Raw genomic sequence first — 114816 nt, 5'->3', positions numbered from 1 at the left:
CCACGGCGCCTCGTCACTCCGTCGTACGTAGATCAACCCCGATTGACTCTCCCCGGCTGAAATGTCGTCTGTGACGTGGGGCAAGGGGAGCGTATTCTTGCGAAGGTTGCGCAACACCTTCGAAGCACTTCTGATCGTACTGGCGCTGATCGTGCAGATCCTGGCGCCGGTCGGCTCCAGCGCGGCCAGCGTCCGCCTCGCCTTCGATCCCCTCGTCGACATCATCGTCTGCGCCCAGGACCAGGACGTCGTCGATCGACGCGACGCGACGAACCCGGCCGCACTCCATCACGACGACGCCTGCGGCCTGTGTCGCCTCGCCGCGCCCGGCGGCTTCGCCCCGCCGGTCGAGATCGGCCTCGCCCCGCCGCCGATCGAACGGTTCCGGCCGGCCGAATGGCGCATCGCCGTCGAGGCGATCGTCCTGCCGCGGCTCCTCGACCGCATCCGCGCCCGTGCGCCCCCTTCCCTCTCCCGAGACGACGTCCGAACCGGCGCGATCCCCGTCGCCGCCTGATCTCGTCCACGAGGCGCCTCGACGCGCTTTCGGGAGAAGAAACCATGCAATCCATCCCCACCCTCGCGAGGGGCCCCGGCCTCGTCGCGCTCGCGCTCGTGCTCGCGTCCTCGACGGCGCTGGCCGAGCCGGCCAAGAAGCAGAAGAAGGCGAAGACGCCGCCGCAGGAACAGGGCCAGACGGTCGACGCGCCGCTGCCGGAGGTCGTGGTCTCGGCCGACCGGCCGCAGAAGAACGCCGCCACCACCGACGGCACCGGCTCCTACACCTCCGGCGCCGTGACCACCGCCGGCAAGATCCCATTGAGGCGCATCGACGTGCCGAATTCGGTCTCGGTGATGACGCGCCAGCAGATCGAGGATCAGAACCTGACGACGGTCGATCAGGTCCTCGCCCGCACGCCGGGCGTGACGATGATCTCGAACGACTCGTCGCAGAGCCAGTACTACATCCGTGGCTATTCCCCCGAGTCCATGGTCGACGGCGCGCCGGCGCTGAACGGCTTCGGCGGCTGGCAGCAGTTCGACACGGCGATCTACGACCGTATCGAGGTGCTCAAGGGACCGACCGGCCTGCTGATGGGTCAGGGCAGCCCGGGCGGCGTGGTGAACCTCGTCAAGAAGACGCCGAAGGACGTCTTCGGTGCCTCGCTCATCACCAGCTACGGCTCGTGGGCCAACAAGCGCGCCGAACTCGACGTGACCGGTCCGCTCGGCGAGGAGAAGCGCATCCGCTGGCGCGGCGTGCTCGCCGGCACCGACCGCGACTACTATTACGACCGCGCCCACGACACGAAGTGGGTCGGCTTCGGCACGGTCGAGATCGATCTGACCGACAAGACGTTGCTGACGGTCTCGGCCGTCCATCAGGACGACCACGCGCCGTCCTTCTCCGGCCTTCCGGCCGACAAGGCGACCGGCGCCTTCATCGACGTGCCGCGCTCGACCAATCCCTACCCGTCGTGGTCGCGCTATCTGTGGCTGACCGACGAATATGCCGCCTCGCTCGAGCACCGTTTCGACAACGGCTGGGTGGCCAAGGCCTCCTACACCACGCGGCGCCAGCACTTCGACTTCAAGGACGCCTATCCTTGGGAGGGCATCGATGCCGCCGGAAACGTCGAGTACGTGCGCCGCTGGTGGCTCTACGACTACGAGCGCAACTCGGCCGATGCCTTCGTGCGCGGGCCGATCGAGCTGTTCGGCCGCACGCACGAGATCCTGCTCGGCACCAACTACGCCTTCTGGGGCAACGAGGGCGTCGGCCAGAACTTCAACGGTGCACTCGGCTCGGCGACGCCGCGCGTCACCGGCAACATCTTCAATCCCGACGCCACCGTTCCCGAACCGGCCTTCGTCTTCAACTCCGGTTCGCGGAGCGAGCAGAAGCAGATCGGCATCTACGGCCAGGGCAAGATCAAGATCCTCGATCCGCTGACGCTGATCGTCGGGTCGCGCGTCTCCTGGTACGATTCGCGCTCGCGCACCATACCGCCGGGGGCCGAGACCGGCTGGTCGCCGGGCTCCAAGGCCGACGGGCGGCTGTCGCCCTATGCCGGTCTCGTCTACGAGATCGTCAAGGGCATCAACGTCTACGCCAGCTACGCCGACATCTTCGTGCCGACGACGTCGAAGATGTGGGACGGCGGCGCCGGCACGATCCTCGATCCGCGCACCGGCGCGCAATACGAGGTCGGCCTCAAGGGCGAGTTCTTCGGCGGCAAACTGCAGACCTCGGCGGCGGCCTTCTACATCGACGACTACAATCGGACGATGTCGGACCTCAACCACCCGGGCTTCTACCTCCCCGCCGGCAAGGCCAAGAGCGAGGGTGTCGAACTCGAGGTGACCGGCGAGGCGCTGCCCGGCTGGCAGATCGCCACCGGCTACACCTACAACCACACCAAGGTCCTGACGGCGGCCCCGAACACCGGCAATCCGATCACCACCTGGCAGCCGAAGCATTCGTTCAAACTGTGGACCCAGTACACCGTCCTCGACGGGCGTTGGGCCGGCGTCTTCGGCGGTCTCGGCCTGCAGGCCTATTCGGATTCCGGCAACGGCAATCCGCCGGTACGCGTGCAGAACCCCTACACGGTCGTCGATCTCCAGGCCGGCTACGCGATCAACAAGCACCTGAAGGCGACGTTCGCCGTCAACAACGTGTTCGACACGGTCTATCGCACCCGCATCGGCGGCACGAACACCTACAACACCTACGGCGACCCGAGGAACTTCCTCGTGACGCTGAAGGCGACGTTCTGAGCCTCGTCGGGAGGGCCCCGGCCCTCCCGCCTTCCCTCCTTCTTCCGAGGACATCATGACGACATCTCCCGATCGCCGCGCCGTGCTCGGCGCCGCAGCCCTCGCCGCGCTCTTCGCCGCCCGCCCCGCGAGTGCCGAGGACAAGCCTGCCGCCCCTCCGGCCCCGGCGCCCGCCCCGGCCACCCAGACGCCGTGGGAATGGACGGCCGCCAACGGGCCGCTGCGCGGTCTGCCCAAGGATCCAGATCCGCAGACCAACGAGTTCGAAAAGCAGCCGCGGTGCCGATACTGCGGCATGGACCGGCGCAAGTTCTCGCACAGCCGCCATCTCGTCTCCTACGAGGACGACGGCATGGACGGCACCTGCTCGCTGCGCTGTCTGGCGGTCGGCCTGTCGCTCGGCATCAATGCCGACATCCGCGGGATGTGGGTCGGCGATGCCGGGTCGGACGACGAGGTCAAGCCGCTGGTTCCCGTCGACAAGGCCTTCTACGTGCTCGATCCCTCGCGGCCCGGCACGATGACGCGGGTCTCCAACTTCGCCTATGCCGATCGCGCCAAGGCCGATGCCGCCGCTTCGACCGAACTCGCCAAGACCGCCGGCGCCCGTGTCGTGCGCTTCGAGGAGGCGCTGAAGAACGCCCATCTGGTGATGGCCGAGGACAACGCGACGAACCGTCGCTGGCGGGCCGAAATGCGGCGCAGATCGGAGAAACTGAAGCAGGAACTGACCGGCCAGCCCGCAACCGCGAAGCCGTGACGGCACGATCCTCCCGCCGTCATTGACCATGATCAAGGCGCAGATATCAGCAAAGCGCGATGGATCGACCGTCGACACGTCCCTTGTGGGAGATCGCATGACCGAACACCGAGCCTCATCGTCGCGCGCGTTTCGGAACGCTCGTCCGACGCTGTGGCTCGCCGTCTTCGCCATGCTGTTCCAGGTCCTCCTGACCGCGGACCATCTCGGCGCCACGGCGGCCGCCTCGGTCTCCTCGGACGTCGCCGCCACCGGCATCCTGGAGCTCTGCCACGGCGAGGCCGGCGATCGCACGTCGCCGATCGACGCCGTCGACGACCCCTGCGTGCTCTGCGCCTCGGCGGCGGTGACCGGCAACGGCCCCGTGCCGCAGGGGCCGGTCGTCGTCGGACCGGCGGTCGTCGCCGAAGCCCCGGCGCCCGAAGTCGTCGTCGCCTTCCTCGTTTCGCGGCCGATCCATCGCTTCGGCGTCGTCCGCGGACCTCCGCTCGCCCTTCCTGCCTGATCGACCGAAGACCGGCGCCGCCCGCGAAGACCGGGAGCGTCGCGTCGACGAACTCACGCACGAAGGAAGCAATCCATGACCGATTTCCCGATCGATCGCCGCGCGCTGGTCGCCGGCGCCGCCCTCGCCTCGCTCTTCGCCACGCAGGCGGGCGCCCAGGACCAGCCGATGGCGCCCTGGGCCTGGACCGACGCCAACGGCCTGATCAAGGACCTGCCGAAGGACAAGGACCCGACCACCGACGACACCAAGAAGTTCCCGCGCTGCCGCTACTGCGGCATGGTGCGGGCCAAGTTCTCGGCGACCCGCCACCTCATCCACTACGAGGACGACGCGGTCGACGGCACCTGCTCGCTGCACTGCGCGGCGATCGGCCTGTCGCTCAACATGGACAAGGGCCCGAAGGCGATCTGGGCGGGCGACGCCGGCGGCGACGGCGAGATCAAGCCGCTCGTCAACGTCGACAAGGCCTTCTACGTGATCGATCCGTCGAAGCCCGGCACCATGACCCGCGTCTCGAACGCGGCCTATGCCGACAAGGCGAAGGCGGAGGCCGCCGCCAAGGCGGAAGCCTCGGCCAAGGCCGGCGCCGAGGTCGTCGACTTCAACGGCGCGCTGCGCAAGGCCTATCTGGTGATGGCCGACGACACGATCATGCTGCGCAGCCGCCGCGGCGAGATGCGCAAGAAGGCCGCCAATCCGCAGTGATCGGCCACGGCATCCCGGTCGGGCACGCGCCCGGCCGGGATCGCCCGGAGACATGCCATGATCCGACATCGCCGTCCCGCCCGCCTCGACCGCCGCGCCTTCGTCGCCGGCCTCTCGGCCTTCGCCTGCCTGCCCGTCGCAGAGGCCGCCGCAGAGGCCGACAAGGCCGCCGCCGTCGCTCTGCCCAAGCCCGGCGAACGCGACGTCTGCCCGGTCTGCGGCATGTTCGTCGCCAAATACCCCTATTGGATCGCCTCGGCTCGCTTCCGCGACGGCCACATGGAGCATTTCGACGGGGCGAAGGACCTCTTCAAATATCTCCGCGACGTCGGCCACTGGTCGCCCGGCCGCAAGGCGGAGGAGATCGAGGCGGTCGGCGTCACCGCCTATTACGAGGGCAGCCTCGTCGCCGCCGAGACCGCCTGGTACGTGATCGGCTCGGACGTGCTCGGGCCGATGGGCCACGAGCTGGTGCCCCTCGCGACCAAGGCCGACGCCGAGGAGTTCCTCGCCGACCACAAGGGCAAGCGCGTCCTGAAGGCGCCCGAGGCGACGCTCGCGCTGCTCGCCGCCCTCGACGACGGACGCTTCGAATGACGCCGTCTCCTCCCCGCCCGCCGCGGCGCCCGCGCGGCTCGACGATGGCGGCCCTCCTCTTCGGCGGGCTCCTCCTCGTCGGCGCGGCGCTGGTGGCGGCGGTCGTCGTCCCCGACGATCCGGCGGGGCGACGGGCGCGGGCCTCGGCGATCGCCGCGGAACTCGCCCTGTCGGACCCGGCGCTCTTCACCGAGGCGCGCTACACCCGCCACCCTTCCCTCGCCGACCTCCATTCGGCGTTCCAGGACGGGCCGGCGAGCCTCGATCATTTCCCCACCGCCTCGCTCGTCGTCGCGCCGCGCGCCTTCCCCGCCGGCCGGCTCGAAGCCGGGCAGGAGTGACCCATGCGCGCCGCCTTCGAACGTCGCCGCCAACTCCTCGACTTCGCCGTGCGCTCGCTGATGCGCCGACCGACCAAGAACATCGGCCTCGTGGCGATCTACGCGCTGGTCGTCTTCCTGCTCGGCTCGGTGATGCTCTTCGGCTCGGCGGTGCGCCGCGAGGCCTCCGCACAGCTTTCGAGCGGGCCGGAGATCACCGCCCAGGCGATGGTGATGGGCCGCCATGATCTGACGCGGACGGACGAGGTCGCCGCACTCGGCACGCTGCGCGGCGTCCGCCGCATCGAGCCGCGGCTGTGGGGTCATCTCTGGGACAGCGCCGGCGCCGCCAACTACACGCTGATGGTGCCGCCACGATCCGACGGCGCGCTGAAGGTCGGCAAGGGCGAGACGATCGTCGGCGAGGGCGTGGCGCGGGCGCGCCGGCTCGACGTCGGCAAGCCGCTCTTCCTCGTCTCGCCGGCCGGCAAGTTCCTGCGCAGCCGGGTCAAGGCGATCCTGCCGTCGGATTCGGCACTCGTCTCCTCCGATCTGGTGCTGGTGGAGGAGAGCGACTTCCGCGCCTTCTTCGAACTGCCCCCCGACGTGTGGACCGACGTGGCGATCACCGTCACCAACCCGCGCGAGGTCAAGACCATCGCCGAGAAGGCCGGGATCAAGCTGCCGCGCCATCGCTTCGTCACCCGCGACGACATGGGCCGCAGCGTCGAGGCGCTGTTCTCCTGGCGCGAAGGGCTGACGCTGGCGCTGCTCGCCGGCGCCCTGATCGCCTTCGCGCTGCTCGCCTTCGACCGCGCCTCCGGCCTCTCGGCGGAGGAGAAGCGCGAGATCGGCATCCTCAAGGCGATCGGCTGGGAGACGCGCGACGTCGTCGCCGTGCGGCTGACGGAAGGCGCGCTGATCTCCGGCCTCGCCTTCGTCCTCGGGCTGATCGGGGCGTGGCTGCACGTCTTCTTCTTCTCGGCCGGGCTCTTCGCCCCGGTCCTGACCGGCTGGGCGACGCTCTACCCGCGCTTTCCCCTGTCGCCGAACGTCGACGCGCTCGAGGTCTTCACCCTCGCGATGCTGACGGTGGTGCCCTACATGGCGGCGATTCTGGTTCCGGTGTGGAAGACGGCGTCGGCCGATCCCGACGCGGTCATGCGGTGAGGCGGCGATGATCCAGCTCGAAGACGTCACCAAGCTGCACAACCAGGGTCGTCACGACGAGGTCGTCGCCGTCGGCGGTGTCGACCTCACCATCGACGACGGTCGCATCACCGTCCTGCGCGGGCCGTCGGGCTCGGGCAAGACGACGCTTCTCACCGTGATCGGTTGCCTCGCCCGGCCGACCACCGGTCGCGTCCGCATCGACGGCGAGGTGGTCTCGGGCTTGCCCGAGCGCTTCCTGACGGAAGTTCGCCGGCGAACCTTCGGCTTCGTCTTCCAGCGCTTCAATCTGGTGCGCGGGCTCTCGGCACTCGACAACGTCGTGCTGCCGGCGGTGCCGATGGGGTTGCCCCATCGCGCCCTCGAAGAGCGCGCCTTCGGACTGCTCGACCAGTTCGGCCTCGCCGACCGGGCGCGGCTGTCGGTCGAGCATCTCTCGGGCGGCGAGGCGCAGCGCGTCGCCATCGCCCGGGCGCTGATCAACGACCCCGCCGTGATCGTCGCCGACGAGCCGACCGCCAGCCTCGACGCCGAACGGGTGGCGCAGTTCCTCGTCATCGCCGAGGCGCTGAAGCGGGCCGGCAAGACGGTGCTGATCACCAGCCACGACCCGCGCATCACCGAGGCGGCGGTCGTCGACCGGCTGGTGACGATGATCGACGGGCGGATCGACGAGGACGAGGAAGACCTCCCATGATCTTCCACCCGCCGATCCTGGCGCTGATCCTCGCCTCGACGCTCGCCGGTCTGGTGCTGCTCGGCGCGGGCGTCTTCGCGCTGCGGCTCCTCGCCCATTGGGACGCGGAGAGCGGCTCGCAGCGCCAGATCGGGCTCGAGAAGACGACCGGCCTCGTCTCCACCGTCGTCGCCTTCGTGCTGGCGCTGGAGGCGGCGAGCCTGATCCTCTTCGCCTTCAACGCCGACCGCATGGCGCCGCTCTTCGTCGGGGCGATGTGCGCGGTGGGCACGCTCAACGCCAGTGTCTGGGGCTTCCCCGCGCTGTGGGCGAAGATCGTGGTGTTCTTCGCCGCCTTCGTCTGGCTCGCCGTCGACCGCGCCGACGCCGCGACCCGCGACCGGGCGCTGGTGAAGCAGAAGCACGTCGGCCTCTTGGTTCTGGCACCGCTGGTGCTGGCGGAAGGCGGCATCGAACTCGCTTATTTCCTCGATCTGAAGGCCGACACGATCACCTCCTGCTGCGGCAAGCTCTTCGGCGAGGGAAAGGCCGACGTCGGCGGCGATCTCGCCTCGCTGCCGCCGCTCGACGCGATGATCGCGCTCGGCATCGGCCTCGCGGTCTCAGTCGTGGTCGGGCTCGCGGCACTCAGGTGGCGGCGTGCGGCCCTCCTCCTCGGGCCGGTGTCGCTCGCGGTCTTCGGACTGGCGCTGGCGGCGATCGTCTCGGCGATCGCGCCGTGGGTCTACGAGCAGCCGCACCACCACTGCCCCTTCTGCATCCTGAAGCGGGAATACGGCCACGTCGGCTTCGCGCTCTATCTGCCGCTCTTCGCGGCGACCGGGGCGGGGCTTTCGGCGAGCGTGCTCGCGGCCTTCCGCAGACGGCTCGAACGGACGGGGCCGGCCGATCCGGCGCGATGGGCGATCGTCACGATGCTCGTCGGCGATCTCCTCTTCGCGACGGTCGCGACAGTGCTGGTGGCGCGGTCGCATCTCGTGCTGATCGGCTGAAGATGTCGGCCGAGGATGGGCGTTTTCGGCTTGCCGCGACCGGAGGGGCGTGCGACAGACGCCGCTTCTCCAGCCGGAAACCGCCCGCCCCATGATCCGCATCGACTCCGTCTCCAAGCAGAACAGCCACCAGCTCCTCTTCGTCGAGGCCTCCGCCGCGCTCCTGAGGGGCGAGAAGGTCGGCCTCGTCGGACCGAACGGGGCGGGCAAGTCGACGCTCTTCCGCATGATGACCGGCCGCGAGATCCCCGACGAGGGCCAGGTTCTGGTCGATCGCGGCATCACCATCGGCTATTTCGATCAGGACGTCGGCGAGATGTCCGGCCATTCGGCCGTCGCCGAGGTGATGAACGGCGCCGGCCCGGTCAGCGAGATCGCCGCCGAGCTCCATGCGCTCGAGCAGGCGATGGCCGATCCCGATCGGCTCGACGAGATCGACGCGCTGGTCGAGGCCTATGGCGAGGTGCAGCACCGCTTCGAGGAACTCGACGGCTATGCGCTCGAGGGCCGGGCGCGCGAGGTGCTCGCCGGTCTCTCGTTCAGCCAGGAGATGATGGACGGCGACGTCGGCCGGCTCTCGGGCGGCTGGAAGATGCGCGTGGCGCTCGCCCGCATCCTGCTGATGAAGCCCGACGTGATGTTGCTCGACGAGCCGTCGAACCATCTCGACATCGAGAGCCTGATCTGGCTCGAGCAGTTCCTGCGCGGCTACGAAGGCGCGCTGATGATGACGTCGCACGACCGCGCCTTCATGAACCGGATCGTCAACCGCATCCTCGAGATCGACGGCGGCCAGCTCACCTCCTATTCCGGCGACTACGAGTTCTACGAGACGCAGCGCGCGCTGTCGGAGAAGCAGCAGCAGGCGCGTTTCGAACGCCAGCAGGCGATGCTCGCCAAGGAACTCGCCTTCATCGAGCGCTTCAAGGCGCGCGCCTCCCATGCCGCCCAGGTGCAGAGCCGGGTGAAGAAGCTCGACAAGATCGACCGGGTCGAGCCGCCGCGCCGCCGCCAGACGGTCCGCTTCGACTTCCCGCCGGCCCCGCGCTGCGGCGAGGACGTCGTCTCGCTCGAGGGCGTCGACAAGGCCTATGGCGCCAAGGTGATCTATCAGGGCTTCGACTTCGCCGTCCGCCGGCGCGAGCGCTGGTGCGTGATGGGCGTCAACGGCGCCGGCAAGTCGACGCTCTTGAAGCTCGTCGCCGGCGCCTCGACGCCCGACACCGGCACGGTGAAGACCGGTGCCAGCGTCAAGATGGGCTATTTCGCCCAGCATGCCATGGACCTGCTCGACGGCGACGCGACCATCTTCGAATGGCTCGACGCCAAGTTCCCGCAGGCAGGCCAAGGGGCGCTGCGCGCGTTGGCCGGTGCCTTCGGCTTCTCGGGCGACGACGTCGAGAAGCGCTGCCGAGTGCTGTCGGGCGGCGAAAAGGCGCGGCTCGTCATGGCGGCGATGCTCTTCGATCCGCCGAATTTCCTCGTCCTCGACGAGCCGACCAACCACCTCGATCTCGCCACCAAGGAGATGCTGATCGAGGCGCTCGGCGACTACGAGGGCGCCATGCTCTTCGTCAGCCACGATCGCCACTTCCTGTCGGAACTGTCGAACCGGGTGCTGGAACTGACCCCCGACGGCATCCACGCCTTCGGCGGCGGCTACAAGGAATATGTCGCGCGCACCGGCCACGAGGCGCCGGGTGTCGGCGGCTGAGGGCGCGAGCGCTCGGGATCAGCCGCGTTTCTCCGGCGGCTTCTTCGCCGTGTCGCCATGGCGCCGCATGTAGTCGCGATCCGCGTCGAACACGCTGTCGTCGATGAATTCGGCGGGGCGCTCCGCCCCGCTGCGATAGACCGCGGCCCGCGCACCCCAGCGCAGGATCCCGAGTTTGGCGAGGAGATCGAGGACCTTCATGGCACCCCTCCCTGCCGCTTCGAACCCGCGGCCGGGAGGCCGGGGGGAAGCGCAGGCCGATCATGAGCCGATCGCGAGATCCCGCCATGACCCGCGTCAATCGCGCGACGAAGCCGCGCCTCAGCCTTCGGGAAAGACGAAGGCCTGGGTGCGGTCGATGCCGACGGCAACGCGGGCGCCGATCTCGATCGGGTGACGGGCGTCGACATGGGTGTCGATCGGCCGCGCGAGCCCGTCGATCGCCAGCCGCACGGTGCGGTGCTCGCCGATGAAACGGGTCGAGACCACGGTCGCGGCGAATTCCGCGTCTTCCGCAGCGAGATCGAAGGCGTCGCGCCGCAGGCAGACCAGCGCCGGCCCGTCGACGAGCCCGTGAGCGGCGAAGGAGCCGAGCGGGGTCTCGGCGCGGCCGTGACGCACCACCGCATGCATCTCCTCGAGATCGGCGAAGAACGCCGCCGCCCAACGGTCGACCGGGCGATGCCAGACCTCCTCCGGCGTGCCGATCTGGACGATGCGGCCTCCGCGCATCAGCGCGATGCGATCGGCGACCGCCATGGCGTCGTCGGGGTCGTGGGTGACCATCAGCGCCGCCGCCCCCGAGGCGCGCAGCAGGCCGACGGTCTCGGCCCGCATGCCGCGACGCAGGCGCTGGTCGAGGTTGGAGAAGGGTTCGTCCATCAGGAGGACCGCCGGGCGCGGAGCGAGCGCGCGGGCGAGCGCGATGCGCTGTTGCTCGCCACCCGACAGCATGTGCGGATAGGCGCCGCCGCGGCCCGAGAGGCCGACGCGGGCGAGGAGATCGGCGACGGTCGCGCGTGCCTCCGCCGCCGGCCGGCCGGCGAGGCCGAAGGCGACGTTGGCGGCGACGTCGAGATGGGGGAAGAGCGCGTAGTCCTGGAACATCAGGCCGATGCCGCGCTGCTCCGGCTCGACGAAGAGCCCGTCGGCGACGAGGCGGCGCTCGCCCGCGCTCACCGTGCCGGCGAGCGGGCGTTCGAGGCCGGCGGCGATGCGCAGCAACGTGGTCTTGCCGCAGCCGGAGGGGCCGAGCAGGGCGACGACCTCGCCGGGCTCGAGCGCCAGCGACACGCCGTCGAGCGCCAGGGTGCGGCCATAGGCATGGCGGATGCCGTCGAAAGAGAGGGCGGGGGTCGCGGTCACGCGCGGTCTCCTTCGAGGACGGGGACGGGGACGGGAGCGGAAACGAGGGCGTCGGTGGCGATCGGCTCTTCCGGCGCGGTCTCGCCCGGTGTCGCGGTGAAGCGGCCGACCCGCGTCATCAGGACGATCGGCAAGAGGCCGAAGGCGACGATGAGACAGGCGGCGAGTGCGCCGTTCTCATAAGTTCCGCGCGCCGCCTCGCCGTAGAGCCGGGTCGACAGCGTCTCGAACCCCATCGGGCGCAAGAGCAGCGTCGCCGGCAGTTCCTTCATGCAGTCGACGAAGAAGAGCAGCGCGGCAGCAGCGTAGGCCGGCGCCAGCAGCGGCCAGTGGACGGCCCGCATCGCGCCGAAGGGCGTGCGACCAAGCATGCGGGCGGACTGTTCGAGCGACGGCGACAGGCGTTCGAGCCCGGCCTCGATCTTCGAAGCGCCGAGGCGGAAGAAGCGCAGGACGAGGGCTATCACCAAGCCGCCGAAGGAGGCCGACAGCACCAGCCCCGGCGGGGTGAAGCCGAGGCCGGCGACGAGGGCGCGCAAGCCGCCGTCGAAGGCGCCGTAGGTCACCAGCAGACCGATCGCCAGCACCGTGCCGGGCACGGCATAGCCGACCGAGGCGATGCGCGGAGCAATTGCGTGGAGCCGCGAGCCGGGATGGAGCCGGCGGCCGGAGGCGAGCACCGCCGCCAGCGCGACGCCGATGATCGTGGCCGTGGCCGCCAGCCGAATGGTGTCGATCGTCTCGGCGACGATCTCCTCGGCGAGGCCGGCGAAGGCGAGGCGCATCCAGGCCTGACGGACGAGATGGGCGGCCGGCAGGACGAAGCCGATCAGCGCCGGCAGGGCGCAGAGGAGGAAGAGGCCGATGCCGCGCAGGCCCGTCGAGGGCCGCGGCGCCAGACGCCGGCTCGCCCGACCGAAGACGGCATAGCCGCGCCCGCCGCGCGCCAGCCGCTCGAGCAGCAAGAGGCCGAGGACGAAGGCGAGCATGGCGATGGCGATCTGCGCCGCGCCGGGGAGATCCGAACGGTTGACCCAGGTCGACCACACGGCGGCGGTCAACGTGTTGACCGACAGGAACTCGGCGGCGCCGACGTCGTTGAGCGTCTCCATGATGGCGAGCGCCGCGCCGCCTGCGATCGCCGGTCGGGCGAGCGGCAGGGCGACGCGGAAGAAGACGCGGGCCCGCGAGGCGCCGAGCATCCGCGCCGCCTCGATCATCGTCGTGGTCTGGGCGAGGAAGACGGCGCGGGTGGCGACGTAGACGTAAGGGTAGAGCGCGAAGCCGAAGACGAGGATGGCGCCGGGCAGACTGCGCAGCTCGGGCAGGCGGAAGTCGGCGGGGCGGGCGTAGCCGAGCGCGGCGCGGAGCGCGTTCTGGATCGGTCCGAGCGGATGGGTGAGGTCGAGCCAGGAATAGGCCAGCACATAGGCCGGGAAGGCGAGCGGCAACAGCAGCAGCACCTCGACGAAACGCCTTCCGGGGAAGTCGCGGGTGGCGACGATCCAGGCGGTGCCGGTGCCGACCACCACGACGAAGACGGTGACGCCGCAGGCCAGGATCGCGGTCTCGACCGCGGCGCGCGGCACCACGGTCGAGAACAGGTGATGCCACAGCGCGCCGTCGCCGCTCGCCGCGATGGCGAGGAGGGCGACGATCGGCGCCAGCGCGGCGAGCGCGGTGACGACACCGAGGAGGCCGAAGCCCCCCGGCAGCAGGATTGAACGCCGTCCACGCACTGCGTACCGCCCTCCGCGGACCGGCCCGTCGGCCGGTCCCTCGCCTCGTTCCGACCGATGTTACTGGTCGAAGCCGACCTCGTCGACGACGAGGCTCGCGTCCTTGCGGTGCTTGGCGATCTCGGCGATCGGCAGGGTGTCGACCGTCAGCTTGCCGAGACCGGCGATGGTCGGTTCGGCCGCGGCGCCGGGGACGACCGGGTATTCGAAGTTCTGCTCGGCATAGACCTTCTGGCCTTCCGGCGAGACGAGGTACTCGACCAGCTTGCGGGCGGCCTCGGCATGGGGGGCGTTCTTGGCCAGCGCCGCGCCGGTGATGTTCACGTGAGTGCCGCCGCCGGCGAAGGTCGGCAGGAGGACGTCGACGCCGTCGCCCCAGACCTTCTGCTCCGGCCCGCCCTTGCCCGAGCGCATCAGGCCGACATAGTAGGAGTTGCCGACGCCGATCTTGCAGAGGCCGCCGAGGATGTCGCGGGCGACGTCGCGATCGCCGCCCGAGGGCTTCTTGGCGAGGTTGGCCTTGACGCCGGCGACCCAGGCCTTGGCCTTGTCGCGGCCGTCATGGGCGATCGTCGCGGCGATCAGCGCGGTGTTGTAGGGGTGCTGACCCGAGCGGATGCAGAGCTGGCCCTTCCACTTCGGATCGGCGAGGTCGGCATAGGAGATCGACTTCAGCCCGAGCGACTTGTCGGCCCAGACGAGACGGGCGCGCAGCGACAGCGCCGTCCACGAACCGTCGGCGGCGCGCAGGTTGGCCGGCACCGCCTTCTCGGCGGCTTCCGACTTCAGAGGCTGCGTCACGCCCTTGTCGACCAGTTCGGCGAGAACGCCGACGTCGACGGTCATCAGGAGATCGGCCGGCGAGGCGGCCCCTTCGGCGGCGACGCGCTCGGCGAGGCCGTCCTTGACGAAGACGGTGTTGACCTTGATCCCGGTCTTTTCGGTGAAGGCCTTGGCGAGCGGCGCGAAGAGGCCGGGCTCGCGGGTGGTGTAGACGTTGACCTCCTCGGCGGCGAACGCGGGCGCGGCCATGAGGCCGAAGGCGGCGGTGGCGAGAAGGGTCTTCATCTTCCGGGAGAGCGTCATCGATGGGTCCTCGGTGGGCGACGGGTCGCATCCATCCGAGCCGATATTGCGAGTGATTGTCAATCTCGTTTTTCCGACGACGGCCGGTCCGGCGTGGTGCTCGCGCCGTCGGGCGACACCCGGGATGCCCCTCTGTCGCGGCATGACGCTCGCAGACCGGCGGGGTCGACCACGTGTCGCACCGGTCGGTCGCACGGTTCGAATTTCAACCGAAGATTATGTGCGTATTTATTGATATTTCAATCGAACGTTAACCATGGCCGCAGATCCTTCGGTCGACGCATGTCGGCAGGATCTCCCATGACAGTCGAAGCCCTGAGCGCCCAATACGCCTTCATCCGCTCCGCTGCTTCCGCCGAGGAGCGGGCCGACGCGGTGTTCCCGGTCTTCGACGCGGAGATCGAGCGACGGCTCGATCGCTTCTACGACCTGATCGCGAAGACCCCCGAACTCGCCGCCCACGTCGCCGCGCCGGGGCTGATCGAACAGCTGAAGAAGGCGCAACGCGATCACTGGTCGCGGGTCTTCGCCGAGCGGATGCCGCCGGATCTCGCCGAAAAGTCCGCGACCATCGGCGCCACCCATGCCGAATTCGGCCTGCCGTCGGGCTGGTACACCAGCGCCTATGCCTGGATGCTGATCGGCCTGATCGAGCCGCTGGTCGCCGCCCATCGCTTCCGACCGGGCAAGCTGGTGGCGGCGCTGGAGACACTGCTCGCCCGCGCCTTCCACGACATGATCGCCTCGACGACGGCCTGCGACGCGGCGCTCAGCCGCATCGCAGGCGAAGACACGACGCGCGAGAACAACCTGAAGAACCTCCGCAACCTCTCCGGCACGGTGGCGGACGTGAACGAGGTGGCGGTGGAACTCGCCTTCCTCGCCCGCAACTCCCGCGAGCTCAACAGCTCGGCCCAGACGATCGCCTCGGCGGTCGCCGAGATGGTCGCCTCGGTCGACGAGATCGCCCGCTCGAGCGAGGGCGCCGTCGCCGACACGCGCGAGAGCGACGGCGCCGTCTCCAAGGGGCGGGCAGCGGTCGATCAGGTCGAGGCGGCGATCGGCAACATCGCCCGCGCCGTCGAGGAGACGGCGGCGAGCGTCGACGAACTGTCGCGGGCGTCGGAGCAGATCGGCCAGATCCTCGGCGTGATCGAGACCATCGCCTCGCAGACCAACCTCCTGGCGCTCAACGCGACGATCGAGGCGGCGCGCGCCGGCGAGGTCGGCCGCGGCTTCGCCGTCGTCGCCGCCGAGGTCAAGGGCCTGTCGAACCAGACGTCGCGGGCGACCGAAGACATCACCACCCGTATCGGCTCGCTGCGCGAGGGCATGACCGCGATCCTGACGACGATGCAGCATTCCAAGAATGCCGTCGTCGAAGGTCAGCACTCGATCGTCGAGGCCGGGCGGACGATGGACGACATCTCGGCGAAGATCGCCGGCGTCGGCACCAAGATGCGCGCCATCGCCTCGGTGCTCGGCCATCAGACCGCCGCCACCGGCGAGATCGGCCGCTCGGTCGGTCAGGTCGCCGCGGCGGCGGAAGCGAACGAAACTCTGCTCGGGCGGATGTCGAACAAGCTGCACGAGAGCAACGACCGCGTCTCCGACAGCGCCAAGACCTGGTTCGAGGCCGACAGTCACCGCGCGCTCGTCGAAATGGCCAAGATCGACCACGTCCTCTTCAAGAAGCGCGTCGTCGACGTACTGATGGGGCGCGGAACGTGGCAGGCCGCCGAAGTGCCCGACCATCACGCCTGCCGCCTCGGCAAGTGGTACGACGGGCTGACGATCCCGGAGATCCGCAACGATCCCGCCTTCACCGCGCTGGTCGCACCGCACGAGGCGGTCCACGCCGAGGCCCGCCGCACTCTCGCCCTGCATGCCGCAGGCCGCGTCGACGAGGCCGCCGAGGCGCTGGCGGCGATGAACACGGCGAGCGAACAGGTGCTCGCCCGGCTCGGCGAGCTCTCCGACAATCTCTTCCGCGATCTCGCCGCGATCGACCGCCGCCGTCAGGAACGCCGCCGCGCCCGCGGCCGCATCCGCGCCAAGGTCGGCGGCGCCGAACGCGTGCTCGAGGTCAAGGACATCTCGCCCGGCGGTGCCCGGCTCGACGGCCTGACCCGGCACGACCTCGGCAAGGAAGTGCAGTTCCTCGACGACGGCGTCGACTGCTGTTCGGGAACCGCCGTCTGGGCGAACGACCGCGAGGGCGGCATGAAGTTCTCGACCCGCCCGACCGCGAGCAAGATCCGCCGCTTCGTCGCCGACTGACGCGGGGCCGGGCGGTCCGTTCACTGCGAATGAACACGACGACGCGCAAGCGGGTCCCCCGGCCGCGCGTTCGACGTCGCGTCACGCACCCGTCGCCCCACCGCGAGGCGCGTGAAGCGACGCGCGAACGGCGCATTTCCAAGTCGGAGCGACCGTATTCCGAAGCCCCGCGCCCTCCCCCGCGACCGCTCGTCGCGCATATCATGAGCGGAAATTAAATTTCTCCCCGGTTGATTCGATTTCGCACATGCCGTATTTCTCGACATGGTCAATCAACAGGCACAGGGGTGCCGGGCAGCAGGGGTTCGAACATGTCCGTCGATCTCGCCGACGTCGCCGCCGAGCGTGGCATCAAGTATTTCCTGATCTCCTTCGTCGACCTCTTCGGGCACCTGCGGGCCAAGCTGGTTCCGGCCGCGGCAATCTCGGGCATGCAGAAGAACGGCGCCGGGTTCGCCGGCTTCGCCACCCACATCGACCACACCCCCGCCCATCCCGACACACTGGCCCGGCCCGACCCCGCGAGCCTGATCCAGCTGCCGTGGAAGAAGGAAGTGGGCTGGCTCGCCGCCGATCTCTACTGCGCCGGCGAACCGGTCGCGGACGCGCCGCGCAACGTGCTGAAGGCGCAGATCGCCAAGGCGAAGGCGCTGGGTCTGCAGATGAAGACCGGCGTCGAGTGCGAGTTCTTCCTGCTGACCCGCGACGGCAAGGCGCTGGCGGACGGTGCCGACGAATATCCCAAGCCCTGCTACGACCAGATGGCGCTGATGCGCCAATACGATCTGATTTCGAAGATCTGTGATTCGATGCTGGAGATGGGCTGGAAGCCCTACCAGAACGACCACGAGGACGCGAACGGCCAGTTCGAGATGAACTGGGAATACGACGACGTCCTCCTCTCGGCCGATCGCCACGTCTTCTTCAAATACATGACCAAGGCGTTGGCGGAAGAGGCGGGCTACCGCGCCACCTTCATGCCCAAGCCGTTCAACGACCTGACCGGCAGCGGCTGCCACATGCACGTCTCGGTCTGGCGCGACGGCGTCAACCTGTTCGACGATCCGGCCGGCGAACTGGGGATGAGCGCGCTCTCCTACGAATTCCTCGGCGGCGTGCTGCATTCGGCCGCCGACCTCTGCGCGATCTTCAATCCGACGGTGAACTCGTTCAAGCGGATCAACGCCGCGATCACCGCCTCGGGCGCGACGTGGTCGCCCAACACCATCACCTACACCGGCAACAACCGTACCCACATGGTGCGCATCCCGGAGGCGGGGCGCTTCGAGTTCCGCCTGATGGACGGCGCGACCAACCCCTATCTCGCCCCCGCCGCCATCCTGATGGCCGGCCTCGACGGCATCGCCGGCAAGCGCGATCCGGGCAAGCGGCTGGACATCAACATGTACACCGACGGCCACAAGGTGAAGAACGTCAAGCGCCTACCGCTCAACCTGCTCGACGCGCTGCGGCTGTTCTCGGCCTCCAAGGTGGCGCGCGCCGGCTTCGGCGACGCCGTGGTCGACAGCTACGTCAAACTGAAGATGGAGAGCTGGAACCAGTTCATGTCCCATGCCTCGGCCTGGGAACGCCTGCACACGCTCGACGTCTGACGCCTCCCCTCCTCCCCCGCACGCCCCGACCCGCCGTCGCCCGACGGCGGGACCGGCGGCGCTTCGCCGATCGACGGTCCATGCCATGTCCGAGACCAAGAAGACCTACGTCCTGACGATCTCCTGCGCCGACACCGTCGGCATCGTCGCCGCCGTCGCCGGCTTCCTTTCCGGGCTCGGTCTCTTCATCACCGAGTCCTCGCACTACGGCGACACCGAGACCGACCGCTTCTTCATGCGCACGGTCTTCGAGGTGGCGCCGGGTGGGCCGACCAAGGCGGCGCTCGAGGCGGCCTTCGCCGAGATCGCCGGCCGCTTCGGCATGGACTGGCGGATGCACGACACGAGCGTCAAGCCGCGGGTGCTGATCCTCGTCTCGAAGTTCGATCACTGCCTCAACGATCTGCTCTACCGCTATCGCACCGGCGGGCTCGCCATCGACATTCCGGCGGTCGTCTCCAACCATCCCGACCTGCAGCGCGTGGTCGAATGGCACGGCATCCCCTACCACCACCTGCCGGTGACGAAGGAGACCAAGGCCGAGCAGGAGGGGAAGATCCTGGAGATGGTCGATCGGCTGGGGATCGATCTGGTCGTGCTCGCCCGCTACATGCAGGTGCTGTCGCAGGACCTGTGCGCGGCGCTCGCTTGGCGGACGATCAACATCCACCACTCGTTCCTGCCGAGCTTCAAGGGTGCCAAGCCCTATCATCAGGCGCACCGGCGCGGCGTGAAGATCATCGGCGCGACGGCGCACTACGTGACGACCGATCTCGACGAGGGCCCGATCATCGAGCAGGGCGTCGAGCGGGTCGATCACACACTGACGGCGGAAGACTTCGTCGCCATGGGTCGCGACATCGAGAACGTCGTGCTCGCCCGCGCCGTCCAGGCCCATGTCGAGCATCGCGTCGTGCCGAACGGTTCGAAGACCGTCGTCTTCCGCCGCTGAGGCGCCCATTCGCGGGCTTCGGGGGAGCATTTCCATCGGCACGTTGATCCGGACGGCCGTTCCCTCGTAACGTCGCGCGAGAAGACACGGATCGCGGAGCCAGACGTCGCCATGAAGGCCGACCAGCAGAACCCCCACGCCACCACCGGAGCCCGGGAGAACCGGCTCGAGGTGGCGATCGGCCGCCAGGTTCACGAATATCGCCAGAAGCTCGGCACGACGGTCGCGGATCTGGCGCGCCAGGCGGGGCTTTCCGCCGGCATGCTGTCGAAGATCGAGAACGGCCAGACCTCGCCGTCTCTCGCCACGCTGCAGGCGCTGTCGGGCGCGCTCAACGTGCCGGTCACCGCCTTCTTCCGCAAGTTCGAGGAACAGCGCGACGCCACCTACGTCAAGGCGGGCGAGGGTCTGGCGATCGAGCGGCGCGGCACCCGTGCCGGCCACCAGTATCACCTGCTCGGCCATTCGATCGGCAAGTCGCTGGTGGTCGAGCCCTACATGGTGACGCTGACGGAGACCGCCGACGTCTTCCCGATCTTCCAGCACGCGGGGCAGGAGTTCATCTACATCGTCGAGGGCGAGGTCGGCTATCGCCACGGCGACAAGCTCTACGACATGCACCCCGGCGACAGCCTGTTCTTCGACGCCGACGCCCCCCACGGGCCGGAAGAGCTGCGCAAACTGCCGATCCGCCTGCTGTCGGTGATCGTCTACAACCGCAACGGCGAGGTGTGAGCGGGCTCGTCCGCCCTCTCGAATCGTTCCCCTCGTTCGGCTTCATGCTGAGGTGCCCGACCGCAGGTCGGGCCTCGAAGCACGAAACCGTCGACGGGCCGTGCCACTCGGCCCTTCGCACTTCGAGGCCCGGCCGTTGGCCGGGCACCTCAGTATGAAGGGCCTCCGCGAGAGGCTGGAGAGCCAACCCTCAGGCGATCTTCTTCCGCCCCGCCATGACGATGCCGAAGGCGGACTGGGCGCGCAGCGAGATCGTCCGCAGATCCTCGGGCTCGAGGTTGTGGACGTTGGTCTTGCCGGTGCAGCGGGCCATCATCTTGGCCTCCGACACCGCCGCCTCGAGGAAGCGGGCGAGCGACGTCTCGGCGTCCGCCGGGTCGATCCCGTCGAAGTCCGGGCCGTCGACGCCGAGCCCCGCACCCATGGCGAGCGCGGCGGCGATCTCGATGGCGCCGGCATTGGCGCCGAGCGCCAGCGTCTTGGCGAGGTCGGTGCCGGAACGAAGACCGCCGAACCAGATGAGCGGGAAGCGCTCCTCGGCGCCCAGCCGCCGCAGTTCGGCGACGACGCGCGGCAGCAGCGTCGGATCGGGGGCACCGGAGAGGTCGCCCCAGCTCTCGCCGAGATGGCCGGAGCCGTCGAGCACGAGAAGATCGACACCGAGGGCGACGATCTCGGCGAGTGCCGACGTCGGCACTTCCGGCGTCATGACGAAGCCGCGGAGCCGGCCGGGTTCGACCTTCGGCAGCACGAGCGGGCTCGTCGCCGTCAGACGGGCGAGCGCCGCCTGTGCCGACGGATCGGCCGTCTCGCCGGGTTCGACCACCGCGATCCACGGCACGCCGGCACCGAGGGCGGCGCGGCCGATATGGGCACCGCCCGCCGCCTCGACGGCGGAGGCGGCAGCGGTCCGGATCGCCGCCGGTGCGCGTTCGAAACCGGCCAGCAGCATCGGCTGGGCGAGCTCGAGGCCGGCGCCGAGATCGGTCTTGGCCTTGCAGTCCTCGCGATAGGGGTCGATCACGAGGCGCGTCAAATTAGCCGGCAAAAAGACCAGCTCGTCGAAACTCGCGGGGCCCGGCACGGCCCCGTGCGGGCGCGCGGCGAGGCGCTCGCGGGTGATGCGCATCAGGTCGATCGGCGTCGCATCCGGCCGGGCCATGGCGAAGATCGCCTCGCGGGCCTTGACCGAATAGTCGACGGACCCCGTCTCGGTGTCGCAGCGGTAGCAGCGGGCGGCCTGCTGCTTCGCCGTCAGGTCGTCGTAGTTCGCCTCCGCGTCGGCGAAGGGCGCCTTGCCGATGCCGAGGAAGGCCGGCTCGACATGGGGGAGCTTCTCCCAGGCCGGGTCCTGCGCCACCGCCACCGAACGGGTGCGATAGGGCGTGCGATAGGGCACCGGCCGGGCCTCGCCACGAAGCGCCGCCAGCACGTAATAGGCCGCCTTGTGGCCCTGGAACATCGCCTGGACGATGGTCGACGAGCCGAAGGCGGCGTCGCCGGCGGCGAAGACGCGATCCATCCGCGTGCCCATGTCGGAGGCGCGGGTGGCGATCTTGTCGCCGTCCATCAGGCCGTGCTCGGCGAGCTCGAGGCTGACCGACTTCTGACCGACCGCCGCGATGACGAGACCGCAGGGGATGTCGAAGTCGGAGCCGGCGATGGTCGAGAAGGCCCTGCGGCCGTCGGCGCCGGGGGCGCCGAGCGCGGTCTTCACCGCCTTCATGACGAGGCCGCTCGCGGCCTCGACGACGGCGGTCGGGGCGACGTTGTAGACGATCTCGATTCCTTCGGCGATCGCCGCCTCGAGCTCGTATTTCCGGGCCGGGATCTCGTCGGGACCGCGGCGGTAGACCACCGTCACCTTATCGACGCCGGGCAGGCGACGGGCGGTGCGGCAGGCGTCCATGGCGACGTCGCCGCCGCCGACCACCACGACATGGGCCGGCAGGATCGGCCGTTCACCGCCGTTGACGCGGTTGAGGAAGCTCACGCCGTCCATGACGCGGGAGAGATCGTCGCCGGGCACGCCGAGGTTCTTGCCGGCCGAGGCGCCGATCGCCAGCAGCACGGCGTCGTGGCTCTTCGCGAGATCGGCGAGGCGGACGCCGTCACGGCCGAGCGGGGTTTCGAGATGCAGCGTGATGCCGGGGCAGCGCTTCAGGATGCGGGCGACGTCCTCTTCGACCACCGCGGAGGGCAGGCGAAAGTCGGGGATGCCCCAGAGCGCCATGCCGCCGGGCTTCGACTGGGCCTCGTAGAGATCGACGGCGTAGCCGGCGAGCGCGATGTCCTGCGCCGCCGTCAGGCCGGCGGGGCCGGCGCCGATGATCGCCACGCGCTTCGTCTCGGTGACGGGCACGGGCGGCAGCTCGAAGGTCGGGCCGAGGGCGTCGAGCACCCAGCGCTTCAGCGCGCGGATGGCGACCGGGCCGTCGGAGGCGGCGCGGCGGCAGGCGGGTTCGCAGGGCGCGTCGCAGACGCGACCGCAGATCGCCGAGAGCGGGTTGGTGGCGGTGATCGCCTCGAGCGCGGCGTCCTTGTTGCCCTCCCAGATCAGGCCGACATAGGAGGCGACGTCTGTGCCGATCGGGCAGGCGACCTGACAGGGCGGCGGCTCGTAGTGCGGCAGATCGGACTGATCGGCGGCGAGATCGAGCGAGAAGGGCTTGCAAGCGGCCATGATCACGCCACCTCGGTCAGGAGCTGTTCGACCTCGGGAACCCAGGTCGGATCGTAGGGAAGGCCGGTGACGGCGGCGGCTTCCGGCGTCAGGGCGACGAGGTCGTCGCGCGAGAGCGCCCGGTAGTCGTCGTGGCCGAGGGCCTTGGTCAGCGTGGCGATCTGCCAGCGCACCACCTCGAAGAAGCGACCGATGGCGGCGGCCTGGAGGTCGATCTTGTAGCGGGCCTCGTGCTCGGGATCCTGGGTGGCGATGCCGACGACGCAGTTGCCGACGTGGCACTGCATGCAGGAGATGCAGCCACCGGCGATGATCGCCGCCGTGCCCATGGCGACGGCGGAGGCGCCGAGCGCCAGCGCCTTGACCGCGTCGACGCCGTCCTTGATGCCGCCCATCAGGACGATCGGCATGTCGGGGCCGGCGTCGATTTCCTTGAGACCGTCGAGCGCCTCCTGGATGGCGGCGAGCGTCGGGATGCCGACGTTCTCCAGCACCTCGGTCGAGGCGGCGCCGGTCGAGCCCTGCAGGCCGTCGAGCTGGACGAAGTCGAAGCCGTCCTTGTAGGCGATCTTGATGTCGTCGCGGACGCGGCCGGCGCCCATCTTGATCGAGATCGGCTTCTGGTAGGCGGTCGCCTCGCGGAATTCCTCGACCTTGATGACGAGGTCGTCGGCACCCATGATGTCGGGGTGGCGTGAGGGCGAGCGCAGGTCGATGCCCTCGGGAATGCCGCGGACGCGCGCCAGTTCCTTCGTCACCTTCTTGGCCATCAGCTGGCCGCCGAGGCCGGGCTTGGCGCCCTGGGAGATGTAGATCTCCAGCGCATCTGCCCGCTTCATGTCGTGGATGTTCCAGCCGAGACGGCCGGAGAGGCACTGGTAGATCAGCTGGCCGGCCTCGGCGCGCTGCTCGTCGAGCATGCCGCCCTCGCCGGTGTTCTCGACGATGCCGGCGAGCTTCGAGGCCCGCGCCAGCGCGATCTTGGTCGACTTCGACAGGGCGCCGTAGCTCATCGGCGCGACCAGCACCGGCATGGAGAGCGAGAGCGGCTTCGCCCCGTGGCGGTCGCCGAGCGTGGTGGCGAGCTTCACCGTCGCCAGCGCGTCCTTGACCGCGGCGAGGCGGGCGGGATCGATCTTCAGCGCGATGTCGCCGAAATGCGGCACGGGCTTGGAGGCGCCGTAGCCGCGGATGCGATAACGGCCGATCAGGCTCTTGGCGCGGATGTCCTCGGCGACCTTGGCGTTCCACCAAGTGCCGCCTTCGGAGAAGACCGTGTGCGGCAGCGGCCGGGAGACCGGTTCGTTGACGCCGTAGCGCAGCTTCGTGCCGGCGTTGACGATCTTCTTGAAGGTGCCCGAGAAGGCTATGCCCTGCTCGGCGAGGAAGGCCTGGACGGAAGCGATGTCCTCCGCCGTCGGCTCGACCAGCTTGGCGTCGGAGCCGAGGCTCTGAACCTCGCCGCCGACGAAGATCTCGCCGGCCGACATGTCCTCGCCGACCCGTTCGCCGGAATTGCCGAGGATGACGATGCGGCCGCCGTACATCATGTAGCCGGCGAGGAACCCGGCCGAGCCGCAGCACAGCAACGTGCCCGCCTTCATCACCTGACCGGCGCGCGAGCCGAGGTTACCCTTGACGATCACCGTGCCGCCGCGCAGGCCGACGCCGGCGATGGCGCCGGCATTGCCGCCGACCACCACAGTGCCCGCGTAGAGGCTGTCGCCGACGCCCCAGCCGACGTTCGAGTCGATCTCGAAGCGGGCGCCGTGGGAGAGGCCGGCGCAGAAATAGCCGGCCGAGCCGCGCACCTTGACGGTGACGGGGGCGACGAGGCCGACGCCGATGTGGTGACGGGCATCGGGGTTCACCACCTCGATGTCCTCGCCGCGCTCGGCGGCGGCGCGCAACGCCGTGTTGCCTTCGCGGACGGAAAGCCGGCTCAGATCGATCGTGACCACGTGCGGAACGTCCCCGGCGCAGGCTCGGTGGTGGAAAGGGGGCGGCCCGGGAAGAGCCGGTTGAGCGACACTTCTTCGGACGCGATGGCGACCAGGGTGTCGTCCTCGTACATGACCATCGGCTTGGCGGCGAGGCGGTCCTTTGCGAAGCCGATGCCGTCGCGGGTCGAGACGAGGAAGGAGAAAGTGCCGTCGAGATCGTCGACCGATTCCTCGAGCGCCGCCTCGAGCTTCACGCCCTTGGCCAGCTTGTCGGCGACATAGACGGCGATCAGCTCGCTGTCGTTGTCGGTGCGGAACTCGAAGCCGCGCGCCTCGAGGCGGCGGCGCATCTTCCAATAGTTGGTGATCTGGCCGTTGTGGACGATCGCCACGTCGGCGAAGCCGGTCGCCCAGAACGGGTGCGCCGCCTCGGGCTTCACCTCGGATTCGGTCGCGAGCCGGACATGGCCGATGCCGTGGGAGCCGCGGATCTCGCCGATGCGATAGGTGGCGTCGAGATCGTGGGAGGTGCCGACGTCCTTGACGATGTCGAGCGCCGTGCCGATCGAGACCAGCTTGGCGGCATGTTCCATCGCGTAGGCGAAGGGGCGGATCTCGCCGTCGTAGGCCACGTCGACGACATAGGTCGCGCCCTCGCGGCTCTCCTTGGCGATCGTCGCGCCCTTGTCGGCGAGCGCCGCCTTGACCCGGGCGACCTGGGCGTCCGGATCGTCGCCGTCGACGATGAAGCGCAGGCGCAGGCCGGCGATGTCGTCCTCGTAGAGGGCGAAGCCGGTCGAATCCGGCCCGCGATGCTGGCAGCCGTCGAGCATGTCGACCAGCGCCTTGCCCAGGACCTGATTGGAGCCCTGCGTCTTGAAGAAGATCCCGGCGATGCCGCACATCGGGCGCGTCTCCCCTGTCCGCGGTGAATGTCCGAGGACTCTAGGCAGGGGGGTGGCCCCTCGTCAACAAGGGGAATGAAAATTTCCTTTCATTAAATTTCCACTGCCAGACGAGGCCGGCGGCCAGATGGGTGAATGAGTGCGGATTTCCGCCGTTTTCGAGGTGGCGGCACCGCCTGCATGGGTCCCATTCCGGCGCGCAAGCGTGACGGCGTCGGCTCGCCGGCGCCTGCCCAAGGGTCGATCGCCCGCCGATCCGTTCCCGTCAGGAAACGCCGACTGCTCTCCGTTCAACGCGGCGAAGTCCCTCAGACAGCCCCGTCGCCGCCCCTCTCGCGGGCGCGCTCGGCGCGCGGCGGCAGACCGAAGCGGGCGCGGTAGAGGCGGGAGAAGTGGCTCGACGTGGCGAAGCCGCAGGCCATGGCGACCTCGACCACCGGCAGGCCGGTCTGGCGCAGGAGCTTGCGGGCACGGTCGAGGCGGAGGTCGCGATAGTGGTCGGCGAGCGAGCGCCCCATGTGGCGGGCGAAGAGCCGTTCGAGCTGGCGCAGGGTGACGCCGGCGGCCTCGGCCAGCGCCTCGCGGGCGAGCGGCTCTTCCAGCCGTTCCTCCATCAGCGCCAGCACCTTGAGGACGCGCGGGTTGGCGACGCGGCTGCGTTCGCGCAGCGCGATGCGCTGGTCGTCCTCGCCGGAGCGGGTGCGGGTGGCGAGGTACCATTCGCCGACTGCGAGCGCCAAGGCCGCGCCGTGGCGGCGGCCGATCAGGTCGACCATCATGTCGAAGGCGGCGAGGCCGCCGGCGCAGGTGGCGCGGTCGCCGTCGAAGACATAGAGCGAGCGCTCGAGCATCAGCTCGGGGAACTCCTCGACCAGCGCCGGAATGTGCTCCCAGTGGATGGTGCAGCGCCGCCGTTCGAGCAGGCCGGCGCGTGCCAGGACATAGGCGCCACCCGACATGCCGCCGACCGCGACGCCGGCCGCCGCGAGGGCCCGCAGGCGCGCGAAGGTCGGCCGGTGGTCGAAGGCGGCCGGATTGCCACCGGCGCAGACGAAGAGCTGGTCGAGCCCGACCGCCGCGTCGAGCGTGCCGTCCGCCGGCACCACGACGCCGACCGAGGCGCGGGCGGGCGCGCCGTCGAGGGTGAAGTGGCTCCAGCGGTAGAGCGTGCGGCCGGCGATGACGTTCGCGGCGCGCAAGGGCTCGACCGCCGAGGCGTAGGACATCAGCGGGAAGTCGGGCAGCAGCAGGAAGCCGACGTGGCGGGGGGCGGTGTCGTCGCTCATGGGTCTTCGTGTCGCATTTCGATCCATAATGGTCGTGAATGGACATGAAGTCGAGGGCGGCGCGAGCGCATCCTTTCCCTCGGCGGCGTTCGGCCGCGTCGAGACGGAAACCATGCGCTATTCTCTCTTCAAGGTGATCCTCGACGGGCTGACGAAGAACCGCTTCGCCGAACCCGCCTGGCGCGATCCCGATCCCAAGCCCGAATACGACGTGGTGATCGTCGGCGGCGGCGGCCATGGGCTGGCCACCGCCCATTACCTCGCCGAGAACCACGGCATCCGCGACGTCGCCGTGGTCGAGAAGGGCTGGATCGGCTCCGGCAACGCCGGGCGCAACACGACGATCGTCCGCTCCAACTATCTGCTGCCGGGCAACGAGCCGTTCTACGAGTGGTCGATGAAGCTCTGGGAGAACCTGGAGCAGGCGCTGAACTACAACGTGATGGTGAGCCAGCGCGGCATCGTCAATCTGATCCACTCCGACGCCCAGCGCGATGCCTATGCGCGGCGCGGCAACGCGATGAAGCTCGCCGGCGCCGACGCCGAGCTGATCGACCGCGACAAGGTCAAGGCGCTCGCCCCCTTCCTCGATCTCGACAACTCGCGCTTCCCGGTGAAGGGCGGCCTCCTTCAGGCGCGGGCCGGCACCGCGCGACACGACGCGGTCGTCTGGGGCTATGCGAGGGGCGCCGACGCGCGCGGCGTCGACATCCTGCAGAACTGCGAGGTGACCGGCTTCCTGCGCGATGCCTCCGGCGGCGTGACCGGCGTCGAGACCACGCGCGGCACGATCCGGGCGAAGAAGGTGGCTCTCGCCGTGGCGGGTTCGACCTCCAAGCTCGCCGGCAAGCTCGGCCTTCGCCTGCCGATCGAGAGCTTCGCGCTGCAGGCCTTCGTCTCGGAGGCGATCAAGCCGCTCGTCCCCGGCGTCGTCACCTTCGGCGCGGGGCATTTCTACATCTCGCAGTCCGACAAGGGCGGCCTCGTCTTCGGCGGCGACATCGACGCCTACAATTCCTACGCCCAGCGCGGCAACCTGCCGGTGATCGAGGACGTGCTCGAGGGCGGCATGGCGGTGATGCCGATGCTCGGCCGCCTGCGCCTGCTGCGCCAGTGGGCCGGACTCTGCGACATGACGATGGACGGCTCGCCGATCTTCGAGATCGGGCCACTGCCGGGCCTCTATCTCAACGCCGGCTGGAACTACGGGGGCTTCAAGGCGACGCCCGCGTCGGGCTGGTGCTTCGCCCACATGATCGCCCGCGACGAGATCCATCCGCTCGTCGCCGCCCTGCGGCTCGACCGTTTCCGCTCCGGCCGGATCGTCGACGAGAAGGGAGTCGGCGCCCAGCCGAATCTGCACTGATGCTGATCACCTGTCCCTATTGCGGCGCCCGCGACGCCCAGGAATTCGCCTATCGCGGCGATGCGACGAGCCGCCGGCCCGACCCGGCCGCGCCCGACGCGCTCGACCGGTTCCACGAGCACGTCCACCTGCGCGACAACCCGGCGGGCGTCCATCGCGAGCTCTGGTACCACGCCGCCGGCTGCCGCCGCTGGATCGAGGTCGAACGCGACACGACCAACCACGCGATCACCGCCACACGCTTCGCCGCCGACCGGGAGGACGTCGCATGAGCCGCCTCGCCAGCTCCGGTCTCGTCGACCGCTCGCGCCCGTTGTTCTTTTACTTCGACGGCAAACCTTATGCCGGTTTTCAGGGCGACACGCTCGCCTCGGCGCTGCTCGCCAACGACGTGAAGCTGGTCGGTCGGTCCTTCAAGTACCACCGCCCGCGCGGCATCGTCGGCATCGGCACGGAGGAGCCCAACGCGCTGGTCGAACTGCGCTCCGGCGCGCGGCGTGAGCCGAACAGCCGCGCCACGACGACCGAACTCTTCGACGGGCTGGAAGCACGGAGCCAGAACCGGTTCCCCTCGCTCGCCTTCGATCTGATGGCGGTCAACGGGCTCCTGTCGCCCTTCTTCGGCGCCGCCTTCTACTACAAGACCTTCATGTGGCCGAAGGCCTTCTGGGAGAAGCTCTACGAACCGGCGATCCGCGAGGCCGCCGGCCTCGGCCGGGCGGCGGAGGGCGGCGATCCCGACACCTACGACAAGGCCCACGCCTTCTGCGACGTGCTGGTGGTCGGCTCGGGTCCCGCCGGCCTTTCGGCGGCGCTGGCGGCGGGGCGTTCGGGTGCCCGCGTCATCCTCGCCGACGAGGATTTCCGCTTCGGCGGACGGCTGCTCAGCGAGAAGACCGCGATCGACGACGACGATCCGCTCGCCTTCGTCGAAAAGGCGCTCGCCGAGCTTCTGCCGATGCCCAACGTGCGGCTGATGCCGCGGACTTCGGTCTTCGGCGTCTATGACGACTGCATCGCCGCCGTCGAGCGCGTCGGCGACCATCTCGCCACCCCGGCGCCGTTCCAGCCGCGGCAGATCCTGTGGCGGATCGCGGCGAAGCGCACGGTGCTCGCCGCCGGCGCGCTCGATCGGCCGATCGTCTTCGGCGGCAACGACCGCCCCGGCGTGATGCTCGCCACCGCCTTCCAGGCCTACGTCAACCGCTTCGCGGTGGCGCCGGCCAGGGCCACCGCCTTCTTCGGCAATCACGACGCGCTGTGGCAGGCGGCCTTCGACGCCACTGATGCCGGCGCCGGCGTCGCGGCGATCGTCGACACGCGCGGTGCGGTCTCGGCCGAGCTGGCGGCCGGCGCACGCGACCGCGGGCTCCGCACCATTCTCGGCGGCGAGATCTTCGCCACCCGGGGCAAGGTGCTGAAGGCGGTCGACGTCTTCGCCGACGGCAGGGTCGAACGGCTCGCGGTCGACGGCGTCGCCATGTCGAGCGGCTTCTCGCCCAACGTCCACCTCACCTGCCATCACGGCGGCCGCCCCGTCTGGCGCGACGACATCGCCGCCTTCGTGCCGGGCAAGTGCCCGCCGGGCATGGGCGTGGTCGGCGCGGCGGCGGGGTCCTATGGGCTCTCGGCCTGCCTTGCCGAAGGCGCCGCGGAAGGCGCACGGGCGGCGAGCGATCTCGGCTTCGCCGTGCCCGCGCTCGACGTGCGGCACGCCGCCGATGCGCCCTTCTCGATCACGCCCTTCTGGTTCGTGAAGCGGTCGAAGGGCATGGCCTTCCTCGACTTCCAGAACGACGTCGCCGCCAAGGACGTGGCGCTGTCGGTCAAGGAAGGTTTCCGCTCGGTCGAGCATCTGAAGCGCTATACGACACTCGGCATGGCGACCGATCAGGGCAAGCTCGCCAACGTGCCGGCGATCGCGCTCTTGGCAGAGGCGAGCGGTCGCACCATCGCCGAGACCGGCACCACGATCTTCCGCCCGCCGTGGTCGCCGGTGGCGCTCGGCGCCTTCGCCGGCCATCACCGGGGCAAGGACTTCCGTCCGGCCCGCATCACGCCGACGCATGCGCTGGCGGAAGAGCTCGGCGCGGTCTTCGTCGAGACCGGGGCTTGGCTGCGCGCCTCCTACTTCCCGCGGGCGGGCGAGACCGACTGGTTCGAGAGCGTGACGCGCGAGGTGACGACCGTGCGCTCCGCCGTCGGCATCATCGACGTCTCGACCTTCGGCAAGATCGAACTCGCCGGCCCCGACGTCGGGCGCCTGCTCGACCGCGTCTACGTCAACACCTTCTCGACGCTCGCCGTCGGCAAGGCGCGTTACGGCGTGATGCAGCGCGAGGACGGGTTCGTCATGGACGACGGCACGACGAGCCGGCTCTCCGACGATCGCTGGATCATGACGACCACCACCGCCAATGCCGGCAAGGTCTACGAACACCTCGAACACTGCCTGCAGGTGACCTGGCCCGATCTCGACGTGCGGATGGCCTCGGTCTCCGAACAGTGGGCGCAGATCGCGGTCGCCGGCCCCCGCGCCCGCGATCTCCTCGCCCGCGTGCTCGACGATCCGTCGCGCGCGACGAACGAAGCGTTGCCCTTCATGGGAGCGATCGAGACATCCGTCCTCGGCGGCACGGCGGCGCGGGTCTTCCGCCTCTCCTTCTCCGGCGAACTCGGCTACGAGATCGCGGTGCCGGCCTCTGACGGTGAGGCACTGGCGCGAGCGTTGATGGCGCGCGGCGAAGATCTCGGCGTCGCCTTCTACGGGCTCGAGGCGCTCGCCGTGATGCGGATCGAGAAGGGCCACGTCTCCGGCCCGGAACTCGACGGCCGCACCACCGCCGCCGATCTCGGCTTCGGCCGCATGGTCTCGACCAAGAAGGACCACGTCGGTGCCGTCCTGGCACGGCGGCCGGCGCTGCAGGAGGCGAGCCGTCACGGCTTCGTCGGCTTCCGCCCGGTCGACCGGACGCAGATCCTGCGCTCCGGTGCCCACATCCTCGAGAAGGGGGCGGCGGCGGTGACCGAGAACGACATCGGCCACGTCTCCTCCGTCACCCGCTCGCCGACGCTCGGCCATGCGATCGGCCTCGGCTTCATCGCCGGCGGCACCGCCCGCATCGGCGAGATCGTCAGGGCCTGGGACGGCCTGCGCGGCGCCGACATCGAGGTCGAAATCTGCGCGCCCGTGTTCCTCGATCCGGAAGGAGCCCGTCTCCGTGGCTGACATGCTCGCAAACCTGCCACTCGGCACGCCCCTCCCCCTCGGCCATCATGGGAAGCCGGGGACGGCCGGGATCGTCCTCGAGACCATCGCCTGCCATGCCGCGACGCTGGTCGCCGGACGCGATGCCGCCGCCGCCGTGGCGGCGCTCTCGGCCGCCTTCGGCGCCGCAGTCGTCGATGCGCCCGCCCGGGTCGAAGCCGGCGACGTCGCCTTCGTCGGCATAGGGCCGGGGCGCTGGCTGGTCACGTCGACGACGGACGGCCTCGCCGCCCGCCTCGCGGCGGCGGTCGGAGCGACGGCTTCGGTCTTCGAACAGAGCGGGGGAACGGTGGTGATGCGGGCGAGCGGGCCGGCGCTGCCGGATTTCCTCGCCCGTCTGGTGCCGCTCGACCTCGACGCGGCGGTCTTCCCCACCGGCAGGGCGGCGACGACGACGCTCGCGCATGTCAACGCGACGCTGTGGCGGGAGGCGGACGGCGCCTTCGTCTTCGCGGTCGGGCGATCGTATGCGCCCGCCTTCCTGCGCACGGCAGCGCACATGGCCGCGCCGTTCGGTCTCGATCGGCGCGGCTGAAGGCTCGTGGGAGCGGAGCTGAGCGGTTCGGTCGGCCTCAGGCCGACCGTTTCACCGACTTGATCACCGGCATCGGCCGACCGGAACGGTCGGCGATCTCGCGGTCCTGCTCTTCGAGGTAGGGGCGCGCGGGATCGTCACCGTCGAGCCCGTCCAGGAGCTCGCGCGGCACGCGACGATTGGAGCGGCGGCTGTCGTCGTCGTAGAACACGTCGAAGAGCACGAACTCGCTCTTGGTCGCGGGCTTGCGGGCCATGGGGGCCTCCTGGGCAACGCATCGCGAGGTCGGAGCGTGTCCGACCCTTCCGATCACTCGGCGGCGGCGGGCGCCACGACGGGAGCCGGACGCGGACGCGCGACGCGTTCCTTGCGCTTCGGAGCCGGCAGCAGACCTTCGCGCTGCGCCTGCTTGCGGGCGAGCTTGCGGGCGCGACGAACGGCCTCGGCCTTCTCGCGGACGCGCTTCTCCGAGGGCTTCTCGTAGGCGCTGCGCTGCTTCATTTCACGGAAGACGCCTTCACGCTGCATCTTCTTCTTCAGGACGCGGAGCGCCTGATCGACATTGTTGTCGCGGACCAAGACCTGCACGGATTATCCGATCACAAGAGAGAGGACACCCTCCCGCGCGGCTTCCGGCCTGCGGGAGGAAGGGTACGACCGCCTTCGGCCTCGACGGCGCGAGCCACGAGGCCGAAGACTCGAATGCATGGGATCGCGGGCTGACGCCCGAGCGAACTCGCGCCCCTCTGTAGGGCATCACGGCCCGCAACGCCAGTGTCGAAACGCGGTTTGATCACTTTCGTCGCCGGAAAAGGCCGCAGCGATCGGCCGAAACGGCCTCTTTCCGACGACGATCGCGTCAGGCCTTGTTTCGAACACGATTTGCCTGTATCTCACTTGCTATCGAGTTTTGGCCGAATTGGCCGGCACCGCACGGCGTGATCGAGCGCAGCGGTCCGTTTCTGACCTCCACGACATCGATGACAACCGGCGGAGCGCCTCGTTGCGCTCGCCTCTACACTCGCGTCCACGAAAGGACTACACCCATGAACACCGGCACCGTCAAGTGGTTCAACGCCACCAAGGGCTTCGGCTTCATCGCTCCCGACGCCGGCGGCCCCGACGTCTTCGTTCACATCTCCGCCGTCGAGCGTTCGGGCCTGATGGGCCTCAGCGACGGTCAGAAGGTGACCTACGACGTCGTCGCCGACCGTCGTTCGGGCAAGAGCTCGGCCGAGAACCTGCGCGCGGCGTGATCGCCCGCGATCGCGACGCGGGGCCCCGCGTCGCGGTTCTCGCCATTTCGGACGATGAGACCCTTTCTCCACGCCGACCGCGGATGTACCGGCGTGTGTGGGGATGGGGCTCGGACCGAATGTGAAGACCCCGGTCACGAGGTTCGACCTCGTGGCCGGGGTCTTTCTTTCATCGCCCGCCGCCACCGGCCGGCCATCGGGGCCGCCGACACGCCGGCGCGGAACCTCCCGGGGAAGTCGACATGTCCATGATCCACACGTTCTCGTCGACCAGCGGCTCCGGTCTCTTCGCCTTCGCCGGCGATGCCGACGGCGCACGCCTGCCCGCCCGCCACGGCCCCTGGCAGCACGTCGGCCGCGTCGCCGCCGGCGAGGCGATGCCGCACGGCATCGACCGTGCCGCAGTCGAGACGGCGATCGAATCTCAGGGCTTCCAGATGTGGCGCCGCCGCGAAGCCCAGGGCTGATCGCCCGCTCCGCCACCCGCGGCCGCCGCGCCGAGACGCGGCGGCGCATGGCTCAGAAGCTGACGCGCAGACGCGCCGAACCGGTGACGCGACGCGCGTTGGCGGCGAACTCGCCGTCGAAGGCCGTCGTCAGCGTGACGTTCTCCATCAGCTTGGTGTCGAGGCCGAGGGCGACGATCGCCGCGTCGGGCTTCGCCTTGGCGCCGCCGATTTCGAAATCGGAACCGGAGACGTCGGTCAGCGACACCGCGATCGACGAGCCCTGCGCATAGGCATGGGCCCAGCCCGCCCGGGCGAAGCCGTTCACCGCGAAGCCCCACAGATCGACACCGCCGCGCAGATCGACGCCGACGACCGAGCGGGTGTTCAGCACGCCCGAACGCCCGGTGACGGTGAGACCGCCGGAGGCGGCGTCGCCGGCCAGCGTCTCGCGCTCGACGAAGCCGGGCGTGTTCATGCTCTGCGCCTCGAAGGCGGCGAAGGGCGAGACGCCGACGTCGGCGAAGCGCACCGCCTCGAAGGCCGCCTCGATGCGGCCGCTCCACAGCGTCGGGCGATAGCGCGCCGCGACGTCGGGCATGTCGAGGATCGCGATGGAGCGGTGGGTCGTGACGTCCATCCAGGAGAAGGCCGCGGCACCGGCGAGCGACAGGGCCCCCGACCGGATCGCCGCGTAGGTGCCGGCCTGGACCACGTCGGCCGACGCCGAGCCGAGACCGTCGGAGAGACGGCCGCCGGCGTTGCCGGCCGACAGCGCGACGCCGAAGAGCATCGCCGGGTTCAGCCGCACGTCGAAGCCGGTGACCACCTGCGAGGCATGGGTGGTGGCGCGGCTGGTGCCGACCTCGGCATCGCCGTCGATGCTGCCGAGCGAGCCGAGCAGGCTCCCCCACACCGAATAGACCGGCCCGGCGGCCGACGGCGCGACGACGCCCTTGCCGGCGAGGGTGCGGCCGGCGCGGTGGATGTCGGTCATGGCTCCGAGGAAGAGCCGCGAGGACTGCACGCCCATCTCGTCGACCGTCGTGTGGATCTCGCCGACCAGCTGCTCGAGATCGTCGCCGATGTCGTCGGCAGCGGCATTGAAGACCTTGAAGACCGGCGTGGCACTGGCGCCGCCGGCGACAGCGTTGTCGATCGCGGTGGCGACCCGCACCCGGTCGGAACGATCGCCGACGCCGGGCGTGGTCGGGGCCGTCACGGTCGTCGTGGTCGAGCCGCCGGTGGTGGTCGTGGTGACCGAGGCGGCAGAGGGGTTCTCCGCGAGGCCGGCGAGCTTGCCGGGGGTCAGCACCAGTTCCACCGTGTTGCCGGAATAGCTGACGGTGGTGACGAGACCGGCGCCGACCAGCGAGCGGTCGAAGGTGGCGAAGGTGCCGATGATGCCGGCAGCCGCGTTGAGAATGGTGTGCGGCGTATTGAACGTATAGGTGCCGCCGAGCGTCTGCGGCCGCAGCGTGCCGTCGAGCGTCGCGCTGCCGGTAACCTCGATCCGATCGGCGACCGGGCCGCGGATGCCGGCGCGGTAGACGCCTGTCGAGGCGAAGACGAGGTTGCCGTCGACGGTCAGGGTCTGCGGCGTGCCGAGACCGAGGGTGCCTTCGACCGTCGTCGAGCCGACCCGGCCCGAGCCGCCCAGAGCGCCGCCGGCGCCGACGAGGACCTGCGACACGATCGAGCCGGTGACGGCGAGGGCGCCGCCGTTGATCGTCGTGGTGCCGGTGTAGCTGTTGGTGCCGGCCAGCGTCAGCATGCCGGCACCGGTCTTGATCAGACCGCCGGGGCCGTAGATGTCGTTGGAGAAGGTCGAGCTCCAGCCGAGCGTGTCGAGCGTCGTCGCACCGACGAAGGCGCCGTAGCCGCGCACCGCCCGCCCGGCATTGACCAGACCCCAGCCGTAGATCGCGTCGGGCGTGATCGAGCCGGCGGTGCGGCTGCCGAGCGGCGTCGCGGTCGTCAGCAGGGTCTGCTGCAGATCGTAGTTGGTGAACCAGGGAAAGGCCTGTTTGGCCAGCGCCGCCACGCCGGCGGCGACCGGCGAGGCATAGGACGTGCCCTGGCCGGAGGTGTAGTTGCCGCCGCCGTCACCGGCACCGACCGTCACCGTCGAGACGTCCTCGCCGGGGGCGACGAGACACCACTGGGCGGCGACGCCGCAGCGGTTGGAGAAGCTCGAGATGACGTTCGAGGAATCGACCGAGGCGACCGCCAGCCAGCCGCGCTGCAGATCCGAGACGCGATAGGGCAGACCGGCCCAATAGTCGGGATTGGCCTGGGTCTCGTTGCCGGTGGCGAAGACCAGCAGCGTGTTGGCCTGGACCGCCTTGCGGGCGGCGGTGATGCCTTCGGGATAGGTCGCGATGGCGCTGGCCGTGGTGTAGTCGACGATCGAACACTGCGGCGTCGGGTCCGTCTTGCCTGGCCGGCAGTCGTTGAGGCCGAAGCTGTTGTTGATGATCGGAATGCCCATGCCGACCATCGCGTTCCAGCTCTCCGCGATGTAGGCCAGCGTCGTCATCGAGACGATGCCCGCGTCGTAGGCGACGCCGTGCATGCCGACGCCGTCGCGCGAGGCCGCCGCCAGACCGGCGACGAAGGTGCCGTGGTGGAAGACCGTGTCGGTCTCGCCGTTCTGTCCGGCCAGGATCTGCTGCTTGGTGGCGAAGTTGTAGCCGCCGAGGAACTTGCCCGGCGCCGTGAACTCCGGATTGCGCGCGTCGATGCCGCTGTCGACGATGCCGATCACCACGCCGCGTCCGGTGTAGCCCAGGGCATAGGCCGTCGCCGCATCGATCGGGCCGAGAGCGCCGGAGGCGTCGTACTCGGGCGTCCGGAAGGAGGCCGCCGTCTGGGCCTGCGCCTGCGCCGCCGTCGCCACGCACAGGGCGCCGACCAGACCCGACAGGGCCGTGGAGGCCCGCAACCACCGGCGAGACCGCTTCGCCGTCGAAAACTCACGCATCATCTCTCCGTCCCCTCGGGCACGTTCTCTCGTCACGTCGATGAAAGGCAGGGCTCCCCCGCGGGCGGCCTATTTCGCCGCCATCGCCTCGGCCAGCGCCCGCGCCTGGGCGGTGGCGGCGACGTAGCCCGGCTGGGTGGCCGAGCGGGTGGCGAAACAGGTGCGGAAGGCCGTCGCCGTCTGATGGCGCAGCGTCCGCAGGGCGGCGCCGATCTTGGCGTCCTTGCGGCCGCTCGCGGCGTAGGCGTCGTCCTTGGCGGCGATCTTGGCGTCGCCGGCCTTGCGGATGCGCGAGCACTCGGCGACGGCGGGGATCGCGGTGCGCAGCGGCACCTCGGCGATCATCGTCCGGCCGTCGACGTCGAGCGACACGATCAGTTCGCTCGGGCTGGTCGGCGTCTCGTCCTGGCTGCGCGCCACGAGCAGGGCGACGGCGGAGGTCCCCCGCGGCGGCGCGGCGAGCGGCATTTCCGAGATCACGCTCAGCGCCGCGTCGGAGGAAAAGCCGACGGCGCGGAAATAGTAGCCCTCCGAGCGCAGCATCGCCTCGCGGCCGGCCGCGGCGCCGTCGGGCAACTCGTCCGCCCAGGCGTCGGTGTTGGCGGCGGCCCAGCGGCGGGCGAGCGATTCGGTCGTGACGACGAGCGCGGACCTGTTGTCGGCCGAGAGGAAGCTCAGCGCGTCGAGCGATCCCGCCCCCTGGTCGCCGGCGACGAGGCTCTCGGTGTTGAGCGTCGCGGCGCCGGTGAAGCCCGCGACCTTGACCGGGCCGACCAGAGCCGACAGCCGCTTCACCAGATCGGCCTTGGCCTGATCGTGAGGCACGGAGAAGGCCTCGCCGGCCGCCTGATCGACCTCGACCAGCCGCGTGATCTTCTTCACGGCGGCATCGCGCGCGGCGATGTAGTCGTCCTCGGGCGAAGCGGCAAGCGCGGCGGTCGACGACAGGAGGAGGGCGGCGGCGAACAGGGACTTCATGGGTTCCTCGCGGAAGCTGCAGCGGTCGGCCGGGGGGCCTGCGCGGCGCCGACGATCCCGGGGGGGGGAGACCGGCGGCACCGCATCCTCCTAGGTAATATCTCGGATGATCGCGTGTTTCTCGGGAAACACGGCCAGTTTCGGCCAACATCAACGGTGGTTGATGATCGCGCCCGCGGGGCGGCCCGACGACGAAGGCCGCCGCCTTGCGAGGTCGGGGCGCGGACCTATACTGGCGCCGTCGAGCCGGGCGATCGTGCCCGGTGCCAGAAGGATCGTCGCCCCGCAGATGTCGGAACCCGGACCCTCGGCCGTCGACGACCGCGCTCCGATGGACTTCGTCGGCGAGTTCCGCGACCCGCGGACCGAGGCGGCGTTCTCGGCGGCGACCCGCCGGCAGACAAACGCGAACGCGACGATCTGCATCGTCGCCACGACCTTCGCCGGTCTGTCCTTCGCGCCGCTCGACGTGATGCTGATCGCCCCGCCGGAGCTCTTCGTCTTCCTCGGCGTCCGGGCGCTGCTGGCGATCGTCTGCGTCGTCGCCATGGTGGTGCTCGGCCGACGGCGGACCAGCCGCGGCATCGTCGTGACGACGCATGTCCAGCAGTTCCTGTTCTTCACGCTCAACGCGCTGATCTTCGATCATCCGTCGCTGCCGCGTCACGGCGGGCTGCTCCTGCCTTTGATCGCCATCGCGCTACCGATGTTCCTGCCCGGCCGGTTCCGCGCCGTGGCGCTGATGAGCGCCTATGCGCCGACGATCAGCCTGCTGTTCTGGGGCGTGCTGAGGCCGCAACCGGAAGCGCCGCTCGATCTGGCGGTGATCGTCCTCGTCACCACGATGGCCTTCGTCGTCGGGCTCGCCGCGCGGCGCCAGTGGAACCTCATGCGGCGTGAGGAATTCCTGCGGATCGCCCGCGAGCGGCGCACCAACCGGGCGCTGCGCGAGGCCAAGGAGGCGGCCGAGGCCGGCGCCCGCGCCAAGGCCGACTTCCTCGCGGTGATGAGCCACGAGATCCGCACGCCGATGAACGGCATCCTCGGCATGGTCCGCCTGGTGCTCGACGACGTCGCGGCGCCGCGGACGCGCGAACGCCTCGACGTGGTGCTGCATTCGGCCGAGGTGCTGCGGACCATCCTCGACGACGTGCTCGACCTGTCGCAGCTGGAACTGGGGCGGCAGCAGTACGAGCGCGTGCCGGTCGATCTCGCCGGCGTGGTCGGCGACGTCGTCGACCTCGTCCGACCGCAGGTCGACGAGAAGGGCATCGCGCTGGTCGTCGAGATCGCCGAGGACGTGCCCGAGCGGGTCTCCGGCGATCCGGCGCGGCTGCGCCAGATCCTGATCAATCTCGTCGGCAACGCGGTGAAGTTCACCCAGGCCGGGCGGGTCGCGATCGCCGTCCGACGTGTCGACGCCGCCTCCGACCGGCTCGAATTCTCCGTCTCCGACAGCGGCATCGGCATCGCGCCGGCCGACGTCGAGCGGCTCTTCGCCCCCTTCACCCAGGCCGACGCCTCGATCCGCCGCCGCTTCGGCGGCACCGGGCTCGGCCTCGCCATCTCGCGGCGGCTCGTCGAGGGCATGGGCGGCGACATCGGCGTCGAGAGCCTGCCGGGGGTCGGCAGCCGCTTCCATTTCCGCCTCGCCGCCCCGGCCGTTGCCGCGCCGGAACCGGTCGCCGCCGAGACGATCCGGCCGACGCGGTCGCTGCGGCTGCTCCTCGTCGAGGACAATCCGATCAACCGGCTGGTGGCGCAGGGCCTGCTCGAACGGGCCGGCCACGTCGTCACCGCGGCGGCGAGCGGCGAGGAGGCGCTGGCGCTGATCGAAGGCGCGGCCTTCGACGCGGTGCTGATGGACCTGCAGATGCCGGGGCTCGACGGGTTCGAGACGGCGCGGCGCATCAGGGCGCTGGCGGGGGCGGTCGGCTCGGTGCCGATCGTCGCGCTCTCCGCCAACGTGCTGGAAGTCGACGTCGCCCGGGCGCGCGAAGCCGGCATGAACGGGCACGTGGCCAAGCCGATCGACCCCGCCCGGCTGGAAGCGATGCTGGCGGAGGCGACCGGCGCCGATCGACCGCTGCGCCGGCCACCCGCCCCCGGCGACGACGTGCTGCTGGTCGCGGCGCGCGACGAGGGGACGGCGGGGCGGCTCGCCGCGGCCGGCCTCCGGGTGTTTCCGACGCGCAATCTCGCGGCGGCGGCCAACATGCTCGAGGCGCGCGCCTTCGCCGGTCTCGTCGTCGTCGCACCCGATCCCGCCGATCACCCGCGGCTGCGCGCGCTCGCCGGCCGGGTGCCCTTCGTGATGGCGATCGGGACGGCGGCCCGCGACGACGGCATCGCCGACGTCTGCCTTCCCATCGATGCCGACGAGGCGGCGGTGATCGGCGCCCTCACGGCGATGCCGACGGGCGACGGCGGCGAGCGACCGCCGCTCGAGACGCTGTTCGCACCGGATGTCCTTCGTCGGCTCAGAAATGAATTCGTCGAGCATCTCGGCCGGCAGGCCGAGCGCCTGCGGAACGGCGTGCCGACACCCGACGAACTCCGGGCGATCGCCCACGCGATCAAGGGGAGCGCCGCCAACATGGGCCGCGAGGACCTCGCGGCGATCGCCGATGCCGTCGGGAGCGACGCCGACGAAGACACCGCCGGTGCGGCGGCGCGGCTGGCAGTGGCGATCGAGGCGACGGCGGCGGATTTCGCGCAGGCGGCGGCCGAGGAAGGAGAGCGTCGATGACGGCGACGGTGCTGGTGGTCGAGGACGCGCCGGAGAGCCTGGCGATGATCGCCGAGTTCCTGGAGAGCCAGGGCCTGCGCGTCGTCCGCGCCGCCTCGGCGGCGGAGATGCGGGCGAGGCTGGAGACGGTCAGGCCGGAGATCGTGCTGCTCGACGTCGACCTGCCCGACGCCGACGGCATCGCCCTGGCGCGCGACCTGCGGCTCGGCGAACGCCACGGACTGATCTTCGTCACGGCGCGCGATTCCGACGCCGACGTGCTCGCCGGGCTCGAAGCCGGCGGTGACGACTATGTCGCCAAGCCGATCAATCTCGTCACCCTGCTCGCCCGCATCCGTTCGGTGCTGCGACGGACGCGCGAACCGGTCGTCACCTTCGACGGTTGGATCCTCGACATGGTCAGACGCGAGCTCTTCCGCCCCGACGGTCGGCTGCAGGAACTGACCAGCGGCGAGTTCAACATCCTCGCCGCACTCGCCGCGCACCAGCGCCAGCCGCTGTCGCGCGACTTCCTGCTCGACGTGATCTCCAATCGCGACCCGCGCTCGATCAGCGGCCACACGGTCGACAATCTGATCGTCCGCCTGCGCCGCAAGATGATCCACGACGGTCGCCCCGCCCCGATCGTCACGGTGCGGGGCGAGGGCTACGTCCTGATGCCGACGCGCTGAGCGCGTCGGGCGTCGAGGTTCAGGTCGCCTCGTACCAGCCCTTCGAGCGGTTGACGATCCACACGACCGACAGCATCACCGGCACTTCGATGAGCACGCCGACGACGGTGGCGAGCGCCGCGCCCGACTGGAAGCCGAAGAGCGAGATCGCCGCGGCGACCGCCAGCTCGAAGAAGTTCGAGGCACCGATCAGCGCCGAGGGGCCGGCGACGCAATGCGCCTCGCCGGTCGCCCGGTTGAGCAGATAGGCGAAGCCGGCATTGAAATAGACCTGGATCAGGATCGGCACGGCGAGAAGCGCGATCACCATCGGCTGCGCCAGGATCTCGTTGCCCTGGAAGCCGAAGAGCAGGACGAGGGTGACCAGCAACGCCACCAGCGACAGCGGCTGCAGGGTCTCGAGCAGACGGGCGAGCGCCGCCTCGCCGCCGGTCGCCAGCAGACGACGACGCAGCAGTTGCGCCACGATCACCGGCACGACGATGTAGAGCACCACCGACAGCACCAGCGTCGCCCAGGGCACGGTGATCGCCGAGAGCCCGAGCAGGAAGCCGACGATGGGAGCGAAGGCGAAGACCATGATCGTGTCGTTGAGCGCCACCTGGGAGAGCGTGAAGTGCGGCTCGCCCTTGGTCAGGTTCGACCAGACGAAGACCATCGCGGTGCAGGGGGCGGCGGCGAGGATGATCAGGCCGGCGATGTAACCGTCGATCTGGTCGGCCGGCAGATAGGGCCGGAACAGGTGGCCGATGAAGAACCAGCCGAGCGCCGCCATCGAGAAGGGCTTCACCGCCCAGTTGATGAAGAGCGTCACGCCGATGCCGCGCCAGTGTTCCTTGACGCGGCCCAGCGCCGCGAAGTCGATCTTGATCAGCATCGGCACGATCATCAGCCAGATCAACGCCGCCATCGGCAGGTTGACCTTGGCGACCTCGGCCGCGCCGATCAGGTGGAAGACGCCCGGCACGACATGGCCGAGGGCGATGCCGACGACGATGCAGAGTGCGACCCAGAGGGTCAGCCAACGTTCGAAGAGCGACATGGGGGGTACCTCAGAGCTTCAGTTTGCGCGCGAGGAGCGCGGCGGAGGACGGGCAGAGGCTCGCCGCCTGTCGCGTCGCTAGGATGGCCGCCGAGGCGTCGGCGCGCGCGACGCGGGCAAAGCCCTTCTTCTCCAGCCAGTCGGCGACGGTCGTCGTCAGCACCCAGGCCCGGCGCGCGCCGGCGTCGAAGGCACGACGCGACAGCCGCGCGAGGATCGCCGCGCCGTAGCCCTGCCCGCGCGTTTCCGGCAGTACGACGAGCGAGCGCAGCAGCGCCTCCTCACCGTGGCATTCGAAGCCGGCAAAGCCGACGACGTCGCCCGAGAGCGTGACGAAGGCAAAGAAGTTGCGGTTCGGCTCGGCGAGATCGTCGGTCGGGAGGTTCGCCGCGGCGAGTGCCGCGACGAGTGCGGGATCGTCGCCGGCGATCGGCCGATCGCGCAGCGCCGGTTCGCCGTCGGTCTTGACGAAGTCGGGAAGGGGCGCGTCGGGCAGGAGATCGAGCACGACGTCGGAGGGCCGGCAGAGCTTCACGCCGGCCGGCGTCACCACGATCGGCCGGTTCATCAGGATCGGATGGGCGGCGATCGCGTCGAGGATCTCGGCGTCGGTCTTGGCCGGATCGGCGAGCCCGAGTTCGGCGAAGGGCGTGCCCTTCTCGCGCAAGATCGTGCGGAGGGACACACCCATGCGGGCGACGAGAGCGACGATCTCGTCGCGCGACGGTGGTGTCTTCAGATATTCGACGACCGTCGGCTGGATCCCGGCATGGCGGATCAGCGCGAGTGCGTTGCGCGAGGTGCCGCAGGCGGGGTTGTGGAAGATGGTGACGTCCATGACCGGCCTCACTTCGAACCGCCGAGCGGCGAGGCGCCGTCGAGGCGGCCGATCTCGCGCAGGCTGTTGCCGAGCGCCATCTTGTCGATGCTCGCCATCGGCAGGGCGGCGAAGGCGGCGATGCGGTTCTTCATGAAGCGCAGCGCGGTGACGAAGGCCGCTTCTTTCTGGATGTCGCTGCCTTCGACGGCCGCCGGATCCTCGATGCCCCAATGGGCGGTCATCGGCTGCCCCGGCCAGACCGGGCAGGCCTCGCCGGCGGCGTTGTCGCAGACGGTGAAGACGAAATCCATCACCGGCGCGCCGGGGGCGGCGAACTCCTCCCAGCTCTTCGATCGGAAGCCTTCGGTCGGATAGCCGGCCCTCTCGAGCACCTTCAGCGCGAAGGGATTGACGACGCCCTTGGGCCGGCTTCCGGCCGAGAAGGCGCGGAATCGTCCGGCGCCGTCCTTCGTCAGAAGGCTCTCGGCGAGGATCGAGCGAGCGGTGTTGCCGGTGCACAGGAAGAGCACGTTGTAGACGCGATCAGGCATGGGGGACCTCGGTGGAACAGGTTTCGTGCACGCAACCTTCGGGTGAGGCCTCCGCCGCGCAGGCTTCCGGATGACCGCCGCAGCAGTCGCGCATGAGATAGTCGGCGAGCGCCCGGACGCTCTCGGGCTGCGCCCGGTAGATGATCGAGCGGCTGCGCCGTTCCGCCTCGATCAACCCGGCCCGCGTCAGGATGGCCAGATGGGTCGACAGAGTGTTCTGCGGCACGTCGAGGCAGCGGGCGACTTCGCCGGCGGGAAGTCCCGTCGGCTCGTGGGTGATCAACAGCCGGAAGACCGCCAGGCGGGTCGGTTGGGAGAGCGCCGCGAAGGCGAGGAGGGCTTCTTTCTCATCCATATATCGACGAATATCGAAATGTTGACATGAGCGCAAGTGGCAACGGGTGCGGCACGGTGGCCGTGGCGTGGCGGGAAGCGGGGGGGCGGGGGAGCGAGGACGGCCGCGGGCCTGTCGGGGAGGACGGGGCCGGTATGACGATCGCGTCCGTCGCGAAGGACCAGCGCACGCCGGGCGGTGGCCAGTCCCTCCCCGCAGCGGCTCGCCCCCTCCCCGCCCCACCTCCTTGACCCACGCTCGCGCCCGTCATATTATGCGCATGTCCGCATTTGCATATTTGAGGATGAGTTCGCGATGCACCCGACGAATCTCATGGCCGCACTCTCCGATCCGACGCGTCTCGAGGCGCTGCGGCTGCTGTGGGACGGCGAGGAGCACTGCGTCTGCGAGTTGATGCGCAAGCTCGGGGCGAGCCAGTCGCGAATGTCGCGCCACATGGGCGCGCTGAAGATCGCCGGACTGGTGACCGATCGGCGCGATGCCCAATGGGTGCGCTACCGCCGCCGGCCGCGGCTCGATGCCGGCATCGTCGCCGTGGTCGACGCCGTGCTCGCGCTGCCGGTTCCGGCTCTCGAAGAGGAGGAAGCGGCATGACCGCCTGTTGCACCGCTCAGAAGGTCGCGCCGCGGCCGAAGCCGAACACCGCGCTCTGGCTCGCCGGGACGGCCGTCTTCGTCGCGGTGTGGTTCGTCGTCTACGGACTGCTGCCGACCTTCGCCGACGCGGTGACGGCACTCGCCCCGGTCGAACCGGGCAGTCATGCCGCCGACGCCCTCGCCTTCTTCGTCTACGACACGCCGAAGGTCCTGATGCTGCTGACCCTCGTGGTCTTCGCCATGGGCATCGTGCGCAGCTTCTTCTCGGCCGAGCGCACGCGTGCCCTTCTCGCCGGGCGGCGCGAGGGGATCGGCAACGTCGCCGCCGCGAGCCTCGGCATCGTCACGCCCTTCTGCTCGTGCTCGGCGGTGCCGCTCTTCATCGGCTTCGTCTCGGCCGGCGTGCCGCTCGGCGTGACCTTCTCGTTCCTGATCGCCGCGCCGATGGTCAACGAGGTGGCGCTCGGCCTGCTCTTCGCCCTGGTCGGGTGGAAGGTCGCGCTCGCCTATCTCGTCTTCGGGCTGGTGATCGCGATCGTCTCGGGCTGGGTGATCGGCCGCCTCCATCTCGAAGGCTGGCTGCAGGACTGGGTCCGCAACGTCCGCGCCGGGGCGATCGATCTGCTGGTCGAGACCGTCACGGTCGTCGACCGCATCCGTGCCGGCATCGAGGCGGTGAAGGACATCGTCGGCAAGGTGTGGATGTGGATCATCCTCGGCATCGCCGCCGGCGCCGCCATCCACGGCTGGGTGCCGGTCGATCTGATCGCCTCGATCATGGGGCGCGAGGCGTGGTGGTCGGTGCCGGCCGCCGTGGCGATCGGCATCCCGATGTATTCCAACGCCGCCGGCATCATTCCGGTCGTCGAGGCGCTTCTCGCCAAGGGCGCGGCGCTCGGCACCGTGCTCGCCTTCATGATGAGCGTGATCGCGCTCTCGGCGCCCGAGATGATCATCCTGCGCAAGGTTCTGACGGGGCGGTTGATCGCCGTCTTCATCGCCGTGGTGGGGCTCGGCATCCTCGCCGTCGGCTTCCTCTTCAACGCGCTCTTCGCGTGAAGCATCGACAGAAGGACAGATCCCATGAAGGACGTGAAGATCCTCGGCCCCGGCTGCAAACGCTGCCAGACGACCGCCGAGATGGTCCAGGCGGAGGCCGATCGCCTCGGCGTCGCCATCGCGCTGGAGAAGGTCACGGACTATGCCGCGATCGCCGGATGGGGCATCGCGGCGACGCCCGGCATCGTCGTCGACGGCAAGGTGGTCCACGCCGGCGGCCTGCCGAAGAGCGAGGACATTCCCGGCTGGCTCGGTCGGCCGTGAGGCCGACGGCCCGGCCGTCTCGCTCGGCCGTGAAATCGACGACGCGGCGGATCGCCCGGCCTCGCGGCCGGCGATCCGCCGCGGTCGCGATCACAGGAACGAGGGGAAGGGCAGATCCGGCTCGTTGGTGAAGACGTCGTCGAAGCCGCGCGGGTAGTGATAGTCGATCACGTCCTTGTCGGCCGGATAGACGAACTTGCCGCCGACCTGCCAGATGAAGGGCGTGAAGCCGTAGCGCAGGCGCCGGCGCCGCATCTCCCACAGCGCGACGATCTCGTTGGCATCCGCCTGGAAGTTAGACCAGATGTCGTGGTGGAACGGGATGATCACCTTGGTGTTCAGGCACTCGGCCATGCGGAGGATGTCGCAGGCGGTCATCTTGTCGGTGACGCCGCGCGGGTTCTCGCCGAAGGAGCCGAGCGCCACGTCGATCGTGTGCTCGTTGCCGTGCTTGGCGTACATGTTCGCATAGTGCGAATCGCCCGAGTGGTAGATGTTCCCGCCCGGCGTCTTGATCAGATAGTTGACGGCGACGTCGTCCATCTCCTGCGGCAGCTTGCCCTTGGCGGTCTCGCCGTCCTTGAGCGTCACCGCCATGGTGCGGTCGAAGGATTCCAGCGCCAGGATCTCGGCATCGCCGATCTTCACCGACTGGCCGGGGCGCATGGTGATGCAGCGCTCGGCCGGGACGCCCCACTTCTTCCACAGATCGGTGCAGCTCTTCGGGCCGATGAAGGGCACCGACGGGTCGCAGTTCTTCAGCACGGCCGCGGCGACGTTGATGTCGATGTGGTCGTTGTGGGTGTGGGTGGAGACGATGGCGTCGACCTTACGGATGGCGAAGGGGTCGATGACGAAGGGCGAGACGCGCAGGTTCTGCTGCAGCTTGCGGCAGCCGGTCATGCGGGCCATCTGATGGCCCTCGGCCATCAGGCCGTTGCCGTGGCTGCGCTTGCCGGTGCCGACCCACAGGTCGATGCAGAGGTTGGTCGCGCCCTCGGTCTTGATCCAGATGCCGGTGCAGGCGAGCCACCACATGGCGAAGGTGCCCGGCGCCACCACCTCGGCCTCGATCTCCTCGTTCAGCCAGGTGCCCCACTGCGGGAAGGTGCCGAGGATCCAGGACTCGCGGGTGATTTGGTCGATCTGGCTCATGGTTCGATCCTTTCGATGATCCGTCCGCCCGCCGCGGCACGCGATCGGCCCGGCGCGGTCGCCGGCCTCGCGGCGGCGGTGATCGATCTCGGCGACTTGGGCCCTGCGATCGATCGTTCGGCGAACAATATGGACGTCAATTTTGCTCGTGTCGATCTTTTTTCGAACACATAAGCAACATTACCGAAGATAAAACAAACAAAACGAACATGATCGTGGCCGAAACGCCGCGGACCCGAGCGGCACGCGCCGGTTCGGGTTCCGCGGCCGTCGGTCGACGCCGGATCAGGCGAAGAAGACGCGCTCGATGGCTTCGGCGACGCCGTCGGCGTCGTTGCCGGCGACGATCAGGTCGGCGACCGCCTTGACCTCGTCCTCGGCGTTGCCCATGGCGATGCCGAGGCCGGCGCCCTCGATCATCGAGAGGTCGTTGTGGTTGTCGCCGACGGCGACGATGCGGGCGGCCGGGATGCCGCGCTCCGCCGCCCATTCGATCAGCCGCCGCCCCTTGGTGTTGCCGGCGGCGACGACGTCGAGCCGGTTGCGCCAGGAGAACTCGACCGAGAGCCCGCCCTCGGCCTCAGCTTCCGCGGTCCAGGCGCTGAGCACCGCCGGATCGTCGTGCGAGACGACGAACTTCCACAGCACCGGTACCGCCTCGATCACCGCGCCGAGGTCGTCGACCCGCTCGATCGTCGGGCGGATCGGCTCGGCGATGCCGGCGGCCCAGGCGGTGAGCGCCTTCATGTGGGCGTTCTCGACCTCGTAGTTCATCGCCCGGTCGCAATAGACCAGCGTGTGGACGCCGTGGCGGCGGCAGAGTGAGAGCAGCGTGCGGGCGCGTTCGCGAGAGAGCGGCGCGCCTTCGATCACCCGGTCGCCGGCATAGTCGTAGACATAGGTGCCGTTGCAGCAGATCGCCGGCGTGTCGAGCCCGAGCTGGGCATGGAACGGGCGGGCGGCGACGTGGTGGCGGCCGGTGACCAGCACGACCTCGACGCCGCGGGCACGGACGGACTGTATCGCCTCGGCCGTGCGCGGCGAGACGAGGCCGGCGCGGTCGAGCGTGGTGCCGTCGAGATCGAGGGCGAGGATGTCGTAGGGCATGGATGTCTCCTCGGAGCGGGCGACGGCGTCGCCCCTCCCGAGGGCGCGACGACGAGGGCGTCAGGCGAGCCCGGCGTCCTTCACCTTGGTCTCGATCTCCTGTTCGGAGAGCAGGTTCCTCAGCCCGATGATCTTGGTCTTGGGGGTGGCCTTGAAGGTCCCCGCGAGCGAATCCGAGCAGAAGACCACGTCGTAGTTCTGCGCCTGGCCGAGCGCCTCGCCGACCGACATGTGGCCGACTTCGACGGGAATGCCGAGCTTCTTGAACACGTTGCCGATCTTCATCTTGATGATCTGCGAGGTGCCCATGCCGTTGCCGCAGGCCGCGATCACTTTCAACATCGTCGTTCTCCCTGTCTTCGGATCGGAGCCGTCGGTGCGGCCCCCGTCGTCCGGAAGGGGCCACGGTCGCGGTCCCCCTATGGCTGCGAGCCGACCTCCGCCCGGACGATCACGTCCGGGCGGAGGCGGTGTTCCTCATTCGGCCGGCTGGCCGTGGGTGAAGTAGGTGTCGCGCGAGCGGCGATACTGGAACTGCGGGATGGCCAGCATGGCGAGGGTCAGCACCACGATCGCCGGCAGGCCGAAGGTCTGGAACGCCCAGGCGTTGAACGTCCACAGCGTGTCCCAGTCGATGTTGCCGTGATAGCCGCCGAACTCGTAGAGGCCGGTGAGGCTGGCGGCGAGGGCGCCACCCAGGACCTGCAGGATACCGCAAGAGAAGCAGATGATCACCAGAGCCCTGAGACCGCCGAAGCGATTGGCGAAGACGCCGAGGGTCGCGTTGTCGAAGAACACGGGCACGAAGCCGGTGATGATCATGATCGGCGAATGGAAGACCAGCAGGCCCATGATGGCGACGAACTGGCCGATGGCGCCGCAGACGAAGCCGAACAGCACCGAGTTGCCGCCCGCCTTGTCGAAGCCGTAGGTCGCGGCACAGTCGATCGCCGGCAGCGAGCCCTTGAGCAGGCGCTCGGAGATGCCCTGGAAGGAGGTCGCGAGTTCGGCGACGAACATGCGGACGCCCGACTGCAGGATGAACAGGTAGACCGCGAAGTGGATGGTCGTCTTGAAGACGTACTTCAGGAACCACTCGCCCGAGGCCGGATTGTAGAACTTCTTGGCGGCCAGATATTCCGGTCCGAGGATGAACAGGATGGTGCCGAAGAAGACGAGCATCAGCGTCGAGGCGGCGACGACGTTGTCGTTGAAGACGTTGAGGAAGCCGGGGAGCTTGAGGTGCTCGACGCTCTTCTCGCGGTTGCCGATCACCGGCGCGATCTTGGAGGCGACCCAGATGGCGCCCATCTGCTGGTGGCCGACGGCGAAGCCGGCACCTTCGGTGAGTTCCTGGGTCGGCTCGAGCGTCAGGTTGGAGAAGACCGCCCAATAGGTGCCGAGCATGATGCCGCAGGCGACGATGCCCCAGACGTTGTTCTGCAGCGCCGGGACGGCGATGAAGATCATCCAGAGGCTGGTGTTGGCCTGCTGGATCATCACGTGGCCGGTCAGGAACAGCGTGCGCACCTTGGTGAAGCGGCTGAAGGCGACCAGGATGATGTTCCACAGGAAGGCGATCAGCAGCGCCATCATGATCAGCGAGGTGGTCCAGCCCGCCTTGGTGAAGGCCGCGGTGACGGCGTTCCAGCCGAAGTAGGGGTCGATCACCGCCGCCTTGATCTGGAAGCGCTCGGCGAGGCCGGCGAGAATCGGACGGAAGTTGTTCACCAATCCGCCGGAGCCGACCAGCAGGATGTAGAAACCGACCACCGTCTTGATGAAGCCGGCGAAGCACTCGTGCGCCGGTCGACGCAGGAGGATGTAGCCGACGAGCGAGACCAGGCCGATGAAGAGGGCCGGCTCGGCCATGATGTTGTTGAAGAACCCTTTCCAGATCTCCAACAGTGAGGTGATCAGCGTCTGGTCCATGGGGACTCCTCCGTGGGCGAACATTCCCGCCGCGGCACAGGCCGGTTGGTCGAGCAGTCGGTCGCGATCGTCAAGTCGATTCGTACCGATCGGGCGGCGTTCCGCGCCGTCCGGCATCAGCGCCGGGACATCTCCGTTCCGGGCGCATCGACCTCCTCCGGGCCGCAACCGTCACAGGACTTCGAGATCGAACATCACGGTCGCTCGAATGGAGGGATTGATGTTCTTATTGATCTCACAATACCGTATCCTATGTCTGTTTAGCCGCAAAGCAATCGGTATTAGACCCTATTTCGGCCATTTTTCGCACATTAACTTGTTCGTTATGTTCTTTTAGAATGGATTGTGCGTTTCGTCACATCGGGCTAATAGTGAGTCCGAGAGCATTCGCGCGGGAGTCGTCGGAGCGACCCCGCCGCCGGTACGCCCGCGTGGGCGCCGGCCGACGACGGAGCCGGCATCGCGGCTCCGCATGGAGATGAGGATGGCCAAGACCGGTCGTATTTCGGCATCACGCCACCAGAAGCTCCTCGAACTGCTGGCCTCCCGCGACTTCGTCCGCGTCGCCGATCTCGCCGAGACGTTCCGCGTCGCCGAGATCACCATCCGGCGCGACCTCGACGAGCTCGCCGAACAGGGCGTGGTCGAGCGCTTCCACGGCGGCGCGCGGCTCGTCGCCCCGCCGTTGCCGATGGCCTTCGCCGAGACCTCGCTCGGGCGCGACGCCGAGAAGCAGCGCATCGCCCAGATCGCCGCCGGCTACGTGCGGCCCGGCGACACCGTCCTGCTGTCGGGCGGCACGACGACGCTCGCCGTCTTCCGCCAGATCGCCCACATGGACGTGCGCATCATCACCAACAACGCGATGATCATCGGCGAGCTCGACGACGACACCACCGCCGAGCTCTTCGTGCTGGGCGGCGAGTACAATCGCCGCACGAGGGCGCTCAACGGCGATCTGACCAATCTGACGCTGAACCAGATCCACGGAACGATCTCGTTCCTCGGCACCAATGCGATGAGCCAGACAAACGGGCTGACCTCGTCGATCTATGCGGCGGCGTCGATCAACCGGCTGATGGCGGCGCAGAGCAACGGCAACGTCGTCGTCGTCGCCGACGGCTCGAAGATCGGCCGCACGTCGCATTTCGTCAGCCTGGCGCTGTCGCAGGTCCGCACCCTCGTCACCGACGAGAGCGCCGATCCGGCCGAACTCGCGGCCTATCGGTCGATCGGCATGGACGTGGAGATCGCGCCGACGCCGTGAAACCGGCGCCGTGAGGACGGCGCCGGGAGATCGGTGCGCGCTGCCTCACGCCTCGGCGAGCGCCGCGGTGAGGGCGCGGGTGGCGATCGCATGGGCGGCCTCGGCGGTGGCGGCCGCCAGCATCTCCGTGGCGACGGCCTTCGCGGTCGCGACGTCGGTCGCCCTGAGGATGCGCTTGATGCGCGGCAGCGACGGCGCCGACATCGAATATTCGTCGAGGCCGAGACCGACGAGCGGGATCGCCGCCTCCTCGATGCCGGCGAGTTCGCCGCACATGCCGACCGGGATGCCGTGGGCATGCGCCGCCTCGATCACCATGGCGACGAGCTTCCAAACCGCCGGATGGAACGGCTGGTAGATCCGCGACACCCGCTCGTTGCCGCGATCGGCGGCGAGCGTGTACTGGGTCAGGTCGTTCGAGCCGATCGAGAAGAAGTCGACCGTCTCGGCGAGCCGATCGGCGATCAGCGCGGCGCCGGGCGTCTCGATCATCACGCCGATCTTCGGCGAGCCGAAGGGCCTGCCCTCGCGCGCGAGGCGCTGCTTCTCCTCCTCGACGATGCCGGCGAGGACGTCGACCTCCTCGGCGCAGGCGATCATCGGATACATCATCCAGACGTCGCCTTCGGCAGACGCGCGCAGGATCGCGCCGATCTGGGCGCGGACGTGCTCGGTGACCTCCGGCTCACGGTTCGGCGCCGTGCCGTTCGGGCCGTAGACGAAGATGCGGGCGCCGCGCCAACCGAGGAAGGGGTTCTCCTCGGCGGAAAAGCCGAGGCCTGCGACCGGTTTGTCGCCGCCGACGTCGAGCGTGCGGATGATCACCGGCTTGCCCGCCATCCGGCGGACGACCGAGAGATAGGCGCGATACTGCTCTTCCTCGCCCGGCAGGTTCGGCCGGTTCATGAAGAGGAATTCGGTGCGGTAGAGACCCACCCCGTCGGGGTTCCAGGGCAGGGCCGCCTCGGCGTCGGCCGGGGTGCCGATGTTGACGCCGAGGGCGACCGCGTGACCGTCGCGGGTCACCGCCGGCAGCGGCGCCAGCGCCCGCATCGCCTCGACTTCCGCCGCATAGGCGGCGCGGCGACGGTCGAAGTCGGCATGGGTCTCGGCGTCGGGATCGATCACGACGCGGCCGGTCGCGCCGTCGAGCGCCAGTTCGGCGACGCCGGCGACCGCCTCGAGGATGCCGGGGCAGCCGACCACGGCGGGGATTTCCAGCGTCCGCGCCATGATGGCGACGTGGCTGGTACGGCCACCGCAGGCGACGACGAAGCCGCCGACGCGGGAGGGATCGAGCCGGGCCGTGTCGGACGGGGTCAGGTCGTCCGCCACGATGATCGCACCCTGCGGCGCGGTCTCGAGGCATGTTTCCTCGATCCCGGCCATCGCCAGCATGAGACGGCGGGCGATGTCTTCGATGTCGTCGGCGCGCTGACGCATGTAGTCGTCTTCGAGCGCCAGGAATTCCGCCTTCTGCGCCGCCATGACGTCGCGGGCGGCGGCGAGCGCGGGCAGTCCGTCGTCGCGGATCGCCGCTTCGATCGCGGCGCCCAGGTCGTCGTCCATCAGGATCTCGGCATGGCCTTCGAAGACCTCGGCGAGATCGTCGCCCTTGGTGGCGCGCACCGTTTCGGCCAGTTCCTCGAGGCCGAGGCGGGCGCGTTCGCGGCCCCCGCGGAAGACCTCGATCTCGGCGTCGCGGCGGTCGTCGGCGATGCGCCCCTCGGGGATCGCCAGACGCGCCGGGACATGGACGTGGACCGGGCCGACGGCGATGCCCGGCGAGGCGGCGATGCCGGTGAGCGTGGACATGGCGTCAGTCCTCGAGGGTTGCGACGAAGGCGGCGAGCCCTTCGCAGGCGGCGACCTCGTCGGTGCCGGTGGCCTCGATCACGACGCGGTCGCCCATCGAGCAGCCGACCTTCATCAGCGACAGGAGGCTCTTGGCATTGGCGCGCTTGTCGCCCTTCACCACGACGACGTCGGCGGCGAATTCCTTCGCCTTCTTGACGAAGGCGTTGCCGGGGCGGGTGTGGAGGCCGGTGGGGTTGACGATTTCGACTTCGACGGTGTGCATGGCGTCCTCCCGGACAATCCTGCTTCAGTGATCGGTTCCCTGGCCGTAATAGGCGCCGGGACCGTGTTTCCGTTTGAAGTGACGATCGAGCAGATCCTGCGAGATCGGCTTCGGATCGGCCACCACGCGCGACAGGATGGCGATGCGCGCCACCTCCTCGAGCACGACGGCGTTGTGGACGGCGGCACCCGCGCTCGCCCCCCAGGTGAAGGGTCCGTGCCCGTGTACCAGAGCGGCGGGCATCGACAAGGGCGCAATATTCCGGGTCTTCAGCGTCTCGACCACCACCGCGCCGGTCTCGTGCTCGTAGGCGCCGCCGATCTCGGCCTTCGTCAGCAGCCGGGTGCAGGGCACGGCGCCGTCGAAATAGTCGGCGTGGGTCGTTCCCTCGCAAGGAAGGTCGACGCCGCTCTGCGCCCAGGCGGTCGCGTGGGTCGAATGGGTGTGGACGACGCCGCCGATCTCGTCGAAGGCGCGGTAGAGCGCGAGATGCGTCGCGAGATCCGACGAGGGCTTGAAGCGGCCCTCGACCGTCCGGCCGTCGAGGTCGACGACGACCATGTCGTCGGCGGTCATGACGTCGTAGGCGACGCCCGAGGGCTTGATCACCACGAGCCCCTTCGCCCGATCGATCGCCGAGGCGTTGCCCCAGGTGAAGAGGGCGAGGTGGTAGCGGGCGAGATCGAGATTGGCGGAAAGAACATCGCGCTTCAGGGCGTCGAGCGTCATGCGAGGCCTCCCTCGGCCATCTTGTCGAGAACGAAGCGGCGGGCGGCGGCGACCTCGGCGAGCGGGTCGGCGGCCTCGCCGCTCCACATCTCGACCAGGAAGGAACCGGAATAGCCGAGCCGCTTCAGGGCATGGAAACAGCGGACGAAGTCGACGCAACCGGTGCCGAAGGGCACGCCCTTGAACTTGCCGGGGAAGTCGGGCGTCACGGCGAGCGTGTCCTTGACGTGGACGGCGACGATGCGATCGATGCCGAGCGCGAGTTCCGCCTCGACGTCGCCGCCCCAGGCCGAGAGGTTGCCCAGATCCGGATAGACCTGGAACCACGGGCTGTGGATGCGGTCGGCCCAGCACTTCCACTTGGAGATCGAGCCCATCAGGGGCGTGTCCATGATCTCCACCGCCAGCATCACCTGCGCGGCGGCGGCACGATCCGTCGCCCAAGCGAGGCCTTCGGCGAAGCGCTCGAGGCTCTCGGGCGTCGACGGCTCGTAATAGACGTCGTAGCCGGCGAGCTGCAGCGTGCGGACGCCGGTGTCGACGGCGAGATCGATCGCCTTCTCCATGATCGCCTGCGCCTCGGCGCGGACACCGGCATCGGCGCTGCCGAAGGGGTAGCGCCGGTGACCGGAGAGGCAGATCGACGGCACTTCGACGCCGCTCGCAGCCACCGCCGTGCGGAAGTCCGCGCGCTCGGCCTTCGACCAGTCGAGCCGGGCGAGCCGGTCGTCGGTCTCGTCGATCGACATCTCGACGAAGTCGAAGCCGAGCGCACCGGCGACCGAGAGACGGCGCGTCCAGTCCCAGGGGGCGGGCAGCGCCTTCTCGTAGAGGCCGAGACGGGGGTGGGTCCGCGCGGTCATGCTCAGCCCCAGAGTTCGGCGATCTTGGCCTTGAAGGCGCGGGCGGCGGCGGCCGGATCGGCGGCGTCGCGGATGGCGCGGCCGGCGATGAAGACCTTGACCGGCAGACCGGCGAAGAGCGGCAGATCCTCGATGGTCAGGCCACCGGTGATCGACAGTTCGAAGCCCATCTCGGCGAGGCGACGGATCTTCGACAGGTCGTCGTCCGACCACGACTGGCCGGCGGCCTGGGCATCACGGCCGCGATGGTAGACGACCTGCGTCAGGCCCGCCGCGCGCCAGGCTTCCGCCTCTTCCCACGACCACGAACCGGTGAGCTCGATCTGGACGTCGCGGTCGCCGCGCTTCTTCGCCTCGGCGAGCGCCGTCTGCACCGTGGCGATCGGGGCGCAGCAGATGACGGTCATCCAGTCGGCGCCGTTGGAGAAACACATGTCGGCGAGGATCGAGCCGGCGTCGGCGGCCTTGATGTCGGCGAGCACGATGCGATCGGGATAGAGCGCCTTGAGGCAGCGCACCGCCTGCATGCCCTCGGCGCAGACGAGGATGGTACCGGCTTCGAGCACGTCGACCTCGGCCGCCAGGATGCGCGTCGCCTCGAGGGCGGAGGGAAGCGAGCGATTGTCGAGCGCGAGCTGAAGGAGGGGGAGAGCCATCTTCGAAAACCTCTGGACTTTGGCGGCCGGGCACGACGGGGCGATCCGAGGGCATGCGCCGTCGGTTGCCCGCTCCGTCGAGCGGGGGCGGTCTCGGGAAAGGGCGGGGCGACGAAGCGTCCCGCGGGAGGGACGTCAGATCTCGGCGAAGATCGCTTCGAGATCGGCGCGGGTCTTCGCCGCGCGGATGCGGTCGATGCGGGCCTCGTCGTCGAAGAGCGTCGCGACCTGGACGATCGATTCCTCGTTCATCGTCTTGGCGTCGGTCGCCGCCAGCGTGATCAGGATGTCGATCGGGTCGTTGTCCTCGGAACCGAAGGCGACCGGCGTCTTCAGCGTCACGAGGGCGAAGCCGTCGCGCTTGACGCCTTCTTCGGGGCGGGCGTGCGGCATGGCGAGGCCGGGGGCGAGCACGTACCAGGGGCCGAGCTCTTCCGTCATCGAGACGACGGCGTCATAGTAGCGCGGCTCGACCAGATCGGCGCCGATCAGCAGGTCGACGCCGAGTTTGACGGCTTCGCGCCAGTCGGCCGCCTCGGCCCCCAGCCGGATGGTGTTCGCCGTCAGCAGATGCTCCGTGAGCTTCATCGCGCCGTTCCTCCGACGATCGTTTTGTCCGTCTCTATTGCGCGTATTGTGCTTTTATGTTCATTTCAATGCAAGGGCTCTCTTGCCGATCCGGGTTCGCCCCTATGCGAAGAGGCGGGACGGACGGACGATCGGTTCACACCATAGCCGTTTTCCGTTGTAAATCATGGATCTCATGGAACTCATGGGACGACCATCGGTCGACGATCGATCGGACATCGGGACACTGACCGCATCGAAAAACGATCAAAAAGAACAAATTCGATCCCCTCCACGCCGTCGAACGGCCATCACCGACATCGGGAGACACCATGGATTCGCTCGCCTGCCTGATCTTCGACGTCGACGGAACGCTCGCCGAGACCGAGGAGCAACATCGCATCGCCTTCAACGAGGTCTTCGCCGCGGAAGGACTCGACTGGTCGTGGGACCGCGACCTCTATCGCCGCCTGCTCGGCGTGACCGGCGGGCGCGAACGGATCCGTTACTGGCTGGAGCTGTCGGGCGAAGGGCAGGCCGCCTTCGACGACGGCCGCCTCGAGACGCTGCACGCCGCCAAGAACCGGCGGTTCGCCGAGCGGATCGTCGCCGGGCACTGCCCGCTGCGACCGGGCGTCGCCCGGCTGATCGAGGCGGCCCGCGCGAGTGGCCTGCGTCTGGCCGTCGCCACGACGACGTCGCGGGTCAACATCGCGACGCTGGTGCGCACCGCCTTCGGGCACGAGGCGAACGCGTTCTTCGACACGCTGGTGACGGGCGAGGACGTCCGCGCCAAGAAGCCCGATCCGGAAGCCTATCTGAGCGTGCTCGAGCGGCTGTCGCTGAGGCCGGAGCAGTGCCTCGTCTTCGAGGACTCGGCGATCGGCCTCGCGGCGGCGCGGGCGGCCGGGCTGGCGACGATCGTCACCCCGAGCGCCTACACGCTCGACGAGGACTTCGCGGGCGCACAGGTCGTGCTCGACGATCTGACCGCGGTCTCGCTCGACGATCTCCGCGCCTTCCACGCGGCCGCGAGGACCGGTGCGTGAAGGCCGGCGCCGGATCGACGGCGAACGACCGGCTCAGGCCTCGCGGGGCGATGCCGCGATCGCCGTGAGACAGGGCTCGTCGTCGGCGAACCGGGGTTCGTCGGCGGACTTGCCGCGCGCCATCCAGTCACGCTTGACGCGCAGATAGTCGAGCATTCTCGCCAGATCGGCCGCCTTCCGTTCGAGCCCGGCGATCTGCGTGTCGATGATCTCGAGTTCGCGCTCGGGCGACAACCCGTCGCGACGGAGTTCGCCGGCGATCGCCGCGATCTCCTTGAGCGGCATGCCGATCGACTGTGCGAACCGGATCATCACGGCGGTGGAGACGTCCTGCTCGTCGAAGATCTGGTAGGGATTGCGGCCGCCCCGCGCACCGGTTCGCGGTGCCAGGAGGCCTTTTCGGACATAGAAGCGGACCGTATCCGGGCTGAGGCCGGTGCGACGCGCGAACGCTCCGATCAACATCGACGGGCTCCTTGACCATGGACCATGGTCCAGCCGTATAGATCCGGCTCCCTCGATTGTGGAGCGCGATCATGACGGACACGGCAGACCATCGGACCCAGGCCCCCCTCGCCTTCGTGACGGGCGCGACCGGGCTCCTCGGCAGCAATCTCGTGCGCGAGCCGATCGCCGCCGGCTGGCGGGTGCGGGCGCTGGTGCGCTCTCCCGACAAGGCGCGGCGGCAGTTCGACGGGCTCGACGTGGACGTCGTGCGCGGCGACATGCTCGACGTCGCGGGCTTCGCGACGGCACTCGCAGGCGTCGACACGGTGTTCCACACCGCCGCCTATTTCCGCGATTCCTACAAGGGCGGCCGGCATCGCGAGGCGCTGCTGGCGACCAATGTCGAGGGCACGCGCCGTCTGCTCGAGCATGCCCACGACGCCGGCGTTCGGCGCTTCGTCCACGCCAGTTCGATCGCCGTGCTCCGCGGCCCGCGCGGCGCCGTCATCGACGAGACCATGCTCAGGGACGAGCGCGACGCCGACGACTACTACCGCAGCAAGATCCTGTCGGATCGCGTCGTGCTCGCCTTTCTCGACCGGCATCCGGACTTCTGGGCGGCCATGGTGCTGCCCGGCTGGATGCACGGGCCGGGCGACGGCGGACCGACCGCGGCGGGGCAGACGGTGATCGACACGGCGCTCGGACGGTTGCCGGGGGTGCCGCCCGGCTCCTTCTCGGTGGTCGACGCGCGCGACGTCGCACGGGCGATGATCCTGGCGGCCGAACGGGGACGGCGGGGCGAACGCTATCTGGCGGCCGGGCGTCACATGACGATGGCCGACCTCCTGCCGTTGATCGCGCGCGCGGCGGGTGTGAATCCGCCGCGTCGTCGCGTCCCGTCGTGGCTGATCCACCTCCTGGCCGCCGGCTACGAGCTCCGGGCACGGCTCACCAGACGCCCCGTGCTGCTGAGTTGGGCGACGGCACGCGCGATCGCCACCGAGAACGATCGCTCGCGCTACGATCCCACCAAGAGCGAACGCGAACTCGGCCTGCGCTTCCGTCCGATCGAGGAGACGCTGCACGACGCGGTCGCCTGGTTCCGCACCCGAGGCCTTCTTCCGGGGTGAGCGACGGCGGCGCGGAGCACTTCGCCCTCCCCTCCCGGGCTCCCGTCACGGCTCGCCGAAGAACAGGCGGAAGAACTCGGTCCTGGCGGCGGCGATCTCCGCGGCGCCCTGGTCGGGCGTCTGATAGAGGACCGCGTGGACCCAGGTCAGGCCGAGCAGGCGGGTGAAGAGCGGCGGCTTGTCGATCCAGCCGCCCATGTCGACCGGTGCGACGTGGACGCGACCCTCGGCGACCGCCTTGACCACCTGCCAGCGCGGGTCGGAGCGGACGGACTCGGCGAAGGCCTTGTCGGTCGCGAAGATCACGTCGGGTTGCAGGGCGATGACCTCGTCGAGCGCGATCGCGCGCCGCCCCTTGCGTCCCGGACCGACGCCGCAGGGAACCACCGGGACGCCGCCGGCGCGCACCGTCACCTCGAGCTGTGTGCCTTCGGCGCAGACCGTCTCGAGGCCGTCCGAGCCCTGGGCATAGTAGACCCGGGGCCGGTGCTCGTGCGGAATGGCCGCGACGCGGGCGTCGATCGCAGTCAATCGGCTCTCGGCCCAGGTGGCGAGCGCCTCGCCGCGTTCGGTGCGGTCGGTCAGGCGGCCGAGGAAGCGGAAGAGCGGCGCGATGTCGTCGAGCCGGTCGTAGCGGACGTGGGCGGCGGCGATGCCGAGCGTCGCCAGTTCGCTCTCGGCCTGCTTGGCGACCGATCCCTTGGGCTCGATCAGCACCACGTCGGGGCGCAGCGCGACCAGCGCCTCCTTGTTCATCCGGTCGAACCAGCTGCCGATCACCGGCAGGGCGAGGAGCCGTTCGGACAGGTGGCGCCGCTCGTCGGCGGTCGGATCGCGGTTGAGCGCCACCAGCGCGTCGGGCGCGACGACCGCGACGAAATAGGAGATCGGCGGATTGTAGCCGACGACGCGGAGCGGACCGTCGGGAAGGGTGACGGTCGCGCCCGCCATGTCCGTCACCTGGCGCGCGGAGGCCGGGCCGCCGCCCGCAATGGACAGGGCCACGCAGGCGGCCGCGACGACACTCCTCAGGCGCACCATCTCGTCACTCCCGCCGCGTCGCGTTCGTTTCCGTCAGAAGGTCGCCTTCATGCTCAGCATGATGGTGCGTCCGGGCGAAATGTTGCCGCTGGTCAGCGCATACTCCCGATCGAAGATGTTGTTGACCGCGGCGTCGATCTCCAGATTCTTCGAGAACTCGTACTTGGCCATGACGTTCGTCAGCGTGTAGGCGCCGGTCTGGACGTAGGCCGACGAGACCTGATCCCAGCGATTGGCGGCGAACTCGACGCTCGGAACCAGCGTCACCTTCTCCATCGGCACCCAGCTGGCGTAGACCATGCCCTTGTAGTTGGGGACGCCGGTCGGCTTGATGTTCGGATCCGACGGCACCGTCAGGTGATTGTCGATGAGCGAGAGATTGCCGCCGACCGCGAGACCCTCGCGGAGCATGTAGTCGATGCCGAGATCGACGCCGACGCGATAGCCGTCGCCGACGTTCTGGTTCCAGTTGTTGCCGGTCGCCGGATTGACCACCGTCTGCATCATGTCCTGGACGGACGAGTAGTAGACGTCGATCGAGACCTGGCTCTTGGGCGCGAACTCGTTCGACCAACCGATCTGCACCGAGGTGGCGCGCTCGGGCCGCAGCGTCGGGTTGGGATCGGAGGAGCCGAACTTGCTGCCGTAGAGGTCCCAGAGCGTCGCGAAGCGCGAGCGATGCGAGATGTCCGCGTGGACCTTGCCGGTGTCCGAATAGCGCCAGATCGCGGCGCCCTGCCAATCGAAGCTGGAGCGATCGTTGAGCGCGTAGTCGATCAGCCTGTACCGGCCGCCGGTGACGACATAGTCCTGCGCCTTGATCTGGTGCTGCCAGTTGTAGGCGATGCCCTGGACGAGATCGACGGACGGCGTCAGGTGGTAGGTGTTCTCGAGCGCCAGCGAGTAGAGGTCCTGCGCCGCGCCCTGGTGGGGTTCGGTGAGGCAGACGACGTTGTTGCGGCAGCCCGAGGTCGTGCCGGAGGCGTTGACGAAGAGGTCGCGCCACTCGACGTGGTTGTTGCGCTGATAGTGGAACCACCCCTTCAGCGTGTCCTTCGACCCGAAGTCGTGACCGACCTCGAGGGCGCCGCCGGGAGCCCAGTCGTGGGCGTAGGTGTTGAAGGAGTTCTTACCCGTCTTCTGCAGCGTCCGCGCCGCGTCCTCGTAGGCGCTCATGGCTTCGTCGAAGCTCTGGATGAAGGCCTGCGTCTTGACGTAGGTGGCGTCGTCGATCGCCGTCCGCGACGAGAAGGACAGCGTCTGCGTCCGCCATTCCGACCACGAGTAGTTCTTGGACGAGATCCCGGTCGTGGTCGGCGGGGTGTATTTGTCGCGGCCCTGGATCGAATAGCTGACGACGTATTCGTCGCCGCCGTTCGGGGTGAAGCCGGCCTTCACCGTGCCGTTGGCATTCCAGAACTTCGACCAGTCGCGGCGCCCGCCGTTCTCGGTCGCCGTCGGCCGGTAGGAGTCCGGCAGCTCCCAGCCCTCGAACTTCGCGAAGGTGCCGCTCGCCTGGAGGAAATAGTTCTCCTGCTTCGTCCCGACGCGCAGATGGGTCTGGGCGCCGTCGTAGCGGCCGCCGTTGCCGAACTGGAACGTCGTGCGGGCTTCCGCCTCGAAGGCCTTCGTCGGACGCTTGCTCACCAGATTGATCGCGCCGCCGAGCCCGTCCGGTCCGTCGAGGACGGAGACGTAGCCCTTGGCGATCTGGATCGCCGCGTAGTCGTCGGTGAGCAGCGAGGGGAAGGCGAGCTGATTGCTCGCGGGATAGTAGGAGCGGATGCCGTCGACGTAGAGCGGCACCTGATAACGGTTGAAGCCGTGGACGTAGATCTCCTGCTCGTTGCGCGAGCCGCCGTCCGGCGCCGAGACGACGCCGGGCGCCAGGTTGACGGCGCGGTCGAGCGTCAGGGCGGTGAAGGTCTCGATCTGGCTCGAGGAGACCGCGCTGCCGCTGAAGGAGTTGAACGTCCTGGTGATGGCGTCGGCCGCCAGGATGTGGATCTCGCCGAGATCGTAGACGGTCTCCTTGCCGGCCGCGCATGCCGAAGACACGTGCGCGATGACGGCCGTTCCGGTCGCCAGCCTCGCGATCAGCTTGATCATGTCTTGCCCTCGGCCACTCGACGCCGATCGCCGGGCGTCCGACCCGAGGCGATGCGACTGATTTCACCCGGGCGACGGACTGGAACAGTCATGTCCGTCGCCACACAACGGCCAAAAACTAGCCGTGCGTGTCGGGTCGGTCCATCCGTGCGGTATTGGCCTAAGGAACAATATTCACACCGTTTTCCCGCAGGCCGTCGCGGCATTTTGCCTCGAATTCGGGCAGAACCACTTCGACTCCGTAGAGTTCCCAAAGGTTCTTCGGCGTCATGACAATCGACGGTTGTCCGGCCGCGAGGACCCGATTCCGCGCCAGCAGGATCGTCGCGTCGGCATAGCGCAGCGCGTTGTCGGGGAAGTGCGACGACAGCAGGATCGTGCGGCCGTCGTCGGCGAGACGACGCAGGAGATCCATCAGGCGTTGGCGATGGCCGACGTCGAGGCCGGTCTCCGGCTCGTCGAGGATCAGGATCCGCGCTTCCTGCGCGAGCGCCCGGGCGATCAAGACGAGCTGTCGCTCGCCGCCGCTGAGTTTGGTGTAGGGCCGGTCGGCCAGAGCCTCGGCCCCGACCAGCCGCAACATGTCGAACGAGGCCGATCGATCCGCCTCGCCGTAGCCCCGCAACGGCGAGGAATGCGGCCAGCGCCCCATCAGAACCACCTCGTGGGCGGGAAAGGGAAAGACCGGCCGGTGGGACTGCGGGAGATAGGCGATGCGCCGTGCCCGCATCCGGTCGGAGAACCCGTCGAGGGGGAGGCCGTCGACGGCGATCGATCCGGCCTCCACCGGCATCAGCCCGGCGCAGGCCTTGAGCAGCGTGGTCTTGCCGGCGCCGTTGGCCCCGAGCAGCACGGCGAGGCTGCCCGCGGGCAGGTCGAGATCGACGGCCTCGACCACGGTTCGCCGTCCGAGGCGGAGCGTCAGGCCGCGTGTCGCGAGGGCGGGGGGCAGATCGGTCATCAGTGCCATCCTCGCCCGACGCCCCAGCGCATCAGCACCGCCAGAAACGGAATGCCGATCAGCGCCGTCGCGATGCCGAGGGGGATCTCGGCCGACAGCAGGCTCCGGCAGATCGTGTCGACCACCATCAGGAAGACCGCCCCCAGCGCGGCGGATGCCGGCAGGACGCGCCGGTTCGTCGCGCCGAAGAGGCCGCGCGCGACGTGGGGGACGATCAGGCCGACCCAGCCGACGATGCCGGCGAGCGACACCGACAGCGAACCCGCCAGTGTGGCGAGCAGGATGGCGACGATCCGCAGCCGCTTCACCCGGAGGCCCAGCGACGCGGCCTCCTCGTCGCCCATGGCGAGGAGATCGAGCGAGCGGCCGTACATCGCCAGCGCGAGGATCGCCGCCAGCATGAAGGGCGCGGCGATCGCCAGCGATCCGACGGTGACGTGGCTCAGGCTGCCCATCAGCCAGAACACGATGGCCGGGAGCTGGCTGGTCGGATCGGCGACCATCTTGACCAGCGAGACCAGCGCCGTGAACAGCGCGCCGGAGACGATGCCGCCGAGGACCAGTGCCAACACGCCGTTGCCGGCGACGCCGCGCGCCAGCAGCAGGGCGAAGCCGCTGGCGGCGATGCCGAAGGCGAAGGACGAGGCCTGCACCATCGGCCAGGCGAGATCGTTGAGGATCGCCAGAGCCGCGCCGAAGGCAGCACCCGCGAGCACGCCGAGGATGCCCGGCGAGACGAGCGGATTGGCGAAGACCGCCTGGAACGCCGCGCCGGACGTCGACAGCGCCGCGCCGACGATCGCCGCCGCCATCATCCGCGGCAGGCGGATGTCGAGGATCACGACGGCCGCCGTGGTGCCGCGCACGTCGGTCGCCGCCGCGCCGGTCAGCCGGAGCCGGATCGCCTCGAACACGTCCGCCGGCGAGAGGTTCATCGGGCCGATGGTCAGGCCGAACACGAGGACGAGCAGGCCCGAGACGAGCAGGCCGACGAGCGCGAGGCGCGAGCGACGCGCCGCCGCGCGCAGCACGTCGCGCGGCGAGCGCTCGGTCGACGGCGCCGGATCGCCGGATTCCGCCGCGGTGGCGGGTCGTTCGGGACTGGCGGACAAGGACGGCTCCTCCCGGAGGGTTTCCTGCGGCGGGGCATGACGGACGGGACCGAACGCGCGGCGAGATCGGGCGCACTGTCGGCGATCGTCGGGCGATCGACAACCTCTCGTCCTTCAGTCGGAAGACGGCGCAGCATGCGGTTCCGCCGGATGGACAGGTCTCGGACCGCGTGACATGTCTCGCCCGAGGCCCATCGCGCCCCGGTCAGGAGAGATCCATGAAGGTAATTCTCGGCTTCGACGACACGGATGTCCTCGGCTCGGAAATCGGAACCGGCAAGCTGGTCCGGATGTTCGACAAGAAGTTGCCGGCCGGCGTCCGCCCCTGGGGCGTGTTGCGGCATCAGCTTCTGGTCGATCCGCGTATTCCCTATACTTCGCACAACAGTCCGGCCTGCTCGGTCGTCGAGATCGACGACCCGGATCGGCTTCCCGAACTGGTCGAGACGGCGGCCCGGCACCTCGAGGCTCTTTCGAGCGTCGGCAGCGATCCGGGCCTCTGCGTCGCCCGTGAGGACGCCGATTTCGCCGGCTTGATCGACTTCGCCCTGAAGTGCACGCGCGACATCTGTACGCAGTCGGAGGCGATCGCCGCCGCGGCCGGCGCGGGTGTGCACCTCTCCGGTCACGGCGGCACCAACGACGGGATCATCGGCGCGGCGGCGGCCGTCGGCCTGACCGTCTACGGCTGGTCCGGGCGCTTCCTCGAGTTCGGCGGCCTCCGCGAGTTGCCCTCGACGGTCAGCGTCGGCCGGCTCGCCGAACAGGGCATCCTCGCCGTGCCGCTCGATCACGATGCCAGCGTTCTCGCACCCGACGTCGACATCCACACCGGCAGCTGGGTGAGCCCGCGGCTGTGGGGCGGTCGTCCGGTCGTGTTCGTGACCAAGGACGGCGACCGCTGGGTCGCCCCGGCCAAGCGCGCCCGCGACGCCGACGTCGCCGAGTGACACGCCGGGTCGCCCGTCGAGGGCGACCCGCAACGTGGTGGAACGGCGGCCGCGGGCTCGATCGTCTTCGCGGACCGCCTCCGGATCAGGTGGCCGATGACGAGAGCTGCCCTTCGGACCGCACCGGACCCGCTCGGCGTCGAACCGACGGTCGACGAGGCCGTCTCGGCCTTCGGGCGCGACCCGAGGCCGAGACGATCGTCGCTGCGGTGGGTCCCGATCGTCGCCTCCGTCGTCGCGGTGCACCTGGCGATCCTGTCCGATTGGCACGTCCTCCTGCCCTGCGGTGACGAAGCACCACGATCGATCACGGTGGAGGTCGTTCGCGCGGACGACGATTCGCCCGTCACGGTCGCCGCCGAGGTCGCGTCGCCCACCGCGAGCGGCGAGACCGACATGCGCGACCGCGCAGCAGCGGATCGGGGCACCGACCGGGCCGACACAGCCGAACCGACGCCGCCTCTGCCGGAGAACCCTCCCCCCGCGATCGAGCCGCCGTCGCCCGAGACGGCATCGCCGAGCGCCGTCGCACGACCGTCCCCGACGGGCGAGGCGACCACCGCATCGACCGCTTCGCAGGCCGACCGCCGGAACGGTTCGACGCGGCGTCGGGCGAGAGACGGGGTGGCGCACGCCCCGGCCACGCGACACGAGACGGCACGCGACCATGCACGATCGCCCGTCGCCGCGGCGACGGCCGACGGGCGCGGCAACCGGACGACAGCGGCGACCCGCGCCGGCGCCTCGGACGGGCAGGGTGAGGTCTCGCGCGCGTCGGCGGCGTCCTACGCCGCCCTGGTCGTCGCCGAGCTCGCGCGTCGCAAGCACTATCCGGAGGCCGCTCGAAAGCAGCGCATCCAGGGGACCGTCGGCGTCTCCTTCAGGGTCGACGCCGGCGGCCGGATCGCGAGCCACACGATCACGCAGTCCTCGGGACACGACGTGCTCGACGCCGCCGTCCACGACATGATGGCGGCGACCCGCCTGCCGCCGCCACCCGCAGGATCGTTTTCGGGACGCTATTCGGCGGTCTTCTCGATGAGATGATTCCGCCTCCGGACGAGCGGTCGGATCGTTCCGCCGCCCGACCGGACGTCCGCAGGCCGACGTCTCCCTCCGCGTATCCGCGAAGAGAGACGTCGATCGGCGTTCACTTCGGCCGGACGAAGCAGCGCGGCGGTACGGCCTCGCCCTTCAGCAGGGCGACCACGTTGCGGCAGGTCATCAGCGAGACCTCGCGGCGAGCCTCCTCGGTGACGCCGCCGACATGCGGGCTGACGATGACGTTGGGCAGAGCCCACAGCGGGTTGTCGGCGGCCGGCGGCTCCGGCGCGAAGCTGTCGAGACCGGCGGCGGCGATGGTGCCGGAGGTCAGGGCCTCGGCCAGCGCCGGCTCGTCGACGACCTCGCCGCGCGCCGTGTTGATCAGCACCGCGGTCTTCTTCATCAGCCCGAGGGCGCGGGCGTCGATCAGCTTCTCGGTCGCGGGCGTCAGCGGACAGTGGAGCGAGACGACGTCGGCCGTGCAGAGCAGGGCGTCGAGCTCGTCGACGCGGGTCGCGTGCGGGCCGAAGGCGTCGCCGGGGGCGAAGGGATCGTAGGCGATCGTCTTCATGCCGAGCGGCTCGACCATGGCGGCGAAGGCACGGCCGATGGCACCGATGCCGACGAGGCCGAGGGTGCGGCCGCGCAGTTCGTGGCCGCGATAGACCTTCTTCTCCCAGCCGCCGCCGCGCACGAAGGCGTCCTGGTTGCGCAGGTCCTTGGCGAGCGCCAGGAGCAGCGCGAGGGCGTGTTCGGCAACCGAATGGGCATTGGCGCCGACGGCGGCGAGGACCGGGATGCCCAGCGCGGCGGCCGCTGCGACGTCGATGTCGTTGGTGCCGGCGCCGTGCTTGGCGACGACCTTCAGGTTCGGCGAAGCCTTCATGATGTCGGCGTCGACGCGCTCGACGAGGCGGACGACCAGGGCATCGGGTTTCTTCTCGGCGAGCAGCGCCAGAAGGTCGGTCTTGGCGGGATAGGGGCCGGTGGCGAGCGAGGTGACGCCGGCGGCGCGGAAGATTTCTTCGCCTTCGGCGGCGACCGGGCCGCCCAGGCTGATGACGGTGAAGGACATGACGAGGCTCCGTCGAGGCCGACCGGCGTGCCGATGGGCCGGGATGAGGCCGGCGCACCGTCACGGCGCGCCGGCAGGGTTCGGTTCACACGGACTGGATCGGCTCGACGCGGCCCAGCAGGAACAGGTAGTTGAGGATGCCCAGCACGCCGAGGAAGGCGGAGAAGAGCAGCGCGGCGGTGAAGGAACCGGTCGCGGCGACGATGAAGCCGGTGACGATCGGGCCGATCACGCCGCCGAAGTTCGACACCATGTTCTGCAGGCCGGCGACGGTGCCGGTCATGTTCTTCGGTGCGACGTCGCCGGGCAGCGCCCAGACCTGCGACGCGGCGACCGTGGTGCCGGCCTTGGCGATGCAGAGCAGCGCCACGGTGAAGACCACCGACTTGGCGAGCGGCGCCAGACCGATGCACAGCGCCATGGTCAGACCGGTGACGAGGAAGATCTTGCGGGTGGTCGTCAGGCTGAAACGGCCGGAGCGCACGACGCGGTCGGACAGGAAGCCGGCGAGGATCTCGGCGACGAGGCCGGAGATCAGCGGCAGTGAGGCGACGAAGCCCATCTTCAGCATGCCCATCCCCTGTTCCTTGACCAGATAGGTCGGCAGCCAGGTGATGAAGAAATACGAGATGTAGTTGATGGTGAAGAAGCCGAGGCACATCGCCCAGATGTTGCGATAGCGCAGCAGCTCGTACCAGCGCATCGGCATCTCGGCGTCGGTACCGTGCTTGCGCACCTGACCGTCGCGGATGTAGGCGACTTCGGCCGCGTTGGCGCCGTCATGGCTCTCCGGGGTGTCGGAGAAGTACCACCACCACACGATCGCCCAGACCACGCCGACGAGACCGATCGCGACGAAGGTCATGCGCCAGCCCATCATCGCGATCATCCAGACGATCAGCGGCATGGCGACGGCACCACCGAACTTCGAGGCGCTGTCGAAGAGGCCGGAGACCGTGGCGCGCTCCCTGTCGGGGAACCACTTCGAGGCGATGCCGGCGTTCGAGGGATAGGCACCGGCCTCGCCGACGCCGAGGGCGACGCGCAGACCGAAGAGCGAAAGGAAGCCTGTGGCGAGACCGGTCGCCGAGGTCGCGACCGACCACCACAGCACCGAGGCGCCGAGGCCGATCTTCTGACCGAAGCGGTCCGCGAACCAGCCGGCCGGGATCTGCAGCATGGCGTAGGACCAGAAGAAGGCCGACATGATCAGACCCATCTCGGCGACGGGAATGTCGAGTTCCTTCTGCAGGAAGGGAGCGGCGGCCGAAAGCACGGTGCGATCGACGTAGTTGATCGCGATGGCGAGCCACATCAGGCCGGCGATGATCCAGCGGACGTTGCTCCGAGGCGCCGCGGTCACGGCCGCGGCATCGGTGATGGTGGACATGTCTTCTCTCCCTGAGGCGACTTCGCGTCGCTCTGATGGCCCCGGCCGCGCCCCCGCCGCCGATCGACCGATAGTCCGGGGCGGGAAGCCCCGCCGAGACAGGGGCCTCGCGACCCCTGCCGGTGGAGGGGCGTCCGACGGACGCCCACCCGATCTCACGCCGTGGCTTCGGCGAAGGTCTTCGACACGACCGCGACCTTGTCGTTGACCTCATCGGAGACGAGCGCCGGGCCGCGGCTCTTGCCCACGTCCGGCATCGCGAGGTAGAGCGCGCGCTTCACCATGGTCGGCGGGAAGCCGTGGGCATAGAGCGCCTTGCGCAGCTCGCCGTAATGCGTCTGGGCAGCCTCGGCGGCGGCGGCATCGCCGGCGACGTGCGAGGCGTGGATCTTGTTCAGCGTCACCGGGGCGATGTTGCCGAGACCGGAGATGCAGCCGGCCGCACCGTTCTTCAGTCCGTGCAGGATGAGATGGTCGGGGCCGACGAGGACGTCGAAGTCGTCGCGGGCCCGGGCGATCTCGAGGAAGCCGTCGAGGCTCTCCTGCGAACCGGCGCTGTCCTTGATGCCGATGATGTTGGGATGATCGGCGAGGATGGCGGCGGTCGCCGGCTCGATCTTGTTCCCGGTGCGGGCCGGGATGTTGTAGAGGTAGACCGGTACCGAGAGCGCGTCGGCGACGCGGGTGTAGTAGACGATCAGCTCCTCCTGCGAGCAGGCGATGAAGGACGGGGTCACGACCGACACCGCCTTGACGCCGAGCGTCTCGATCGCCTTGCCGAGCGCGATGGTCTGATGGGTCGAGATCTCACCGATATGGGCGAGGACCGGGACCTTGCCGGCGGCCGCCTCGACGCAGGTCTTCGCCACGGCGACCTTCTCGTCGAAGGACAGCGTGTAGAACTCGCCGTTGGTGCCGGCGCAGAAGATGCCGTTGCCGGCGCCCGCCTGGCGCTTCACCTGACGGGCGAGGGCTGCGAGGTTCAGTTCTTCGTTCGCATCGAAGGGCGTGACGATGGCGACGAAGGGTCCGGTGATCTTGGCCATGGGAAGTTCCCCATCTGGGTTGAGTGCCACGAGGCGTCATTGCCCCGTGGCCTGCGTGGGAAGAGGACGGCGTCGCGGTCAGGCCGCGGCGCGATAGATCGCGAGGATGTCGGCTTCCGACAGGTCGCGCGGGTTGTTGTCGAGCAGGCGGCGGATGGCGTGGGCCTCCTTCGCCATGATCGCCATGTCGGCTTCTCCGACCCCGTGGGCGGAGAGGCGCATCTCGCAGCCGAGGTCGACGCACCAGCGATGGGCGGCGTCGAACACGGCGACCGGATCGGAGGAAGCCGGCAGACCCAGCGCCTCGAGCACGATCGCGGTGCGTTCCGGCACAGCGGGCGCGTTGAAGGCGAGGACATGCGGGAAGATCAGCGCGTTGGCGGCGCCGTGCGGCACGTGGAAGCGCGAGCCGAGCGGATAGGCGACGGCGTGACCGGCGGCGGTGTTGACCGGGCCGAGGCAGTAGCCGCCCCACAGCGAGGCGAGCGCCATGCCGGCACGGGCCTCGCGGTCGTCGCCGTCGGCGGCGGCGCGGGCGAGCCAGCGGCCGACGAGGCGGATGCCGTCGAGGGCGTAGGTGTCGATCAGCGGATGGGCCTTGCGGTTGGTGAAGGCCTCGACGCAGTGCGCCAGCGCATCGACACCGGTCGCGACCGTGATCGCCCGCGGCATGCCGAGCGCCAGGTCGGGATCGACCACGGCGAGATCGGCCAAGAGATGGATGCTCTGCACCGCGCATTTGGCAGACGTCGCCTCGTCGGTGACCAGCGCCCGGATGCCGGCCTCCGAGCCGGTGCCGGCGGTCGTCGGCACCTGCACCAGATAGGCGCCCTTGCGGGCCACCTTGTCCGGGCCGATCACCTCGGCGAAGCGCTGGCCGCTGCCCGGCAGGACGGCGGCGAGCTTGGCGAGATCCATCGCCGAACCACCGCCGAAGCCGATCACCACCTCGGCGTCGGCCGCCTCGGCGGCCGCGAGCAGACGGGCGAGATCGGCGGTGTTCGGTTCGCCGGCGAAGTCGCCCCAGACGGTCGGGGCGACCGCGAGGCCGAGACGATCGACGCGGGTGGCGTTGAACGGGTCGGTGACGACGAGGACGCGCGACAGGCCGCGCTCGGCGAGGAGCCTGCCGACCTGAGGCGCGGTCGCCGAACCGAAGATCAGGCGGCCGGGCTGCGGCAGGTCGATGGGCGTCGAAAGCGGATTCATCGAAATTCTCCCTCAGGCCGCGGCGACGCGCGAGGCGGCGAGCTTCTCGGCATAGTCGATCGCCTCGAGCAAGCTCAGCTCGTTGGCGATCCCCTTGCCGGCGATGTCGAAGGCGGTGCCGTGATCGACCGAGGTGCGGATGATCGGCAGGCCGAGCGTGATGTTGACGCCGGAGAGCGATTCCCACGTTCCGGTCTTCGGGTCGACGTTGAAGCCGAGCAGCTTCACCGGGATGTGGCCCTGGTCGTGATACATGGCGACGACCGCGTCGTACTGACCGGCGTGCAGCTTGACGAAGACGGTGTCGCCCGGCACCGGGCCGACGACGTCGCGGCCGGCGGCGACGCATTCGGCGATCACCGGGGTCGACACCTCGATGTCCTCGCGGCCGAACAGGCCGCCCTCGCCGGCATGCGGGTTCAGCGCCGCCACGGCGATGCGGCGACGCTCGAGGCCGAGACCGGCGAGCGTCTCCTCGGTCAGGTCGAGGACGTAGCGCAGGCGCTCCTTCGTCAGCTTCTTCGGCACGTCGGCGAGCGCGATGTGGGTGGTGACGTGGCTGACGCGCATGCCGCCGTGGGCAAGCATCATCACCGAGCCCTTGGCGCCGGTGAGATGGGCCAGCATGTCGGTGTGGCCGGCGAAGTGGAATCCGGCCTTGTTCAGCGCCTCCTTGTTGAGCGGCGCGGTGACGATGCCGTGGATGCGACCGGCGAGCGCCAGGCGCACGCCGACCTCGACCGCGTGATAGGCGAAGCGGCCGCCGTCGGTCGACAGAACGCCGGGCAGGATCGGCGCGCCCTCGTCGCAGGCCTGGAGGGCGGCGAGCGCCGGCCAGTCGCCGGCCTCCTCGACGCCGGGGATGGCGAGATCGGGGGCGAAGGCGCGGCGGGCTTCTTCCAGCGCGGCGTTGGAGCCGATGATCAGCAGGCGCAGCGCGCCCGCATCGATGCGCGGCTTCAGCGCCTTGCAGGCCTTGACGATGATCTCCGGACCGACGCCGGCCGGGTCGCCCATGGTGATGGCGAGTTGGGGTATCATGACGGAACCTCGCGGAAGAGGGGTGGCGGAAGCGCGACCGAACAGCCGCAGGAGGAAGTCGGGCTCGCCGAAGGCGCCGGACTTGGAAACGACGCGCAGGCCATCGAAACGACCGCCGCGGAAGCGCGAGACCGGAACGCCGGGGACGATCTGGCCCTCGAGCGCCAGCCCTTCGGCGCCGAGCGCCTCGCAGAGGCCGCGCAGGGTCTCGCCGCCGGCGACGACCAGCGTGCCGGGGCGGTCGAGCCGCTGGACGAGTTCGGTGAAGACGGCGTCGATCCGCCGCGCCGCCGCGTCGCGGGCGATCCCTTCGGGCAGTTCGACGCGGACCGGCACGGCGCCGCGCTCGGCGAGACGGCGGGTGATCGCCTCGGCGCTCTCGACGCCGCCGTCGCGGATCGCGAGGGCGGCCTCGCCGCAGCGGTCGATCTGTTCGGCGGTGACCGGATGGTCGGTGCCGAAGAGGCCGAGGACCGGCCCGTCGAGGCGTGGCAGCACGTCGCTCGTCGTGCGAGTGGCGTCGGCGAGCATCGCGGCGAGGCCGCCGCTGCCGCACCACAGCACTGTGCCGGAAAAGGCGCGGCCGGCGGCGACGATCGCGGCGAGGTCGTCGTCGGTCGCGGCGTCGAACATCGTCACGCCCGGACGAACGGCCTCGCCGGGACGGGCGCGGGTGACGGCGATGCCGAGGCCCTCGAGTTCGCCGACGAGGTCGCAGGCGACCGGGACGGGACGGCCGTCGACGACGCGATGTTGACGGCCACCGATGGTGACGCGGCCCTGGAAGGGGAAGGCGGGCGCAATGATGCAGGCATCGGGCGCGAGCGCCTCGAGCCAGGTGGCGATCTCGACGGCGGCTTGACCACGCAGCAGGCTGTCGAGCTTGGCGTAGAACAGCGTCTCGCCGACCGGCGGCAGATGGCGCAGGCGTTCGGCGAGGGCGGCGCGCGCCTCGGCGGGCGAGACTTCGCGGGTGCCGGAATCGAGGGCGAGGGCGCGGGCCGGCACGCCGACCGGCGCGCTCCAGGCCACGGCGACGGGGGCCGCGGGCGAGGCGAAACGCGCCGCCGCATCGAGCGCCCCGGTGAGATCGTCGGCGACGAGGAACAGGCGATCGCGATCGCCTCCGCCGCGCTCGACGATGGATTCACTTCGACCGGTGACCGCCATGGTCCGGCGTCCTTCTCGGTTCCCTGGCCGCGCCGTTGATCGGCGTCGTTCCTTCGATGGACCGCACCCTAAGCGACCCCAAACCAATTAGTCAATATGTTGTAAGTTAGATTCTTCAAGAACCCTCGCTGAGAGCAACCCGGAGTCACGCCGAGGCGTTCGGCAATCTATGATTTTCTATAATGAATACAGAATATTGTGCGGACGTCTCGCGCGCTGGCGCGCCACTTCCCATCGCCGGCATCCGCTGTATACCGGATCAAATTCTGACTTATATGAACATATAATGCTGACAAGTTGACAACTTATGCCGAATGGTGTCTGGTGCCGTCGACCGGCCCCGGAATGGCCGTGAGTCGAAGGGAAGGCACGATCATGGCGACGGACGCTGCGGCGAACGACACGGCGTTCGTGGACGACACGAGCGACGAGGACCGGCCGAGGGCGGGCCTCGGACCGCTGGCCGAGCGCGTCTGGCGGCGGCTGTCGTCGGACATCGAGACCGGGCGCCTCGCGGTGGGGCAGCGGCTGCCGAGCGAGGTCGAACTGGCGACCCGATTCATGGTGTCGCGACCGGTGGTGCGCGATGCGTTGCAGCGGCTGCGCGACGAGGGGACGATCTATTCCCGCCGCGGCTCCGGCAGCTACGTCGCCGCGGCGCCGAAGCGCGAGCAGGCGAGCGGCGTGCTGAGCTTCGCGCCGGTCGAATCGATCGCCGACGTCCAGCGCTGCTACGAATTCCGCCTGACCATCGAACCCGAGGCGGCCGCCTGGGCGGCGCGGCGCCACGATGCCGAACGCCTGCGGGTGATCGAGGCGGCGCTCGAGGAGATGCACGCGGCGACGCTCGACCATCAGCACCGCGAGGACGCCGACTTCAACTTCCACCTCGCCATCGCCGAGGCCGCCAACAACCACTACTACGCCTCGTCGATGCAGGCGCTGAAGGAACACATCGGCGTCGGCATGAAGTTCCACGGCCAGTCGCTGATGGGACCGGGCGGGCATCTCGAAGACGTCTATGCCGAGCACGTCGGCATCTGGACGGCGATCCGCAGCCGTGATCCCGAACGGGCGAGCCGCCTGATGCAGCTCCATCTCGAAGGCTCGCGCGATCGCATCTTCGGCGGCCGGACGCTCGATCTCTCCTATTGAGGGGCGACCGCGGCGCGTCGGAGCTCTTCGGGCGTGGCTACCCGGTTGCGGAGGTGGCTGCGCGGCCGGGGATCGGCAAGGACTCGCTCCATGAATGGATGAAGCGGCAGGCCGCGTGACTGTCGCCAGGGATGCGAAGTGACCTGTGCGTTCATCGCCGAGCATCGCCGGCTGTCTTCGATCCGCGCCATGTCGGTGCCTCTGTGTCCAGACCAGCGGCGTCTACGCCCGACTGAAGCACCCGCCGAGCAAGCGGGCGCAGGAAGACCCCACCCAGAAGCACACACGGAACGGGATGCCGTCGCCAATCGAGTTCGAACGGCAGCACAGAGCGAACCCCGAAGGCGTCCAGAAAATTCCGAGCGGTTCGTCTCCTCGAAAAGGGGGTCGGATCTTCGTCCGGGCGAAGAATGGGGGCGCCTCGTCGGCGCCCCCCCTCGTCTCGTCGCTCGGTGGGCGACGTCATTCGATCACTTGCATGATCCGACGGGACGACGGATCGACCAGGACCGTGCGGTCGTTGACGACCGTGTAGCGGTAGGTGCTGACGCCGTATTCGCTCGGGACCTCGTAGTAGGTCACGCCGCTCTCGGGCAGCACGGTTCCGACCACCACCGGGCGATCGTAGCGATAGGAAGCGCGGTGCTCGTGGACGACGTATTCGCGAAAGCGCGGGCGCTGGTCGAGGCCGAGAAGGCCGACGACACCGCCCTCGACGGCGCCGACGGCACCACCGACCACGCCACCGACCGGACCGGCGGCATCGCTGCCGTTCTCGACGCCCTGGGCGGCACCACCGACGATGCCCTGAGAGGAAGCGACGGTCGGTATGCCGATCATCACGACGGCTGCGAGGAGGATGTGTTTCATGGACATGGAGGTTCTCCTGAGGCATGGCCTCGGTTGCTTCCGCCCCCGTCACCGGACCGCGAGTGACGTCGATCGCATCAACGCGCGGGCCGGATCGGGAAACGGGTCGTCGGCGGCGTCGCCGCCTCTGCCGTGAAGGCCGCAGTTCATCTCGCCGGGGGGAGTTCGGCGCCCCCGATCGAATTGCGATGTCCGGCGGACGGGATCGTCACGCCGACCGAAGTCGCGGAGGTGACCTGCGACACGGCCTGTTCGAAGGTCGGACGGCCGAAGGCGACGAAGACGATGGTGGCGGCGGCGGCAGCCGAACCGGCCACGAGACCGATGATGCCCGTCATGGGAAATTCCTTCGATCGAGGCCGCTTCGATCACCGCCCGGGACGGCGGAGCGACCACCGAGATCTCCCGCCGCGAGTGGAGGGAGAAAAAAGCCGTCGGACGGTTGCCGGGGGGGATGGAACCGTCCAACGGAGGGACCGCGAGGTCCGAGATGAACGCTCGACGTCCGAACGGAACGAGACCGGGGCCGATCTCTGCCGTTCATCGAGAGAACAACCGAACAATAGACACGGATCTTCAACGATCATCAGCCTCGGAATGTACTCGAGACGAAGGGTGGCCCGAATTCTCGACTTCGAACCGGACGGGGGTCTCGTCTGAAATACATCGGCTCGGATCTTCTCCACAGAGAGCCCGATGAGACGGGCGCGCCGGGCCGTGAGCCGGTGAAGGGCCGTCGGAGCAACCTCGAGTACATTCCGAAGCTGGCGACGACTGCCCCGCCGTCCCTAGTCTCTGCGCTGCCGGCCGGACCACGCGCCGGCCGAACGCCGCCTTCGTCGTCTCGGGCGTACCCGCCGCGATCCGCTGCTTCGAGGCGCCTCGGTCCGGAGACAATTCCATGGGCATCGCCGCCGACCGTCTCGACGATGCCGTGGACCGCCCGGCGCAGGACCTCGTCCACGGCGGCTGGGTCACGCGGGCCGATCTGGTGTTCCTCGCGGCGTTGTTCGTGATCGGGCGTGGATTGATGGCCGCCTGCGCGATCCTCGGCGCCGCGAATGCCCCTGTCGCCGAAGGCACGAGCTTCTCGCAGATGCTCTGCACCTGGGACTGCAACTGGTACATCGGACTGGTCGAGAACGGCTATTCCGCCCCGGGGGACCTCGATGCCGCCGGTGCGGCCAATTGGGCCTTCTTCCCGGCGCTGCCTCTGATGATCCGCGGCTTGGTGGCGGTGACCGGCTGGGAGGCCGTCGATGCCGGTCTCGTCCTCGCCGAAGGGTTCTACGCCGCCGGTCTGGTGTTGTTCTTCCTCTATGCCGGCGATCTCCACGGTCGCCACTTCGCCCGGTTCGCCGCGGTGATCTTCGCCGCATGGCCCTTCGCCGTCCACGCGTCGGTGCCGATGTCGGAAGCGGTGTTCGTGCCGCTGTCGCTTGCGACGTTTCTGGCGGCACGACGGGGCGCCTGGATCACGGCCGGTCTCGCCGCGGCGGTCCTCGGCGCGACGCGCGCCGTCGGCGTGTTGGTGGTGCTGCCGCTCTTCATGATCGCGGTGAGCCGCTTCGGCTTCGTCCGCCTCGTCACCCTGCGTCCGGGAACGGAACGGGCGGTGCTGGCACTCGCCCTCTCGGGGGTCGGTCTCGGCCTCTTCATGATCTTCCTGCACAGTGAGATCGGCGATGCGCTCGCCTTTTCCCACGACCAGACCGCATGGAACCGCCGTTTCCTGTGGCCGTGGATGATGATGCTCGACGAGCTCCATCCCCTGACCCAGACCCTCGACGCCATCCTCACCAACGCAGGCATTCTGGCGACGCTGGCGGTCGGCCTGGCCGCGGCGGTGCCGGCGTGGCGGCGCGGGCTCGGCCCCGAGGCGGTCTTCATCGCCGCTCCGCTCCTCGTGGCGCTGTACAGCGGTTCGGTGATGAGCCTGCCGCGCTTCGTCGGCGGTCTGTTTCCGATCATCCTCGTGCTCGCGCTCCTCGCCGATCGGCCGAGCCGGCGCATCCCGGTCGTGGCGGTGTCGCTCCTGTCGCAGATGGCGGTCACCGTCGGCTGGGTCCGGGAGATGTTCTATGTCATGTGACCCCGAGGTCGGGCGCAGCCGGACAGGGCAGCTGGCGCTCGCGGGGCTGGCGCTGGTGGTGCCCTTTCATCTCGTCGTCTTTGCGATGATCGCCTCGCCCAACGTCGACGAGACCTATCGACGGACCTGGGTCACCGGCGAGTTCTCGATCTATCCCGGGGCCGCGCCCTTCGGTGACGGCGACGGGCTCGACTATCGCCCCGGCCGGGCCGTGTCGCTCGGCCCCGAGGAGGGGCGCAAATATCTCGCACGCTTCGAATGGCGGCGCTGGGACAGCCCCGTTCCGAATCTCGGCGCCTTCTCCGGCCGCCTGTTTCTCCACGTGACGGCGGGACTGCCCGCCGGTCGACGCGCCCATCGGCTGCGTCTCGGCTTCACCTGTCGCCAGCCGCCGGGCGAAGAGGTGCGGCTCGAGACGTCGCTGAACGGGGTGGCCCTCGGGTCGGTGCTCTGCGGCCGAGGGACGGTCGAGGTGGAATTCGTGGTCCCGGCGGGGTTGTTGGGATCGCGCCGCTACGACGAGATCGCCGTCTCCCGCCCGTCGACGGGGCTGCTCGATACGATCGGGACCCGGCTGGCGCTCCATCACGACGCCGTCGGCCTCGACTGGTTCGGCATCGACGTCGCCGGTCGCGACCCGGTCGCGCGCGACGACGCGGTCGCGGTGTCGGATCGGGCCGCCCCGAAATAGAGCGGCCTCGCTGCGGCTCCGACATCGCCCCGGCCCACGTGGGCCGGGGCGCACGAAGGGACATCGCATGGTGCCGCGTCGGCTGGTTCCGCTCACCTCTCGCCGGGTGCTCTCCGCGACGATCGCCTGAAATCTCCTGGTCGCCGCCTTCGTCAAACCGCAGAGCGCAGCGGGCCATGCCGCGGCGCTCTGCCGTCGCTACGGGGCGCCGCACGAGCCGTGATCGCCGTGCCTCGCGACGACGGGCAGGCAGACATGAAGAGGACCCCTTCCGGGGCCCTCTCCAGTTCGAGCGTCGGCTCGTCCCGCCTCGGACGGCGCGTCTGCCGGATGAGGCGGTGCCCGACCGGTCGGGTCAGAACCGGTAGTTCAGGCCGACGCGAACCGTGTGGTCCGTGATCTTCTCGGAGGCCGCGCCGGTGTTCTGATGGCCGTAGTCGGCATAGAGGTACTCGCCCTTGATCGACACGTTGCGGGTCAGCCCGTATTCGAGGCCGCCGCCGACGGTCCAACCGATCCGGGTCCGGTCGTTGGTCGTGGTGACGAGGAGAACCGTGTCGTCGACCCGGCTCTTGAAGTTGGCCCAGGCGAGGCCGCCGGTGCCGTAGACGAGGAGATTGTCGAAGGCGTAGCCGGCGCGGGCGCGCACGGTGCCGGCCCAGTTCCTCTCGGTCGTCAGACCATAGGTTCCGATGGCGGCGGTCTTGGAGATCTTGCCGTAGCCGGCATCGGCTTCGAGGCCGAGGACCCACGGGCCGGTCTGGAAATTGTAGCCGATCTGGAGGCCGCCGAAGACGGTGGAGCCGTCGAGGTCGGTCCCGAATCCGGGTACCGACACCGCGTCGTAGCCCCATCGGCCGCCGAGATGGGCGCCGAGATAGATGCCCGTCCAATTGTAGAGCGGGGTCGCCTGAGCAGCGACATAGGTGCGTTCGCCACGGCTCAGATCGGCGGCCTGAGCGATGCCGGCGGCGCCGAGGAGAAGCACGCCGGCGGCGGCCGCACGAAGGAAGGAGGCGTTCATGGAGTACCCTTTCTGTCGATCTTCGTATTCTTTGTCGATTATTCGTATTCGAGACGCCGTAGAGCATAATTCATTCGGCACTTGAATGTTATTTATTGTGTTTTCCGATAAAATCGGCATGAACGTGTTGCCATAATGCCGATCTGTTCGTTTATATATTCAATTCTCGTGCTTTTATTCGAGACATTATTTGGTTTTGTTCGGACGTGCGGAAGCGTCTCCGGCGCGACACCTCGGAGATCGGCGTCGTTACCGTAGGCAACGACGCCGATCTCCGGACAGGTTCGGAATCTACTCGAGGGCGATCGGAGTGGTCCGCTCATGCCGGCCACCGGGTCTTCCCGGCCTCCGCCGGTGTCGGCGACGAGCCGGTCCGGCTCGCCTCGGATCATGACGACGATGCCGAGGATCGGGGGGCGACAAAGTCGCGGCGCCGGGGCTCGAGTAGATTCCGACGGTGTCCCCCCGACGAAACCGCAGCCTACGGTCGGCGACTTGCCCGCACATGCCCGTATCGACGGCCCCGAGCCGCGTCGGAGCAGTGTGGTGGCCACGCGAGGAGCACGCCGACATGATGGATTCGATCCCGGCCACGGTGCGAACCGAACGAGGCGACACCGGCGGCGCACATTCGAGAGCTCGGACGCCCGAGAGTTTTCCCTTTGCCCGTCTCGTGCCCGATACGCCTTCGTCTCGTGCCTCGAACGCCACCCCCGAGGAACACGCGATCCCGCTCGGCGACGATCGCGACGAGATCCTGCGCTGGGCGCTGGATCGGTCGCGGGCCGGTCGAGGCGTCGCCCTCGCCACGGTGGTCGAGACCTGGGGATCGGCGCCGCGTCGGGCGGGCAGCCAGATGGCGATCGACGGCGACGGCGATTTCGTCGGCTCGGTCTCGGGCGGTTGCGTCGAAGCCGCCGTGCTGACGGAGGCCGCCGACTTGATCGCCGACGGCCGTGCCTCGGTCCTCGACTTCGGCGTCTCGACGGCGAGGGCATGGACGGTCGGTCTGGCCTGCGGCGGGCGCATTCGCATTCTGGTCGAGCCGTTCGGCCGGATCGTGCAAGGGCGGGACGGCGCCCTCGGGCCGGCGTCGCCGTCCGATCTCGACGTCGTCGAGCGGTTGCTGGAGGCGCGGTCGCAACGACGCGCGGTCGTCCATGCGACGAGCCTCGACGGCGGCAGCCATCGCCTGATCCATTCGGGCGGTTCCGATCCGTTGTCGAGCGAGGTCGAGGCCGCGCTGGCCACCGACCGCGCCTGCCTCGTCGCGACCGACGAGGGCCCGGTCCTGCTCAATCCGTTCTCTCCGGCGCTGCGCCTCGTGGTCGTCGGGGCCGTCCACATCGCCGAACCACTGGTTCGCCTCGCCACACTGCTCGGTTTCACCGTGACGGTGATCGATCCACGCGAGGTCTTCCTGCGACCCGATCGTTTTCGGGGCGCCGAACTGATCGGGGCCTGGCCGGAGGAGGCCTTCGCCGTGATCGGGCTCGATGCCCGCACGGCCGTCGTCGCTCTCACCCACGATCCCAAGATCGACGACGTCGCATTGGCGGTCGCCTCGGTGTCCCCGGCCTTCTACGTCGGGGCACTCGGCTCGCACCGCAGCCACTCCGGACGTCTGGAGCGGCTCGCCGCCGCCGGGATCCACGGGCCGGCACTCGACCGGATCGACGGACCGATCGGCCTCGCCATCGGTGCCGAAGGTCCGGCGGAGATCGCCGTCGCCATCGCCGCCGGGATCGTCGTCAGCCTTCGTGGGGGCAGGCCATGAGACGCCGGTCACCTCTTCGCCTCGGTGCGGTCGTGCTCGCCGCCGGAAGGTCCAGCCGCATGGGCGACGTCAACAAGCTCGCCCTGGTGTGGGGCGACAAGGCGATGGTCTGTCATCCCATCGATGCGGCGTGCGCCGCGGGTTACGACCCGGTGGTCGTGGTGACCGGCTTCGAGGCCGAGCGCATCACTGCCTGGGTCGGCCATCGCCCGGTGATCTTCGTCACCAATCCCGACTTCGCCACCGGTATGGCGGGGTCGATCGCCGCCGGCCTCGCGGCACTCCCCGGCGACGTCGACGGTGCGGTGATCCTGCTCGGCGACATGCCCGGGGTCCGAGCCGAGCATCTGCGCCATCTCGCAGCCGTCTTCGCTCACGCCGAGGCGGGCGCCATCGTCGTGCCGACCCGGCGCGGTCATTGGGGCAATCCCATGCTGTGGCCGCGGCGCTTCTTCTCGGCGATCGCGGGGCTCGGCGGAGATCAGGGAGCGAGGTCGCTCGCCGAGCGCAATCGCACCTCGGTGATCGAAGTCGCCATGGCCGACGACGCGGTGGTCACCGACTTCGATACGCCCGAAGCGATCGCCGCCGCCGCTCGAGTGGCTTCCGACGCCGCCGAGGCGAAGTGGTCCATGCCGAGGCTCGGGCACGACGGAACCACGTGAACGTGTTCGGCGGCGCGATGTCCCGATCGAGGAGATGATCATGGAAACCATCCACAGAGTCGGTGTCGTCGTCGGCAGCCTGCGCAAGCGTGCCTACAGCCGCCGGGTCGCCGAAACCCTGATCGGCCTCGCACCACCGTCGTTGGCCCTGGAGGTCATCGAGATCGGGGGCCTGCCGCTCTACGACCCGGACCTCGACGACGGCGTCACACCCTACGCCTGGGCGCAGTTCCGCAGTGCGGTCGCGCGGGTCGGCGCCCTTCTCTTCGTCACGCCCGAATACAATCGCTCGATGCCGGCGCCACTGAAGAATGCCCTCGACGTCGGATCGCGGCCCTACGGGGAGAACGTCTGGGGAGGCAAGCCCGGCGCGATCGTCAGCATCTCGCCCGGCGGGATCGGCGGCTTCGGCGCCAATCATCACCTGCGCCAGTCGCTGGTGTTCCTCGACGTGCCGGCGATGCAGCAGCCCGAGGCCTATCTCGGCCACGTCGACACGTTGCTCGGCGCCACGGGCTCGCCGATCGACGAACACACACGCCTCTCTCTGGGGAAGTTCATGGAGAGCTTCGCCCATTGGGTCGCGACCAACGCCAGATCATGACGCGACGGACGCCGGTCCCTCGGGGGCCACGAATGCCCGATCGCCGGCAGGGAGTACCCAGCGTGCTGAAACGTCTCGTCATCGGTCTCGCGGTGGTGCTCTTCGTCGGCCTCGGCGGTTTCGCCGTCGTCGCCTGGCGTCCATCGATCGCCGCCATCGCGCCGCCGGTGCCGACCGCCTTCGCGCCGGACCTGGTCGCCGCCGGCGCGCAACTCGCCGCCGCCGGCAACTGTGCCGGTTGCCACACGGTGGCTGGAGGCCCGCCCTTCGGCGGTGGCCTCGCCATCGTCACCGACTTCGGCATCATCCATTCCACCAACATCTCGCCCGACCCGGAGACCGGGATCGGCACATGGTCGGAGGCGGCCTTCCGCCGCGCCCTGCGGGAGGGCGTGTCGCAGGACGGCACCCATCTCTTCCCGGCCTTTCCCTACGACCATTTCACCAAGCTGACCGACGCCGAAGTAGCCGCGCTCTACGCCTTCTTCATGACCCGGGCGCCGGTGGTGGCCGAGGACGAGGAGAACACACTGCCCTTCCCGCTGAACGTGCGTGCGCTTCAGGCCGGATGGAAGCTGCTGTTCTTCCGTTCCGGCCCTCTCGCCGAGCGGAGCGATCGCAGCGCCGCCTGGAACCGTGGCGCCCATCTCGCCGAGAGCCTCGTCCATTGCAGCGCCTGTCACAGCCCGCGCAACCGTCTGGGCGCCGAGATCAAGGCCAGGGCCTATGCCGGCGGCATGCTCGACGGGAGCCCCGTTCCGGCCTTGACGGTGGCCAACGAAGCCCCCGTGCCGTGGAGCGAGGACGAGTTGCGCGCCTATTTCCGTGATGTCCCGCGCTACCATGCGCGTGCCGGTGGGGCGATGCGCTCGGTCGTGCGCGACGGACTCGCCAAACTCCCCGACGGCGACATTGCCGCGCTGGCGGTCTATTTCGCCGACATCGGTGAGACCGCGCCGCGTGCCGCCGAGACCGAACGGGCCATCGCCCGCGCCCAAGACGCCGATCGGCTCGATCTCGCATCGATGAACGACGCCGATGCGCAGCTCTACACGGCCGCCTGCGCCGCCTGTCACTACAACGCGCCCGGCCGGTCCGATCCGCATCGGCCGGAGCTCTCCTTCGTCACCAGCCTCAATGCCGCCGACCCGACGGCGTTGATCCGGGTGATCCTCCAGGGGCGCGGTTCGCAGATGCCGTCCTATGCGGCAGCCTTCGGTGACGCCGACGTCGCCCGTATCGCCGCCCATCTGCGCGCCACCCGCACCGGCTCGCCGCCCTGGCCCGATCTGGAGCGACGGGTCGCCGCCGTCCGCGCCGCTCCCCCCGCCCCCGCAGCCCCTCCGTCGTCGGGAGCCTCCAAGCCATGATCCGTTTCACGCTCAACGGCCGTCCGGTCGAAGTCGAGGTCGACGCCGAAACGCCGCTTCTGTGGGTGGTTCGCGACGATCTCGGGCTGACGGGCACCAAATTCGCCTGCGGCATCGGCCTGTGCGGTGCCTGCACCGTCCATGTCGAGGGACGTTCGATCCGCTCCTGCGTCACGTCGGTCGGTGCCGTCACCGGAAAACACGTGATCACCATCGAGGGACTGGAGCCACACGGTTCGCACCCGGTGCAACGGGCCTGGGCCGAGTTGCAGGTGCCGCAATGCGGCTACTGCCAGTCCGGCCAGATCATGCAGGCGGTGACGCTCCTCGTCGACTTCCCCGACCCGACCGATGCCGACATCGACGCGGTCATGTCCGGCAATCTCTGCCGTTGCATGACCTACGTGCGCATTCGCGCCGCGATCAAGCGCGCAGCCGAGCTGACGAGAAACGCGGTGACCCATGGCTAGACCCCTGTTTGCGATCGACCCTGCCGAACGTGTCTCGCCGCTGTCGCGTCGCGCGTTCATCGTCTCCACGCTGGCTGCGGGGGCCGCCTTCGGCTTTTCGCGCGCGGCCGTCGCCGCCATGGATCCGGCCCGCCCCGACGGCGTGCCGGCTCCGTCGACACCGCCGTCGTTCGAGCCGAGCCTGTGGTTCTCGATCGACGGGGACGGGCTCGTCACCGTCAACATCATCCGCGCCGAGATGGGCCAACACGTGGGGACGGCGCTGGCGCGCATTCTGGCCGAGGAGCTCGAGGCCGATTGGTCACGGGTGCGCATCGTTCAGGTCGACACCGATGCCAAGTGGGGCCTGATGGTCACCGGCGGCAGTTGGTCGGTGTGGCAGACGTGGCCGATCTTCAGCCGCGCCGGTGCCGCAGGGCGCATCACCCTGATCGAAGCCGCTGCGAAGCTGATGGGGGTCGAGATCGCCTCCTGCACCGCCCGCAACGGTCGAGTGATCTCGGGCGGCAGGGCCCTCGACTATGGCGAGATCGTTCGCCGAGGCGGCCTCGATCGCCGTTTCACGCCGGAGGAACTGGCGGCCCTGCCGCTGAAACCGGCCGCCGAGCGCCGCCTCGTGGGCAAGGCCGTCGAAGCGCTCGACATTCCCGGCAAGCTGGACGGCACGGCCCGCTACGGCATCGACGCCAAGATCGAGGGCATGGTCTGGGCGCGGCCGAAACTGCCGCCGACCCGCAACGGCTCACGCGTGCTGCACATCGACGACGCAGCGGCGCGTGGGGTCGCGGGCTATTTGAAGTCCTTCGCCCTCGACGACCCCTCCGACACCGTGCCCGGCTGGGTGATGGTGGTGGCCACGTCCTACCCGGCGGCGATCCGCGCCGCCGATCTGGTGATGGTGGAATGGTCGCCGGGTCCCGGTGCCACCGTCTCCGAGGCCGACCTCCAGGATCACGCCCGGATACTCATCGCCGACCCGTCCGTCGGTGCGATCCTCGAGACCGGCACCGGCGACACCGCTCCCGCCATGGCGGCGGCGGCCACCCGCCTCGAACGGACCTATACGACGGCGACGGTGCTGCATTTCCAGATGGAGCCAGTCAATGCGCTCGCCTTCGAGCACGACGGGATCTTCGAGATCCATACCGGCAATCAGTGGCAGTCCCTGATCCTGCCGACGCTGGCCAAGGCGCTGGGGCGACCGGAGGCGAGCATCGTCATGCGGACGCATCTGATCGGCGGCGGCTTCGGGCGGCGGCTCAACGGCGACTACGCGGTGCCGGCCGCACTCGCCGCCAAGGCGCTGGGCAAGCCGGTGAAGATGATCCTGACCCGTGCCGACGATGCCCGCTTCGATTCCGTCCGCTCGCCCTCGGTGCAGACCCTGAGGATGAGCTTCGCCGCCGACGGGACCGTCACGGCGATGGAACACCACGCGGCGGCGGGGTGGCCGACCCAGGTGATGGCGCCGAGCTTCATGCCCAAGGGCCGGAACGGGGCGCCCTACGACCCCTTCGCCATCTCCGGTGCCGACCACTGGTACGAGGTCGGCGCCCACATGGTGCGGGCGGTGTCGAACGACCTCGCCAATGTGACCTTCCGTCCCGGCTGGCTGCGCTCGGTCGGGCCGGGCTGGACCAACTGGGCGGTGGAGAGCTTCGTCGACGAGGCCGCCCATCACCTGAACCTCGATCCGGTCGCCTTCCGTCTGAAACTGCTGAGGGCCGCGGGCGGCAATGCCGGCTCGTCGCCGAACGCCGTCGGCGGGGCTGCCCGTCAGGCCGCAGTGGTGCGGCAGGTCGCGGCCATGGCCGGATGGGGTGGGGCGCAGCCGACCGACGTCGGCCTCGGCGTCGCCACCAGCTTCGGTCAGGAACGGACCATGCCGACCTGGGTCGCCGCGGTGGCGCGGGTCCATGTCGATCGCGGGACCGGCATCGTGACGGTGCAGAAACTCTCGCTCGTCGTCGATGCGGGAACCGTGGTCGACCCCGACGGCGCGCGCGCCCAGACGGAAGGGGCGGCGCTGTGGGGCCTGAGCATGGCGCTGTGGGAGGGGACGGGCTTCGAAAAAGGTCAGGTCCGTGATCGCAACCTCGACACCTATCGCCCGCTGCGCATCGCCATGGTGCCGGATCTCGACATCGCCTTCGTCCCCAGCACCGAGGTGCCGGTGGGCCTCGGCGAGCCGCCGACCACGGTGATCGCCCCGGCGATCGCCAACGCGATCTTCGCCGCCGTCGGCATCCGCCTGCGCCACATCCCGATGCGTCCCGAGGACGTTCTGACGGCGCTGAAGGCGGGGTGACGGACCGGCGGTTCACCCCGTCCCGCCGCCGGGGCCGCGCTCTCCGTCTCGGACCTCCGGAGACGATGCGGTTTCACCGGCGCAATCGGGGCTGGGTATTTCCCGAGCCCTCCGGTGGTCGAAGGGTGTGCCGACTTTCTCTGTCGAAAGACAGAAACCGTGTGGTGGAAACGGCCATCGGTGCAGTTCCGCCAGAATACTCAGGAGACGGGTCATGAATGTTTCTGCCAGGAAGATCGTGGACATCGGGCCGCGTCCGCAAGTCTTCGACATGGAACGCGCGACGAAAGACAATACGAACTATCGTTCGGTCGCCTGGAGCGGTCGCTATCTGCAGGTGACGCTGATGTCGATCCCGGTCGGTGGCGACATCGGCCTGGAAGCGCATCCGGAGACCGATCAGTTCCTGCGTCTCGATGCCGGCACCGGCCGTGTGCAGATGGGAGCGGCGAAGGACGCGTTGACGTTCGTACAGGACGTCGCGGACGGGTGGTGCGTCCTCGTTCCGGCCGGAACCTGGCACAACATCACCAATACCGGATCGTCGCCGATGCAGGTCTATGCGATCTACGCGCCCGCCCACCACACCCCCGGAAAGGTGCAGGCGACGGCGGCGACGGCCGAGGCGGACAAGGGCGACGAGCCCGCGGACTGGTCGGTGCAGACGAAGCACGGGCGCGATCAACACGGGTGAGCCCCGGTCTCGGGCAGCGCTCGAGTAGATTCCGACGCTGCCGCCGACATTCCGCCCGAGCCTAGTCTTCGCCCCGATCGTGATTTCCGGACGCCGCATGCTCCGCCGAAGAGCGGTGGTCGGTGCGGAGACGGTGCAGCGTCGACCAACGAGGTGCGCGATGAAGAAGACTGCGAGAGCCGTCTGGCAAGGCGGTATGAAGGACGGCAAGGGCGCGATCTCCACGGAAAGCGGCGTCCTCGAGGATGCGCCCTATGGTTTCGCGAGCCGGTTCGAGGGCCGACCGGGCACCAACCCGGAGGAACTGATCGGCGCGGCCCATGCCGGCTGCTTCACCATGGCGCTGTCGGGCATTCTCGGCGAGGCGGGACTGACCGCCGAACGCCTGGAGACGATCGCGGACGTGACGCTGGTGAAACGCGACGACGGTTTCGTCATTTCCGCGATTCATCTCGCGCTGCGGGCAAAGGTGCCCGGCGCCGCAGCCGATGCGGTCCTGGCCTTGGCGACCAAGGCCAAGAACAACTGTCCGGTTTCGAAGCTCATGAAGGCCGACATCACCCTCGACGTCGAAGTCGTCGCCTGAGCCTGCGGCTCGCGGAGGCGATCCGTCGGCGCCTGCGGACGCGTCCCGGCGTCCGCTCCCCAGTCGTCCCGCGTCCAACGTCAGGAGCCCCCATGTCCCCGTCGGTCAAGCTCGTTTCCGTCTCCACGGCGGTTCCGCCCCATCTCCTGTTGCAACGCGACGCGGCGGCCGCCGCACACGCGGGGTTCTCCACCCGTTTCGCCGACTTCGAGAAACTGGCCCGGGTCTTCGCCAGTTCCGGCATCCTGCGACGCCATACGGTCCAGCCGATCGAATGGTATTTCGAACCGCTGGGCTGGCCGGAACGCAGCAAGGCCTATCTCGAGGGGGCGGCACTGCTCTTCGTCTATGCCGCCACCAGCGCCCTCGATGCCGCCGGGATCACGGCGGCCGAGGTCGACACCGTCGTCACGGTCTCCTCCACCGGCATCGCGACACCCAGCCTCGAGGCGCATGTCGCCGGTCGCATGGGGTTCCGCGCCGACATCGAACGGGTGCCGGTCTTCGGTCTCGGCTGCGCCGGCGGCGTGTCCGGCGTATCGATCGCCGCACGCCTGGCGCAGTCGCGCCCGGGCAGCGTCGTGTTGTTGGTCGCCGTCGAGACCTGCAGCCTGTCGTTCCGGCTCGACGAACCGACCAAGGCGAACATCGTCGCCACCGCGCTGTTCGGCGACGGCGCCGCGGCTTGCGTGTTCCGCACCGGGGAGACCGGCATCGCATCCGTCGAACTGAGCGGACAGCACCTGTGGCCGGACACGCTCGGCATCATGGGCTGGTCGGTCGACGCCCCCGGCTTCGGCGTGATCTTCGACCGCGCCATCCCGCCGTTTGCCGAGGCCAACATGGAACCCGCCGTCGCGGCGATCCTGCAACGCTCGGGTCTTGCGATCGCCGACGTCGATCGCTTCGTGTTCCACCCGGGTGGTGCCAAGGTGATCACGGCCCTGGAGCGCGCCTTTTCGTTGAAGCAGGGGGCGTTGGATCACGAGCGTGCGGTGCTCACCGACCACGGCAACATGTCGGCGCCGACCGCGCTCTTCGTTCTCGAACGCGTCATCCGGGCCGGTCTTCCGTCGCGATCGCTGCTGACCGCCATGGGGCCGGGCTTCACCGCCAGTTGCGTCTCACTCCAGAGGGCCGCATGACACCCGCCGTTCTCCTGTTGGCGCTCGTCACCGCAGAGCGACTGGCCGAGCTCGGGCTCGCCCGTCGCAACACCGCGGATCTCCTGGCGCGCGGCGGGTTCGAGGTCGGTGCGGCGCACTACCCTTTCGTCGTCCTCGTCCATGCGACCTGGCTCGGCGGCCTGTGGTGGCTCGGATGGGACCGTTCGATCGATCTCGTCTGGCTGGCGATCTTCCTCGGGCTCCAGGGGCTGAGGGTCTGGACCTTGGCGACGCTCGGCCGACGTTGGACGACGCGCATCATCGTCGTCCCGGGGGAACGGCTGGTGACCGGCGGCCCCTATCGGTTCATGGCGCATCCGAACTATCTGGTGGTGGTCGGCGAGATCGCGGTCCTGCCGCTCTGCCTCGGCCTGCCGTGGTTCGCCGTGGCCTTTTCCGTGGCCAACGGCATCGTTCTCGCGATCCGTATCCGAGCGGAGACGGCGGCGTTGATCGGGGGGCGCCATGTCGGTGCTCCCTGACGACGCCCGGCCCCGCGTGGTGAACGTCGCCACGTGGGTCGGCTTCGCCACCATCTGCCTCGGCACGGCCATGTCGAACAGCGCGAGGTCGCGGCGCGATCCATCCATCTCCGATCGCACGCGGATCGACCATCCGTGCTCGGACCGAAGAGGGCGCTTCTGTTCGACGAGAACGCCCTTGTTCCAAGGACCGGTGGGTCTGGAGTTGCCGGCGAGTTCGGGCATGGCGTGGCCTCCGTCCCGTCCTCGATCGGGTTCCAGCGCCGATCCGTCGAGAGCGGCACCATCGCCAGGCGCCCCTGCGACCCGAAGCGGACGTTCGGGCCGCCGAGGTTCCGACCGATACGGAGCGGCCCGCCGTTCGGCCGCCGGGATTGTCCGATGCGGTCACGTCAGTCCTTCAGCAACTCGGACTTTCCCTCTTCGAGATAGGCGGCTTCCGCCTTCGACAACGGGATCGTGTCGTAGCCGGTGATCATCGTCCGGATGTAGTGGAACGGCGTCTTGCCTGTGGTCGTCATGTAGATGTGGATGACCACGAAGATGCTGATCAGATAGGCGCCGGCGGTATGGACGAAGGCGATGATCGGCAGGGCAATGGTGCCCGCCGCGAGCTTCGCCCACAACGGATAGGCGAGATAGACGACACCGGTCGACCACAACGCCGGGCCGATGATCACCATGAACGACAGATAGGCCAGGGACTGGAGCGCATTCTGCTTGCGCTTCAGCGACTTGGTGTAGGGATGCGGTGCACCGGCGAGGATGCCCCAGGCGTAGAACTTGATGATCGCCGGCAGGCTCGCGAGTTTCGGCAGATAGTGCTTCCACTGCCCGGTCGTGAACTGCCAGAAGGTGGTGAAGGCCCAGAGCACGATCAGTGCGGTGGCCGCCCAGGTGTGAACCTGGACCGCCATGCGCCAGTCGAGCGGCAGCAGCCCGTGGACGGTGAAGCCCGTGAGGGCCAGCATGAAGATGAGGGCCGCCTGCGACCAGTGCCAGAACCGCTCGTAGCGGCTGTAGATCATCACGGTGCGCTTGGGTTCGTCCTCGATGTCGAGGCTCGTCGCGATCGCGTCGGTCATGAGCCGTCCTCCCTCAGTGCTTCTTGCCGATGGCGATGCGCAGACCGCCGTGGATCAGAACGCCGAACAACGTGAGCGCCAGAGCGCCGACGCCGAGGATGTCCATCCAGCCGAACCGGGTGAAGCCCGGCATGTAGATGCCGGCGACCTTGGCCAGACGGCTGTCGCGCGCATGACACTCCGCGCAGCGCACGGCCTCGCCCTTGGGCGCGACCATGTGGGTGATCGGCCAGTTCGAGACGGTCGGCAGAAAGCCGATATCGCCGGAGAAGGGCCGCTTGGCGATCTCCATGCCCGCCGCGATCGACTTCCTGAGATCGAAGTTGCCCCAGAAGGCGGTGTCGTCGGCGCCCCAGAGGTGGTTGTAGACCAGCGTCTTGTTGGTCGCGTCGTAGGGAATGCGGGTGTGCATCTCCTTGAAGGGCCAGATGCGGGCCTTCGGATCGGAGGGCGAGCCGAGCGGGTCGTTGATCGGGGTCTGAGGCCGCGCCACGTCCACCTTGTCGTCGGGCAGGGTGTAGTGCATGCCGCCGTCGAACCACTTGTAGGTCGGCGTCAGGTTCTCGCCCCAGGCGAAGTCGCCCTTGATCGACCAGTAGGTGTGGCGCTTCTCGCCGTTGCCCTGCCTGTACTCCTCCTCGTAGTAGCCCTTGCCGTCGAGGGTCTTGCCGGCCGTCTCCCAGTTCCAGTCGGTCATGGTGGCGACGCCGCCACGCGCAATCTTCGGGATGTGGCAGGTCTGACAGGCGACCCGCTCGGCATGGGCGTCGAGCTGCCAGCCGATCAGGCTCGGCTTGGGATGCGGTTTGGCACCGTGGCAGGATTCGCAGGTGGCGGTCGCGCGCCGCTCACCCGGCTTGCCGGTGCCCGCCTCGTCCTTGGCCACCATGTCGTAGCGGCTTCCCGCCATCTGATGATCGGTGGTGACGTGGCAACTGGTGCAGGCGAAGTTGGCGCCGTCGGCCGCCATGTGGACGTCGAGCGCCTTCGCCGGCTTGTTCAGCGACGAATCGAGATCGCCGTGCTTCACGCCGTCGCCGCCGCCACCGTTGTAGTGGCAGGAGCCGCAGTTCTCGCGGCCCGGCAGGCCGACGTGCTGGGCGACCTTGGCATAGTCGATCGGCGGCAGACCTTCGAACATCGTCCCGCAGGCCGCATTGCCGCGCGTCGGCGGTGCCCGATAGTAGGACGCCGTCCGGTCGTGGCAGACCAGACAGTCGACGCTGCTCTCCTTCTGGAAGGAATAGTCCTCGCCGGCCTTCACACCGTTGCCGATGTGGCAGACGGCGCACATGCCCTCGTTGTCCTTCGCATTGGTGCAGAAGTTGTTGATGAGGTTCTCTTTGCCGAGATGCTGTCCGGTGCGCGGACTGGTGTAGTCCCACGTCCAGTGGATCGTCTTCTTGACGTGCGCCTCCGCCTCGGTGTGGCAGGTCAGACAGGCCTTCGTCACTTCGAAGTTGTCGGCGAAGGGGCCCTTGAGGGCCTCGAACTTCGCGTGATCCGCCGTGCGCCCGACCAGCGGACCCGACCGCTGGTTCTCGACCGGCGGCGGTGGCGGCTTCGGTGGCTCCGGTGTCTGGAACTTCTCGGCACCGCCGGCACCGCTGACGGGAAGTTCCGGCGCGCCGAAACGTTCCGATGCGGTGGCCACGCCGAAGGCGAGAATGCAGACCAGCGCCGACCACGCGCCGAAGGCGACCTTGCGCGCCATCATCAACCCTCCCTGAATGCGGGGCGCCTTGGACGACGCTCCCGTTCCGCCCTTCGAGAGGACGAAAACTTTCATCGATGATGGAAGTTTCCGGAAAACATTGATAGGGGGTGTATGTTTTGTCGCGGTGCGACATTTTGTTCGCACCCATGCCCCGCACCCGGCGTTGGTCGCGCGCCCGATTCCTGCGACGTCGATGCCGCCCGTTTGGTCGCGATGGGCCCATGTTCGAGCCCGGCACGTCGTTCGAGCGCTCCCCGGGTCGACGCCTCCGATTTCCGCTTCCGCGCCACCCGCCCGATGCCCTTCGACACGAAGCCGGCGCCGAGGTGCACATTCCTCCGGCGATCCTGCGACCGTTCACGCGGGCGCATGCCGTGACTTTCCGGTTTGCCGTCAGTGGTCATGGCCGCCGCAGCACCCCGAGCCGTCGCCGCAGGTCTTCGCCGACACGAAGGCGGGCAACGCACCCGCGGCGAAGGCGCGGGCGGCTGCAGCGCGGCACGGCCGAACTGCGGGCATGCCCATGCGCGTCTGGTGATCGGAGAGGTGACGGCGAACGACCGAGAAATCCTGATCGGCGGATCGAAGGCGGTCCTCGCCCGATGCGCAGCCGAGCCTCGGAGCGAAGCTCCGACCGCGGTTCTCTCTCGTGTTCAGGAATGGCGCGCCCGAAAGGATTCGAACCTCTGACCCCCAGATTCGTAGTCTGGTGCTCTATCCAGCTGAGCTACGGGCGCCTGCCTGTCGGCGCAAGGAGCGTGCCCCCCGCGTCGGAGGCGTTCTCTAAACGGTTCCGACGCAGGGGGCAAGCCCCCTCGTCGTCGATCGACGCGATTTTTCCCCAGGGGCGAAAAAAGACGGCGGAACAAAGCCGTCCTCGCCCGCCCGTGCCGTCGCCGGCGACGGCACGGGCGGGCGGCGAACATCGGCGCGACGCAGACGAGATCGGCTTTCCCTGCACTGGGCGCGACGAAACGGCACGGCTATACAGGGGCGCTCCGACGGAAGGATTCCACGGGTCCGATCGGCGCCCCTCCCCGACACGCGAAAGACCCTCGATGCCGGCCCTTCTCGGCCCCTTCTTCAAGATCCTCTCGACCCTCGCCTTCGCGGCGATGCTCGTCGGGGTGAAGATGCTCGGCCAACGCGTGCCGGCCGGCGAGGTGGTGTTCTTCCGCTCGTTCTTCGCTCTGGTGCCGGTGCTCGCCATGGTCTCGTGGCAGGGGCAGCTGCGCCACGGGCTGAAGACCGACCGGCCCGGCGGCCATCTGATCCGCTCGGTCGTCGGCGTCACCGCCATGGGTTTCTGGTTCGCCGGCGTGCAGCGCGTGTCGCTCGCCGACAGCCTCGCCATCACCTATGCCGCACCGCTCCTCACCGTGGCGCTCGCCGCGCTCGTCCTGGGCGAAGTGGTGCGCATCCATCGTTGGATGGCGGTGGCGGTCGGCTTCGTCGGCGTGCTGGTGGTGCTGTCGCCCCACCTCGGCGATCTCGACCATCTGACGGACGGCGGGGCGGCGACCGGCGCGGCCTTCTGTTTCGTCTCGGCGATCTTCATGGCCTTCGCCCAGATCCAGATCCGCAACCTCGCCGGCACCGAGAAGCCGGGCGCCATCGTCGTCTATTTCTCGCTCGGCAGCGCCGTCGCCTCGCTCGCCACCGTGTCGTGGTGGGTGATGCCGACGCCCTTCGAACTGGTGATGCTGATCACCGTCGGCCTGTTCGGCGGCATCGGCCAGATCTTCCTGACGCTCGGCTATCGCCATGCCGACGCCTCGGTGATCGCGCCGCTGGAATATTCGTCCATGCTGTGGGCGATCGGCACCGGATGGTGGTTCTTCGACGAGTGGCCGAGCGTGATCGTCCTGGTCGGCTCGGCGATCATCGTCGCCTCGGGCATCGCCATCGTGCTGCGCGAACGCGCCCTCGGGCTGAAGCGCCCGGAGGCCTGAGCCCCCCCGAAGGGCGCGGCCTCACTCCACCCGCACTTCCACGCTCGCCGAGGCCCCGGTCGCGTCGATGACCGAAAGCCGCGAGAAGCCGCGCCCCGAAGGAAGCCACAGGCTCCTGCGGCGGCCGTCGGCGTCGGCGAGCGGGCGGCCGTCGACCAGCCAGACGAAGGGCGGCACGCCGCCGTGCGCCTCGAGCGACACCGGATCGGCGCCCGCTCCATCCGCGAATCCGACGTCGAGCCGGGCCCCGTCGGGCGGGAAGGTGATCTCGAGCCGCGGCCGCGTCACCGCGGCGAGGGTCTTGGGCACGTCGCGGCGCAGATGGCGCAGGGGCGGCGGCAGGGTCGCCGTCGTCGCCTGGAGCACGCCGCGGGGCTTCGGGATGCCCTCGGGCTGGCCGCCCATGCGCTGCCAGGCGTCGAAGAGCAGCGGCGCCGCCACCATGCGGCCGACGAGGCCGGGCACCGGGCGGCCGTCGGGGCGTCCGACCCAGACGGCGATCACTCGGCGGCGGTCGAAGCCGACCGCCCAGGCGTCGCGGTAGCCCCAGGAAGTGCCGGTCTTGAAGGCGAGCCGGCCCTGCAGAGCATTGGGCGGCGGCGGGGCGCCGCGCAGCACGTCGGCGACGTACCAGGCGGCGACCGGATCGGTCAGACGGCGGCGAACAGGGGCGGACTTCACGTCCTCGAGCCGGCGAACGACCGGCGCGGTCGCGCCGCCGTGCGAGAAGCCGCCATAGAGCAGAGCGAGGTCTTCGAGCCGGATGCCGACGCCGCCGAGGCCGACGGCGAGGCCGGCCGGTCCGTCGCGACCGGTCACCAGATCGGCGCCGGCCGAGCGCAGACGCGAGATCAACGCCTGCGGGCCGATCGCCTCGAGCAGTTCCACCGCCGGCATGTTGAGCGACTGTTGCAGCGCGCGACGCGCCGTCACCGTGCCGACCCAGCCCTGATCGAAATTCTCCGGTGCCCAGGCGCCCCAGCGGGCGGGGCGATCCTCGAGGATGGTCTCGGGATGGGCGATGCCGTCCTCGAAGGCGCGGGCATAGACGAAGGGTTTCAGGGCCGAGCCGGGCGAGCGCACGGCGCGCGTCAGATCGACCGCACCGGCGCGGTCCTTGGCGAAATAGTCGGGGCCGCCGACCGAGGCGAGCAACGCGCCGGTCGCGGTGTCGAGCACAACGATCGCCGCCGACTGGTCCGGCCCCCAGGTCTCGACCCGCTCGCGCACCAGGGTCTCGAGCGTCTTCTGGAGGGCTGCATCGATCGTCGCGCGGATGATGCCGGCATCGGGCGTCTCGGCGACGAGATCGTCGGCGACATGGGGGGCGAGCGTCGGGAAGGGGCGACGCCCGTTCGGGATCGGCTCGGCGCGGGCGTGTTCGACGTCCGCGGCGGAGGCGATGCCGGCGGAGAGCGCCCGGGCGAGCACCCGGTCGCGCGCCTTGCGCAGCACCTCGGGGAAACGGTCGGGCCGCCGCGTCTCGGGCGACTGCGGCAGGGCGACGAGGGCGGCGGCCTCGCCCAGCGACAGGCGCCTCGGCTCCTTGCCGAACCAGGCGAGCGAGGCAGCGCGCACGCCCTCGAGATTGCCGCCGTAGGGGGCGAGCGCGAGATAGAGCTCGAGGATCTCGCGCTTGGAGAAGCGGCGCTCGAGATCGAGGGCGCGCAGCGCCTGCGTCGCCTTGGCGGCGAGATCGCGGGTCTCGCGCGGTTCGAGCAGGCGGGCGACCTGCATCGTCAGCGTCGAGGCGCCGGAGACGACGCGGCGACTGACGAGTGCCTGGCCGGCGGCGCGCAGCACCGCGCGGGCGTCGACGCCGCCGTGGCTCTCGAAACGGCGATCCTCGAAGGCGAAGAGCAGCTTCACGAAGCGCGGATCGACGTCGTCGAGGCCGACCGGCAGGCGCCAGCGGCCGTCGGCGGTGAGATAGGGGCGCAGGAGGCGTCCCTCGCGATCGACGACGACGGTCGAGCGGCCGTGGAGGAGGCGGGCATCGAGCGGCGGCAGCCGGTCGAGCGTCGTCCTCAGCGCGCCGAGGCCCCAGCCGACGAGGGCGAGGACGAAGGCGGCAGCGAAGAGGACGCGCGCGACGAGGGGTTGGGCGTCGCGACGCCCAGCCCCGTCACCGCTCTTTCCGCCCGCGCGTGTCACCGGCCGAGCCTCCTGGCCATCGCCCCGCGCCGTCACTTGCGCGGCGCCACCTCGATCGTGCCGAAGCCTGTGCGGCCGAAGCGCTCGGGCCGGTACATGTCCTCGACCACCGCCGGCGGCTGGACGAAGCGGCCGGGCGAGACGGCGCGCACCGCGTAGGCCACCTCGAACACCGCCTGCTGATCGGGCGAGCGATCGAAGGCGGCGACGAAACGATCGTCGCGGAACTCGGTCGTCGTGGCGGCGGGCGCCTCGGCGAGCCAGGCGAAGGCGTCGGTGTCGCCGCTCGCCACCAACTTGGGATCGGCGATCTCGAAGCCGGCGGGCAGGCGGTCGGTGACGACGATGCGGGCGTTCTCGGCCTTGGGCTCCGTGATCCTCAGCACCACCACCAGCCGGTCGGTCTGGCGGATCTTGGCGAGATCCGCCTTGGCGCCGTCGGGCGTGTGGAGGGTGCGGGTGATCGTGTAGCCGCTCGAGGCCGGGCCGTCCTGGGTGATCGGGTGGCCCGAGGTCGTCACCACGACGCGGGTCGGCACCTTGGCCTCGCCGGTCGTCGCGGCGGCGATCTTGACCGGGCCGGCGGCGAGTTCCTCGGCGCGGAAGGTGCGGAAGAAGGGACCGGTGGTCTCCTTCGTCGCCCCGCGCGCCTCGATGCTCACCTTCTGACCCTTGGCCTGATCGGCAACCGCGGAGGCCGCCAGCACCGCCCAGGCCTGTTCCTGGGTCGAGGTCTGCGGCCGGGCATCGCGCATGCGCTCGATCGCCGCCGCCACGTCGGCCCATTCGGCCGGCGGACGGCGGCTCTCGGCCATCAGCGCCAGCGTCATCGCGCCGTCGCGGAAGGGCGTGCCGTAGTCGGTGCGCCAGACGCGGGTCTTCTCGTCGGCCGTGAGCTTGGCCACCGCCGCCTTGAACAGCGGTTCGGCCCGCGTCGTGTCGCCGAGCAGCGCCAGACCGGCGGCGAGCTGGGCGCGCGCGGAAGCCGTCTGGAACAGGTCGAGCTTCTGGTCGGAGAGCCAGCGCAGGTCGCCCATCACCGGGCGGCCGTTGCGGGCCAGCACATAGAGCGCATAGGCGGTCTCGGGTGCGTCCTTGGCCTGCGGCTCGTTGGAGCCGGTGACCGAGTTGCGCAGGCGGTCGAGCGCCTGGTCGAAGGCCTTCTGCGGCACGGCGTGACCGGCCTCGCGGGCCCGGGTCAGGAAGTCCGTGACATAGGCGTCGAGCCAGAGATCGTCGTCACCGGCGGCACTCCACAGACCGAAGCCGCCGGTCGAGGTCTGGCGCGCCAGTAGACGGTCGATCGAGGTGTCGATCCGTGCCTTGGCGTCCTCGTCGAGGGCGAGGGCGTCGGAGGTGGCCAACTTGTCGACATAGAGCAGCGGCAGGGCGCGGCTGACGACCTGTTCGGAGCAGCCGTAGGGGTAGCGATCGAGCGCCCGGAGCAGCGCCGGCACGTCGAGCGCCGACCACGGCGACACCGCCACCGACACCGCGCCGGTCCCCGGCAGGAAGTCGGTGAGCAGCGCGTCCGAGATCTCGACCGAACCGCCTGCGGGCAACTGCCTGACGCTGCGGCGATAGACCTCGGTCGTCGGCGGGGCGACGGGGAAGCTCGCCGTCTGGGTGGCGTCGATGCCGGGGCCGGTCAGGCGCACGGCGACCGAGGCCGGGCCGATGCCGGCGGCCGTCACCGGCACGGTGAAGGCGGCGCGGCCCTTCTCGGCGAGTTTCACCGTGGTGGCGAGGCTCTCGGCCGGAACGATCAGCGAGCCGCGCAGGTCGAGCTCGACCCGGTAGTCGCCCGCCTTGCCCTCGACGTTGTCGAGCGCGAAGTGGAACTGCGAGCGGTCGCCGAGCGCCAGGAAACGCGGCACGGTCGGCTGGATCACCACCGCGTCGCGCACGATCACCTCGCGATCGGCGTGGCCGGTCTTCTCCGCCGTCCAGGCCATGGCCATGACGCGGACGGTGCCGTTGAAGGCGGGCACGTCGAAGGCGACCTCCGCCTTGCCGTCGGGGCCGACCTCGACCACGCCCGAGTAACGCGCGAAGGGGGCTTCGCGCGGCGGCGCGGTGAAGTCGCCGGCCCCGCCGTCGCCACCGACGCGGATCTCGCCGCGGGTGCCCTGCATGCCGTCGATCAGGAAGCCGTAGAGGTCGCGCAGATCGACCGGTAGCTGACGCTGGCCGGAGAACCAGCGATCGGGGTTCGGCGTCTCGAAATGCGTGAGATTGAGGATGCCGACGTCGACCGCGGCGACGACGACGCGGGCGGACTTGCCCTCGGCGCCCTTGATCGTCAGCGGGATCTTCAGGCTCCCGCGCGGCCGGATCATCGCCTCGGTGCCGATTTCGACGCCGAGCACATGGGCGGCGGGCTCGACCTGGAACCACGCCACGCCGACGGCACGGCCGGGCATGCGACGGGCCTTGGTGTCCATCGGCCGATGGGCGATCGCCACGACATGGGCACCGGAGCCCCAGGCCTTGTCGGCCTGGAAGGTCACGGTGGTGCCGGCGGGATCGGCGTCGACCACCTTCATCGCCTCGACCCGATCGGTGACGATCGCGACGGTGGCTGTGCCGGCGAAGCGCGGTTTCAGATGCACCGACACGGTCTCGCCGGCGCCGAAGGCGGTCTTGTCGAGCGCGACGTCGAGAACATCCGGGCTGTCGGCCTTGTCGGCACCGGACCAGCCGACGGAAAAGCCGAGCGAGGTACGGGCGCCGTCGGCGGTCTTCAGTTCCAGTCGATAGGAGCCCCAGTCGACCGGGAGCGAGAGGCGGGCGGGGTCGCCGATGCCGACGTCGATCGCGCCGTCGGCGATACGGCGGTGGGTCTTGACCACCTGCGACGACCACTTGCCTTCCGACATGAACCACTGCCAGCGGCGATCCTCGGCGAGGAGCTCCCACTTCACGCCCTTCGCGTCACGGCGGGCGCCGTCGGGCAGGGCGTAGGCGAGGTCGAACTCGGCCTTGGAACCGGCGGAGAGACCGCCGGAGGCGAAGCGGGGCTTGGCCGCGATGACCGGCCCGGCGGGCAGGATCGGCAGCGTCACGACGCGTTCGACCTGACGGCCGCCGGCTTCGGCGACGGCGATGTCGATCTTGGCCTGGAGCGGCCGCGAAACGGTCGTCGGCGGGATCGGCACGGTGATGCGCGCCTCGCCCTTCTCGTCGGTCGAGCCGGTCTCCTCGAGCTCCTTGGAGACGGCCTCGAAGCTCTCGTCGTCGAGACCGACGGTATAGCCTTCGAGACCGGGAACGGTGGTGGACGGGGCGAGCTCCACCGAGACGTCGCCCTTGACCTCGAGATCGGCACCGGGGGCGCCGTAGAGGTGATCGGCGCGCACCGCGACGACCGCCGGCTCACCGGCGGCGAGCAGTGGCTTCGCCGGCGTCAGCGTCACGTCGATGCGCTCGGGCACGTAGTCGGCGACGAGGAAGGTCGTCTCGCCGATCGGCGGGCGCTTCGGGTCGGCATGGACGCGGATGCGCCAGGTGCCCGTCTGGAGGCCCGAGAGCAGCGGCAGCGACCACGCCCGGCCGCCCTCGCCCTGATCGGCGACGGAGGCGCGACGATATTCGACGCCGTCGGGGCGCTGGACCACCAGCGTCAGCGGCACGTTCGGCACGGCGACGCCGCGGGTGTCGCGCAGGAGCGTCGTGACGTTGACGGTCTCGCCGGTGCGATAGACGCCGCGCTCGGTCGAGACGAAGGCGTCGAGCCCCTTGGGCGGCAGACGGCCCTTCACGCCGCGATCGGTCAGGTCGAAGGGTTCGCGGACGAGATCGAGGAAGCCGTAGTCGCCCTTGCCGTCCTCGGCCACCACCACGCCGGGGGCGAGGCCGCCGGAGCCGCGGGCGAGGCCGGCGTCGAAGTTGGCGCGGCCGTCGGCTTCCGTCGTCGCGGTCGCCAGCACGTCGTTGTTCTTGGCCAGCAGCCGTACCGTCAGGCCGGCGACGGGCTTGGCCGTGCCGAGCGAGCGGGCGAGCACGACGAGGCCCTCGTCGCCGGAGAAGGCGGTGAGGCCGAGATCGGAGACGACGAACCACTGGGTGGCGCGGTTCTCGTAGGCGTCCGCATCGTCCTCGCCGTCGGGGGTCTTCGGCCCGGGCAGGCGGGCGGTCATGACATAGAGACCGGGCTCCATCTTGCCGACGGCCTGGGTGACCGGGAAGGCGGTGACCGTGTCCTTGTTGAGCTCGGTCTTGACGTCGAGCGTGCCGGTCCAGATCAGACGGCCCTTCTCGTCGGTCAGCTTGCGGGTCTGGTAGCCGTCGAGCGACCCGAGGAAGGTCTCCTCGCGGATCGCCGCACCCAGCGAACGGTCGCCGATGCGATGGATCGCGATGTCGACCGAGGGCGTGTTGACGGAGACGACCGGCAGGCCTTCCTGACCGGTCGAGGGCAGGACGTAGTTGCGGCCGGTGAAGCGCACCTGCGGCGAGCGATCGCGGACATAGATGTCCCAGTCGAGCGACTTCGGCAGATCCTCGCCGACGGTCGAGGGCAGACCGGCGCGCAGCACGACACCGTAACGCTTGCCGTGTTCGAGCCCGTCGACGCAGAGCTGGCGGGTCTCGACCGTCACGGCGGGATTGGCTAGGCCGGCGACGGCGACGAAGGGCGTGTAATCGACCTTGCCGCCGGTCTTCAGGTCCTCGGTGAAGGTGAAGCAGACGCGCGGGCTCGCGGCGTCGTTGTCGACCTTGTACTCGTCGACCTTGAAGCCGAATTCCGGGCGCAGGCGATCGTAGAGCGCCACCGCCTCCGGGATCTGCGAGATGCGCACGGCGCGGCGGACGACCTCGATGGCGGCACGCGGTTCCTCGGCGCGGACGTAGGTCTCGGCCAGCGTGGTCAGCGCCACCGCCTCCTCGCGCGGGCCGGGCGCCAGACGATAGGCCTGATAGGCGGCGGCATGGGCGTTGCGGCGCGCCTCGAACTTCGCCTGCCAGTCGGCGGGTTGCAGAGAGGCCAGTGCGATCGAGTAGCGCTGCCAGGCCTGCCAGTCCTTGGGCAGCACGGCGACGAGGCGGGCGGTCACCTCTTCGAGCAGGACGGTGTTCTTGGCGGCGAAGGCGGCGTCGGCCTCCTTGCGCAGTTGGGCGGGGTCGGAGGTGGTGCGCGGTCGGGCCTTGACCGTGGCCTCGAGACGGACGGCGTCGCTCGCCAGTTCGTCGCGGACGAAGGTCTTCTCGGCGGCGAGGCTCGAAGGGGCGCCGGCCACGAGGGACAGGCAGAGCGCGGCGGCGATCGCGAAGGTCTCGAGGAAGTGACGCACGGCTTGTCCTCCCACCCGTCGGGCGCCCGCGGTCGCGGGGCCTTGCAGATCGCGGTCGAGGGCGATCCGGGGGCGGGATCATAACACCGGCCCGTGACGGCGGCGCGAGCGAAATGAGGATGAGACGGCGTGCGAAAGCGTCATCGAAGCGTGATCTTCGCGGCCGATCGCCTCTGCCGTCGGTCCGCCCCCTCGACGCGGCGGCGGCCGTCTGAGAAGATCGCGCCGACCGATCGCCGGATCGAGGAAGGACGCCGCGCCATGACCCCCGCCAGGACCCAGAGACCGCGCCGCGCGCAGGCCGCCGCCCCGTTCCTCGCCGCCGCGCTCACCCTGACCGCCCTCCCCGCCTTCGCCCAGGATGCGCAGAACACGCCGAAGGCCACGACGGCGGCGGCTCCCGCCGCGACCGAGCTCGAGACCGCGCGCGCCGGCTGGGACGCACGGCCGGAAGCCGAGCGCCGGGCGATCCAGTCGGGTCTGCTGTGGACCGGCGACTACACCGGTGCGATCGACGGCACCTTCGGCCGCATGACCTTCGAGGCGATCCGCGCCTTCCAGGCCCGCCACGGCTTCGTCGCCGACGGCATGCCGACGCCGCCGGCGATCGCCCGGCTCGCCGAGACCGAGAAGAAGAAGCGCGAGGCGGTCGGCTTCGCCCTCGTCGACGATGCCGCGACCGGTGTCCGCCTCGGCATGCCGGTGAAGCTCCTCGGCAAGGGCGCCAAGGCGGAGGGCGGCACGCGCTGGACCTCGAAGGACGGCAAGATCGACTATCGCGCCTATGCCGTGGCGAAACAGGACCTCGCCCAGCTCTTCGAGCGGCTGAAGCAGGAAGGGCCGACCCACAAGGTCGGCTATGCCGTGCTCAGGCCCGACTGGTTCGTCATCACCGACACCGTCGGCTCCAAGCGCGGCTATGCCCGCTTCGAACGCTTCGGCGACGGGGTGCGCGGCTTCATCGTCTATTCCGACCCGTCGGTCGGCGCCGAGTTCGACCGCGTCGTGCTGGCGACCGCCTCGTCCTTCCGCCCCGACTTCAAGACGCCGGATCCGCGCGACACGATCGCCACCCCGACCGCGAAGCCGGCGCAGGTCTCCACGCCCGAAACGGCCAAGACCGCCCCGCCCATCGCCGTTCCCACAGCCCTCTCGGCAACCGGCCTCCTGGTCGCGCCGGGCCGCGCCATCGTCGCGGCCGCCGCGGTCGCGGCCTGTCGCGAGGTCAAGGTCGCCGGACGGGCCGTCGCCGTCGCCGGCCTCGACGACGCCAAGACGCTGGCGCTCGTCTCCTGGGCCGAGACCGGGACCGTGCCGCCGATCCGGCTCGCCGAAGCGCCGCCGGCGCCGGGCGAACCGGAGATCGTGGTGATGCGTGGCGCCGCGGGCACGACGGTCGTCTCCGGCCGGGCGACCGCAACCGGCGTCGGCGCCGCGCTGCAGCCGGGCGGCTTCTCGGCGCCGGTGCTCGACGCCTCCGGCCGTCTCGTCGGCCTCGTCGCCGACCGGCCGGACGAGAGCCGGTCGATCGCCGGCATCCTGCCGTCGGCCGACTACCGGCTGATCCCTGCGGCGGCGCTGACGGACTTCGTCGGCAAGGCCGGCGGCGGCATCGAACCGCCGGGGCCGACCCAGACGCTCACCAGCGCCGGCGCGGTCGCGACGCTCGGCGCCAGACTGGTCGCCGTCGTCTGCGAGAAGTGACGAGCGACCCCGAGGAGACGCGATGCCCGAACTGCCCGAGGTGGAAACCGTCCGGCGCGGTCTCGCGCCGGTGATGGAAGGCGCGCGGATCGTCGGCGTCGAACAGCGCCGCGCCAATCTGCGCACCCCCTTCCCGCCCCGTTTCGTCGAACGGCTCGAAGGCACCACCGTCACGGCGCTCGGGCGGCGGGCGAAGTATCTCTTGGCCGATCTCTCCTCCGGCGAGGTGCTGATCGCCCATCTCGGCATGTCGGGCTCGTTCCGCATCCGCGGGGGCGACGACGAGGCGGTGCCCGGCGTCTTCCACCACGGCCGCGACAAGGCGGCGGCGCACGACCACGTGGTCTTCCATCTCGAAGGGCCGCATCTGCCGAAGGGGGCGAGCGTCACCTACAACGACCCGCGCCGCTTCGGCTTCATGGATCTCGTGCCCCGTGCCGACCTTCCCGCCCATCCCTCGATCGCCGGGCTCGGCATCGAGCCGCTCGGCAACGAACTCGACGGCGACCTGCTCGGACGATTGTTCGCCGGCAAAGCGACGCCATTGAAGGCGGCGCTGCTCGACCAGAAGCTGATCGCCGGCCTCGGCAACATCTATGTCTGCGAGGCGCTGTGGCGGGCAAAGCTCGATCCGCGGCGGCAGGCGGGCACGACCGTCACCGCGAAGGGTGGGGCGACGGCGCAGCTCGTCACGCTCGCCGAAGCCATCCGCGCGGTGCTCGGCGAGGCCATCGAGGCGGGCGGCTCCTCCTTGCGCGATCATCGCCAGGCGAACGGCGAGCTCGGCTACTTCCAGCACGCCTTCGCCGTCTACGACCGCGAGGGCGAGCCCTGCCCGCGGCCCTCCTGCGACGGCGTCGTCGAACGCGTGGTGCAGTCGGGCCGGTCGACCTTCTTCTGCCCGCGCTGCCAGCGCGCGGGCGGCCGGGGGCGTTGACGCGGGCCCCACGCGGATTTCCGCAGAGGGGTCGTGCGAAAGAGGGCGTTGCCCGTCGTCGCCCGCTCCGTTAGCCCTTGGGACGACGAGGCGGCCGCGACGCGCCGCCCGACGGGAAAGGACGCCCCATGGCCTACGAGAACATCCTGGTGGAGACCCGCGGTCGGGTCGGCCTGATCACGCTCAACCGCCCGAAGGCGCTCAACGCGCTCAATTCCGCCCTGATGGCGGAGGTCGGCGCGGCGCTCGACGTGTTCGAGGCGGACGCCGGGATCGGCGCGATCGTCATCACCGGATCGGAGAAGGCCTTCGCGGCCGGCGCCGACATCAGGGAGATGCAGCCGCTCACCTACCCCGAGACCTATGTCGACGACTTCATCACCTCGTGGGACCGCGTGGCGCGCGCCCGCAAGCCGGTGATCGCCGGTGTCGCCGGCTTCGCGCTCGGCGGCGGCTGCGAGCTCGCCATGATGTGCGCGACGATCTATGCCGCCGAGACCGCCAAGTTCGGCCAGCCCGAGATCAAGCTCGGCGTGCTGCCGGGTGCCGGGGGCACCCAGCGGCTGACTCGCGCCGTCGGCAAGGCCAAGGCGATGGATCTCTGCCTCACCGGCCGGCTGATGGATGCGAAGGAGGCCGAGGCCTCCGGTCTCGTCGCCCGCGTGCTGCCGGCGGAAGGCTTCGTCGACGCCGTGGTGGCGATCGCCACCGAGATCGCCGAGTTCGCGCTGCCGTCGGTGATGCTGACCAAGGAGTGCATCGATCGCGCCTTCGAGACGACGCTCTCGGAAGGCCTGCGCTTCGAACGGCGGGTGTTCCAGGGCGTCTTCGCCACCCCCGACCAGAAGGAGGGCATGGCGGCCTTCCTGGAGAAGCGCAAGCCGAACTTCCGCCCCTGAGGCGCCTCGGCGCCGATCGCTCGCCGTCCTCGAGGGGCGTCGGCGCCGATCCTTCGCCGACAGGGCGAGAAACCCGACGCGTTCCCGGCCGAATTGGCCTTCGCGCCCGTTGACGGGCCGGGACGCCGCGGTTATAAGCTCGCCCACTCGGTGGCGGCTCGTTCCGCCGCCCACATGTTCCATATTACGTGTCGGCCCGCCCGCGGCCGCTCTCCCCGCGGGGAGATCGGTCAGGCTCTTGAGGTCGGGCACGGTCGAGATCCAGGAGAGGCTCGTCCATGGCCAATACGCCGTCCGCCAAGAAGGCGGCCCGCAAGATCGCGCGTCGCACCGCGGTCAACAAGTCCCGTCGTTCGCGCGTCCGCACCTTCGTGCGCAAGGTCGAGGAAGCCATCGCTTCGGGCGACCAGGCCGCCGCCGCCGCCGCCCTCAAGGCGGCCCAGCCGGAGCTGCAGCGCGCCGCTTCCAAGGGCATCGTCCATCGCAACACGGCCTCCCGCAAGATCTCGCGTCTGGCCAGCCGCGTGAAGTCGCTCGGCGCCTGATCGGCCCCTCGCGACCGCGTGTGAAATGCTCTGAACCCGGGTCTCGCGACCCGGGTTTTTTGTTTCTACCTGCGGTTGGACGACGTCCAGACGCGGTACCCGATCTCGTCCGAAAGCGCTTTCCGGACGGCTTCGACAGCTTTTCCGCCTGCCAAGAAATACCACGATAATTCAATGACTTGATGGCAGGTCATCACGACCCCTCGCGAGCATCGACGATTCTTCGCCGTCTCGCGTGAAACGTGACGTGGCGTCCTTGATGGAATGTCGCAGATCGGGGTTTTCCGAATCCGGCGCCGAACTCGATTGAGTCGGAAGGACTTGTCGGAGGTCGGCGGGCGGTGGGGTGTTGCATGCATGCGTCGAGGGGCCGCGACGGCGTTTTGAGACGTTGCGTCGGTCGCGGGGGGTGTGTACATATTGGCCATCGGGGCACGGGGACCCCGCTCTCACGAGAAGAACGGAGGGTATCTTTCGCGACACGACGTCGTTTCGAAGCCGCAACAAGCAGAGAAGCGAAAAGTTCGCGTAAAAAGAGATACCCTTTCGGGCTTTGCGTGCAGATCTACTTCTGTGTGACGGGCGATAGTCGGTCACAGGAAGAAACTCCACGAACATCAGCTGGAAATTTTCGGGGCCTTCCGGGCGAAGACCGGAAGCTTGGGGGTTTTTTGTCATGTCGATTTCGGACACGGGAGGCTACGCCGGTGACGTGGCGCCCGAGGAGGCTTGGGCGTCGCTGTCTTCGGACCCGCGCGCCGTCCTCGTCGACGTCCGTACGACGGCGGAATGGTCCTTCGTGGGCCTGCCCGACCTGAGGGACATCGGCAAGCGGCCGGTCACCATCGAGTGGCAGGTCTTCCCCTCCATGGCGGCCGACCCGAACTTCGTCGCGAAGCTCTCCGAGCTTTTCGCCGGAGACGGCGTCGAGACCGATGCGCCGATCTATTTCCTCTGCCGTTCGGGCGTTCGCAGCAAATATGCCGCGATCGCCATGACCGAAGCCGGATGGAGCCGTTGTCTCAACGTCTCCGGCGGTTTCGAGGGTCCGCCGGACCGGTCCGCCCATCGCGGTACCGTCGCCGGCTGGAAGGCCCGCGGGTTGCCCTGGACCCAATCCTGATTGCGTGCGACCGGCTTCGGCCGGAACGAGTGGACCTCCGGAGGGCACTCCGGGGGACGGCGTTTCGTCGCCTCGTCACGGACGAGCGAGGCACCGGGACCCTCCGGAATCGGCAGGCGCCGGTTTCGACAGAAGAGCAGAGAGGCGGACGACGATGGAGGCACGTGCGATGACCCGGGAGACCGATCCTCGCGACGAATGGGACCGCATCAAGGTGCGTCTCAGGGTCGAGCTGGGCGAGGACGTGTTCACCAGCTGGTTCGCCCGCGTCGAATTCGAGGCGCTCGCCGGCGACACGGTGCACCTGTCGGTGCCCACCCGCTTTCTGAAGAACTGGCTGCAGGGCCGCTATCGCGACCGCCTGCTGGCGCTCTTCCGCGAGAGCTTCGGCCAGGTCACGCAGATCGACTTCGCCGTCCGCTCCGCCATGCGTCCGACCGCCGGGGCCCGCGAGGCCGCCGAGGCGCCGAAGCGTCCGGCACCGACGCTGGTCGCCTCCAACGCGTCCGAACCCCGTCCCGCCGCCCGTTCTGCGACCGCCTCCGCCGCGCGGTCCGACGACGAGCTCGCCGGCAGCCCGCTCGATGCGCGTCACACCTTCGACAGCTTCGTCGAGGGCCGCTCCAATTCGCTGGCGCTCGCCGCCGCCCGCCGCGTCGCCGACGTGCGTCCGGGCGAGACCGTGCCCTTCAATCCGCTCTACATCCACGCCTCGGTCGGGCTGGGCAAGACGCATCTCCTCCAGGCCGTGGCGAACGCCGCCCGCGCCCAGGGCCGCAAGGTGCTCTATCTCACCGCCGAGCACTTCATGTACCGCTTCGTGCAGGCGCTGATGGCCCAGTCGGCGATCGCCTTCAAGGAAGCGCTGCGCGGCATCGACCTGCTGCTGATCGACGACATGCAGTTCCTGCAGGGCAAGCAGGTGCAGCAGGAGTTCTGCCATACGCTGAACTCGCTGATCGACGGTGCCCGTCAGGTGGTGATCGCCGCCGATCGCCCGGCCGCCGACCTCGAGACGCTCGACGAGCGGGTGCGCTCGCGCCTCGCCGGCGGTCTGCTGGTCGAGATCGCCGCGCCGGACGTGGAACTTCGCCGGCGTATCGTCGCCCACCGGGTCGACGCCGCCAAGCGCGCCAATCCGGGCCTCGAGATCTCGGCCGCCGTCGTCGACTGGGTCGCCGAGAACGTCGCCTCGTCGGGCCGTGACCTCGACGGTGCGGTCAACCGTCTCGTCGCCCACAACCAGCTCACCGGCCGTCAGGTCGATCTCGAGATGGCCGAGGCCGCGCTGCGCGACCTGCTCAGAGCCCGCGAACCGCGCAAGATCAAGATCGAAGACATCCAGCGGGTCGTCTCCAAGCACTTCAACGTGACCAAGGCCGACCTCCTCTCGGCCCGTCGCACCCGCACGGTGGTGCGTCCGCGCCAGATCGCGATGTATCTCGCCAAATCGCTGACGCCGCGCTCGCTGCCCGAGATCGGCCGCCGCTTCGGCAATCGCGACCACACCACGGTTCTCCACGCGGTCCGCAAGATCGAGGAGATGGCCGGCGCCGATCGTGCCTTCGCCGACGAGATCGAAATGCTGAAGCGCCTGCTCGACGTCTGATCGGGCACGCGAATTTCCATTCGGCGAGGGGCTGCGGGCGACCGCGGCCCTTCGTCGTCTCACGCCCTCCCCCACCCGCTCATGCATCCGGGGGAGCGCTGATCGACCTTTCCGGTGCTTGCACGCGCCGGGCGTGTGACGTATCCGAGGCTCGGGATCGCCGGTACGGCGGCGCGGGGCGCGCGCGGAGCGGCCGGAGCGATCACGGGAGATTTGTTCATGGCGGACATGCGTCTCGTCGTGGTCGGTGCGTCCGGCCGCATGGGCCGGACCCTGATTCGGGCGGTGACCGAGACCGAGGGCACGATGCTCTCGGGCGCGATCGAGCGCGCCGGGTCACCCGACATCGGCCGGGATGCCGGCGAGATCGCCGGCATCGACAAGCTCGGCGTCCAGATCACCGACGACGCGCTCTCCGCCTTCGCCCATGCCGACGGCGTGCTCGACTTCACTGTGCCGGCGGCGACCGTGCATTTCGCCGAACTGGCGGCCCAGGCGCGGATCGTCCACGTGGTCGGCACCACCGGCTGCTCGGCCGCCGAGGACGCCAAGCTCGCCGCCGCCGCCCGCCACGCGGTGCTGGTGAAGTCCGGCAACATGAGCCTCGGCGTCAATCTGCTGGCCCAGCTGGTGCGCGAGGCCGCCCGGGCGCTCGGGCCGGAATACGACGTCGAAATCGTCGAGATGCATCATCGCGCCAAGGTCGACGCGCCCTCGGGCACGGCGCTCCTCCTCGGCCAGGCGGCGGCGGAAGGCCGTCGCGTCGACCTTTCCGCGCATTCGGTCCGCTCGCGCGACGGCCACACCGGCCCTCGCCGCATGGGCGACATCGGATTCGCGACGCTCCGGGGCGGCACCGTCGTCGGCGACCACATGGTGGTGCTGGCCGGCCCGCACGAGCGCATCGAGCTCACGCATCGCGCGGAGGATCGTTCGATCTTCGCGCGCGGCGCCGTCAAGGCGGCGTTGTGGGGCATGGGGCGAAAACCCGGCCTCTATTCCATGGCCGACGTACTGGGCCTTTCTCCGAAGGCCTGACATCCTTTCCAGGGAGCCATACGCATGGAACGACTGCTCGTCCTCTGCCGCCACGGCGAGAGTGAATGGAACAAGCTGAACCTCTTCACCGGTTGGAAGAACCCCGACCTGACCGAGAAGGGTGTCGCCGAGGCCAAGGCCGCCGGCCAGAAGCTCAAGGCCAAGGGCCTGGTCTTCGACCTCGCCTACACCTCGGCGCTGACGCGCGCCCAGCACACGCTCGACCTGATCCTGACCGAGCTCGGCCAGACCGATCTGCCGATCACCCGTGATCAGGCGCTGAACGAGCGCGACTACGGCGATCTCTCCGGCCTCAACAAGGACGAGGCCCGTGTGAAGTGGGGCGAGGAACAGGTCCACATCTGGCGCCGCTCCTTCGACGTTCCCCCGCCCGGCGGCGAGAGCCTGAAGGACACCGCGGCCCGCGTGCTGCCCTATTGGGACGCCCACATCCTGCCGGACCTCAAGGCCGGCAAGCGGGTGATCGTCGCCGCCCACGGCAACTCGCTGCGGGCGCTGATCATGAAGCTCGAGAAGCTCACGCCCGAGCAGATCCTCAAGCGCGAACTGGCGACCGGCGCGCCGATCGTCTATCGCCTCGACGCGAACGGCGAAGTGATCTCGGGCGAAGACCTCGCCTGAGGCGACGCCCGATCCGAAGAAGCGAACGGCGGCCGGAGCGATCCGGCCGCCGTTTTCGTGTCTGCCCGTGAGCGACGTCAGACCCGGACGGACGAGCCGCGCACCACCAGCCGGCCGGAAAGAACGATCTTGCGCGGCGCCATCTCCGGCGTGCGCAGGCGTTCGAAGAGCAGTTCCATCGCGGTGCGGCCGATCTCGGAGACCGGCTGTTCCATCACGGTGAGGCCGGGGCCGACCAGTTCCGTCCAGGTCTCGTTGTCGAAGCCGGCGAGCGCCAGATCGCGCGGCGTCTCGAGGCCGGCGGCGCGGATGGCGCGATAGGCGCCGAGCAGCATCAGGCCGTTGGAGACGACGACCGCGTCGGGACGCAGGCCGCTCGCCAGCCGCTCGGTGAGCGCCGCGGCGGCGGCCTGGTCGTTCGGGGCTACGAAGACGGCATCGGGCTCGAGGCCGCGGGCGGCCATGGCGGCGCGATAGCCGTCGTGGCGCTCGACGGCGGTCGAGGAGGTGTTGCCGAAGAGACCGAGGATGCGGCGATGGCCCTGGTCGGAGAGGTGGCCGACCAACTGTCCGGCGGCGCCGGCATTGTCGATCACCACGGCGTCGTGGGCATCGAGCGGGCCGGCGCGGTCGACGAGCACCACGGGGAAGTCGAAGTCGAGCGACCCGAGCGTGCCGGCGGCGGCGCGAGTCGGGGCGTAGATCAGGCCGGTGATCCGCTCCTCCTGCATCAGACGCAGATACATCGCCTCGCGCTGCGGATTCTCGTCCGTGTTGCAGAGCACCACGCGCATCTCGGCGCGGTAGGCGGCGTCCTCCACCGCCCGCGACAGGGTGGTGAAGAACGGATTGCGGATGTCCGAGACGATCAGGCCGATGGTGCGGGAATGCTGCGAGCGAAGGCGCCGGGCCGAGAGGTTCGGGCGATAACCGGTTGCCCGCACGGCCGCTTCGACCTTCTCGCGCAGGTCGGCGCTGACCGGGCCGTTGCCGAGCACCCGTGACACGGTGGCGGCCGACACGCCGGCGGCCTTGGCGACATCCTTGATCCCGACCGACATACGTGAAATCGTTCCTGTGGCGTTTCCTGAAACGCACCTGAATCATGGTGCAGCGCAGCATATATATTTGCAGAAAAGTTGCGAAATTGCAATGCATTGCCTGTTGACGAATGATGTGAAAACGTTTTCAATACACATCAAGAACCCGGGAGGAAGGGATCCGAAAATGACCAATGCGCCGTCGCTCATCACGTCCGAGTTGGTCCGCCTCGGCGCGACCCCGGCCACCAAGGAAGCCGCCATTCGCGAGGCGGCGCAGATGCTGGTCGCGACCGGCCGGATCGATCCGGCCTATGTCGAATCGATGCTCCGCCGCGAGACCGTCGCCGAGACCTATCTCGGCCACGGCGTGGCGATCCCCCACGGCATGGTCGAGGACCGCGGCCTGATCCGCGACAACGGCCTCGCCGTGTTGCAGATCCCCAACGGCGTCACCTGGAACGACGGCCAGACCGTTCGCCTGCTGGTCGCCATCGCCGCCCAGTCCGATGCCCACATCGCCATGCTTCGGCGGCTGACCCGCCTGTTGCAGGACGATGCGGCGCTCTCGGCGCTGACCACCACGACCGATGCCGGCGCCATCCTGCGCGCCCTCGACGAGAACGCCGTCGTCACGCCCGTTGCCGCGGCCGAGCCGGCGACCGACCTCGCCGAGCGCTTCACCTGGGTCTGCGACTATCCCAACGGGCTCCACGCCCGCCCGGCGGCCCATTGGGTCGACATTTCGCGCCGCACCCCGGCGCGGCTGCGCATCCGCGTCGCCGATCGGGTCGCCGATCCGAAGAACCTCGTGTCGCTGCTCCAGCTCGGCCTGATGGCGGGCGAGACCGTCGTGGTCTCGGCCGAAGGCACCGAGGCGAGCGCCGCTCTCGCTTCCCTCCAGTCGGCGATCACCGGCCTCACCGCCCAGGAGAAGGCCGACGCCGCCAAGGCCGCGGCCAAGGCGGCCGTGGCGCAGGGCTGGACGCCGCCGTCGGCGCTGCCGTCGATCCTCGGCATCTCGGCCTCGCCCGGTCTGGCGCTCGGCCGCGTCCATGTTCTGAAGCCGGCCGAACTCGTTGTTCCCGACGTGCCGGTCGGCCTGATCGAAGGCGGTGCCGCGCTCGACGCGGCGATCACCGAGACCCGTCAGGCACTCGCCGCACTCGCCGACGACACCCGCCGCCGCATCGGCGGCTCCGAGGGCGGCATCTTCGAGGCGCAGGCCGAGTTCCTCGCCGACACCGATCTCGTCACGCTCGCCTGCCAGCTGATGGTCGAAGGCCATGGGCCGGCCTGGGCCTGGCACGAAGCGGTCGAGCGCACCGCCGCGTCGCTCTCGGCACTGGGCAATCCGCTGCTCGCCGCCCGCGCCGTCGATCTGCGCGACGTCGGCCGCCGCGTGCTCGCCCGCCTCGCGCCGGAGACCGCCGACGGCGGCATCTCGCTGCCCGAAGGCCGCATCGTCCTCGTCGCCCCCGACCTGACGCCGTCCGACACCGCCGGCCTCGACACCGCCAAGGTCGTCGGCCTCGCCACCGCCCAGGGCGGGCCGACCTCGCACACCGCGATCCTCGCCCGCACCTTGGGCCTGCCGGCGCTGGTTGCCGGCGGCAATGCCCTGCTCGATCTCGCCGACGGCACCGAGGTGATCGTCGACGGCAGCGCCGGCCGGCTGTGGATCGGACCGGACGACGCCGCCAAGGCGGCGCTCGAGGCCCGTCTCGCCGAAGATCATGCCCGCGCCGACCGCGAGGCGGCCGATCGCGCCGCCCCGGCGGTGACGACCGACGGCCATCGCGTCGAGATCGGCGCCAATGCCAACACGCCCGAGCAGGTGGCGCTGGCGCTCGACATGGGCGCCGAGGGCGTCGGCCTGATGCGGACCGAGTTCCTGTTCCTCGAGCGTTCGGCGAGCCCGAGCGAGGACGAACAGGCCGAGATCTATTCCGCCATGGCCGGTGCACTCGGCGGTCGCCCGCTGATCGTCCGCCTGCTCGACATCGGCGGCGACAAGCAGGTCGCCCATCTCGACCTGCCGCACGAGGAGAACCCGTTCCTCGGCGTCCGCGGTGCCCGTCTGCTGCTGCGTCGCCCCGATCTGCTCGAGCCGCAGCTGCGTGCGATCTATCGCGCCGCCAAGGCCGGCGGCCGCCTGTCGATCATGGCGCCGATGATCACCTCGCTCGGCGAGGTGCTGCAGCTGCGCGCCGCCTGCGAACGCATCCGCGCCGAGCTCGACGCCCCCGTGGTGCCGGTCGGCATCATGGTCGAGGTGCCCGCCGCAGCGCTGATGGCCGACGCGCTCGCGGCTCACGTCGACTTCTTCTCGATCGGCACCAACGATCTGACCCAATACGCCCTGGCGATCGATCGCCAGCATCCCGACCTCGCGGCCGAGGCCGACGCGCTGCATCCCGCCGTACTGCGGCTGATCGAGCGCACCGTCGCCGGTGCCGCGGCGCACGACCGTTGGGTCGGCGTCTGCGGCGGCATCGCCGGCGATCCCTTCGGCGCGGCGCTGCTCGCCGGTCTCGGGGTCGACGAGGTGTCGATGACGCCGCGCGACGTGCCGGCGGTCAAGGCGCGGCTTCGCTCGGCGAGCCGGGCCGATCTCCGGGCGCTCGCCGAAAGGGCGTTGGCGTGCGAGAGCGCCGATCAGGTCCGCGCGCTCGACGGAGGCCGGTCATGACCCGTCCCGCCATCGTCACCGTGACGCTCAACCCGGCGATCGATCTGACGATCACCGTCGACCGGCTCGAACTCGGCCACGTCCAGCGCGCCCGCACCGCCCAGTCCAACGCCGGCGGCAAGGGCGTCAACGTCGCCGGCTGCCTCGCCGACTGGGGCGCGGCCGTCACCGCGACCGGCGTGCTCGGCCGCACCAACGACGACGTCTTCGCCGAGTTCTTCGCCGCCAAGGGCATCGCCGACCGTTTCGTGCGCGCGCCCGGCGAGACCCGCACCAACATCAAGATCGCCGAGACCGGCGTCGGCGAGACGACCGACGTCAACCTGCCCGGCCTCGTCGTCGATGCCGGCCTCGTCCATGCGGTCTGGGCGGCGGCGCTGCGCGATCTCGAGCCCGGCGCGCCGGTCGTCCTCGCCGGCTCGCTGCCGGAGGGGCTTGCCGCCGACACCTGGGCGCAGATGGTCGCCGACCTTGCGGGCGAAGACGCCCGCGTCGTGCTCGACACCTCGGGCGAACCGCTCGCTGCGGCGCTGGCGCCTGCCGTCACACGCCTGCCGCATGCGATCAAGCCCAATCGGGCGGAACTCGAGGCGTTGCTCGATCGCGCCCTGCCGACGACGGCCGATCTCGTCGCGGCGGCGCGCGAGCTGGTCACGCGCGGCATCGCGCTCGTCGTCGTCTCGCTCGGCGCCGAGGGCGCGCTCTTCGTCGACGCGACCGCGGCACTCGCCGCCCGCGTCGCGCCGAAGACCCCGGTTTCGACCGTCGGCGCCGGCGACGCCATGGTCGCCGGCATGGTCGCAGCCCTCGCCGAAGGCGGGTCGCTCGACCGCATCGCCAGACTTTCGGTCGCCTTTGCGACCGCCAAGCTCGACCGCATCGGTCCCCATCTCGGGGATCCGGCCGCGGTGGAAGACATCGCCCGGCGGGTGGACATCCGCCGGTTCGACTGAACGGACGATCCGCATTCATCGAGAAGCGGGGGCGAGCCCCGACAGGAGGAAGGCATGACGAAGCTCATCGCAGTCGTCGCGGCGGAAGGCCGCGGCACCCAGACGCTGCTGGCGATCGAGGCGCTGAAGAAGGCCGCGGTCGCGGCCGGCGCCACGCTCGTGGTCGAGACCCGCACGGGCGGCCAGTCGGCCCAGCCGCTCTCGGCCGAGGACATCGCGGACGCGAGTGGCGTCCTGATGGTCGGCGACGGCGATGCCGGCGCGGATCGTTTCGCGGGCAAGAAGACCGTCGCGGTCAGCCTCGATGCGGCGCTGGCGGATGCCGCCGGTGCGCTCGCCGGCCTCGGCCTCGCCACTGCTGCGCCCGCCGCAGCACCGGCCGCGAAGTTCATCGTCGCCGTCACCTCCTGCCCGACCGGCATCGCCCACACGTTCATGGCGGCCGAAGGCGTGGAGAACGGCGCCAAGGCGCTGGGTCATGCGGTCAAAGTCGAGACTCAAGGGTCGGTCGGTTCGCAGAACGCGCTGACGGCCGAGGAGATCGCCCGCGCCGACCTCGTCATCATCGCCGCCGA

General features: G+C 69.5%; 100 protein-coding genes, 1 tRNA gene and 3 pseudogenes. 57 read left to right on the top strand and 47 right to left on the bottom strand.

What is annotated here, in order from left to right; all coding sequences use genetic code 11:
- Positions 1-97: 97 nt before the first annotated feature.
- The 11 genes from ACT53U_RS08710 (at position 98) to ACT53U_RS08660 (ending at position 10244) form a co-directional block, all read left to right on the top strand.
- A complete protein-coding gene (locus tag ACT53U_RS08710) occupies positions 98-517 on the top strand; it encodes a DUF2946 domain-containing protein (RefSeq protein WP_476154202.1) in 420 nt (139 codons plus the stop codon).
- A gap of 44 nt (positions 518-561) precedes the next feature.
- Positions 562-2781: a TonB-dependent siderophore receptor gene (locus ACT53U_RS08705; protein ID WP_476154200.1), complete on the top strand. Its 2220-nt coding sequence runs from the start codon at positions 562-564 to the stop codon at positions 2779-2781.
- Positions 2782-2836: 55 nt separating this feature from the next.
- Complete coding sequence (locus ACT53U_RS08700) at positions 2837-3541, top strand: nitrous oxide reductase accessory protein NosL (RefSeq protein ID WP_476154198.1); 705 nt, start codon at positions 2837-2839, stop codon at positions 3539-3541.
- 97 nt (positions 3542-3638) lie between these two features.
- Complete coding sequence (locus ACT53U_RS08695; RefSeq protein WP_476154196.1) at positions 3639-4046, top strand: hypothetical protein; 408 nt, start codon at positions 3639-3641, stop codon at positions 4044-4046.
- A gap of 75 nt (positions 4047-4121) precedes the next feature.
- Positions 4122-4754, top strand: a complete 633-nt coding sequence (locus ACT53U_RS08690) for a nitrous oxide reductase accessory protein NosL (protein WP_476154195.1) — start codon at positions 4122-4124, stop codon at positions 4752-4754.
- Positions 4755-4811: 57 nt separating this feature from the next.
- Positions 4812-5351 (top strand): nitrous oxide reductase accessory protein NosL, encoded by a 540-nt coding sequence (locus tag ACT53U_RS08685; protein WP_476154193.1) that lies wholly within the window; start codon positions 4812-4814, stop codon positions 5349-5351.
- Positions 5348-5692 carry a hypothetical protein gene (locus ACT53U_RS08680; protein WP_476154191.1) on the top strand — a complete coding sequence of 115 codons (345 nt, stop codon included), beginning with the start codon at positions 5348-5350 and terminating at the stop codon, positions 5690-5692. Before ACT53U_RS08685 ends, ACT53U_RS08680 begins: the two co-directional genes overlap by 4 nt.
- 3 nt (positions 5693-5695) lie before the next feature.
- Positions 5696-6841 (top strand): ABC transporter permease, encoded by a 1146-nt coding sequence (locus ACT53U_RS08675; protein ID WP_476154189.1) that lies wholly within the window; start codon positions 5696-5698, stop codon positions 6839-6841.
- Between the two features lie 7 nt (positions 6842-6848).
- Positions 6849-7538, top strand: a complete 690-nt coding sequence (locus ACT53U_RS08670) for an ABC transporter ATP-binding protein (protein ID WP_476154187.1) — start codon at positions 6849-6851, stop codon at positions 7536-7538.
- A complete protein-coding gene (locus ACT53U_RS08665) occupies positions 7535-8530 on the top strand; it encodes a hypothetical protein (protein WP_476154185.1) in 996 nt (331 codons plus the stop codon). Before ACT53U_RS08670 ends, ACT53U_RS08665 begins: the two co-directional genes overlap by 4 nt.
- Positions 8531-8621: 91 nt before the next feature.
- Positions 8622-10244, top strand: a complete 1623-nt coding sequence (locus ACT53U_RS08660; protein ID WP_476154183.1) for an ABC-F family ATP-binding cassette domain-containing protein — start codon at positions 8622-8624, stop codon at positions 10242-10244.
- Between the two features lie 18 nt (positions 10245-10262).
- On the opposite strand, the gene ACT53U_RS08655 is transcribed toward ACT53U_RS08660, so the two are convergent.
- The 4 genes from ACT53U_RS08655 to ACT53U_RS08640 all read right to left on the bottom strand — a co-directional run bounded on the left by ACT53U_RS08655 (position 10263) and on the right by ACT53U_RS08640 (position 14434).
- Complete coding sequence (locus ACT53U_RS08655) at positions 10263-10445, bottom strand: hypothetical protein (RefSeq protein WP_476154181.1); 183 nt, start codon at positions 10443-10445, stop codon at positions 10263-10265.
- Between the two features lie 120 nt (positions 10446-10565).
- Positions 10566-11609 (bottom strand): ABC transporter ATP-binding protein, encoded by a 1044-nt coding sequence (locus ACT53U_RS08650; protein ID WP_476154179.1) that lies wholly within the window; start codon positions 11607-11609, stop codon positions 10566-10568.
- Complete coding sequence (locus ACT53U_RS08645; RefSeq protein ID WP_476154177.1) at positions 11606-13348, bottom strand: ABC transporter permease; 1743 nt, start codon at positions 13346-13348, stop codon at positions 11606-11608. Before ACT53U_RS08645 ends, ACT53U_RS08650 begins: the two co-directional genes overlap by 4 nt.
- Positions 13349-13408: 60 nt before the next feature.
- Positions 13409-14434 carry an extracellular solute-binding protein gene (locus tag ACT53U_RS08640; RefSeq protein ID WP_476154175.1) on the bottom strand — a complete coding sequence of 342 codons (1026 nt, stop codon included), beginning with the start codon at positions 14432-14434 and terminating at the stop codon, positions 13409-13411.
- 300 nt (positions 14435-14734) lie between these two features.
- On the opposite strand from ACT53U_RS08640, the gene ACT53U_RS08635 reads away from it, so the two are divergent.
- From ACT53U_RS08635 to ACT53U_RS08620, 4 genes are all read left to right on the top strand, one after another.
- Positions 14735-16714, top strand: a complete 1980-nt coding sequence (locus ACT53U_RS08635) for a methyl-accepting chemotaxis protein (protein ID WP_476154173.1) — start codon at positions 14735-14737, stop codon at positions 16712-16714.
- A 311-nt stretch (positions 16715-17025) separates the two neighbouring features.
- A complete protein-coding gene (glnT, locus tag ACT53U_RS08630; RefSeq protein WP_476154171.1) occupies positions 17026-18327 on the top strand; it encodes a type III glutamate--ammonia ligase in 1302 nt (433 codons plus the stop codon).
- 85 nt (positions 18328-18412) lie between these two features.
- On the top strand, positions 18413-19279 hold the full coding sequence (gene purU, locus ACT53U_RS08625) for a formyltetrahydrofolate deformylase (RefSeq protein WP_476154169.1): 867 nt from the start codon (positions 18413-18415) through the stop codon (positions 19277-19279).
- A 111-nt stretch (positions 19280-19390) separates the two neighbouring features.
- Entirely contained in the window at positions 19391-20014 is a 624-nt protein-coding gene (locus ACT53U_RS08620; RefSeq protein ID WP_476154167.1) for a helix-turn-helix domain-containing protein, read from the top strand.
- 190 nt (positions 20015-20204) lie between these two features.
- Here the strand turns inward: ACT53U_RS08620 and ACT53U_RS08615 are convergent, their stop codons facing one another.
- The 4 genes from ACT53U_RS08615 to ACT53U_RS08600 form a co-directional block, all read right to left on the bottom strand.
- Positions 20205-22697 (bottom strand): FAD-dependent oxidoreductase, encoded by a 2493-nt coding sequence (locus tag ACT53U_RS08615; RefSeq protein ID WP_476154165.1) that lies wholly within the window; start codon positions 22695-22697, stop codon positions 20205-20207.
- 2 nt (positions 22698-22699) lie between these two features.
- On the bottom strand, positions 22700-24658 hold the full coding sequence (locus ACT53U_RS08610) for a glutamate synthase-related protein (RefSeq protein WP_476154163.1): 1959 nt from the start codon (positions 24656-24658) through the stop codon (positions 22700-22702).
- Positions 24640-25545 (bottom strand): class II glutamine amidotransferase, encoded by a 906-nt coding sequence (locus ACT53U_RS08605; protein WP_476154162.1) that lies wholly within the window; start codon positions 25543-25545, stop codon positions 24640-24642. Before ACT53U_RS08605 ends, ACT53U_RS08610 begins: the two co-directional genes overlap by 19 nt.
- Before the next feature lie 308 nt (positions 25546-25853).
- Entirely contained in the window at positions 25854-26831 is a 978-nt protein-coding gene (locus ACT53U_RS08600; protein WP_476154160.1) for a GlxA family transcriptional regulator, read from the bottom strand.
- A gap of 112 nt (positions 26832-26943) precedes the next feature.
- On the opposite strand from ACT53U_RS08600, the gene ACT53U_RS08595 reads away from it, so the two are divergent.
- From ACT53U_RS08595 to ACT53U_RS08580, 4 genes are read left to right on the top strand one after another with little or no spacing between them, the layout of a single operon-like run.
- Positions 26944-28197 (top strand): sarcosine oxidase subunit beta family protein, encoded by a 1254-nt coding sequence (locus tag ACT53U_RS08595; protein ID WP_476154158.1) that lies wholly within the window; start codon positions 26944-26946, stop codon positions 28195-28197.
- Entirely contained in the window at positions 28197-28469 is a 273-nt protein-coding gene (locus tag ACT53U_RS08590) for a sarcosine oxidase subunit delta (RefSeq protein ID WP_476154157.1), read from the top strand. Before ACT53U_RS08595 ends, ACT53U_RS08590 begins: the two co-directional genes overlap by 1 nt.
- Positions 28466-31426 carry a sarcosine oxidase subunit alpha family protein gene (locus ACT53U_RS08585; protein WP_476154155.1) on the top strand — a complete coding sequence of 987 codons (2961 nt, stop codon included), beginning with the start codon at positions 28466-28468 and terminating at the stop codon, positions 31424-31426. Before ACT53U_RS08590 ends, ACT53U_RS08585 begins: the two co-directional genes overlap by 4 nt.
- A gap of 1 nt (position 31427) precedes the next feature.
- Positions 31428-32000, top strand: a complete 573-nt coding sequence (locus ACT53U_RS08580) for a sarcosine oxidase subunit gamma (RefSeq protein ID WP_476155036.1) — start codon at positions 31428-31430, stop codon at positions 31998-32000.
- A 37-nt stretch (positions 32001-32037) separates the two neighbouring features.
- On the opposite strand, the gene ACT53U_RS08575 is transcribed toward ACT53U_RS08580, so the two are convergent.
- Positions 32038-32256, bottom strand: coding sequence for a hypothetical protein (locus ACT53U_RS08575; RefSeq protein ID WP_476134478.1), 219 nt, complete (start codon positions 32254-32256; stop codon positions 32038-32040).
- Positions 32257-32309: 53 nt separating this feature from the next.
- Positions 32310-32588 (bottom strand): 30S ribosomal protein S21, encoded by a 279-nt coding sequence (gene rpsU, locus ACT53U_RS08570; RefSeq protein WP_476134477.1) that lies wholly within the window; start codon positions 32586-32588, stop codon positions 32310-32312.
- A 458-nt stretch (positions 32589-33046) separates the two neighbouring features.
- Here rpsU and ACT53U_RS08565 point away from each other — a divergent pair, with 458 nt between their 5' ends.
- Both ACT53U_RS08565 and ACT53U_RS08560 read left to right on the top strand, forming a co-directional pair.
- On the top strand, positions 33047-33256 hold the full coding sequence (locus ACT53U_RS08565; RefSeq protein ID WP_476134475.1) for a cold-shock protein: 210 nt from the start codon (positions 33047-33049) through the stop codon (positions 33254-33256).
- Positions 33257-33498: 242 nt separating this feature from the next.
- A complete protein-coding gene (locus ACT53U_RS08560) occupies positions 33499-33723 on the top strand; it encodes a hypothetical protein (protein WP_476154154.1) in 225 nt (74 codons plus the stop codon).
- 52 nt (positions 33724-33775) lie between these two features.
- On the opposite strand, the gene ACT53U_RS08555 is transcribed toward ACT53U_RS08560, so the two are convergent.
- Together ACT53U_RS08555 and ACT53U_RS08550 are read right to left on the bottom strand one after the other, a co-directional pair.
- Positions 33776-36646 carry a S8 family serine peptidase gene (locus ACT53U_RS08555; protein ID WP_476154153.1) on the bottom strand — a complete coding sequence of 957 codons (2871 nt, stop codon included), beginning with the start codon at positions 36644-36646 and terminating at the stop codon, positions 33776-33778.
- Between the two features lie 108 nt (positions 36647-36754).
- On the bottom strand, positions 36755-37663 hold the full coding sequence (locus ACT53U_RS08550) for a hypothetical protein (RefSeq protein ID WP_476154151.1): 909 nt from the start codon (positions 37661-37663) through the stop codon (positions 36755-36757).
- 289 nt (positions 37664-37952) lie between these two features.
- On the opposite strand from ACT53U_RS08550, the gene ACT53U_RS08545 reads away from it, so the two are divergent.
- Positions 37953-40412 carry an ATP-binding protein gene (locus ACT53U_RS08545; protein ID WP_476154149.1) on the top strand — a complete coding sequence of 820 codons (2460 nt, stop codon included), beginning with the start codon at positions 37953-37955 and terminating at the stop codon, positions 40410-40412.
- Positions 40409-41083: a response regulator transcription factor gene (locus ACT53U_RS08540; protein ID WP_476154147.1), complete on the top strand. Its 675-nt coding sequence runs from the start codon at positions 40409-40411 to the stop codon at positions 41081-41083. Before ACT53U_RS08545 ends, ACT53U_RS08540 begins: the two co-directional genes overlap by 4 nt.
- 19 nt (positions 41084-41102) lie before the next feature.
- Here ACT53U_RS08540 and arsB read toward each other — a convergent pair whose 3' ends face one another.
- The 5 genes and pseudogenes from arsB to ACT53U_RS08515 form a co-directional block, all read right to left on the bottom strand.
- Positions 41103-42125 carry an ACR3 family arsenite efflux transporter gene (gene arsB, locus ACT53U_RS08535; protein WP_476154145.1) on the bottom strand — a complete coding sequence of 341 codons (1023 nt, stop codon included), beginning with the start codon at positions 42123-42125 and terminating at the stop codon, positions 41103-41105.
- A 10-nt stretch (positions 42126-42135) separates the two neighbouring features.
- Positions 42136-42534, bottom strand: a pseudogene (gene arsN2, locus ACT53U_RS08530) (arsenic resistance N-acetyltransferase ArsN2); the annotation flags it as partial.
- Between the two features lie 33 nt (positions 42535-42567).
- Positions 42568-42963 (bottom strand): annotated as a pseudogene (arsC, locus tag ACT53U_RS08525) (arsenate reductase (glutaredoxin)); the annotation flags it as partial.
- An 8-nt stretch (positions 42964-42971) separates the two neighbouring features.
- Positions 42972-43496: an arsenate reductase ArsC gene (locus tag ACT53U_RS08520; protein ID WP_476154143.1), complete on the bottom strand. Its 525-nt coding sequence runs from the start codon at positions 43494-43496 to the stop codon at positions 42972-42974.
- On the bottom strand, positions 43489-43851 hold the full coding sequence (locus tag ACT53U_RS08515) for an ArsR/SmtB family transcription factor (protein ID WP_476154140.1): 363 nt from the start codon (positions 43849-43851) through the stop codon (positions 43489-43491). Before ACT53U_RS08515 ends, ACT53U_RS08520 begins: the two co-directional genes overlap by 8 nt.
- Before the next feature lie 312 nt (positions 43852-44163).
- On the opposite strand from ACT53U_RS08515, the gene ACT53U_RS08510 reads away from it, so the two are divergent.
- Genes ACT53U_RS08510 through ACT53U_RS08500 form a run of 3 tightly spaced genes read left to right on the top strand, consistent with a single transcriptional unit; the run spans position 44164 to position 45770 of the window.
- Complete coding sequence (locus tag ACT53U_RS08510; RefSeq protein WP_476154138.1) at positions 44164-44445, top strand: ArsR/SmtB family transcription factor; 282 nt, start codon at positions 44164-44166, stop codon at positions 44443-44445.
- The gene (locus ACT53U_RS08505; RefSeq protein WP_476154136.1) at positions 44442-45506 is read left to right on the top strand and encodes a permease; all 1065 of its coding nucleotides are present in this window, start codon (positions 44442-44444) and stop codon (positions 45504-45506) included. The genes ACT53U_RS08510 and ACT53U_RS08505 overlap by 4 nt, the downstream gene beginning before the upstream one ends.
- A 24-nt stretch (positions 45507-45530) precedes the next feature.
- The gene (locus tag ACT53U_RS08500) at positions 45531-45770 is read left to right on the top strand and encodes a thioredoxin family protein (protein WP_476154134.1); all 240 of its coding nucleotides are present in this window, start codon (positions 45531-45533) and stop codon (positions 45768-45770) included.
- Between the two features lie 90 nt (positions 45771-45860).
- On the opposite strand, the gene ulaG is transcribed toward ACT53U_RS08500, so the two are convergent.
- Positions 45861-46925 (bottom strand): L-ascorbate 6-phosphate lactonase, encoded by a 1065-nt coding sequence (ulaG, locus tag ACT53U_RS08495; protein ID WP_476154132.1) that lies wholly within the window; start codon positions 46923-46925, stop codon positions 45861-45863.
- 15 nt (positions 46926-46940) lie between these two features.
- Between ulaG and ACT53U_RS08490 the strand changes: the two genes are divergently transcribed.
- Complete coding sequence (locus ACT53U_RS08490) at positions 46941-47099, top strand: hypothetical protein (RefSeq protein ID WP_476154130.1); 159 nt, start codon at positions 46941-46943, stop codon at positions 47097-47099.
- A 111-nt stretch (positions 47100-47210) separates the two neighbouring features.
- On the opposite strand, the gene ACT53U_RS08485 is transcribed toward ACT53U_RS08490, so the two are convergent.
- The 3 genes from ACT53U_RS08485 to ACT53U_RS08475 form a co-directional block, all read right to left on the bottom strand.
- Positions 47211-48032, bottom strand: coding sequence for a pyridoxal phosphatase (locus tag ACT53U_RS08485; protein ID WP_476154128.1), 822 nt, complete (start codon positions 48030-48032; stop codon positions 47211-47213).
- Positions 48033-48092: 60 nt separating this feature from the next.
- A complete protein-coding gene (locus ACT53U_RS08480; protein ID WP_476154126.1) occupies positions 48093-48374 on the bottom strand; it encodes a PTS sugar transporter subunit IIB in 282 nt (93 codons plus the stop codon).
- Between the two features lie 135 nt (positions 48375-48509).
- Positions 48510-49964, bottom strand: a complete 1455-nt coding sequence (locus ACT53U_RS08475) for a PTS ascorbate transporter subunit IIC (RefSeq protein WP_476154124.1) — start codon at positions 49962-49964, stop codon at positions 48510-48512.
- Between the two features lie 484 nt (positions 49965-50448).
- Here ACT53U_RS08475 and ACT53U_RS08470 point away from each other — a divergent pair, with 484 nt between their 5' ends.
- Positions 50449-51231: a DeoR/GlpR family DNA-binding transcription regulator gene (locus tag ACT53U_RS08470; protein WP_476154122.1), complete on the top strand. Its 783-nt coding sequence runs from the start codon at positions 50449-50451 to the stop codon at positions 51229-51231.
- A gap of 45 nt (positions 51232-51276) precedes the next feature.
- On the opposite strand, the gene ptsP (ACT53U_RS08465) is transcribed toward ACT53U_RS08470, so the two are convergent.
- The 6 genes from ptsP (ACT53U_RS08465) to ulaC form a co-directional block, all read right to left on the bottom strand.
- Positions 51277-53046, bottom strand: coding sequence for a phosphoenolpyruvate--protein phosphotransferase (gene ptsP, locus ACT53U_RS08465; protein WP_476154120.1), 1770 nt, complete (start codon positions 53044-53046; stop codon positions 51277-51279).
- Between the two features lie 4 nt (positions 53047-53050).
- Positions 53051-53311 carry an HPr family phosphocarrier protein gene (locus ACT53U_RS08460; RefSeq protein ID WP_476154118.1) on the bottom strand — a complete coding sequence of 87 codons (261 nt, stop codon included), beginning with the start codon at positions 53309-53311 and terminating at the stop codon, positions 53051-53053.
- Between the two features lie 24 nt (positions 53312-53335).
- The gene (locus ACT53U_RS08455; RefSeq protein ID WP_476154117.1) at positions 53336-54040 is read right to left on the bottom strand and encodes an L-ribulose-5-phosphate 4-epimerase; all 705 of its coding nucleotides are present in this window, start codon (positions 54038-54040) and stop codon (positions 53336-53338) included.
- Positions 54037-54903, bottom strand: coding sequence for an L-ribulose-5-phosphate 3-epimerase (locus ACT53U_RS08450; protein WP_476154114.1), 867 nt, complete (start codon positions 54901-54903; stop codon positions 54037-54039). The genes ACT53U_RS08455 and ACT53U_RS08450 overlap by 4 nt, the downstream gene beginning before the upstream one ends.
- A gap of 2 nt (positions 54904-54905) precedes the next feature.
- Positions 54906-55559, bottom strand: a complete 654-nt coding sequence (locus tag ACT53U_RS08445; RefSeq protein WP_476154113.1) for a 3-dehydro-L-gulonate-6-phosphate decarboxylase — start codon at positions 55557-55559, stop codon at positions 54906-54908.
- 135 nt (positions 55560-55694) lie between these two features.
- The gene (gene ulaC / locus ACT53U_RS08440; RefSeq protein ID WP_476154111.1) at positions 55695-56147 is read right to left on the bottom strand and encodes a PTS ascorbate transporter subunit IIA; all 453 of its coding nucleotides are present in this window, start codon (positions 56145-56147) and stop codon (positions 55695-55697) included.
- 311 nt (positions 56148-56458) lie between these two features.
- On the opposite strand from ulaC, the gene ACT53U_RS08435 reads away from it, so the two are divergent.
- Positions 56459-57175, top strand: coding sequence for an HAD-IA family hydrolase (locus ACT53U_RS08435; protein WP_476154109.1), 717 nt, complete (start codon positions 56459-56461; stop codon positions 57173-57175).
- A gap of 33 nt (positions 57176-57208) precedes the next feature.
- Here ACT53U_RS08435 and ACT53U_RS08430 read toward each other — a convergent pair whose 3' ends face one another.
- Positions 57209-57640 carry a MerR family transcriptional regulator gene (locus tag ACT53U_RS08430; RefSeq protein WP_476154107.1) on the bottom strand — a complete coding sequence of 144 codons (432 nt, stop codon included), beginning with the start codon at positions 57638-57640 and terminating at the stop codon, positions 57209-57211.
- Between the two features lie 71 nt (positions 57641-57711).
- Between ACT53U_RS08430 and ACT53U_RS08425 the strand changes: the two genes are divergently transcribed.
- Positions 57712-58755, top strand: coding sequence for an SDR family oxidoreductase (locus ACT53U_RS08425; RefSeq protein ID WP_476154105.1), 1044 nt, complete (start codon positions 57712-57714; stop codon positions 58753-58755).
- Positions 58756-58800: 45 nt separating this feature from the next.
- Here ACT53U_RS08425 and ACT53U_RS08420 read toward each other — a convergent pair whose 3' ends face one another.
- From ACT53U_RS08420 to ACT53U_RS08405, 4 genes are all read right to left on the bottom strand, one after another.
- A complete protein-coding gene (locus ACT53U_RS08420; protein WP_476154103.1) occupies positions 58801-59706 on the bottom strand; it encodes an ABC transporter substrate-binding protein in 906 nt (301 codons plus the stop codon).
- A gap of 123 nt (positions 59707-59829) precedes the next feature.
- On the bottom strand, positions 59830-61905 hold the full coding sequence (locus ACT53U_RS08415) for a TonB-dependent receptor plug domain-containing protein (protein ID WP_476154101.1): 2076 nt from the start codon (positions 61903-61905) through the stop codon (positions 59830-59832).
- 160 nt (positions 61906-62065) lie between these two features.
- Positions 62066-62803, bottom strand: a complete 738-nt coding sequence (locus ACT53U_RS08410; RefSeq protein WP_476154100.1) for an ABC transporter ATP-binding protein — start codon at positions 62801-62803, stop codon at positions 62066-62068.
- Between the two features lie 62 nt (positions 62804-62865).
- The gene (locus tag ACT53U_RS08405; protein WP_476154098.1) at positions 62866-63978 is read right to left on the bottom strand and encodes a FecCD family ABC transporter permease; all 1113 of its coding nucleotides are present in this window, start codon (positions 63976-63978) and stop codon (positions 62866-62868) included.
- Between the two features lie 218 nt (positions 63979-64196).
- Here ACT53U_RS08405 and ACT53U_RS08400 point away from each other — a divergent pair, with 218 nt between their 5' ends.
- Together ACT53U_RS08400 and ACT53U_RS08395 are read left to right on the top strand one after the other, a co-directional pair.
- Positions 64197-64928 (top strand): hypothetical protein, encoded by a 732-nt coding sequence (locus tag ACT53U_RS08400; RefSeq protein ID WP_476154097.1) that lies wholly within the window; start codon positions 64197-64199, stop codon positions 64926-64928.
- A 624-nt stretch (positions 64929-65552) separates the two neighbouring features.
- Positions 65553-65975 carry an energy transducer TonB gene (locus ACT53U_RS08395; protein WP_476154096.1) on the top strand — a complete coding sequence of 141 codons (423 nt, stop codon included), beginning with the start codon at positions 65553-65555 and terminating at the stop codon, positions 65973-65975.
- A gap of 103 nt (positions 65976-66078) precedes the next feature.
- On the opposite strand, the gene ACT53U_RS08390 is transcribed toward ACT53U_RS08395, so the two are convergent.
- From ACT53U_RS08390 to ACT53U_RS08365, 6 genes and pseudogenes are all read right to left on the bottom strand, one after another.
- Positions 66079-67047: a hydroxyacid dehydrogenase gene (locus ACT53U_RS08390; protein ID WP_476154094.1), complete on the bottom strand. Its 969-nt coding sequence runs from the start codon at positions 67045-67047 to the stop codon at positions 66079-66081.
- Positions 67048-67132: 85 nt separating this feature from the next.
- On the bottom strand, positions 67133-68437 hold the full coding sequence (locus ACT53U_RS08385; RefSeq protein WP_476154092.1) for an MFS transporter: 1305 nt from the start codon (positions 68435-68437) through the stop codon (positions 67133-67135).
- Positions 68438-68592: 155 nt separating this feature from the next.
- A complete protein-coding gene (locus ACT53U_RS08380; RefSeq protein WP_476154089.1) occupies positions 68593-69483 on the bottom strand; it encodes a dihydrodipicolinate synthase family protein in 891 nt (296 codons plus the stop codon).
- A gap of 78 nt (positions 69484-69561) precedes the next feature.
- Positions 69562-70692, bottom strand: a complete 1131-nt coding sequence (locus ACT53U_RS08375; protein WP_476154087.1) for an iron-containing alcohol dehydrogenase — start codon at positions 70690-70692, stop codon at positions 69562-69564.
- A gap of 12 nt (positions 70693-70704) precedes the next feature.
- Positions 70705-71733: a 4-hydroxythreonine-4-phosphate dehydrogenase PdxA gene (gene pdxA / locus ACT53U_RS08370; protein ID WP_476155035.1), complete on the bottom strand. Its 1029-nt coding sequence runs from the start codon at positions 71731-71733 to the stop codon at positions 70705-70707.
- Between the two features lie 63 nt (positions 71734-71796).
- A pseudogene (locus ACT53U_RS08365) lies at positions 71797-72903 on the bottom strand (four-carbon acid sugar kinase family protein); the annotation flags it as partial.
- A 411-nt stretch (positions 72904-73314) separates the two neighbouring features.
- Between ACT53U_RS08365 and ACT53U_RS08360 the strand changes: the two are divergent.
- Positions 73315-74058, top strand: a complete 744-nt coding sequence (locus tag ACT53U_RS08360) for a FadR/GntR family transcriptional regulator (RefSeq protein ID WP_476154086.1) — start codon at positions 73315-73317, stop codon at positions 74056-74058.
- A 462-nt stretch (positions 74059-74520) separates the two neighbouring features.
- Here the strand turns inward: ACT53U_RS08360 and ACT53U_RS08355 are convergent, their stop codons facing one another.
- Together ACT53U_RS08355 and ACT53U_RS08350 are read right to left on the bottom strand one after the other, a co-directional pair.
- Positions 74521-74934 carry a DUF1236 domain-containing protein gene (locus tag ACT53U_RS08355; protein ID WP_476154084.1) on the bottom strand — a complete coding sequence of 138 codons (414 nt, stop codon included), beginning with the start codon at positions 74932-74934 and terminating at the stop codon, positions 74521-74523.
- 140 nt (positions 74935-75074) lie between these two features.
- Positions 75075-75266 (bottom strand): hypothetical protein, encoded by a 192-nt coding sequence (locus ACT53U_RS08350; RefSeq protein ID WP_476154082.1) that lies wholly within the window; start codon positions 75264-75266, stop codon positions 75075-75077.
- A gap of 563 nt (positions 75267-75829) precedes the next feature.
- Here ACT53U_RS08350 and ACT53U_RS08345 point away from each other — a divergent pair.
- Positions 75830-77020, top strand: a complete 1191-nt coding sequence (locus ACT53U_RS08345; protein WP_476154081.1) for a hypothetical protein — start codon at positions 75830-75832, stop codon at positions 77018-77020.
- Positions 77010-77711, top strand: coding sequence for a hypothetical protein (locus ACT53U_RS08340; protein WP_476154080.1), 702 nt, complete (start codon positions 77010-77012; stop codon positions 77709-77711). The genes ACT53U_RS08345 and ACT53U_RS08340 overlap by 11 nt, the downstream gene beginning before the upstream one ends.
- 355 nt (positions 77712-78066) lie before the next feature.
- Here the strand turns inward: ACT53U_RS08340 and ACT53U_RS08335 are convergent, their stop codons facing one another.
- Positions 78067-78735, bottom strand: coding sequence for an outer membrane protein (locus tag ACT53U_RS08335; protein WP_476154078.1), 669 nt, complete (start codon positions 78733-78735; stop codon positions 78067-78069).
- A 673-nt stretch (positions 78736-79408) separates the two neighbouring features.
- Here ACT53U_RS08335 and ACT53U_RS08330 point away from each other — a divergent pair.
- The 10 genes from ACT53U_RS08330 to ACT53U_RS08285 all read left to right on the top strand — a co-directional run bounded on the left by ACT53U_RS08330 (position 79409) and on the right by ACT53U_RS08285 (position 88857).
- Positions 79409-80512, top strand: coding sequence for an XdhC family protein (locus ACT53U_RS08330; protein WP_476154076.1), 1104 nt, complete (start codon positions 79409-79411; stop codon positions 80510-80512).
- Entirely contained in the window at positions 80509-81177 is a 669-nt protein-coding gene (locus ACT53U_RS08325) for a nucleotidyltransferase family protein (protein WP_476154075.1), read from the top strand. The genes ACT53U_RS08330 and ACT53U_RS08325 overlap by 4 nt, the downstream gene beginning before the upstream one ends.
- Positions 81178-81217: 40 nt before the next feature.
- Positions 81218-81781, top strand: coding sequence for an NADPH-dependent FMN reductase (locus ACT53U_RS08320; protein WP_476154073.1), 564 nt, complete (start codon positions 81218-81220; stop codon positions 81779-81781).
- 62 nt (positions 81782-81843) lie between these two features.
- Positions 81844-83151, top strand: a complete 1308-nt coding sequence (locus tag ACT53U_RS08315; protein WP_476154071.1) for a c-type cytochrome — start codon at positions 81844-81846, stop codon at positions 83149-83151.
- Positions 83148-83621: a (2Fe-2S)-binding protein gene (locus ACT53U_RS08310; RefSeq protein WP_476154069.1), complete on the top strand. Its 474-nt coding sequence runs from the start codon at positions 83148-83150 to the stop codon at positions 83619-83621. Before ACT53U_RS08315 ends, ACT53U_RS08310 begins: the two co-directional genes overlap by 4 nt.
- A complete protein-coding gene (locus ACT53U_RS08305; RefSeq protein WP_476154067.1) occupies positions 83614-85929 on the top strand; it encodes a xanthine dehydrogenase family protein molybdopterin-binding subunit in 2316 nt (771 codons plus the stop codon). Before ACT53U_RS08310 ends, ACT53U_RS08305 begins: the two co-directional genes overlap by 8 nt.
- Before the next feature lie 214 nt (positions 85930-86143).
- A complete protein-coding gene (locus ACT53U_RS08300; RefSeq protein ID WP_476154065.1) occupies positions 86144-86623 on the top strand; it encodes a cupin domain-containing protein in 480 nt (159 codons plus the stop codon).
- A gap of 160 nt (positions 86624-86783) precedes the next feature.
- A complete protein-coding gene (locus tag ACT53U_RS08295; RefSeq protein ID WP_476155033.1) occupies positions 86784-87209 on the top strand; it encodes an OsmC family protein in 426 nt (141 codons plus the stop codon).
- A 92-nt stretch (positions 87210-87301) separates the two neighbouring features.
- Positions 87302-88354 (top strand): type III polyketide synthase, encoded by a 1053-nt coding sequence (locus ACT53U_RS08290; RefSeq protein WP_476154064.1) that lies wholly within the window; start codon positions 87302-87304, stop codon positions 88352-88354.
- Entirely contained in the window at positions 88351-88857 is a 507-nt protein-coding gene (locus ACT53U_RS08285) for an isoprenylcysteine carboxyl methyltransferase family protein (RefSeq protein WP_476154062.1), read from the top strand. The genes ACT53U_RS08290 and ACT53U_RS08285 overlap by 4 nt, the downstream gene beginning before the upstream one ends.
- A 392-nt stretch (positions 88858-89249) precedes the next feature.
- On the opposite strand, the gene ACT53U_RS08280 is transcribed toward ACT53U_RS08285, so the two are convergent.
- From ACT53U_RS08280 to ACT53U_RS08270, 3 genes are all read right to left on the bottom strand, one after another.
- The gene (locus ACT53U_RS08280; RefSeq protein WP_476154060.1) at positions 89250-89942 is read right to left on the bottom strand and encodes a cytochrome b/b6 domain-containing protein; all 693 of its coding nucleotides are present in this window, start codon (positions 89940-89942) and stop codon (positions 89250-89252) included.
- Positions 89943-89955: 13 nt separating this feature from the next.
- A complete protein-coding gene (locus tag ACT53U_RS08275; RefSeq protein WP_476154058.1) occupies positions 89956-91656 on the bottom strand; it encodes a tetrathionate reductase family octaheme c-type cytochrome in 1701 nt (566 codons plus the stop codon).
- Between the two features lie 663 nt (positions 91657-92319).
- Positions 92320-92396: transfer RNA gene (locus tag ACT53U_RS08270), tRNA-Arg, on the bottom strand.
- A gap of 321 nt (positions 92397-92717) precedes the next feature.
- On the opposite strand from ACT53U_RS08270, the gene ACT53U_RS08265 reads away from it, so the two are divergent.
- Positions 92718-93611 carry a DMT family transporter gene (locus tag ACT53U_RS08265; RefSeq protein ID WP_476154056.1) on the top strand — a complete coding sequence of 298 codons (894 nt, stop codon included), beginning with the start codon at positions 92718-92720 and terminating at the stop codon, positions 93609-93611.
- Between the two features lie 21 nt (positions 93612-93632).
- Here ACT53U_RS08265 and pbpC read toward each other — a convergent pair whose 3' ends face one another.
- Entirely contained in the window at positions 93633-95765 is a 2133-nt protein-coding gene (pbpC, locus tag ACT53U_RS08260; RefSeq protein ID WP_476154054.1) for a penicillin-binding protein 1C, read from the bottom strand.
- 32 nt (positions 95766-95797) lie between these two features.
- Positions 95798-101059 (bottom strand): alpha-2-macroglobulin family protein, encoded by a 5262-nt coding sequence (locus ACT53U_RS08255; RefSeq protein ID WP_476154052.1) that lies wholly within the window; start codon positions 101057-101059, stop codon positions 95798-95800.
- A gap of 261 nt (positions 101060-101320) precedes the next feature.
- Here ACT53U_RS08255 and ACT53U_RS08250 point away from each other — a divergent pair, with 261 nt between their 5' ends.
- The 8 genes from ACT53U_RS08250 (at position 101321) to ACT53U_RS08215 (ending at position 109556) form a co-directional block, all read left to right on the top strand.
- On the top strand, positions 101321-102763 hold the full coding sequence (locus ACT53U_RS08250; protein ID WP_476154050.1) for a peptidoglycan-binding protein: 1443 nt from the start codon (positions 101321-101323) through the stop codon (positions 102761-102763).
- Positions 102764-102785: 22 nt separating this feature from the next.
- A complete protein-coding gene (mutM, locus tag ACT53U_RS08245) occupies positions 102786-103700 on the top strand; it encodes a bifunctional DNA-formamidopyrimidine glycosylase/DNA-(apurinic or apyrimidinic site) lyase (protein ID WP_476154048.1) in 915 nt (304 codons plus the stop codon).
- Between the two features lie 128 nt (positions 103701-103828).
- On the top strand, positions 103829-104599 hold the full coding sequence (locus tag ACT53U_RS08240; protein WP_476154046.1) for an enoyl-CoA hydratase: 771 nt from the start codon (positions 103829-103831) through the stop codon (positions 104597-104599).
- Positions 104600-104877: 278 nt separating this feature from the next.
- Entirely contained in the window at positions 104878-105144 is a 267-nt protein-coding gene (gene rpsT, locus ACT53U_RS08235; protein ID WP_476134407.1) for a 30S ribosomal protein S20, read from the top strand.
- A 676-nt stretch (positions 105145-105820) separates the two neighbouring features.
- Positions 105821-106267, top strand: a complete 447-nt coding sequence (locus ACT53U_RS08230; RefSeq protein WP_476154044.1) for a rhodanese-like domain-containing protein — start codon at positions 105821-105823, stop codon at positions 106265-106267.
- 169 nt (positions 106268-106436) lie between these two features.
- On the top strand, positions 106437-107876 hold the full coding sequence (dnaA, locus tag ACT53U_RS08225) for a chromosomal replication initiator protein DnaA (RefSeq protein ID WP_476154042.1): 1440 nt from the start codon (positions 106437-106439) through the stop codon (positions 107874-107876).
- Positions 107877-108095: 219 nt separating this feature from the next.
- Positions 108096-108914: a 4-hydroxy-tetrahydrodipicolinate reductase gene (gene dapB / locus ACT53U_RS08220; RefSeq protein ID WP_476154040.1), complete on the top strand. Its 819-nt coding sequence runs from the start codon at positions 108096-108098 to the stop codon at positions 108912-108914.
- 24 nt (positions 108915-108938) lie between these two features.
- Positions 108939-109556, top strand: a complete 618-nt coding sequence (locus tag ACT53U_RS08215) for a 2,3-bisphosphoglycerate-dependent phosphoglycerate mutase (RefSeq protein ID WP_476154039.1) — start codon at positions 108939-108941, stop codon at positions 109554-109556.
- 77 nt (positions 109557-109633) lie between these two features.
- Here the strand turns inward: ACT53U_RS08215 and ACT53U_RS08210 are convergent, their stop codons facing one another.
- Positions 109634-110617: a LacI family DNA-binding transcriptional regulator gene (locus ACT53U_RS08210; RefSeq protein ID WP_476154037.1), complete on the bottom strand. Its 984-nt coding sequence runs from the start codon at positions 110615-110617 to the stop codon at positions 109634-109636.
- A gap of 166 nt (positions 110618-110783) precedes the next feature.
- On the opposite strand from ACT53U_RS08210, the gene ptsP (ACT53U_RS08205) reads away from it, so the two are divergent.
- The 3 genes from ptsP (ACT53U_RS08205) to ACT53U_RS08195 form a co-directional block, all read left to right on the top strand.
- Complete coding sequence (gene ptsP / locus ACT53U_RS08205) at positions 110784-113288, top strand: phosphoenolpyruvate--protein phosphotransferase (protein ID WP_476154035.1); 2505 nt, start codon at positions 110784-110786, stop codon at positions 113286-113288.
- Positions 113285-114241, top strand: coding sequence for a 1-phosphofructokinase (pfkB, locus tag ACT53U_RS08200; RefSeq protein ID WP_476154033.1), 957 nt, complete (start codon positions 113285-113287; stop codon positions 114239-114241). Before ptsP (ACT53U_RS08205) ends, pfkB begins: the two co-directional genes overlap by 4 nt.
- Before the next feature lie 54 nt (positions 114242-114295).
- Positions 114296-114816 (top strand): fructose PTS transporter subunit IIB (locus ACT53U_RS08195; RefSeq protein WP_476154031.1); only part of this gene is annotated, 521 nt, incomplete at its 3' end.

It is taken from the genome of Pinisolibacter sp. DMC19 (assembly GCF_056313985.1).
Note: the sequence above shows the minus strand (reverse complement) of the source record. Positions and strands in the feature narration are given on the sequence as shown.

Bases quoted from the DNA above. Each gene is read 5' to 3' on its own strand.
- ulaC (WP_476154111.1), bottom strand. From the start codon at position 56,147: ATGAAGCTCACGGAGCATCTGCTGACGGCGAACACCATCCGGCTGGGG.
- ACT53U_RS08695 (WP_476154196.1), top strand. From the start codon at position 3,639: ATGACCGAACACCGAGCCTCATCGTCGCGCGCGTTTCGGAACGCTCGT.
- ACT53U_RS08705 (WP_476154200.1), top strand. From the start codon at position 562: ATGCAATCCATCCCCACCCTCGCGAGGGGCCCCGGCCTCGTCGCGCTC.
- ACT53U_RS08380 (WP_476154089.1), bottom strand. From the start codon at position 69,483: ATGGCCAAGATCACCGGACCCTTCGTCGCCATCGTCACGCCCTTCGAT.
- ACT53U_RS08660 (WP_476154183.1), top strand. From the start codon at position 8,622: ATGATCCGCATCGACTCCGTCTCCAAGCAGAACAGCCACCAGCTCCTC.
- ACT53U_RS08670 (WP_476154187.1), top strand. From the start codon at position 6,849: ATGATCCAGCTCGAAGACGTCACCAAGCTGCACAACCAGGGTCGTCAC.
- ACT53U_RS08295 (WP_476155033.1), top strand. From the start codon at position 86,784: ATGAAGAAGACTGCGAGAGCCGTCTGGCAAGGCGGTATGAAGGACGGC.
- ACT53U_RS08700 (WP_476154198.1), top strand. From the start codon at position 2,837: ATGACGACATCTCCCGATCGCCGCGCCGTGCTCGGCGCCGCAGCCCTC.
- ACT53U_RS08460 (WP_476154118.1), bottom strand. From the start codon at position 53,311: ATGCACACCGTCGAAGTCGAAATCGTCAACCCCACCGGCCTCCACACC.
- ACT53U_RS08215 (WP_476154039.1), top strand. From the start codon at position 108,939: ATGGAACGACTGCTCGTCCTCTGCCGCCACGGCGAGAGTGAATGGAAC.
- ACT53U_RS08675 (WP_476154189.1), top strand. From the start codon at position 5,696: ATGCGCGCCGCCTTCGAACGTCGCCGCCAACTCCTCGACTTCGCCGTG.
- ptsP (WP_476154035.1), top strand. From the start codon at position 110,784: ATGACCAATGCGCCGTCGCTCATCACGTCCGAGTTGGTCCGCCTCGGC.
- ACT53U_RS08310 (WP_476154069.1), top strand. From the start codon at position 83,148: ATGATCCGTTTCACGCTCAACGGCCGTCCGGTCGAAGTCGAGGTCGAC.
- ACT53U_RS08510 (WP_476154138.1), top strand. From the start codon at position 44,164: ATGGCCGCACTCTCCGATCCGACGCGTCTCGAGGCGCTGCGGCTGCTG.
- ACT53U_RS08680 (WP_476154191.1), top strand. From the start codon at position 5,348: ATGACGCCGTCTCCTCCCCGCCCGCCGCGGCGCCCGCGCGGCTCGACG.
- ACT53U_RS08595 (WP_476154158.1), top strand. From the start codon at position 26,944: ATGCGCTATTCTCTCTTCAAGGTGATCCTCGACGGGCTGACGAAGAAC.
- ACT53U_RS08210 (WP_476154037.1), bottom strand. From the start codon at position 110,617: ATGTCGGTCGGGATCAAGGATGTCGCCAAGGCCGCCGGCGTGTCGGCC.
- ACT53U_RS08455 (WP_476154117.1), bottom strand. From the start codon at position 54,040: ATGACGCTCGACGCCCTGAAGCGCGATGTTCTTTCCGCCAATCTCGAT.
- ACT53U_RS08585 (WP_476154155.1), top strand. From the start codon at position 28,466: ATGAGCCGCCTCGCCAGCTCCGGTCTCGTCGACCGCTCGCGCCCGTTG.
- purU (WP_476154169.1), top strand. From the start codon at position 18,413: ATGTCCGAGACCAAGAAGACCTACGTCCTGACGATCTCCTGCGCCGAC.
- ACT53U_RS08520 (WP_476154143.1), bottom strand. From the start codon at position 43,496: ATGCCTGATCGCGTCTACAACGTGCTCTTCCTGTGCACCGGCAACACC.
- ACT53U_RS08580 (WP_476155036.1), top strand. From the start codon at position 31,428: ATGCTCGCAAACCTGCCACTCGGCACGCCCCTCCCCCTCGGCCATCAT.
- pdxA (WP_476155035.1), bottom strand. From the start codon at position 71,733: ATGATACCCCAACTCGCCATCACCATGGGCGACCCGGCCGGCGTCGGT.
- ACT53U_RS08345 (WP_476154081.1), top strand. From the start codon at position 75,830: ATGGGCATCGCCGCCGACCGTCTCGACGATGCCGTGGACCGCCCGGCG.
- ACT53U_RS08375 (WP_476154087.1), bottom strand. From the start codon at position 70,692: ATGAATCCGCTTTCGACGCCCATCGACCTGCCGCAGCCCGGCCGCCTG.
- ACT53U_RS08300 (WP_476154065.1), top strand. From the start codon at position 86,144: ATGAATGTTTCTGCCAGGAAGATCGTGGACATCGGGCCGCGTCCGCAA.
- ACT53U_RS08385 (WP_476154092.1), bottom strand. From the start codon at position 68,437: ATGTCCACCATCACCGATGCCGCGGCCGTGACCGCGGCGCCTCGGAGC.
- dapB (WP_476154040.1), top strand. From the start codon at position 108,096: ATGGCGGACATGCGTCTCGTCGTGGTCGGTGCGTCCGGCCGCATGGGC.
- ACT53U_RS08640 (WP_476154175.1), bottom strand. From the start codon at position 14,434: ATGACGCTCTCCCGGAAGATGAAGACCCTTCTCGCCACCGCCGCCTTC.
- ACT53U_RS08400 (WP_476154097.1), top strand. From the start codon at position 64,197: ATGAAGGTAATTCTCGGCTTCGACGACACGGATGTCCTCGGCTCGGAA.
- ACT53U_RS08240 (WP_476154046.1), top strand. From the start codon at position 103,829: ATGGCCTACGAGAACATCCTGGTGGAGACCCGCGGTCGGGTCGGCCTG.
- ACT53U_RS08430 (WP_476154107.1), bottom strand. From the start codon at position 57,640: ATGTTGATCGGAGCGTTCGCGCGTCGCACCGGCCTCAGCCCGGATACG.
- pfkB (WP_476154033.1), top strand. From the start codon at position 113,285: ATGACCCGTCCCGCCATCGTCACCGTGACGCTCAACCCGGCGATCGAT.
- ACT53U_RS08450 (WP_476154114.1), bottom strand. From the start codon at position 54,903: ATGACCGCGCGGACCCACCCCCGTCTCGGCCTCTACGAGAAGGCGCTG.
- ACT53U_RS08665 (WP_476154185.1), top strand. From the start codon at position 7,535: ATGATCTTCCACCCGCCGATCCTGGCGCTGATCCTCGCCTCGACGCTC.
- ACT53U_RS08275 (WP_476154058.1), bottom strand. From the start codon at position 91,656: ATGGCGCGCAAGGTCGCCTTCGGCGCGTGGTCGGCGCTGGTCTGCATT.
- ACT53U_RS08685 (WP_476154193.1), top strand. From the start codon at position 4,812: ATGATCCGACATCGCCGTCCCGCCCGCCTCGACCGCCGCGCCTTCGTC.
- ACT53U_RS08515 (WP_476154140.1), bottom strand. From the start codon at position 43,851: ATGGATGAGAAAGAAGCCCTCCTCGCCTTCGCGGCGCTCTCCCAACCG.
- ACT53U_RS08545 (WP_476154149.1), top strand. From the start codon at position 37,953: ATGTCGGAACCCGGACCCTCGGCCGTCGACGACCGCGCTCCGATGGAC.
- ACT53U_RS08485 (WP_476154128.1), bottom strand. From the start codon at position 48,032: ATGCCCTACGACATCCTCGCCCTCGATCTCGACGGCACCACGCTCGAC.
- ACT53U_RS08470 (WP_476154122.1), top strand. From the start codon at position 50,449: ATGGCCAAGACCGGTCGTATTTCGGCATCACGCCACCAGAAGCTCCTC.
- ACT53U_RS08615 (WP_476154165.1), bottom strand. From the start codon at position 22,697: ATGGCCGCTTGCAAGCCCTTCTCGCTCGATCTCGCCGCCGATCAGTCC.
- ACT53U_RS08230 (WP_476154044.1), top strand. From the start codon at position 105,821: ATGTCGATTTCGGACACGGGAGGCTACGCCGGTGACGTGGCGCCCGAG.
- ACT53U_RS08420 (WP_476154103.1), bottom strand. From the start codon at position 59,706: ATGGCGGGCGCGACCGTCACCCTTCCCGACGGTCCGCTCCGCGTCGTC.
- ACT53U_RS08480 (WP_476154126.1), bottom strand. From the start codon at position 48,374: ATGTTGAAAGTGATCGCGGCCTGCGGCAACGGCATGGGCACCTCGCAG.
- ACT53U_RS08250 (WP_476154050.1), top strand. From the start codon at position 101,321: ATGACCCCCGCCAGGACCCAGAGACCGCGCCGCGCGCAGGCCGCCGCC.
- ACT53U_RS08280 (WP_476154060.1), bottom strand. From the start codon at position 89,942: ATGACCGACGCGATCGCGACGAGCCTCGACATCGAGGACGAACCCAAG.
- ACT53U_RS08600 (WP_476154160.1), bottom strand. From the start codon at position 26,831: ATGAGCGACGACACCGCCCCCCGCCACGTCGGCTTCCTGCTGCTGCCC.
- ACT53U_RS08290 (WP_476154064.1), top strand. From the start codon at position 87,302: ATGTCCCCGTCGGTCAAGCTCGTTTCCGTCTCCACGGCGGTTCCGCCC.
- ACT53U_RS08340 (WP_476154080.1), top strand. From the start codon at position 77,010: ATGTCATGTGACCCCGAGGTCGGGCGCAGCCGGACAGGGCAGCTGGCG.
- ACT53U_RS08475 (WP_476154124.1), bottom strand. From the start codon at position 49,964: ATGGACCAGACGCTGATCACCTCACTGTTGGAGATCTGGAAAGGGTTC.
- ACT53U_RS08620 (WP_476154167.1), top strand. From the start codon at position 19,391: ATGAAGGCCGACCAGCAGAACCCCCACGCCACCACCGGAGCCCGGGAG.
- ACT53U_RS08505 (WP_476154136.1), top strand. From the start codon at position 44,442: ATGACCGCCTGTTGCACCGCTCAGAAGGTCGCGCCGCGGCCGAAGCCG.
- ACT53U_RS08325 (WP_476154075.1), top strand. From the start codon at position 80,509: ATGAGACGCCGGTCACCTCTTCGCCTCGGTGCGGTCGTGCTCGCCGCC.
- arsB (WP_476154145.1), bottom strand. From the start codon at position 42,125: ATGTCGCTCTTCGAACGTTGGCTGACCCTCTGGGTCGCACTCTGCATC.
- ACT53U_RS08355 (WP_476154084.1), bottom strand. From the start codon at position 74,934: ATGTCCATGAAACACATCCTCCTCGCAGCCGTCGTGATGATCGGCATA.
- ACT53U_RS08540 (WP_476154147.1), top strand. From the start codon at position 40,409: ATGACGGCGACGGTGCTGGTGGTCGAGGACGCGCCGGAGAGCCTGGCG.
- ACT53U_RS08350 (WP_476154082.1), bottom strand. From the start codon at position 75,266: ATGACGGGCATCATCGGTCTCGTGGCCGGTTCGGCTGCCGCCGCCGCC.
- ACT53U_RS08435 (WP_476154109.1), top strand. From the start codon at position 56,459: ATGGATTCGCTCGCCTGCCTGATCTTCGACGTCGACGGAACGCTCGCC.
- ACT53U_RS08265 (WP_476154056.1), top strand. From the start codon at position 92,718: ATGCCGGCCCTTCTCGGCCCCTTCTTCAAGATCCTCTCGACCCTCGCC.
- ACT53U_RS08550 (WP_476154151.1), bottom strand. From the start codon at position 37,663: ATGAAGTCCCTGTTCGCCGCCGCCCTCCTCCTGTCGTCGACCGCCGCG.
- ulaG (WP_476154132.1), bottom strand. From the start codon at position 46,925: ATGAGCCAGATCGACCAAATCACCCGCGAGTCCTGGATCCTCGGCACC.
- ACT53U_RS08590 (WP_476154157.1), top strand. From the start codon at position 28,197: ATGCTGATCACCTGTCCCTATTGCGGCGCCCGCGACGCCCAGGAATTC.
- ACT53U_RS08635 (WP_476154173.1), top strand. From the start codon at position 14,735: ATGACAGTCGAAGCCCTGAGCGCCCAATACGCCTTCATCCGCTCCGCT.
- ACT53U_RS08335 (WP_476154078.1), bottom strand. From the start codon at position 78,735: ATGAACGCCTCCTTCCTTCGTGCGGCCGCCGCCGGCGTGCTTCTCCTC.
- ACT53U_RS08655 (WP_476154181.1), bottom strand. From the start codon at position 10,445: ATGAAGGTCCTCGATCTCCTCGCCAAACTCGGGATCCTGCGCTGGGGT.
- ACT53U_RS08500 (WP_476154134.1), top strand. From the start codon at position 45,531: ATGAAGGACGTGAAGATCCTCGGCCCCGGCTGCAAACGCTGCCAGACG.
- ACT53U_RS08490 (WP_476154130.1), top strand. From the start codon at position 46,941: ATGATCCGTCCGCCCGCCGCGGCACGCGATCGGCCCGGCGCGGTCGCC.
- mutM (WP_476154048.1), top strand. From the start codon at position 102,786: ATGCCCGAACTGCCCGAGGTGGAAACCGTCCGGCGCGGTCTCGCGCCG.
- ACT53U_RS08285 (WP_476154062.1), top strand. From the start codon at position 88,351: ATGACACCCGCCGTTCTCCTGTTGGCGCTCGTCACCGCAGAGCGACTG.
- dnaA (WP_476154042.1), top strand. From the start codon at position 106,437: ATGACCCGGGAGACCGATCCTCGCGACGAATGGGACCGCATCAAGGTG.
- rpsT (WP_476134407.1), top strand. From the start codon at position 104,878: ATGGCCAATACGCCGTCCGCCAAGAAGGCGGCCCGCAAGATCGCGCGT.
- ACT53U_RS08415 (WP_476154101.1), bottom strand. From the start codon at position 61,905: ATGATCAAGCTGATCGCGAGGCTGGCGACCGGAACGGCCGTCATCGCG.
- ACT53U_RS08575 (WP_476134478.1), bottom strand. From the start codon at position 32,256: ATGGCCCGCAAGCCCGCGACCAAGAGCGAGTTCGTGCTCTTCGACGTG.
- ACT53U_RS08605 (WP_476154162.1), bottom strand. From the start codon at position 25,545: ATGTGCGGCATCGCCGGGATCTTCTTCAAGACGCAGGGCTCCAATCAG.
- ACT53U_RS08445 (WP_476154113.1), bottom strand. From the start codon at position 55,559: ATGGCTCTCCCCCTCCTTCAGCTCGCGCTCGACAATCGCTCGCTTCCC.
- ACT53U_RS08305 (WP_476154067.1), top strand. From the start codon at position 83,614: ATGGCTAGACCCCTGTTTGCGATCGACCCTGCCGAACGTGTCTCGCCG.
- ACT53U_RS08320 (WP_476154073.1), top strand. From the start codon at position 81,218: ATGGAAACCATCCACAGAGTCGGTGTCGTCGTCGGCAGCCTGCGCAAG.
- glnT (WP_476154171.1), top strand. From the start codon at position 17,026: ATGTCCGTCGATCTCGCCGACGTCGCCGCCGAGCGTGGCATCAAGTAT.
- ACT53U_RS08560 (WP_476154154.1), top strand. From the start codon at position 33,499: ATGTCCATGATCCACACGTTCTCGTCGACCAGCGGCTCCGGTCTCTTC.
- ACT53U_RS08390 (WP_476154094.1), bottom strand. From the start codon at position 67,047: ATGTCCTTCACCGTCATCAGCCTGGGCGGCCCGGTCGCCGCCGAAGGC.
- ACT53U_RS08565 (WP_476134475.1), top strand. From the start codon at position 33,047: ATGAACACCGGCACCGTCAAGTGGTTCAACGCCACCAAGGGCTTCGGC.
- ptsP (WP_476154120.1), bottom strand. From the start codon at position 53,046: ATGTCCACGCTCACCGGCATCGCCGCCTCGCCGGGCATCGCCGTCGGC.
- ACT53U_RS08425 (WP_476154105.1), top strand. From the start codon at position 57,712: ATGACGGACACGGCAGACCATCGGACCCAGGCCCCCCTCGCCTTCGTG.
- ACT53U_RS08690 (WP_476154195.1), top strand. From the start codon at position 4,122: ATGACCGATTTCCCGATCGATCGCCGCGCGCTGGTCGCCGGCGCCGCC.